Raw genomic sequence first — 115,343 nt, 5'->3', positions numbered from 1 at the left:
CTCACGGGACCGTTTCAACGCACTCCATGGGGGGATGGGGGCACTCTTCGCGCCCTGGGGCACGGGGCACCCGCGGGTAAGACCCCGGGCCGACGGCGTACGTTCCATCGGCCCGGGATCGGGGCGGGCGGCGACCGGATTCGGCGGCCACCGCGGCACCCCGAAGCCGGCCGCGGCGACGGTCAGTGGCTCGCGGTCCTCAGCGTGGCGAAGACGATCACGTTGTCGCGATAGCCGTCGCCGGTACGGGGTCCGCCGCACGTGATGAGCCGCAGCTCGGGCCGGCCGACGTCGCCGTAGACCGCCTTCGTCGGAAAGTCGGTCTTGGCGACGGTCCGGACGGAGGTGACGGTGAACTCGGCCGATCTGCCGTTCTCCAGGCGCACCGTGACCCCGTCGCCCCGGCGCAGCCGGTCGAGGTGGCGGAAGACGCCGTCCCCGTAGGTGCCGACCGTGACATGGCCGAGGATCACCGACGGGCCCGTCTGGCCCGGCGTCGGGGAGTTCTGGTACCAGCCCGCCTGGTCGTGCGCGGTGATCGGGGGCACCTGCACGCTGCCGTCCTGTGCCAGCCCGAGTCGCATGACCGGGGTGTCGACGCCGATCTCGGGGATCCGCAGCCGCGCCGGGACCGAACGGCCCAGCGGGTGCGCCGCGTTCACCGGGTCCGTGGAGGACCGGGCGGTCGCGTGCGCGCCGCTGGGGCGGCTGGCAGACGCCCCGTCGCCGCCGTGGCCGGCGCAGCTCACGAGCAGCGAGGCCAGCGCCACGGTGACGAACGCGCGCCTGGAGAGGCGAGTCATGCCCCGGTCGCCCGTCGGCGGCGCACGAGGAAGACCGCCGCGCCGCCCACCGCGAGGGCGCCGGCGGCACTGCCGCCGATCAGCGTGCCGTCCGAGCCGGAGCCGTTGGAGCCGGTGGTCACGCCGGTGTTGGGAGCGCCGCTCGGTACGACGCCGACCTGGCCGCGTCCCTCGCTCGGCGTGGCGGTCGGCACGGGAGTGGCCGCCCGGCTCGGCTGCCGGGTGGGGACCGCGCTCGGCTCCGCGCTGGCCGACACGCTTGGCCGGGGCGACGGTGCGGAGGTGGCGGAGGGGCGGGGGGTCGGGGACGCGCTCGCCCCGTGGGCGAACGCGGGTCCCGTGCTCGCCAGCACGGCGACGCACGCGGCTGCCGTGGCGCTGAGGACTGTTCGGCGCATGAACGCTCTCTTTCGTCGGCCGACCCGGCGAGCGGCCGGGTCGGCTGAGGGATGGATCGAGCGGAGAGACGAGACAGGATCAGCGCAGGTTGTAAAGGATCGGCAAAGTCGCGGGGGGGCGGGCCGTGGTGCGCGGTCGGTTCCCGGTCAGGCGCACCCCGGGTGGAGTCGGCCTCCCCAAGGCAGTGGCATGTCAGGCGCGGCGACCCGCTCGGCCCCAGGGTCGGAGGGGTGCGCGCGGTGGCCGGCCCGATCTGCTCGACGCCCTGGCGCCGGGCGCGGCTTCACCGCCTTGCTCAGCGCGATGGCGGTGGGGCGGGACGGCCGGCTGCACGCGCCGGTGGCCCATGTCCATGCCGTGGACGGTGGCGCGGGGCAGGGCGCCGGCCTGGCCTCTTCGCCGATCAGCTCCCGCAGCGCGACGTAGTGCCACTGTCTGGCGGCGGGCCGCTGCGGATGCCCGTGCTCCTCGACCGCTTCCGGCGCGGTCTTCCAGGCCGGGCGGTCGTCGAGGGCGCCAGGTCGGCCTGGAGGCTCACCACGGGACGGTCTCGCCTTGACGATCCAGGAACTGCAGGCCGGGCGCGCCGACCCGCGCTTCGAGGACGTCGACGACGGCCGGGATGCTCTCCTGCGGGCTCAGGGGGGCGTCGGGGCCGCCGAGTCGGGTGCGGTTGTGGCCAGGGTCGATGAGCAGCTTGGTGCGGAGAGCATCCGTGACTACCCGCACAGCTTCGTGAACTTCCTCGCCGCCGACCCTGCAGGCAGGGTGCTGCTCGCGCTCATCGGCGAGTCGCAGCACGATCCCGGCACGGCCGAACGCTTCCACGAGCGCTATCCCGGCCCGCGCCGGGACCAGGAACGCGACTTGCCCGAGCGCTCCATCAGCGCCGGCGAGGTATCACCCGCCCTCGGTCCCGACGCCACGGTGGACGCCCTTGTCGGCCCGAGCGTCTATCGCGCCCTGACATGGTCGCCCATCCCCTGCGATCTGGTGGACACCCTCGTCAGGGACCTGCTGCGGCGCAGGTCTCTCAGCTGCTTGCCGCCGCAGGGCCGGCCGGGCCCGCGCGCTCAGTCCTGCAGACCGGGGGCCGTCGCTGTGCCCGTGCGATGAGCAGGGCGACGTCGTCGTGGCCGCCTGGGTGCCGGAGTTGTTGCAGCAGCCTGTCGCAGGTGTCTTCCGTCGAGTGCTCCAGCCGTGCCAGTAGACGCACGAGGTCGTCCAGGCGTTCGTCGATGGGGTCGCTGCGGGTTTCGACCAATCCGTCGGTGTAGAGGACCAGTTGGTCGCCGGGTCCCATGTCGAGCGTGGTGGTCTCGAAGAGTACGCCACCGACGCCGAGCGGGGCGCCGGTGGGCAGATCGAGAAGTTCCGGAGATCTGCCGGGCCGGGTCAGGACCGGGGGCAGGTGACCGGCGGAGGCCACCTGCAGGCGGGCGTGGTGGGGGTCGTACACCGCGTACACGCAGGTGGCGATGTACGGGTCCAGGCCGAGGATGATCTCGTCGAGGTGCGTGAGGATGCGGGCGGGGTCGAGGTCGAGGCCGGCGAGGGTCGAGGTGGCGGTGCGCAGCCGGCCCATCGTGGTGGCGGCCTCGACGCCACTGCCCATGACGTCGCCGACCGTGAGGGCGGTGCGGTCGTGCCCGAGTGGGATGACGTCGTACCAGTCGCCGCCGACCTCGCTGAACGCTTGGGCCGGCAGATAGCGGGCGGCGACCTCCAGGCCAGGGTGCCGGGGCGAGAGCTGCGGCAGCAGGCTGCGCTGGAGGGTTTCGGCAGCGCTGCGGATGTGATGGTGAAGGACGGCGTTGTCGATGCTCAGCGCCGCGGTGGAGGCGAGTTCGCAGGCGAGGGCGACGTCGTCCTCGTCAAAGGGCAGGGGGTTGCGGGCGCGGGCCAGGCCCATGACGCCGATGACCTTTCCCCGGGCGATGAGGGGGATCGTCAGGTCGGTGTGCACACCTGCCTCAGCCAACAGCCGGGCCGCCTCGGAGTCGGCGGCGATCCGACCGTGGTCGCCGCTGTTCACGTGGCTGATCAGGTGGGGCTGGCGGGTCCGGACGACATGGGCCGCCGGGTGGTCGGCGTGGTACGTGGCGAGCCGGCCGGGCGGCACGATCGCCCGGGCAGCGTCGGTGGGGTACGCGGTCTTCACGGCCAGGGCACGGAACAGGGCCGGACCCTCGTCCAGATCGGTGCGGCCCGTCTGCAGGATCGAGTCCAGGAGGTCCACAGCGACCATGTCGGCCATGGCGGGCACGACGACGTCGGCCAGTTCCTGCGCGGTCCGCTCCACCTCCAGAGTCGTGCCGATATGGGCCGAGCCGTTGGCTACCAGGCGCAGCCGCTGCTGGGCCCGGTCGGCTCTTCTGGCTGCCTCGTACCGGTCGGTGACGTCCACCACCACGTTGGCGATGCCCAGCACGCTGCCGTGCTGGTCCTCCAGCCGGTACAACGACACCGCCCACGCATGATCGCTCTCCTGGTCGGCGGCCGTACGGCCCACCACCTGCTCGTCCACCACGGGGATTCCCGACGCCAGCACCTGCCGCATCTGTGCCTCCACGGCCTGGAAGGACGAACCGGGCAGGATCTCGGTGAAGCCGCGTCCGACGTGGTCGGCCTCAGGGAAGCCGTGCATCGCTGCCAGAGCCGGGTTGACCGCCAGGTACCGCAGGTCGGAGTCCAGGATCGCCAGCCCGATCGGGGCCTGGGTGACCAGCCGGGTGGACAGGGCCACGCTGCGCTCCACCTGCCGCAACGTGGACCGGTCGGTCGCCAGCCCCAGAGCGTAATGATCGCCGGCGTTGTCCGTCAGCCGCATGTTGCGGAACTCGACCATCCGGGTACTGCCGTCCTTGTGCCGCACGGGGAAGGCGCCGGCCCAGCCCCGGCCGGTCTCCATCACCTGGGCGAACAGCATGATCGCCGCATCCTGGTGTTCCGGGTGCAGGAGGAGCGGGGCCGCGTATTGCCCGAGCGCCTCGGTGCCGGTGTAGCCGAAGAGGTGCTCGGCCTGCGGGCTCCACATGTCGATCCGGCCGTCGGCCTCCAGGAGCACCGCGGCGACGCCCAGCAGATCCATCAAGCCGCTCGGGCCCGAGGCGGCGTCCTCCGGATGGCCCGGGCGGTCTGGACGCTGTTCCGCTGAAGTCATCGCACTGCCTCCTTTCAGCTGCTGATCTCACCGGCGGGCCGGCTTGGCCGCGACCCTCGGGCGGAGCGGCCTTCCTGCAGGTCAGCGACCCTGTTCAAGATGAGGCACGGAAGCCGGGAGAGCCAGTGGGACGCACCGCCGGCCTCACCGTCCGAGGCTTCGTCCGGGCATGTCGGTGACCGGTACGACCTCGCTCCCGCTCCGGCCGTCACTCCACTCCTACCCCTCCTCACACAGACGGCTCGCGACGGACGCCGACGACCTCCGACCAGCGCGGAGCGACGCCTGCCCCGGAAACCGGAGCGGCGGGGTCACGCCGGTGTTCGGCACACGGTCGTCGGCGGGCCCGGCCGGCTGGTTCAGCACGAAGGAGACGAGAGCCGGCCAGGTCAGGTCCTGTCCTCCGGCACGGGGGGACGGCACGAAGGTGCTGGTGTTCCGGTCGATGCGCAGCGGATGGCCGAGGGGTGGCGCGGCACGGTGGGGGCAGTCGAGGCATGCGCAGACACGGCAGCCCATGCCGAGGGGGTGGCGACGGAGGCGTTGGTGAGGTCGCGGCCGTCGGAGTGGACGCGTCGGGGGGGGCGTCGCGGATCTCGCAGCCGAGGCCGACGGCGGAGGTCTTCCGGGTTCGCCCCAACCGCCGTGGTGCCGTGTGACGGCTCGCTCGGTCCACAACCAGCGCCGGCCGTCGGGTATTTCGGCGCCCTGCGCGGGCCGGCCGGGTGGACGTGTTGCACCCCGAAGGGTGGTCAGGTCCTCATCGCGCCAGGTTGCCACGCAGATTCCGGTGAATCCGCTCGCGCCGGCGGGCGGTGAGGCGGTGGGCCCGCAGGACGGTCAGCCGGGTGAGGGGAAGCGCGGTCATCCACGCGCTGGCGGCTTCCCGGTCGGGCTGACGGCCGGCAGGGGAAGCGGCCCGGGAGCAGGGGCCCGGGGCGGCGAGAAGGTCGTGCGCGAGGCCGGTGGTTCAGAGCGGTCACGCAGACGTATTTACGGACAAAACGTCGGTAAGTGTCTTCTCGTTTGAAGACCCACGCGTTAACGTCCCGCCCTCTTCGCAGAAAGGGACACCGTATGCGTTCCCTGACACGTGCCATCAGCGCGCGCTGTCACCCCACTCCCCCAGGCCGCCGCGCACGCCACGACGACCGTCCTCGAACGGCCGGAGCGCCTCACGCCCGTCAATCAGCGTGTTCTCGCTGTCCCAGGCACCCTCAACGCCCGCGACGTCGGCGGCTACAGCACCTACGACGGCAAGAGCACCCGTTGGAGAGTGCTGTACCGGTCGGAGACCTTGTCCGCTCTCCCGCCGGACGGTGTCACCGCGCTCGGTAATCTGGGGCTCAGCAAGGTCATCGACCTGCGCACCGCCACAGAAATCCAGTACGACGGCGCCGATCGTCTCCCCACCGGGGTCGCCGGGGATCCGCATGCCGTGGACGACACCGGTCTGTACTTCTTCATGCGTCAGGTCATCGGCTCCAAGGACCCCTCCCACCAGCAAGCTCAGCTGGGTGACGGCAAGGCTGAGGAGCGCATGCGGGGCCTGTACCAGGGCTTCGTCACCAGACCACCGCCGAGAGTGACTACCTGCTCTCCAACGACCTGCGGGCCGCGTCGGACAAGGCGCTGCGCGATCAGCTGAGGGCGGCCGGCTACATGCAGGAACCCGGTCTCCTCATCCCCCTCCAGGAGGTTCGCAGCGACTACCTCGACGCGTTCCGGGACCAGGCCGTGCACGACTACGGCAGCTTCGGCGGCTTTCTCACCAGTGGCCTGGGCCTCGACGCGGACACACTCCTGCGGCTGCGCGCCCGTCTCGTCAGGTGATCGACGCTCTTGGGGCCGTGGGCAATGCCCAGTCGCGATGCCCGCCTGACGTTCTGGTGGCGAGCAGGTGGCATTCAGCTGGAGTACACGCCGTTTCAAGATCGTATCGCCAGAGTTCCGCCTCGTGCCTACTTCACACTCGCGTGCCGGCGTCGCCTCTGTGTGCGCCGCGGCTTTGACGCTTTCAGGACTGCTCGTGACAGGGTTGGCTGCCGCTCAGCCCGCGGCTGCCGCGGACCCGGCCGGCTACCAGAACGTTCGGATCAACGAGGTCACCTCGTCGAACAGCGACACGGTGGAGCTGTACAACACCGGCTCGACCCCGGTGAGCATCAGTGGCTGGAAGATGTCCGACGACAGCTTCTCGCCGCAGGCGTTCGGTCCGTCCTCCAGCACCATCCCGGCAGGCGGTTTCGTCACCTTCGACTCGCCCAAGGGGCTCGGTGATTCGGACAAGCTGGTGGTCTACACGGCCGACGGCACAGTGGTCGACCGCGTGGAGTGGGCAGGCAACGGGGCGAAGCCGGCGATGGCGCGTTGCGGCGGCGACGGCACCGGGGGGTGGGTGACCACGACCACGGCGTCCACGTTCGGCGCCTCGAACGCCTCGGGCTGCCCGTCGTCGACACCGGCGGCGAGCCGGGTGCGGATCAACGAGGTCACCTCGGACGGCGCGGACACCGTGGAGCTGTACAACGGCGGAACGAGCGCGGTCAGCATCGGGTCGTGGAAGTACGTCGACAATGACACCGCCCACTCCCCGGTCTCGATCTCGTCCTCCTCGCCGAGCGCGACCAGCATCCCCGCGGGAGGCTACGTCACGTTCAACTCCACCCTCGGTCTGGGCGACAACGACTCGGTCTTCCTCCTCGACAGCAACGGCAACACCGTGGACTCGGTGACCTGGGCCGCCGCCGGCGCCAAGCCGTCGGTGCAGCGCTGCGCCGACGGCACCGGCTGGTTCCAGACCTCCACGACCGCGACGCTCGGCAGTGCGAACTCCTGCTCGGGCAGCGGCGGTGGCGGTGGCACCGGCGGTGGCGGCGGTCAGCTGCGGGGGGGGCGGCGGCTCGCTCACCAGCGGCTGCACCCCCGAGGCGCCTTCCGGTACGGGTTCCACCCCGGCGGGCACCCTGGCGTGGCCGGGCGGGCTGGACGTCACGATCGCCGACAACGTCTGTGCCTTCACCACGTCCACCGGCCCTGAAGGCCGGGACCTGAGCGGCCTGGCGTTCGACCCGGCGAACCCGTCCGTGCTGTGGGCCGCCAAGAACAAGAACTGGCTGTACAAGCTGGTCAAGAGCAACGGCAAGTGGATCCCGGACGCCTCATGGAGCGCGACCGGCAAGCAGATCCGGTTCGCCGGCGGCACAGGCCAGCCGGACTCCGAGGGTTTGACCGTCGGCGCCAACGGCCACGTCTACGTGACCTCCGAGCGTGACAACGCCGACAACACGGTCCCCAAGGACACGATCATGGAGTTCGACCCGGGCGCGACCGGCTCAACACTGACGCCGATCCACCAGTGGGACATGACCTCGCAGTTCCCGCAGCTCAACACCGGCAGCAAGGACGACGCCAACCTCGGCTTCGAGGGCGTCGGCTACGTACCGGACAGCTGGCTGACCGCGAACGGCTGGGTCGACCCTCTCACCGGCGCTGCCTACAACCCCGCGAACTACCCGCTGCACGGGTCGGGCCTGTTCTTCGCCGGCCTGGAGTGGGACGGCACGCTGCATGTCTACGGCCTGAACTCCGACGGTACCTTCACCACGTTCGGCACGATCGCGACCGGCAAGGTCTCCGTGATGGATGTGACGTTCGACGCCGGAACCCAGCGCATCGTCGCGACCTGCGACAACACCTGCGGCGAGACGCACACCTTCATGAAGGTCAACGCCGGCGGCGCGATCGTTCCGGACGTGACCTACACGAACCCGGCCGTCATGCCGACGGACAACCTGGAGGGCTTCGCGATCGCGCCGGCGTCGACCTGCGTCAACGGCTCCCGCGAGGCGGTCTGGAGCGACGACGGCATCTACGGCTTCGGTTCCGGAAGCTCTTCCTACGGTCACGCCCTCTACAGCGGTACCTTCCCCTGCTGAGCCTGCCGACCAGGGGAGACAGCTCATGCACGGGACCGCCTCCAAGGTGAGGCGCCCAAGCAGTGCGCAGCGAAGAAGCTCCTGGCGGACGGGGTGACGACCAAGATCACCTGCGGCCTGCCATGAGCACAGTACGGCCGTACGCCGGCCGGGTTCCTGCTGGTGCTGGCGGAGGCTGCCGGACGACGGGCCGGGCCGGACACCGGATGCCCGGCCCGAGCGTCGAGTCGCTGAAGGATCCCGGCGGGCACGCCCTGCACCTGGCCTGGGCTCGCGACACCCGCGACCGGCTCGCCCCGGCCCGGGTCCGGCTCCCTCTGCTGTCCGCGCTGGTGCCTGTCCCGGCCGCATCGTGCCGGACTTCCTCACACCGGTCCCGGAGCGGTCCGAGCCGGCCCCGTAGGTAGCGGAGCGTACGAGGCACCGGCACGCGGTCCGGCCCGGCTCGCGGACGGGATGAGGGCCCATCGGGACACAGCGCTGGCGCCGCACCGGCCACGGATGGTGCGTCACCTGGCCGGAGATCCTGCGCCGCGCCCGGCTGATCGCCCGCGGCCGCACCGAAGCCCTGTTCGCCGATCTGCGTCCGGCGGTCGGCTGGGACGACGGCGTACTGCGGGTCGCCCATCCCGGACACGACGCCAGCCGAGCCCTCGACCGCGGGCAGGGACTGGTCCTGGCCCCCTCTGTCTTGGTGTGGCCCGGAGTCTTCTCCCAGAGCACCCCACCCGGTCAGCCCGGTCTGGTCTATCCGGCGGGGGGCATCGGAGCCCTGTGGGAGCGCGGCGGCACCCCGGTGCCCGAGGCGGTGGCGGGCGTCCTGGGACGCTCCCGAGCCATGCTGCTGACCGAGCTGGCCACCCCGGCCTCCACCACGGAGATCGCCGCGCGCACGGGCATGCCGATACCGACCGTCTCCCACAAGCTCACCGCGTTGCGCGCGGCCGGCCTGCCCGTCTCGCACCGTACCGGTCGCAGGGTCGGCAGCCCGGCGCCCGCTGAGCGCGGACACGACGCGGGACACCCGCGCCGCCGTACCAGAGCCCGCAGCAGCTCCTCGAAGCAGTCCAGAGGGCCCGTGGCCGGCGCGCCCACGCCCACCAGCGGCAGGAAACACATAGATCATCCACGGTGGATTCCGGCCACATCCGCGCGATGAAGGGCTGGTCGGCCACCGGGCCGTCCCCTGCGGACCGGGGCAGGGCCGGCAGCAGGCGGCACCTGATCGTCGAGGCGCACGGCCTGGCACGGCCTGGGGCTGCCATAGCCCCGCTCACTCCTCTTGAACCTCCTCCTGCCCGGGCGCGTCGCCGATGGCAACGCGCAGGTCATGCATGCCCTGCATGATGTCGATGAGGGCTTCCTCCGCCCCGCCCAGGGCCCGCCGGGTGCCCTCCACATCACCTCGGTCGGCGTGCAGCTGGGCGCTGAGGGTGTACAGGGCCGTCATCGCCGCGGCGAAGGACGCCTCCCGTCCCGGGGGCGGTTCTTCCTCATCGGATTCCGAGACCTGCATGGCGGTGCGCTGCAGTCTGTTCGTCAGGACGTTGACCGCAAGGCCGGGGTCAGGACCCAGCTGGTCCGCCCAGCCGAGGAGCGTGGTGAGGACGTCCTCGATCTCCCCTTCGTCGGTCAGGCGGGTGGCGGCGGTGATCTCCAACTCCGCCTTGGCCAGAAGATGGCCCAGCAGGCGCAGACGATCCTCTTCCGGTGGTCCCGGTGGCTGCACCTGCGGCTCAGCCACCGGTTCAACCCCTAGAGCCACCAATGCCGCATGGATCTGTTCCGCACTCGCCGGATGTTCGCTTTTGATAGTCACGCCCTCAGCTTCGCTCCACGAAGGCGTCATGGCCCGCCCACACTCCGAGCCGAGACACACCGTGTCACCAGCAAGGGGGCCTCGACGACAACCCCGACTGTGTCCCCGGCGGCGTGCACTCGGGGGCCAGGTACGAGGGAACGCAGAAGCCTCGTCACCGTCGCTGTGCCGACAGCGCCCCACCGGACGCCGCCCCCGGCCGCTCCCACCACCTGCACGTCCCCGTCCGCATCGGCGAGCGCCCTGGTGGCCGGCACAGACGCCAGTCCGACCGCCACCGCCCGTGCGTTGCCCCGCCGACCATCGCGTCCCGTACGACCAGCACTCCCTACACCCTGCGGAGTAGTCGCGATCGCTCCCCCCGCAGGATGACCGCCGGTGTGCCATGGGCAATGCTGTGGGCTGTGAGAGCTGATCTTCACCGACCTGGAGCCGAACCCGGGGACGACGACGGAGATGAGGTCGCCCAACCGGCGCCCGCTCCCCCGTCGCTCCCTGCCGAGCACGCGTACCGGCCGCGCCGCTCCCGGCTGCGACGGTGGCTGCGGCGCGCCGCGCTGGGCTGTGCGGTCGTACTACTGGTCGTCACGGCGGCCTCGTTCGTCTACAACGGCGTCACGGCCGGGCGTGCCGCGCCGCCACGGGGGCTCAGGTACGTGCAGGCCGCCGACATCCGCACGCGGTACCAGACCTGGGGCACGGCGGGCCCACCGGTCGTCCTGGTGCACGGTGCCTTCGAATCCGTGGACACCTGGTCGCGCCTTGCCCCGCTGCTCGCCCAGCACCACCGGGTGTACGCGCTCGACCTGACGGGCGACGGATACAGCGAGCGCCACGGCCCGTACACCGTCGACCATTTCACCAGGCAGCTCCTGGGCTTCCTGGACGCCATGCACCTCGGCGGTCGGGGCGAGCGCCCGCTGCTGGTGGGACACTCCAGCGGAGCCGCCGTGGTCACCGAGGCCGCATTGCGGGCTCCTGACCGGCTGGGGGGTGTGATGCTCCTCGACGGCGACGCCCTCGACACCGGTGCCGGGCCGCCGCCGGCCTTCAGGTACGTCCTGATCGACCCGTACCGCACCAGCCTGCTCCGGCTCGGGCTCGGCATCGACGCCGTGATCCGCAGCGTGTACGACGCACAGTGCGGGCCTGCCTGTCCGCACCTGGACGCCGCCGGCCTGGATCAGTGGCGGCGCCCACTGCGGGTGCCGGGCGCGGAGGACGCGCTCTGGAGCATGCTGGCCGCCGGGGTGCCAGGTCTGCCCGCCGACCAGGTGGCGCGGCTCGCCGGGGTACGCCTGCCCAAGTCGGTGGTGTTCGGGGCCGAGGACGACGTGTTCAGCCGGCGGACTCCGCAGGAAACCGCCCGGCGCATCGGCGCACCACCCGCGACGCTCATCCCGGGCGCCCGGCACCTGACGATGATCTCCAGCCCCGAGGCGGTCGCGACGGCCGTGGACAGACTCACGACGGCATCGATCGCGGCATCGCGGTGACTCCAGCCGGACGCCCCTGTGGGAGCTCCGGACCGGGCATCCGCCAGAAGCCGGAACAAACCCCTGGACCAGCTCGGCTGACGGTGAGCGAGCTGATGACCAATGCCCGCACGTACACCTGTTTTCGAGGCGGGTGGCTCAGCCTGTCGACCGAGGCAGGACGGGCGGCACACACGACCTGATCACCGACGCCACCGGTCTCCCGCCTGCCGCCCTCTACGGTCGGCCGGGTGCCCGCCGCGTTGCGCCTTCCGGGGCGCGGGTCGGTCACTCGCTCTCGCCGTAGCTCATGAACCAGTGGGTGTCGAAATAGCGGGCCAGCGAGAACCGGTGGTCCTGGTCGACGAGGATGCGGCAGACGAACTCTGCGGCCTGACAGTCGAAGGGAACGTCCTCGCCGTCGAAGGACCGGACCACGACCGGCCAGCGGTCGGCGTCGTCGCCCTCGGCCCTCCAGCAGTACAGGTCCTCGTGCTCCGTGCCCGCCCAGATGAGCAGCCCGTCCTCCCTGAGATCCGTCCACGGCTCCTGGATCAGGTCCAGGTCTCCATCGAAAGCGCCCTCGCCGAACGTCTCGACCATGCGCTTGTAGTCGTTCGGCAGCGCGGTGCCCAGACGCGACTCCACCTCCGCCCAGTTCACGTCCGGCCGCTGGGCGGGCTGCGTCCAGGCGGTGATCCGTATGAGGCGCTCCATCCAGTCGACGTCCTCGTCCTCGTCCGGAGCAACCGCCAAAGGTTCTGGCACCTGCCTGCGAGCGACCACCAGGACCGGCCGCTCGACCCCTTCGGCGTCTCGCGCCGTGCCCGTGCCGACCCACTGGTCCGCGTCCGCCCATGCCCGCATCTTCACAGCCCGGTCCGCGAAGGGGACGAGGAGAGCCGCGCCCCTGGACTCGTCGACCGTCGGATCGGTGAAGCCGTCCAGGACGAGGGTGCGCGGGACGCCGTACCTGCTGGCGAGCAGGTCGGTCAGGTTCTGCGGGTCCAAGTCGCCGGGCAGGTATGTATGGCCGTCCGCCGGGCCGAGTTGAGCCAGCAGGTCGTTGACGGTCGCTTGCGTGAGCTCCATGACGGACAGTGAAGCGCACACCACTGACAACGGATGTGTTCCCGTGGACGGGTGACGGCCGCTCGGGAGTCAAGTCCGGTTCGTCTTGCACCAGGTCGGCGATCCACTCCCCGCAGTGGACCAGGACGGCGTCCGCGAGAGCGGCATACGGGTGAAGGCGCAATGCGGAGGGGTCAGTTCTGGTTCACCGGCCACACCGCCGCCGGGTCGCAGTGGGCCGGGCACGCCAGCAGGTAGACCTCGTTGCCAAGGAACAGCCAGTACGTGTCGGCGCTGATGCAGTAGGGCTGCTCCGGCTGGCCGGGGTGGACGGAGAAACGCATGCCCTCCGGCACCTGGCAGAGGTACACCAGGTCGGCGCCGCACGCGCACCTGTAGCTCTCGGGGTCCTGTGCCCAGGACGGCGTACCGCCCACCTTGAAGGTCTGGGATCCGAACCCTTGCGAGTCGGGGGTGTCCGTGAAGGGGCGTAGCGTCAACGGCAGGGCGCGGAGAGACGGTTCGGGCTGCGTCGCCGGCAGCGCCGCGTGGCGCTGGAGCAGCACACGCCAGAACGGGCGCGGGTACGGCGGCTGCGGAGCGTCCCAGTACCGGGGTACGAGCCGGCCGTTCACCAACTCGGCCTCGGATGCGTCGTTGTGCGCACGGCAATGGAAGACCAGAAGGTGGTCTCCACCGAAAACCTCCACGTCCTGGGGTATGTCGAGCTGGAAGAACAGAGCCAACCGCTCGCCGCAGAAACACTCGGGCCATTCCTGGGCGTCGTCGAGGAAGGGCCAGCCGCCCACTGAGTTCCGCGCCGGCCGGTCCAGCGGGTCGGACCCGACGTCCACCGCGTGGGCGGGCAGCACCGCACGCACCTTCGTCACATCACGTTCGACCACCCGCTCACTCTAGCTGCGGCGTTAGGGCTCGGACCGCCAGCTCGTCTGGAGGCGCGCGGCGGCTCCTGGTGCTTCGCGCAGAGGCACCTCGTCTGGAGCGGCTTCGATCGCCGCGTGCCGGCTCCTGATGCGGGCCGCCGGGAATGCCCTGGTTCGGCAGGCGAGTTGGGTGCCGCCGCTCGACTTCGGTTAGTCTTCGGCGCTCAGCACAGAGCACCACCATGTTTGAGGGGGAACTCCTTGACCACCCTGCCGCCGCTCGGCGCGCCCCAGCCGGACCGCCGCAAAGTCATCCGCAACAGGATCATCCTCGGACTGTTCATCGCGGCCGTCGCCGCGTCCATCGCGGTCAACGGTTTCAGCAGCGGCTCGGATGACGCCGACAGCGTGCAGGCAGGTGACTGCTTCGAGAACACCGGCACCGAGAAGGACCCCCACATCAAGAAGCACGACTGCGGTGACGCCCACGCCGACTACAAAGTGCTGAAGCGGTTCAAGGACGCCGTCACCGACATGTCCTGCTGGGACGTGAAGGGAGCCACGGGCTCCCTGACCCAGGTCGGCTCGACGAGTTACGTCGTGTGCTTCAAGAAGAACACGCACTGAGCGGAGCAGTGCCGCGCGCCTTGGGCATGCGCAGGTCCGTCCGGCAGTGACGGTTCTTGATCGTTGCGGTACGACGTCGTCATGCTGTACGCGCATGAGTTCCAGGGCTGGACGCTGAAGCGGGTCAAGCTGCTGATCGGGCGGACGTTCCGCGTCGGCTGCACCATCCAGGGCGAGTGGAAGCTGCTGCGCCGGCACGGACGCGATCGAGGGGTGGAAGGCCGAGGTGTGGCCGCAGGTAAAAGGCACCGACCGCGATGGCGACATCCGCCATCAGCTCCTGACCGGCCTCGACTGTCCGGCAGGGCGTTTGGTCGTCCGCCGCCGCATCGGTGATCACGTCGCCCATCTCGACGAACTGACCATGAAGCTCCTGAGCGACTGGCTTCGCGCACGGGCTGAGCGCTGGCCCCGCAGACCAATTCGCACCTGATCGTCACGCAGGTCACCGCGGTCGCCCCCAACGGCCCTCCGGCTGCTCGATGAGGCACACGAAACTGCCGACCCCGTGCGCCTGATGCGCGTCTTCCGGATCTCCGACACGACCGCACTGAAGTACGTCAGAGCAGCCCACCCCCACCGATTCGGGCCAGAGCCCACCCAAGCCTGATCGGCAGTCCCGGACCCGGGGTACAGCACTGGCGACCACGGGTAATTGGTAGTCGCTTATTCCTCAACGAGTGAGGGTCTGGGGTCACTGTGTGGCCGCCGGGGTAGGGAGGCGCCGGCTCTTCCGGATTCTCTGTAGTGAGGCGAGCGGTCAGGCCACTGGCCGGATCCGGTCACTGGTTGACTGGCGTCAGTGCGGCCTGGAGGCGGTCCCGGACTGCGGTCTGGGCGGCGATGCGTTCGTTGAGGACTGCCAGTCGCTCCACTGCGACCTGGATGCCCTTGTCAGACGGTGGCGCCGTGGTCATGTCTCCGTCCAGACACGGTAGGAAGACCTGCACGTCGTCCAGGGTCAGCCCGGCGGCCAAGAGGTAGCGGATGTTGTGGACCCGCACCACCGCCCGCTCGTCATAGAGGCGGTAACCATTGAGGGCACGCTCCGAGGAGATCAACCCCGCCTGCTCGTAATGCCGCAGCGCACGGGCGGTCGCCCCAGTCGCCTTGGCCAGCTCACCGATCTGCACCCGCTCCCCCCTCTGGGGTGCAATTCCTATCACGCCACGACCGCCCCGCCGTCGACCGGGAGTACGACCCCGGTGACAAACGACGCGGCCGGTGCGGCAAGCCGGGTAATCGCCCAGGCCACCTCCTCCGGTTGGCCGATCCGGCCCAACGGGGTGTGTGCCAGCTGCCACTCCCGGACTGCGGCCATTCGTTCAGGCGTCAGCCCCTGGTGCTCGCCGATGGGGGTGTCGATCGCGCCTGGCGCGACCGCCGCCACTCGGATCCCGCGAGGTGCCAGCTCGACCGCCCAACTGCGGGTCAGCGTCTCCAGCGCGGTCTTGGTCGCCGCGTAGACAGAGCTGCCCGGCCAGGCCCGCTGCCCGACCGATGTACTCACGTTGATGATCACTCCGCCGGATGCCTCCAGGGACAGCAGCGCGGCCTGGGCCAGCAGGATAGGTGCGATCAGGTTGGTGGCGATCTGCGGAGCGATCATCTCCGGCGTGAGCGCGCCGAGGGCACCGCTGTGCACGATGCCGGCATTGTTGACCAGCACGTCCAACCGGCCGTGCATCTCCAACGCGGTCTGGACGATCAGCTCGGGGCCACCGGCGGCGGTGATGTCGACCGCCAGCGGGGTGATTCGGTCGTGCCCGGCGGCGGTCTCGTTGAGTGGTTCGGCCCGTCGGCCGACGGCGAGGACGTGGGCGCCCTCGGCGGCGAAAGCGCGGGCTGTGGCCCGGCCGATCCCGGTGCCGGCCCCGGTGACGGCGACGATCCTGCTGATCTGGGGTGCGGTGCTGCTGTCCATGCCGGTCATCGTTCAACCTTGCCGCCAGCGGTAAGGTCAAGCGGCGCCTGGTGGGCTTGTGATCAGCGGGTGTGGTCACCGGGGGCATTGTGACGCCAGGTTCCTCCGGCCTCTTCGGCGAGACGGGTGGTGTGGTCGTCGTTGTGGCCGAGCATTCGGGCGATCACCGGAGCTGGGGCCTGGAGGACGAGTTGGCGGATCGCCGCTGTGCGTCCTGGCCGGGTCGGGGAGCCCAGTTGGCGGAGGCGAGGTGCCATGGCTTCCGGGGTCATGGGTTGTCCGGCCCGGCGGCCGGGGAAGAGCCATCGGGCATTGGGGTTGGTCGCGGTCTTGGTGTTGGGTCGCTGCCCCAGGTAGTTGAGCAGCATTCCGTCGAACAGGGCGGGAACGGGCGACGGTGGGTCGCCGAGCCGCACGAGGACATTGCCGTCCCCGTGCTGGACGTCGTCGCTGCTGAGCCTGGTGATCCGGGTAAGCGGCTGAGCTTAGAGGTGGACAAGGACGGCGGCCACTCGGTCCTGGAGGGGGATGTCGTCGCGGTTCGCGAGCTGTCGCAGTAGCGCGAGCCGTTGGCGCTGGGTGGCCGGCGCGGGATTCGCCGTCGAGCGGTGCGGGATGGTGACCATCGGCACGTGCTTGGACTGCATGGCCCAGCGGAGGAAGGAGTGGGTGAGGCGCCGGGCGGTGTTGCCGCCTGCGTACCAGGTGTCGCCATCGTCCTGGGTGCAGTCGGCCAGGGCGCGTCCGCGCTGGGCGAGGTGGTCGAGGAAGTTGATTGCCAGGTAGAGCTTGTTGCGGGCCTGCTGGGTCTGGCTGTTGGTGAGCGGTCACGGCCGGCCAGGGTGCGGAGACGGCGTTGGATGTGCCGGGTGGTGAAGAGATCCAAGAGCTTGCAGCATGCTTACCTGGGTCATGCCCCCAGGCCCTCCGTCACGGGCAGGCACTCGGCGAGCAGGTCGACGACGTCGCGCCAGGCTCGCTGCGCGTGCTGTGGGTGGTAGCCGACGCCGGGGCGCACGGTGTGGTCGACCGGCGGGTGGTGGAAGGCGTGCAAGGCGCCGCCGTAGACCGTGAGGCGCCAGTCGACGCCCGCGGCCTGCATCTCGGCTGTGAATGCGTCCCGTTGCGCGGGCGGCATGATCGGGTCTTCCGACCCGACCCCGGCCCACACCGGGCAGCGAATGCGCGCCGCCTCGCCCGGTCGGCCCGTGGTCAGTGCGTTGACTGTCCCGATCGCGCGCAGGCTGACGCCAGCACGCCCGAGTTCCAGCCCGATGGCGCCCCCGGTGCCGTAACCGACGGCGGCGATCCGGTCGGGGTCGGTCCGCGGTTCGGTGCGCAACACGTCGAGCGCCGCATGGCCGATGCCCCGCATCCGGTCGGGATCAGCGAGCAGTGGCATGCAACGGGCAAGCATCTCCTCCGGGTCACCCAAATAGCGCCCGCCGTGAAGGTCGAAGGCCAGCGCTACGTATCCCAGCTCGGCGAGGGCATCGGCCCGGCGGCGCTCGACGTCGCTGAGCCCCGTGCCCTCTGGTCCGAGCAGCACCGCGGGACGGCGGTCGACACCGGCCGGGAGCGCGAGGTGCCCGATCATCGTCAAACCGTCGGCCGGGTACTCGACCGTACGCGTCGTAATCGTCGTCATGAGACTGGACTGTAGTGATCGTCGAGCCCGGCCCGGCCGCTGTTCTGCCGCTGGCAGAACAGCGCGCGTGTCCCTCTGAAATGCGGGGGCCGAGCCATCAGGGCTTCAAGATCATCCAGGGTCTGTCCCAAAAGTGGATCTTGCTTGTGGTGATCATGTGCTGTGGTGCGTGGAGATCTGACGGATGCGCAGTGGTCACGGCTGGAGCCGCTGCTGCCGCGCGGGAAAAAGCCGGGGCGGCCGCCGATGTGGACCGGGCGGCAGCTGATCGACGGCATTCGGTGGCGTGCCCGCGCCGGAACGCCCTGGCGGGACGTGCCCGAGCGATACGGTCCGTGGGATCGGGTCTACGACCTGTTCCGGCGGTGGCAGCGCAACGGGACATGGAAGTGGATCCTGGAACAGCTCCAGACCGAGACCGGCGCGAGGGACCTGATCATCTGGGATGTCAGCGTGGACTCCACCGTCTACCGTGCCCATCGGCACGCCGCGGGCGCCCGCGCGGTTCCGCGGCGGGCTGACCACGAAGATTCACCTCGCTGCGGCCATCAACGAGTGGCTGTGACCAGCACGTTCACAACAGAACCTAGCCTCTCTTCTCCTCTAGCCCTCGAGTGGTCGGCCGCTCGCGTCCCCAGGCGGCCAGCGGCTGGAGTGCGACGTTGAGGCGCACCCCGTCCGCGGTCAGTGAGTACTCGACGCGGGGCGGCACCTCGTCGTAGGAGACGCGGTGCACGACGCCGTCCGCTTCCAGCTCACGTAGGTGAGAGGCCAGCACCTTCTCGGTGATCCCGGGAAGCAGTCGACGCAGCTCGCCGAAGCGACGGTAGGGGTGCTCGTGGAGCGCCCAGAGGATCAGCACCTTCCACTTGCCGCCGATCACCTCCATCGCGGCATCGATCCCGCAGACGTGTCCGTCTGGTGCGCCCGGCCGGTTCAGCGTCGTCATGCCCCCCACCCTTCTGACGTGCTCGCTCACCCCGGGGTAACCACCCACAACCAAGTGCGTACTTGATCACCTCCGGCCCTGCGACCAGCCTAATCGGCATGACACGCAACACTGTTGAGAAAACTCCCGTCACGCTGCTGGGCCTCGGCGCGATGGGCACCGCGCTGGCCCGCACCTGGCTTGCCGCCGGCCACCCACTCACCGTCTGGAACCGCACCCCAGCCCGCGCCGCGGCACTCGCCGCCGAGGGTGCACGGGTCGCGGACAACGTCGCTGAGGCGGTCGCAGCGAACACCCTGATCGTCGTTTGTCTCTTGGACGACACCTCGGTCGACGAGGTGCTGGTCGACACCGACCTGGCCGACAAGGACGTGGTCAACCTGACCACCAGCACCCCTGCCCAGGCCCGCGCCCGCGCCGAGTGGGCCCGCGAACGCGGCGCCCGCTACCTGGACGGCGGAATCATGGCTGTTCCTCCGATGATCGGCGTCCCCGAAGCCGGCGGCTACGTCTTCTACAGCGGCTCGCGGGAGCTGTTCGAGCGACACCAGGAGACCCTGGTCGTCCCAGTCGGCACCACCTACGTCGGCGAGGACGCGGGCTTCGCGGCCCTGCACGACGTGGCCCTGCTCAGCGCCATGTACGGGATGTTCGCCGGGGCCGCGCACGCCTTCGCCCTGATCCGCAAGGAGGACATCGACCCAGCAGCGCTCGCCCCGCTGCTGGCCGACTGGCTCGTCGCGATGGCCCCGGCAGTTCACCAGACCGCCGACCATCTGCGGAGCGGCGACTACACCAAGGGCGTCGTCTCCAACCTCGCCATGCAGGTAGCCGGCACACCGACCTTCCTGAGAACCGCCGAGGAGCAGGGTGTCAGCCCGCAACTGCTCAGCCCCTACTTCGAGCTGCTGCGCCGCCGCCTGGCCGAAGGCAGCGGCGAGGAGGATCTGACGGGTGTGATCGACCTGCTGGTGTACTGACCGGCCACTTGCTGTCACAGAAGCGACCGTGCTGGTCACAGTCCTCAACGAGACGCTGTTGACCAGCACTTTCACAACACGCCCTAGTCGCCCCCTTGGCGCGTACCTCGGTCACGCCCCAACCCGTCGGCTACTCCGCCAGCGGGCGCCACGTCCCCCTCCGGTTCCCCGCGATCCACCCCGAGAATCCGCGAACCCATCGGCTTGGCGGTGGGAAGAGGTCTTCCGGGCCCGGCACGCCATCTGGCACGAGATCGCCAACTGGATCAAGGCGGCCGCACTGATCGCCGGGGTCAGCCTCATCGTCATGATGATGGACACCGCCGGTGACATCGCCGGCGCCACCCTCAAGGGCCTGTCCGCCGTCTCGGCCTCCAACGCCGGTGACGGCAGCGGACTGTGGGGCACGGTCGACCACCCCATCCGGGTGTTCCTCGCCGGCCAGGCCGCCCACCTTGCCGTCGCCCCCGCCGCCCTGTACGCGTTTGGCAGCCAGCCGGACTGCTCGGAGTCATCGGCGGTTTCCTCGGCAGCGCCGGCGCCCGCAACGCCTGGATGCTGTTCGGCATCGGCAGCCTCGCCATGGTCTGGTCCGCCTCCCCGGCCGGAGGCCGCGCTGCCGCCACCGGGTTGGCCGCCCTCATGTGGGCGCCGGCCAGCATCTTCGACCTTCGCGGCCTGACCCTGCGGCCCATCGTTCACAACCACCCGCCGCGGTTCCAGTCCCAGTTCAACCCCGCCCGCCACCTCCACGCCACCCCCTCCCCCACCCCGTCGAGTGACCACTTTGGCGACGAAGCCGACACATCCACCCGCTCAAGCGCTGACCTTCAGCCGCTCCGCCCGTTCCAGCACCGCCCGCCTGATGGCGCGCCCGACCGGGGCGCATAACCGGACCCGAACGGAACCCCATGAAGCTGCAGCAGAGCGAGGTCTGGGTCGGCGCCTACCACGGACTCCACGACGGCCGCCCCGTCAAGGTCACCGCCACCCGTGAGGACTCCCTTCCCTAGCCCTATGCCTGGACGTGCACCTGCGGCGCCGCGCGCAGGTGCACCACGGTGCACTGTGACCGCAGCGCTCTGCGGCACGCGTACTCCACGTGCCTGGACCAGCTGCGGCAGTGCCACAAGGCTGTTCCGCACCCGCAGCATTCGCTGAGACCTGACGCCCTGCCTGGCCCTCGCCCCCCGCCCTGCGGGTCCGGCGAGGACCTGACAGATCGCCTGGCTGCACGCGCACCACCCACTGCGCCCCGCCGACACCAGCACGACGTCAGCGGGGCGTAGCGCTGTCCATCGACGGCTGGAGGAACTGCTCGTGCTCATTCCCCGCCCGCGCCACCGCAAGAAGCGCCGCCGCGAGATCACCCGAGTGCCGCGCAGTCGCGGCCGCCGGGTGGCTGCTGCGAAACCCTGACTTGGTTGGCCTGGACGGCGAAGAGGGCGTGGAGGAGTGAGCCGGGCCGGACGACCCGGCTCGTCGGCCGTTCCCCGGAGGACTGACGAATCACGTGAGCCCAGAGCTGCTGGGCAGTACCAATGCCGAGTCCGTGTGGAGGGTGATGCGCACCGGTGTGAAGGTGGTGGCGTCTACCGGCGACTCACCGGTGCCGGGATTGCGGGCGTAGCGTGGGTGAGCGCCTCCGCTGATCTGCCAGCGAATGCGATGGCCGACGGGGAAGCGGTGGGCGGTGGAGCTCATCGGCACGGTGACCTGCGAGGGCGCCTGTCCGGCCGTCCGGAGTCGGCTGAACCCGTCACAGATGTTGACGGAGCGGCCTTGTGGGTCCACGTCGCACAGGCGGGTGAAGACATCGGCGTGTCCGGTGTCCGTGGAGATGCTCAGCCGTGCGGAGACCGGTCCCAGGATGTCCATGGGCTCGGTCAGTGGTGGGCCGGTGAAAGTCAGGACGTCGTCTCGTGCCTCCAGGGTGGCGTTGTTCCGGGGACCGGCGGTGCGGGAGAGCAGTGGGCCGCCGAGGGAGGGGGTGGGATCGGCCGGGTCGTAGCGGAACGCCGTCACGGGTGCGGAGTCTGCGGGGGCCTGCTGGGTGAGATGTCCGCCAGGGACGGGGTACCACGAGGTGGCAGCTGCGGCTGGCGGCCAGTCCTCGAGGTCCCGCCAGGCGTTTTCGCCGCCGATGTGCACACGCACCGCGGTGGGACGCAGGCCGGAGGGATCGGCGTCCAGGTGGGCGCGCAGCCACGCGAGGCTCTCGGCGAATACCTCGGGCCATCCTTGCTGCAGGGCGGAAGTATGGGTCCAGGGACCGACGAGCAGGGCGGTCTCACATCCGGCCTGGCGCAGCCGGTCGTACTGCTCGAAGCTCTGGTCGACCAGTGCGTCGTGCCATCCGGTGATCAGAGCCGTGGGCACGCGGAGCCGCTCCGCCGACTCCGCCAACGATGCGCCGTGCCAGTAGGCGTCCTTGGCATCCGGGTGTGCCATCACGTCGTCCAGCCAAGGCAGTTCGCTGCCGAAGGCTGACACGTACGCCCCACGCAGGGGCTGGGCGGTGGTGACGTCGCGCAGGCGGCGCTGCAGGCGCAGCGTCGCTTTGAGGAACGGTGCCATGCCCTGGTGCTGGTAGTTCATGCCCACGCCCACGGCGAGGGCGTTCTCCAGGCGAAGCGCACCGTCTGCGTGGAACAGGGCGTAGGGATCGTGCAGCCCTACTTGCACCACCATTGCCTTCAGTTCTGGCGGCGGGTCCAAAGCGAGGGCCCATTGCACGTAGCCCAGGTAACTGGGGCCGACGGTCCCCAGTGTTCCGTTGAACCAGGGTTGCTCGCGCAGCCAGGACACCGTGGCCTGGCCGTCGGCGGCCTCGTTGCGCCACAGATCGAACATGCCGCCCGAACCTCCGGTGCCGCGGCAGCTCTGCAGGATCACGTGGAAGCCCTGTTCGGCGAAGAGCAGGCCGTACTGGGGCGACCACGGCAGGCCTCGGCCATAGGGCGAGCGGACCAGGAGGGTGGGAAAGTCGCCCTGGGCGCGCGGGAAGTAGTGGTCAGTGATCAACGGGCTGCCGTCGGCGGCCGGCACCAACAGTCCCGGCTCCCATCCGGCCTCGTGCCGTTTCGCCGGCAGACCTCGCCAGGTCGCCCTCATCATGCGGGAGGACAGCGGCGGTTTTCCGGCGGGTGGCACCCAGGCGGGTCTGGCTACGGCGTCGGGCGTGCGTGATGGCATCGTTCCCCTCCTCTATTCTCGTACGACGTACGAGAATAGAGGATGCTTGGATGACCTTGGCAAGAGCCGCCTCAACAACCAGGGGAAGGAGTGCGAGGCCGTGTCCAGTGACGGAAAGTCCGGTGCCGGGAGCGTCGATCCCGAACAGCTCTGGCTGCGTCCCGCCGAGCCCCGCAGGGGCCGCAGACCCTCCTTCAGCCGGGAGACGATCACCGCGGCAGCCGTCGCTCTGGCGGACGCGGAAGGACTCGACGCGGTCACCATGCGGCGGGTGGCCGCCGAGGTGGGAGCGGGCGTCATGTCGCTCTACAGCTACGCCCCTGACAAGGAGACGCTGCTGGAACTGATGGTCGACCACGTCAGCGGCGAACTCACCGCCACGGACCCACCCAGCGGCGACTGGCGTGCCGATCTGAAGACCGTGGCCCGGCTGCAGCGCGCCCACATGCTGCGCCACCCTTGGCTGCCCGTCGCCTTGTCTACCCGTCGCATTCCGGGCCCCAACACGCTGGCCTTCCTGGAACACGTGCTCGCCGTCCTGCGGCCCACCGGGCTGGACGGTGCGGCGAAGCTAGAGGTCTTCGCCCAGATCACCGCATTCGTGGCCGGACACGTCGCCCATGAGATCGCGCAGGCCGCAGCTTCACGATCACCGGACCGGGCCGCAGCCGAGGGCCGCTACCTCGCCGCTGTCGCCGCCGACGGCTGCCACCCGGAACTCGCCGAAGCCCTTTCGGCCCCCGGCCGTCCCCTCACTCCCGACGCCACCTTCACCCGGTTCCTCAACCGTCTGATCGATGGCCTCGATACTGACTGATGCCACGCAGCTGTGCCTGCCGTCCCAGGACACCGGCTTCGACGGCGAGGGCGACGATCGTCAGGGCGCCGTTGGAGCGTTCGGGTGTGCCGCGCAGGATGCGGTCCATCGCGGCACGGATGCGGTCGGGCTTGCGACGGGGCTCATGGGGTCGGCTCCTGGGAGTGGACGCGATCGTTGTTGTGGCGGTCTGCCGGACCACGTAGATGGTCGGCAAATCGGGTGAACCGGTCGGCGAGCGGTGCGGGCATGGCCTCCGAGGCGGCCTGCTTCTCCAACGTCTGTACGTGCTGCGCGAGTTCGTCGGCGTGGCGGTCGGTGCGTGCGATGTTCGCGCACGACGGCCGGCAGCGGTCGAGGCTCGGGGCGCCGGCGACATCGAAAGTCGGTACCTGCACGACCGCTTCGGCCCGGAGATCCTTCCGCTGTGGCCCATTGGAGAACGTTCTCGTCTGCCAGTCCGGCTCCACTGTCTCCCCCCAGCTCAGGAGTGCCGGGCTCCCGCGGAGGCGCAAGCCGGGCCGTAGGTCTGCGGCACCCGACATCGATGCCCAGGGGCGGACCGCCCCGGGTTCACTCACCGGCTTCGAAGACGAGCGAGAAGGCGATGAAGCCGAGATCGATTCGGTTCGGGAACCGGCTCCAGCTCGACGGCGGCGGGAACTACCGGCGCCGGGCTGATGGTCTGCTCCGGCACCGTCCTCGAAACCCCCTGCTCCTGCGCGCCGCTTCCTGCGTTCTCCTCATTCACGCGCTGGTCACGGAGCGTTTCAAGGAGACGGACGATCTCGTCAGCGCTCAGTCCTTCGACGCCCAGGACTTCACCGTCTTGACCGAAGGTGACCTTCTTGCCGTTGTTGCGCTCAAAGAACGTCTTGAGAACAGCCGCAACCCCACCAATGCCCCCAGCAGCCCCAAGGATCGTGACCGTCGCCCCGATGAGGGTCGAGTAGTCGGCGCCAGGCGCGGCGTAGAGGAAGCGGTCGACACTTGCTTGCAAGCCTTCTTGGCTGGCATGGCTCGCTAGTTGGCCCGCCAGCTCACCATGTCCATTCCGGAAGGCAACTTCGGCGACCATGACACGCTCGCCGTTTCCGGTCGGCGGCCGCCAGTCCCTGAACTCTCCGTCCGGATGCCTCCACACGAACTTGATGTCGACGTGCAACGGCATCCTGGCCCCAGCGCTCACTTTTCCCCCTTGCCCCGGCTCTGCTTGCCCGCGTCGTACGGCATGTTCCCCGCCACATGCAGATTCCGCAGCCAAACTCGTCAGCTCCTGTCGCTGGTTGGCGCAGTGGCACGATGGTCAGCACATCCCCGCTTCTCTGCGCCAGCCCGCGCTGCTGGTCTCCGCCTCCTGATCACTGTCCTGTGAGCCGACGGTCCCCAGAGCGAGCGGACCACCGGAGTGAGTGCAGTCAACGGACCCCGCCTGGACCGGGGCCTGCCTCGCTCGGCATCGCCCAGCTCGCCCTCCAGCAAGTTCAGGACGCCCTGAACGCCGACGACGTCGACGCCCCGAGCTCGCCGCGATCCTGCACACGGTCAAGACGCTCACATGGCTGCTGCTCAACCACACCAGCGCCGGCGTCTCCACCTTCTACTTCCGCCCGCGCACACTGGCGGTCACCACCATCACCTCCACCTTCCGCAACCTCCGGCCGTTCACCGATGGGCTCCACGGCCGCGGCCGGACCTGCTTCGGCGAGGTCTCCCTGGCCGACCTCGATGATTGCGCCGCGCACGTCAAAGCAACCGAGACCAGCCACGCCCAGCGCAAAGACCGGCTCTCGATCGTGAACCGGGTGTGGTCCTACCGGGACCTGCTGCCCGAGGCCGACCGGCTGCCGCAAACACCGCCCTGGCGCGGCGAGCGCATCCAGGACATCCTCCAGCAGCGGCGCGCCATCCGCGAAGAGAACCGGACACCCCGCATCCATCCCGAGACGATGTCGGCGCTGCTGGTCCGGGCCCTGCGGTTCATCGAGACCTTCGCCGAGGACATCACCGCCGCCTTCGACGAATACCTCGTGCTCAGCGAGCGCAGCGGCCGCAGCCGCATGGGCCGGGCCATTCCCCCACCGCGGCGCCCGGAGGGCGCGCTGACCGACGAGCTGCGCGTCCTGCTGAGCGACTACCGCGAGCAGGGTCGTCCGCTTCCCGGCCTCCGGGACAACGACGGCACGCTCCGGGTCAGCCTCTCGCATCTGGGCGAGGTGCTCGACACGGCCCGCGGCGCGCTGAACGCCCCCAGCAACCGCACCGTCTTCGCCGAGATGGCACTGCCCGTCATCGACGGCGCGCCGCTGGACGCGCCGGTCACCGGGCGGCTGGACGGCCGGCCCTGGCACGCCGGGGCCATCGACTACACCGAGGCCGGTTTCCTGGCCCGGCACCTGAGCACGGCCTGCTTCACCGTGATCAGCTACCTGTCGGGATGCGGGCAGGGGAAGTCCTCAGTCTGGAACGCGGCTGCGTCGGACGAGACCACGCCCACGGCCTGGTCCTCCTGCGCGGCAGGCACTGGAAAGGTGTCCGCGACGATGCCGACGACAAGATGCCCGAGGGCGAGATCCGGGCCGATCCGTGGGTCGTCACCGAGGTCGTCGCCACCGCCGTCGCCGTCTATGCCCAGGTCATCCACGAACTCCGCACCGAGCTGAACCGGCGCACCGACAACAGCACCCAGCGCAGCCCCTCCGGAGTCTCCCTGCCAGCATCCCCTGATGCGCGAGGCGGTCGCGGCATGCCTAGGACGTCAAAGGGACTGGTGACCGGTGACGTCCCCGCCAGGGTTGTCGGCGAGTACGACGGACGGTGATCCGCCGAGCAACCGCGCGGTCCGGCCAGGGACTGAGAGTCCGGTGTTTATACCTTGCTCGCGACCACCATGTAGTTCTCGGCCTCAAGATCGAACGTGCTCAGTTCCGTTTGGAGTCCGACCCGGTGCAGCTCGACTTCGAGTTCCTCGTACCGGTAGGGCCAGCAGGACAGCAGTTCCGAGCGGACAAGAACCAAGCCGGTCGCATCAACTTGCGCGATCGCGATTTCGATGTGGTGCTCCTCCTCCCAATGCGGCGCAATCTCCCAGCGGTAGACCACGACGGCATCGCGACCGTGCCGGCGGACGAGTCGGTCACTGATCTCCAGCCGGGAACCTCTGGCCCTCACGAGTTCCCAAGTGCGGGATGTGAGTACCAAGCGCCCGCCGGGGCGCAGAAGCCGTGACATCGACTCCAGAGCAGCACCCCTGCCTGTCGCGCCCACGGCATGGTGAAGCGAGTTGCCAACGCAGAACACCATGTCGAACGTGTTGTCCTGGAAATGGTCGGGCAACTCGTCCCAGTTCGCCCGTACGGCCCGGACGGATGCCCCGAACTCCTCAGACAACTCTCCGGTCCGACGAACCATCGCCTCGCTGGCGTCAGTTGCGACAACCTGCATGCCACGACCGGCGAGGCCAACCGCCAACTGTCCGGTTCCGCACGAACAGTCGAGGACGTGAGCGTTCGACGGCAGGAGATTGAGGACGTCGTCGAACGACGCAGCGAACTCGGCTGGAGGCAACTTTGCATCCGAGATGAGCCATTCGTACACCTCGGCAAGCACGTCATAGCCTGTCACAACCACTACCTCCGTCACGCGGCAGACTCACCGTAGGACGTCAGTCCATCAGCGGAGCAAGCCGGGCACCAATGGTTTTCGCAAGGATGCTCTGACGGTGTTTGCAGAGGTGAAGGGACGGAGCCGTGAGCGAGCAGGCTGGGCGGTGGCTCTTCCTCACCAACCACGCCCGCGTACTGGTCGCCATGGCACGCGACCCTGCCACCCGGCTCCGCGACATCGCCGCGGTCTGCCGCATCACCGAACGCACGGCGCTGAGCACCGTCACCGACCTCGAACAGGCCGGCTACGGCAGACGCGCCCGTCCGGGAACTGATGGAAGTATTCACCTCACACGAGAGCCCGCACTGACCGACAGCCCTGCTCCCCCTCGGAGCCAGGGCCTAGTGCTGCCCCTGCGTGTTGATCAGCCGCTTGAACCGCGGCTACGCGGTCCGCTGGAGCAGCAACAGCTCGCAATGGGCGAGAGAACAGGAGGCCGGCACCGGGCTGTTGACCGGACTACCGGAGGACACGCCGGGAGGAAGCGCATCCCTCGCCTGGCCAAGTCGGCAGACCTTGCGCATCCGAACGACGAAGGAGCGCAACGGAGTTGGAGGAGCGATCCCGTAATGTCCGGACCATCCAGCCACCGCGGTGGGACGGGTGGCCGCGGACGAAGGTGTCGTGCTCTGGCTGGTCTTCGATGAGGAGGGGAGAGTCGTGCAGCCGGTCCGCAGATTCTTGATCGACTTCATCGCCCGGGATAACCGGACCGGCGGCGTTCGCAGCTACGCCTATGACCTGCTGCGCTGGTGGCGGTGGTTGCAGGTCGTCGATGTCCGGTGGAACCACGCGACCTCAGCGGAAGTCAGGGACTTCGTGCTGTGGCTGGGGGCCACGGTCGCGATCACGAAGAAGACGTATCCGGACGACCGCTACACCCAACACGGCGGGGCAGCTCCCTCAACCTGCCGCTCATGCCGCACCAGTCTCTGCCGCGGCCCCCGAGACGGACGGCTGGTGCGTACCGGCCATTGGCCGCACTGCCACACCGAGCTCGACCCGCCGGGCCAGGCCGGAAAAGCGCACTGCTGCTGGCAGGCGTGCACGGTCCCTTGCGCACAGCGCTCATTCCGGCCAGTCGTGAGCGGACGTGTCGTGGGGCCGGAGGCCGTTCGCCTGGCTCCACGGACGCTCGCGGAAGGCGGCCACGTGATCCTCGACGACCGCCCCCATGCGGGGTTGCGGCCGCACGATCGGGCGCCTCCTGCGGCCACAGCGAGAGGGCGCCTTCCGCCGGGGCTGATCCCGGCTCCTGGCGCCCTCTTCGTAGGGCAAGGACAGCAGCGTGATGTCGTTGTGGAGCACTTGACCGGCTGCCAGTCGCTTCCGGCTACCCGATGGTGGTCCTCGGGCTCTGGACGTCACCGTAGTAGTGGCCTTGGTACCAGACCCCCGTGGAGATCACGTACGTGCCGGCTGGCGCGGTCCAGTCCGACCATGACGGACCGTACGGGGGGTCCTCACCCGCCCACACCCATCCGCCCAGCTCGGAGGAGGAGGTGCAGCCGAAGTCGTGGGCCCAAGGGCCGGAGATGTTGTTCACGTTGAGTGCATGCGCGCAGTACGTCAGTCCGCCGCCGGTGGCTTGTTGGAAGGGGATCTTGGCTTCGATCGTGCGGCCGTCTGACAGGACGTTGTAGCAGGAGTCGAGGTCGACCAGGTCGTAGCGGCCGACCACGGACACGTATCGCCCGGGGTGGTTCGGGTCCCCGGAGCGGCACGCATACGCACCGGCGGCATGGGCGCTGCCTGCACCGGTGGTCAGCCCGCTGACAGCGATGAGCCCGGTGACGACGGCCTTGGCGAGGCCTCCGCTCCAGTCTGGCATGTTCCCCCCTGAGGTCGGCCCCGGAGCCATGGTCCTGGCAACCGGAAGCTGTGCGGCGCCGTCCCGCTGACGGGCGCTCGCGATGTGTGTGAAGCTACCGGTGCGGATCCTGCGTCCGTCCTAGATCCGTCCTTCCGCCAGGTCAGCGCGCGGCGGTAAGGCCGACCCCTCACAGGGGCATCAACCCGGGCACTGCCCATCTGGAGAACCCCGGCGTGCGAGACCCTGCCCGACACCGCGGCGGAGGCCCTCGCCCTGGCAGCTGCCCACAGGCGCCTCGGTGGTCCGGAAAAGCGCGAGCGGACTCACAGAGCCAATGCCAACCCCTCGCACGCCGCAACGACGCTCTGACCAGCAACACCGAAGCCTGGCAGTCAGAACTCGACCGCATCGACCGACGCCTGGCCGCGCGGCCGCCGCTGCCGCCCCTCATGCGGCACCGCCTCGCGTCACGACGGGCCGAGATCACCGCGTTCCTCAGTCTCAGCACCAGCAGGAGACCGCATGACCCGCCGCGTTGACGCACCCCATGAACCCCGGGTCCTGGCAGCACTGGACGAACTCCGCCAGCGAGCGGGTGACAACGGCACTCAGCCGAGCGTCCTGGCCCTGGCCGGCAAGTCCGGCATGAGCAACACCGGCTTCCGCCGCCACTTCCCCGGCATCGCGCAGGAGATCGCTGCCCTCCGATCAGCACCGCCGACGCTCGAAGGGTCCGGATGCTGCGCACCCCGGTTGTTCTGGACGACGGCCGTTCCGTCGCCGTTGCCGCCTCGGTCGGTGCCGTAACACCGGCCGCGGTCGGCTCCCGCGACCTGAGCCTGTTGCAGGCGGCCGCCGACGCCACGCTGTACGACGGCAAGCACTCCGGGTAGGCCCACCTCGCCACTGCCGCGCACGTCACAGACCCGTCCCTCAACGGCCGCCGGGCCCGGCGGTGTGGGGGCGCGCGGCATGAGGCGTGTCTGATCTGGTAGCACACCACCCGCCGATCCGACGATAGGCAAGCCGTACCGGGAGCGTGCGGGCGTCGCCGACCGGATCGGCCTGCGCATCACCCCTGCTCTGGAGACGCTGCGTGCGCTCGACGCGGAGCCGGTCATCGACATCGCGTTCATCGACGCCGACAAGGAGAGCCGCCCGGCGCACTACGAGGAGATCGTGGCCGGTTGCGACCCGGCGGGCCGGTGGGTCTGGACAACGTCCTCCTCGGCGGCCGTGTGCTGGACCCCGCCTACCAGGAGGAGCGTCACTCGGTGATGCGGCACCTGAACGACCTGATCACGGCCGACGAGCGGGTGGACTCGGTGATGCTGCCGGTGCGTGACGGAGTGACCGTCGCCCGGCGCCGCTGAGGCGCTGCGACCGGGTGCCGTCGGTCCCGGTGGTTCCTGGGCCGGCCCGCCTGGGCCGGTACGTGGCCCACGACAGTCGCTCCGAGCAGTTGAGGGGGCCTGAGTACGCGTACTCAGGCCCCAGCGATCACCAGCCCTCTACTCTTCGGCTGATCGAGAATCCACGGAGCAAGAGCCAAGGCGATCAAGGACCAAGGCGGGGGAAGACACATGACATACCGGCGCGCGGTGATACCGGCACTGGTGGGGGGCGTGCTGATCACGCTGTTGCTGTGGTGGGCGGGAGCGAGCACACACGCACTCCAACTGCGCGGCACCCCCAGCGTGTTCGACGTTCAGTCCGTCAGCGAACTGCGACGATGGCTCACACCCTGGTCGTACGATCCCCCGACCGCGCTGCTCTCCGACGGGCCGGCGAACGCGGGCACGGGTGAGCAGACGGCCCTGACCGCGGGCACGCCGTACGCGCATCTGCACCACACCGCCATGCAGATCAGATTCGTGGCGCTCTTCGTCTTCTTCCTGGCCGGCGCTCTGCTCCTCATCCGCAGGATTCCGCCACGACAGGGCCGCACCCCCGCCACGGTGCTCGCGCTGTGGGCCTGGGGCCCGGTCGCCGCCACACTGGCCGTGACCCTCTCCGCGCCGTGGCTGATCGCATCCCGGGAGCGCGGCAGCTACCGGATCCTGCCGCAGCTGGCCGGCGTGATCGCCTCGAGCGGGCCCCTCGTGGTGTTCGTGTCGCTTGCGACCGCTCTGCCCACCGTGCTGGTGGCACACCTGACCGCCAAGGGTGCGCAGCCACTGCCCCGGCACAGTGTCCCGCCGCGCGCCGCCCGCCTGGCCGCGAGCGCCGGGACCGCCGTGGTCGCGGTGTCACTGGTGGTCCTCTCCTACACACCGGTGGCGGCCCGGATCCAGACCTCGTTCAGCGGCACAGGACTGCTGTCCGAACCGGGCGACCTGCTACGCCAGTGGCTGCTGCTCGGCGGCTGGTCGGGGCCGGCGGGCACACCAGTGGGCCACTGGCTGCTGTACCGGACCGCCGACGTCGTCACGCTGGCGGTCGTGTGGTGGGCACTGCGGCTGCTGCCCGGTCTGCTCACCCGCGCCACGGTCCCGGCCATGGCGGCAGGCGCGGTCTGCGCCACCGTACTGGGGCTCCTGGCCGGCCAAGCACTGCACATGGCGATCGACGACACCGCCACCGTATGGGGCCCCGTGTACCTGTTCTCGTCACTCGGCAACGGCGTTCCGGCCGCCCTCACCTTCGGTACCGCGGCCGGGATCGCGGCCCTTGCCACACTGCGGCCGGCCCGAGCCCGCCTCCGCACCGGAAACTGACCAGCACGGCTTCAGCCCACCGGCGCGTGCTCGGGTGAGGACGACGGCGCACCGGCCCACCGGTGCAGGGCCGCTTCGAGGCCGGTGACGGCGGCGATGCCGGTGGTGTCGGCGGCCCAGGCGACCACCCCGTCCGGGCGCACCAACACCCCGGTCGGTGTCGCCTGTTCATCGGTCACCCCGCTCACCCGCCCGCCCCAGGCCGTGGCGAGGCGGGCGAACGCGCCGTCCGGAGTGCGGTCGAGCAGCAGGAACCCGCCGCCGTGACCGTGGTCGACCAGACGGGAGCCGTCGCCCAGCCACAGGTCGGGGACGTACCGCCCGACCAGCGGATGGTCGCCGGGCAGGTCGACGCGCTGTGTCACACCGGAGATCTGCTTGACCGCGTAGGTCGTGCCCGCCCGAGTGCTCAGCAGATCGGCGAAGACGTCCCGCAGCGCGGCCGACTTGGCGTCCCCGCGCAGCACGGCGATCTGGGCCCGCGTCCAGTCCAGCACCCAGGCACCGAGCGGCCGGCGCTCGGCGTCGTAGGTGTCGAGCAGCTCTTCCGGTGCCCACCCGGCGAGCACGGCAGCGAGCTTCCAGCCGAGGTTCATCGCGTCGCCGACCCCGAGATTGAGCCCCTGACCGCCGAACGGCGAGTGCACGTGCGCGGCGTCGCCGGCCAGAAACACCCGGCCCGACCGGTAGGTCGCGGCCTGGCGGGCGTTGTCGCTCCAGCGGGTCGCGGCGCCGCGCAGCGCGGTGAGCGTGACGTCGGTGCCCGAGACCCGCAGCAGACTGCTCTGCAACTCGTCGAGGGTCACCGGCGCCGTGCGGTCGGCGGGGCCGCCGCCGAACTCCACGGTGACCACCCGCCCGGGCTGCGGACCGTAGCGGTACGCCCCTCGGGACGACCACGCCCATCCGTTCGTGAGTTTCTCCGGGTCGGCGATGCCGGCGACCGCCAGGTATCCGGTGAGTTCGGGGTCGGTGCCGGGGAAGTCGATGCCCGCGAGGCGGCGGACGGTGCTGCGCCCGCCGTCGCAGCCGACCAGCCACTCGGTGCGCAGCGTGCCGGCGGTGGTGCCGACGAGCACGCCGTCGCCGGTGTCTTCGAGGGCGGTGACCTCCACGCCGCGACGCACCGGTACGCCGAGTCGCGCCACATGGCCGGCCAGCAGTTCCTCCAGCTCACGCTGCGGCACCATCCTCGCTCCGGCGACCGAGGCGTGCGCGGCGAGGTCGGCATCGGACCAGTCAACGAGGTCGGCGTCGAGGACGATTCCCGCGAAGTGCCCGGTGAACCGCGGCTCGGACGCTTGCCGCCCGTCACCGGCCTGTTGGTCGTCGGCCCCGCGGGCGAAGGACCCCACCCGCTCGAGGATCTGTCGCTGCACCTTTTCGGCGGCGGGCAGCAGACCGCGGCGGTCCAGTGCCTCGGCCGTCGGCACGTTGATCGACCCCGCCTTCATCGCCGCACTCGGCTCGGCCAGTCGCTCGAGCACCTGCACGGTCGCCCCGGAGAGCGCCAGCTCCGCGGCGAGCACGAGGCCTACGGGCCCGGCTCCGACCACGGTCACGTCCACATCCTGGTTCGCATTCAGCTTCACGAGCAGTGTTCTATGTACGAACAGTGTTCGTGTCAAGTTATAGTGGTCGGGTGAACCCGAGAGAGCGACGCGCGGCCCGTCACATGCCGCCGACCCCCGAGGCCGAAGCCGCCCCCAGGCCGCGGCGCCGCAAGGCCCCGATCACCGTGGACCAGGTCGTCGACACCGCGTTGGCCGTCATCGCCACGGAGGGCTACGAGGCTCTGACCATGCGCCGGCTGGCCGGCGTGCTCGACACCGGACCCGCCTCGCTGTACGCCCACGTGGTCAACAAGGCCGACCTCGACGAGCTGCTCATCGGGCGGCTGTGCGCCGAGCTCGTACTGCCCGCGCCCGACCCCGCTTCATGGCGGGAGCAGATCCGCGGCGTGTGCACCCAGATACGTGACCAGTACCTGAAGTACCCGGGAATCTCCCGTGCCGCGCTCGCCATGGCCCCCACCGACGTCGAGACCCTGCGCGTCAGCGAGGGGATGCTGGCGATCCTGCTCGCCGGCGGTGTCACCCCGCAGGCCGCCGCCTGGGCCGTCGACGCCCTCCTGCTGTATGTGGCCGCCTACTGCCTCGAGGTATCGATCGTGCGCCAGCGATCGGCACATGACGACGCTGCCTGGGTCCTGGACCGCGACGAGCTGCGGCGCCGGTTCACCGCCCTGCCGGCCGGCACCTTCCCCCACACCACTCGCTACGCGGCCGAGCTCACCGCAGGCGAGGGCCACGACCGGTTCGACTTCACGCTCGCCCTGATGATCGACGGCCTCGCCCACCGCTAGGGCCTGGGCGGCGGGCCATGCCGGCTCCCGAACGGCGTCGCGTCGGCCCCGCGACTCCGGCATGATCCGGCGGACAGGCCTCGCCCGCCGTCGGCCGGCCTCGTGCACCGCGGCACCGTTGCGGTCAGGGGTGGGCGCCACTCGGCCCTCGCCGCCTCCGCAGCCATTGGCGCGGTCGGTGCCGAGCCGCTGCTGCTCCGACCCGCACGGTCTCTTCGGACGGGGCGGCGCGCCCGGCGGGCACCACGGACGGAGTCATCTCGTGGCACGGGATGTGCGGAGCGTCCGGGCCATCCCGTGTTCTTCGGGGAGGTGCCGCAGGACTGGGTCAGGCCGTACGACTCCGGCATCACCGCACCCTCGTGGACCGCCGTCCGGCCGTGGGCCATCCGATCCGGGACCCGGCCGGTGTGTCGCGGCGGCGCTCGGACGATGCCACGGTATTCCCAGGGGTCTCTGGTAAGCCGGACGGAGAAGGCGGTGGCGGAGATGGAACTCCCGCTGGTCGTGGGTGTCGACGGATCGGAGTCCAGTCTGCTGGCCGTCGACTGGGCGGTGGACGAGGCGGCACGGCACGGGCTGCCGCTGCGTCTGATCCACGCCTCGCTGTGGGAGCGCTACGAGGACACGCAACCGTCGTTCGGCACCGACCGCCCTGCCGAGACGGTCATGGCGCAGCACATCATCGCGTGCAGCGTGGAGCGTGCCCAGCTGCGCAACCCCGAGGTGAAGGTGTCGGGCGAGGTACTGCCCGATGATGCCGCGTCCGCGTTGCTGCAGGCAGGGCCGGAGGCGTTCGCCCTGATCACGGGCTCCCGTGGGCGGGGCGAGGTCGCGGGGCTGCTGCTGGGGTCGGTCAGCCTCGCGGTGGCGGCTCGCGCCGTCTGCCCGGTCATCGTGGTCCGTGGCGCGGTCCCGAACCGTCAGGGAGCCTTCGGCCGGGTCGTGGTGGGGACGGGAGACTCGAACGGCGGCGCGGGCGCCGTACGGTTCGCCGTCGGCGAGGCGGAGGTGCGGGGCAGCGCCCTGACGGCCGTACGGGCCTGGCGGAACCCGGCCCCGCAGACCGTGGACCACATGCCCGTCGCTGACGACGACGCCCGCCGGTGCGAGGAACGGGCCTCGGCCGGCCTCGACGACTCCCTGCGTGAGGCCACACGGGAACACCCGGCCGTCGACATCCGTCGCCGGCCGGTCGAAGGTCCCGCCCACCGGATCCTCCTGAAGGCATCGGCCGAGGCCGATCTGATCGTCGTCGGCGCCCTGCGCCGGCACGGACATGCCGGTCTGCAGCTCGGCAGGATCGCCCACGCCCTGCTGCACCGGTCGGACTGCCCGGTCGCCGTCGTCCCCGAGCCGGTCTGAGGCACCGCAGCCCGCTTCTGTAGGTCAGGGTGGGTCGGGCTCGGTCAGGGCGTCCGTTTGACCGGGAGTTCCAGGCGGAGTGTGTAGCCGCCGTCGGCGGTGGGGCCGGAGGTGACGACGCCGCCGAGGAGGGCGGCCCGCTGCCGCAGGGCGACCAGGCCGTAGTGCGCGCTGGGCAGGGGCAGCGCGGGCCGGGTCGGAGCGGTGTTGCTGACCGTGACGCGGACGGTGTCACCCGCGTAGCAGGCGCGCACGTCGGCCGTGGCCCCTGGTGCGTGTTTGCGTACGTTGGTCAGCGCTTCCTGGATGGTGCGGTAGACGGCGCGCTGGAGGGTCGGCGGAAGGTCGCCGGGCAGGTCCGTGGTCAGGTCGGCGTCGATGCCGCTGGTGTCGATCAGTCGCCGCAGGTCGGTCAGGGAGGGCTGGGGGGTGAGTTCCGTGGGGCGGTCGTGCGAGCCGCGCAGCACGTTGACCATGTGCCGGAGTTCGTTGAGTGTCTGCACGCTCAGCCGGCGAATGGTGGCCGCGGCCTGTCTGACCTCGGCGTCCTGGGTGGCGACCTGCAGGGCTCCGACCCGCACGGCGATAAGGCTCACCTGGTGGGAGACCACGTCGTGCATCTCGCGGGCCAGCTGTGCGCGTTCCTCGGCGAGGACGGCCTGCGCGCTCAGCTGCCGTTCGTGGTCGCGTGCCTGCGAGATCTCGGTGAGTCGCAGCGACAGGTCACGGCGGGCCTGGACGAGCTGGCCGAGGAAGACCGGAGCCGCGGCCGTCGCCGCGGTGTAGCCCAGAGTGATCAGGGCCGACGGATTCCACAGATCGAGGTGCGGTGACGGTGTCCACCGGGTCATGTCGCAGAGGGTGTACGCCATGGCACACACCGCCAGGAGCACCCGGCGCCGGGTGACCGTGGCCAGCGTGTACAGCGCCGCCAGGGAGGCGAAGATCGCATCGGAGAGCAGGACGGAGGGGAGGGTGAGCAGGAAGATGAGCGGCGGAAGGCGCCGGCGCAGCAGGAGCAGGCAGGCGGCGGCCAGGGCGACCGCCAAGCGCAGCGGCTCGTCCAGGGTGACGTGCACGAAGACGTCGAGGAGTGCCGCGCCGATGAGGACGGCGTCGCGCAAAACGGTGGCTGCCAGGGAGCGGGACTTCATCCCGGCTCCAGGCTTCGGGGCGGTCTGAGGAGGCCGGCGCGTTCGGCGACCAGCGCCGCCTGGACGCGGCTCGAGACCTCGAGCTTGGTGAGAATGGCGCTCACGTGGTCCTTGACCGTGCCGGTGCTCAGGTGCATCCGGGTGGCGATGTCCGCGTTGGACAGTCCCTCGGCGATCAGGACGAGCACGGCGCGTTCACGTTCGGTCAGCCGGTCCAGGCTGCGGGTGGCGGTCCCCTGGCCGCCCGCCTCCAGGAATCCGTCCACGACGGCCCGCGTGACCCTGGACGACAGCACGGCGCCACCGTCGGCCAGGGCGCGCACGAGGAACGGCAGCTCCTCCGGGTCGGTGTCCTTGAGCAGGAATCCCGCCGCTCCGCAGCGCAGGGCGGTGGCCACGTAGTCGTCCATGTCGAACGTCGTGAGCATGGCCACCACGGGGGGCTGCTGCAGCCGGCGCAGATCGGCGAGGACGGAGAGTCCGTCCACGTCCGGCATGCGGATGTCCAGCAGTACGACGTCCGGGTGGGTCTCCTGCGCCGTGCGGACCGCCTCGGCGCCGGGAACCGCCGCCACGACCTCGATGTCGTCCGCGGCGTCCAGGATGCATTTGAAGCCCGTACGAATGAGTGCCTCGTCGTCGACCACCAGTACCCGGACCACGTGTGCTCCCATCGGCCTTCCGATCACTGTCCGTCGTACCACGCCGACAGGCGCCCCGCTTCCGCTGGCACACGGACACTCCAGGTGGCGGGTCGGCACCAGCCGGTCGGCGGGGACGTTCCCGACTCCTGCCGGATGGCCACGGCGGGGCTGTTCGGCCGAACCTGGGAGGCATGGCGCCCGACGCCTACCGTCCATGGCCTGCGACGTCGATCAGGTGGGCAGGGCAACCGCCCACCGCCGCCGGAAGACCACCACCGGCGGGAGGACGTCCCTGCCGGCCGGCGGTCCGGAAAGGAGCGCAGCAGCATGACGATCCGCCTGACACTTCTGTGTGCGCACCCCGCGGACACCTCCGCGCACGCCGTCTTCGGTCACGCCCCCGGCAGCGGGTACGACCCCCCTACGGCGGGCGCCGCCCTGGCAGCGCTGCGTCCCCACTCCTGGGCCATGTGCTCGCCTGCGGCCGGCTCCGCGCAGACCGCCGCGGCCCTCGGACTGACGCCCACCGCGGAGCCCGCGCTGCGCGACATCGACTACGGCGCATGGCGCGGCCGCGCGGTGGCCGACGTCGTCGCCGCCGACCCGCACGGATACACCGCCTGGCTCACCGACCCGGATGCCTCGCCCCACGGTGGCGAGACCGTACGCCGGCTCTGTCACCGGACGGCGAACTGGCTCGACAGCGTGTCCGCCGAGACGGGCAGCGGCCTGGTCATCGCCGAACCAGCCGTGATCCGGGCGTTGCTCGTGCACGCCCTGTCCGCGCCGGCCCGGGCATTCTGGAGACTCCAGGTGTCGCCTCCGTACACCGTCTGCCTCACCTGGCACGCCGACGGCTGGAGCGTGCAGCCGGCCTACGCCTCCCCCGCGCACGGTGTGGTGCGGCGTCCGCCTCTCCCCCGAGGCCCGCTCCCCGAGCACCGGCGACCGGTCGGTCATCGCGGGACGTACGTCTGCAGCGACAAGGCCGCGTCGTTCCAGGGCGGTGGCTCTCGCAGGAAGGGCACCGCGGCCTGAACTCGTTCACCGCCTCGCCGCGTGCCAGGTACCAGCGCGTAGGTCCCGCGCGCTTGGGTTGCCCGAACAGCCTTCCGCCTCGCCGCAGACACCCCAGGCGTACCCGTTGATCGGTCCCAGTCAGCGTGTACCGCGTTCGCCCGTGAGGGTCCTCGTCCCCGGGGTCACACGTGGGCCCCGGTGGTGTTCGAGGCTTCGGGCGATCCGCTGTTCGAGACGGGCCCGGCAGTCCGGCCACTCCGCTGCGGTGATCGAGAAGATCGCCGAGTCACGGAGCCGGCCGTCCTCGCCCGGTACCCAGGACCGGGACCAGTTCCGCAGTACTCCCTCGAACCGGGCGCCCACCCGTTCGATCGCGGCACGCGAGCGGCTGTTGCGCGCGTCGGTCTTCAGGTCGAGGCGTGCCACCTTCCAGTGCTCGAAAGCGTGTCGGAACAACAGGTACTTCGCCTCGGTGTTCACCCCGGAGCCCTGGGCCGACGCCGCGAGCCAGGTGAACCCGACCTCGACCGCGCACAGGGCGTCCCCTTCCGGCCACAACCGCGGATCCCAGTAGGCCGTGGCGCCGACCGCTCGACCTGACGCCCGGTCGATCTGCGCGTACGGAGCCAGTTTCCCGGCGGCGGCACGCGCGAGCTGGGCGTCGATGTACCCGGGGATCCCGGCCGCCGTGGGCACCCACGTGAACCGGTACGAGCTGCGGTCCTCCTCCGCCGCCACCGCCAGGTCCGCCGCGTGGCGGTGGTCCAGGGGCTCGAGGCGCACGAATGTGCCGTCCAGAACCGGTCCCTCCAACGTGAAACCCATCAGCAACCCCCGGTGTTCGCACGGCCGTTCGCACATGGACCGTAGATCCAGGCCCGTCGGCAGCGTTCCAGAGGCATCGCGCCGTGTCGCGCGATTTTCCGAGCCAGGTGAACCGCTCGGAGCCTGACGGCAGCTCACTTTCCCCACATCACGCGCCCTTTACCCACGTGAACACACTGCCCATCCCCTGCCCCTCGCCTGCCGCCGACGCACAGGACGACCGCTGGTGCATGGCGGTACGACTGCTGGGCCGGGTGGAAAAACACCCGGACGGCACGCTTCAGCGGCGGCACGGGCCGCCGCCCCCGACGACGGGCGAGCGGTGGCCGCAAGCATCACCGGGGCCGGCCGGCGGCGCTACGCCGAGGCGGCACCGACCTACCGCGCCGCGCTCGGCGCCGCACTCACCCACCTCTACCTCGCCGCCTGGGTCCTGTCCGGACAGTCGGTGGCCACCGGCGACCGCGTCGAAGGGACACCGCCGTGACCACCGCCGCCGAGCACTACGAACGTCTGCTCGCGGAGCACTACACCTGGATGATGGGCGGTGACCTGGAGGCGGCGGCCTCGGACAGGCCGCGGTGCTGCGGGAGGTGGGCCTGACGGCCGAGGCCGGCGAGGACGGCGGGGGCATCGCGGTCGACCTCGGCTGCGGCCCGGCCCGCAGACGCTGGCGCCGGCCCGCCTCGGCCCCGTCCCGGTGATCGCCGTGGACACCAGTGCCCGACTGCTCGACGAGTTCGCCGCGTACGCCGCCGGCGCGGGCCTGGCCGGAGCGATCCGGCCGGTGCACGACGACATCCGCCGGGCGCTCCCCCACGTGGTGGAGGCCGCTACGGCCTCCGTGGTCGTGTGCATGGGCGACACCCTCCCCCACCTCCCCTCCCCAGCGAACGTCCCCCGGCTCCTGCACCACGTCACCACCGCCCTCCGCCACGCTCGTCCCCGGCGCCACCCTCGTCGTCATCGACGACGCCGCCCATCCGCCGAACCTCGAACAGCCGCAGCGATTCAACGCCGTGCTGCTGGATTTCCTGCGCTCGCACCGGTCTTCGCCGGAGTGTCCCGGGACGACCCGGAGTAGCTGCCGCGCGCCGTCCTCGCCGCTGCTTCGCGGGGTCGGCAGGGCTGTTCCAGCGACCGGACAATGGCCGGAGACGATCTACATGAGCGGCGGCGACGCTGCGTAGCGTGGCCTGGCACGGGAACGGCTCAACGGGGTGAAGCGGTGGCGGGACGTCGTGAGGTGCCGGTGGATCCCGGGGCGGGCCCGGTGCAGCGGTTCGCGTTCGAGTTACGCAAACTGCGCGCAGAGGCGGGCGGGATCACCTACCGCGTGCTCGCGCAGCGGGCCGGGTACGCGGTCACGACGCTGTCCCAGGCAGCGGCCGGTGAGCAACTGCCCACCCTGCCCGTGGCGTTGGCGTACGTGCGGGCCTGCGGAGGCGATCCCGTGGAGTGGGAGGCCCGGTGGAAGCACGCCGTGGAAGAGGTCGCCGCTTCGGGTCCGGAGGAAGACGGAGAGCGTACGGAGCCTCCGTACAAGGGACTGGCACGGTTCGAGGCCGGCGACGGCGGTCTGTTCTTCGGCCGCGAACGACTCACCACCGATCTGCTGGAACTGCTGCGCCGACGGCGGTTCGCGGCCGTGTTCGGACCGTCCGGAAGCGGCAAGTCCTCCCTCCTTCGCGCCGGTCTCATCCCCAGGCTCCAGCACACCCAGGACCCAGCTCTGCGCCCGGCCGCGATCCGCATACTCGCTCCCGGCGACCGCCCGGCCCACAGCCACGCCCGCCTCTTCGAGCCCGGCGGCACCAACCCCGGCACCGGCACGGCCGAGGCGGACACGCTCATCGTGGTCGACCAGTTCGAGGAGGTCTTCACCCTCTGCCAGGATCCCGCGGAGCGTGCCCGTTTCATCGACCAGCTGCTGGCCGCCCGTCGGCCCGAGAGCCGGTTACGGGTCCTCATCGCCGTGCGCGCCGACTTCTACGGCCACTGCGCCGAACACCGCGATCTCACCGACGCCCTGCGCGACGCCCACCTGCTGGCCGGGCCCATGAGCCCGGCGGAGTTGCGGGAGGTCATCGTCAGACCGGCTGCCGCGGCCGGGCTGACCGTGGAACGGGCCCTGACCTCCCGGCTGGTCCAGGAGGTCGCCGACGCCCCGGGCGGTCTACCGCTGTTGTCGCACGTGCTGCTGGAGACCTGGCGCCGCCGCCGCGGCAAGACACTCACCATGGCCGGCTACGAGGCCGCTGGCGGCCTCGCCGGTGCCATCGCCAGGACCGCCGAGGATGTGTACGGCCACTTCGACCAGGACCAGGCCGGCGCGGCACGGCGCGTACTGCTGCGCCTGGTGACGCCCGGCGAGGGCACCCCCGACACCCGCAGACCCGCCGAACGCGGAGAACTGCAGGACATTGGCGGACCCGAGACCGCTCAGGTCCTGGAGGCCCTCACCCGGGCGCGACTGCTCACCCAGGACGACGACACCGTGGACCTGGCTCACGAGGCCCTGCTGACCGCCTGGCCACGGCTGCGCGGCTGGATCGAAGCCGACCGCGAACGCCTGCGCGCACACCGGAGGCTGACCGAGGCCGCCCGGGCCTGGGAGGAACTCGGGCGCGATCCGGGTGCTCTGTACCGCGGCAGCCGCCTGACCACCGCACAGGAACACTTCGGCGAAGAACACCGCCCGGACCTGACTGTCCTGGAGCACACCTTCCTTGCCACCAGCCTGCAGGCGCGCGAGCGGGAGGAACACGCCGCCAGCCGCACCACCCGGCGCCTGCGCGCCCTCACCGCGTCCCTGTCCGTCCTGCTGGTCCTGGCAGCCGTCGCGGTGCTGGTCGCATGGCAGCAGAGCCGTGTCAGTGACCAGCACAGGCACGACGCGGATGCCGCACGGCAGGTGGCCCTCTCGCGTCAACTGGCCGCACAGTCCGCCGGTCTCATCGGCACGGACTCCGACCTCGCTTCCCTGCTGGCCATCCGCGCCTACCGAACCAGCCCCACGCCTCAAGCCGTCGAAAGCCTCTACGCCGCCGCCGCCATACCTCTGCGGTACAGGATCCCGGGCCGGCACGGGGCTGTGACATCGGCGGCTTTCAGCCCGGACGGGCGCACCCTGGCCACCAGTGTCGAGGGCCGCGACGGCGCGGTGCGGCTGTGGGACGCCAGGACCGGACGTCTTGAAAGGAGTCTGACCGGACACCCCGCATGGGTGTGGTCCATGGCGTTCAGCCCGGACGGACGGACCCTCGCCACCGCCGCACTCGACCACGGGGTGCAACTGTGGAGTCCGGCCACCGGCCGCCTCCGCACCGGCCTGCCCGGCCCCACCGATGCGTTTTCGCTGGCTTTCAGCCCTGACGGCCGTACCCTTGCCACCGCTGGTGAAGGCCGTGCGGTGGAGCTGTGGGACACGGCGTCCGCTCGCCTGAGAAGGAGCCTCGGCGCACGGACCCGCGGCATGATGGCCGTGGCGTTCAGTCCCGACGGCCGCACGCTCGCCGCCGGCGGCAAAGGACACGCGTTGACACTGTGGGATCCGGTGACGGGGCGGCTCCGGAAAAGCCTGCCCGCACAGCCCTCCGACGTGTTCTCCGTAACGTTCAGCCCCGACGGGCACACCCTCGCCACCACCGGGTACGACAACACGGTGCGGCTGTGGAACACGGCCGTCGGCCGCCTCCGCGCAAGCCTGCCCGAACCCACCGATGGCCCGGCACGACTGGCCTTCAGCCCCGACGGGCGCACCTTGGCCGTCACCGGAGCCGACGACACGGTACGGCTGTGGGACACGGCCACCAGCACCACCCTGGTGACGCTCACCGGCCACACGGACACCGTGCTCGCAGTGGCGTTCAGCCCGGACGGCCACACCCTCGCCACCGGCGGCCGCGACCAGAGCGTGCGCCTGTGGGACACGGCGGCTGGCCCCAGCCGTGCCGTCCTCTCCGGGCCACGGAGACAAGTGGTCTCGGTGGCGTTCAGCCCGGACGGGCACACCCTCGCCACCGCAGGCGCCGGCCATGGGGTGGACCTGTGGAACACGGACGACAGACGCCTTCGCAGAACACTGTCCAGCGGCCTGGGAGACGTGTCGTCGGTGGCGTTCACTCCCGACGGACGCACCCTCGCCACCCTCGGTCGCGACCGTGGAGTACGGCTGTGGAACACAGCCACCGGACGCCTGCGCGGCGGCCTTTCCGGCGACACGGGCGATGTGTTCCGGATGGCGTTCAGTCCGGACGGCCGTACGCTCGCCACCCGTGGCGTGGAGCAGGGGGTGGAGCTGTGGGACGCCGGCACGGGCCGCCTGCGCCAGACGCTCCCCGAATTCGTGGACGGCACGGGCTCGTTGGCGTTCGGTCCGGACGGCCGGACCCTTGCCACGGGCGGTGCCGACGGTCTGGTGCGACTGTGGGACACGGCTACCGGCCGCCTGCTGACACAGCTGCCCGGCCACTCCGACAGCGTCGAGTCGTTGGCGTTCAGTCCCGACGGGCGCACCCTCGCCACCGCCGGCAGCGACGGCACCGTACGGCTGTGGGACACGAAGACCAGGCGCATGCGCACGACCCTGCCCGGACGCGCCGCCCCCGCGTTCGCGATCGTGTTCAACCCTGACGGCCGGACCCTGGCCACGCCCGGCAGCGCCGCCAGTTCCGTACGGCTGTGGGACACCGCCACCGGAAACCCGCTCGCCACCCTCACCGGGCACACCGACGCCGTGTCGTCGGTGGCGTTCAGCCCCGACGGACACACCCTCGCCACCGCCGCCGGCGACCGGACCGTACGACTGTGGAACATCGCCCTGCCCACCCCCGCCACAGCCATCAGCAGGCTCTGCCGAGCCCTCCACCGCGACCTCACCGCGCAGGAACGCTCGACGTATCTGCCGGACCAGCCCTCACACACCGCCTGCTCGGGGTGAGACCGGAACCCGGCGGGTGAGCGGCCATTGTTCGGCAGCCGGGAGCGCGCTGCCGAACAATGCACCGATCCGCTGGGATCAGTCATGCGAGCCCCGAGGGGACACGTCCGGCGATGGACGACGGACGCCTGCGGGGCCCGATGGAGGGACAGTTGTGGTCGCGATCGATGACCCGCCGGTCCGCTCCAGTCGTTTCCGCTCTCGTCGAGCAGACACTGAAGGGAACCTCACATGCTGAACTCCAGCCGACGGGCGTCCGTGCGGCGCCTTCTCGTGGCCGCCGGGGCACTCGCCGCCGTAGCGCTGTCCACGGCGCCGTCGAACGCCGCGCAGCCCGCGTTGCGGTCCGCGCCGGCCGACTGCCCCAAGTACTACTTCTGCGGCTACAAGAAGGCCAACTTCCAGGAGCTCGGATTCAAGTACAAGGACTGCAAGAGGCACCTGATCCCCGACGGCATGGGCACGGGCGGCTCCTGGTACAACAACCAGAGCCGCTACACCGTGACGGACATGCTCGACAAGCGACAGAACTGGATCTTCACCACCGACGGGCCCCGTCCTCGGACCCCCACGGAAGCTGGAAGCCGGTCTGGTACGTCCAGAACATCTGCTGAACCCGCGGAACCCGTCGAAATCCGCCTGAGGCGGGTTCCTTCCCACAAGCTGCTCCTGCGCGGGGGGCAGGAGCAGCCCACCCCTGCCGGAACTGGTGCCGCGCACTGCCCGGCAGCCCTTGTCCACCACCGCTGACCGGCGGCAAACCGGTGTCCTACTTGCCGATGCGGATCTTCTCGCTGTCGAGCAGAGCGGTATGCGTCGCCGACACCAGCATGAGCAGGACGAGCAGGAGACCGGTCCAGTTCTTCGGGTCGTTGCCGGACACAGCAGTGGAGAACACGAAGATGGCGACTTCGGCAATCACGTACGTCAAGGCGAGCCAGGGCTTGACGACGCCTTTCACGGCGGCCACGACGAAGGGTACGGCGGCGAGCAGGGTCATGCTGACCACGGGCACGAGGGTCCAGATCACGCGGGCGGCGGTCGAGCCGAACATGCGCGGCCGTGTCGGGGTGATCGGTGTGTTGAAGTAAGGGTTCGGACTGTAGGCCATAACTGCCCCCTCAAGTGCCTGGCATCGAAGAGCCGTTGTGGAGATCTCGAGTGCCCCCTCGGGAGCCGGGCTACCTCCCCGCCTTCGGTGAATCAGCGGCAGGCGGGCGGGGTGCGCCGGGAGCAGCGGCGAGAGCTGAGGGTGAGCAGGTCGTCGTGCAGTCCTCGGCTTGACGAGCTGACGCCGTTCGAAGGTCGCAGCACTAGGTGATGTTCACCTTGAAGCTGGAGACGCTGCCGTCTGCAGCTGTCAGGGTGACCGGCCCGAAGGTGATGATCACGGTGGAGCGGGCTCCTGGGCCCTTGTAATAGCCGGTTGCCCCTGTGACCCGGACGGCCAAGGCCACAAGCGTCGAAGCTGCCTGCTCATCGGCGCTGATCTCTGCCTGGGCCAGAGCGGGATGCCCGTTGGTCTCTGCCCAGTCCCGGAACCTGCGGGCGTCGCGGCTCATGTCGGGGAGGATGCTCTTGTTGGCCCACGCCCACAGCCAGGAACGCGAGCCGGGGCTGAAGCTGCCGAGGATCTGGGCAGGTGCCGTCGCCGTCTTGTCGGGGAAGGTCCAGGTGATGATGCCGGTCGTCTGGTCCAGATCCCAGCGGTCTGCCGAACCCAGCCCCCAGGACTTGTGCGCACGGGCCAGCTGCTCGATCATGTCTTCGCCCTGCAGCAGAAGTACGCTCAGGTCGGCTCGTTCCTCGGCCTGGCCGGCCCTCTCCGTCTCGTCGGCCCGCTTGGATATTCCCATGTCACCGAGTGTGCCAGAGACCACCGACGAGTCGACGATGCGCCTGCACCGTGGCCGACGCGGCGGCCGGCGAGCGCGAGCTCGCCGAACGCTCGCCGATGCCGTCCCTCACGGGCGGGGACGTCCTCCACCCGGGCGGCCGGGTCCGGCCTGCCGCAGTGATCACGGCTGTCGGACAGGCTGAGGCCGCCCGGTCCAGCCGTGCAGCCAGACCCGCAGTGGCCCGACCGGCTCGAAGCCGTGGCGGGCGGCGGCCGCCAGCTCATCGCCGTGCTCGTATCCGACCACCGGCAGCGTGGGGAAAAGCGCGTGCACCGCAGCCAGTACGACCGGCCAGGCCGCATCAGGTCCGCCGTCCCGTGCGAAGACGTTGGAGATTCCGACCACTTGGTCGCTGCGGCTCGCCACAGCTCCGGCGGTCACCCGGCCGTCGACGGACCGTCCGGCGAGCACGAACGTGGCCGGGTCGTCGAGCAGTCCGGGCCGGAAGAGGTCCGCGTCGCCGTTCCCGTCGTCCCAGGCCAGCGCCCAGGCGCGCAGCGCCTCTGGGTGGTCCACGACGTCCCAGGCGAGGTCCGACGCGATGGCGGGCGCACTCGCCGGCCGGTGGATCCACTGTGCTTCGAACAGGACGTGGAAGCCTGCCTCGGTCAGGTCGAGGTCGGCGAAGCTGTCCTTGACGGAGGCGCCGGGGGCGGTGGTGTCGATCCGGGCCGCGAGGGCGTTCGGGTCGGCGTCCGGTACGAGGGTCACCGCGTCGGGGTAGTAGAGCGGAGTGCGGGTCGGGGCGGCCCAAGCCTGCGGCCCGAACTCGCTCGTCAAGCCGTGCGCCCGGCCCATGACGGCGCACCACTCGGCGTTGTTGCGGGCGGCGGCCCGGACCATGACCTGCTTCGACGTCGTCACGAATGTGGATCATGCCCTTTCCGGACCCGACGGTCGAACGCTTTTCCGTTGCTTGTGGGAGGGCCCCTCGGCCCCGTGGTGCGGACGGCCGACGGGCGGCCCGGATGGCGAGGAGAACCCGAGAGCCGGGCGGGCCCAGCGCCCCAGCGAGCTGTTCCAGCGACAGCGCGCGGCAAGATCAGCTCCCTCAACACCCGGGTGAGTCCTCAATCCGGTGGTGCGAAATGGCGTTTTATGGCCTGCACCAGGGGTCGGTACGGTCCGGTTCATGGAATGGATTTTTCAGACGGCCGAAGAACTCGTGGCTGCTTTGCGTGCCGGTGCGGTGACCTCGGCGGAACTGACCGATGAGGCGATCACCCGAATCGAGCGGCACGACAAGGCCGTCAACTCGATCTGTGTGCCGGACTTCGACCGCGCACGGGCCGCGGCGCGCGATGCCGACCAGGCGCGCGCCCGCGGTGAGGACCGGCCGCTGCTGGGCGTTCCGGTGACGGTCAAGGAGTCCTACAACATCGCCGGGCTGCCCACGACCTGGGGCATGCCGCCGCACCGCGACTACGTACCGGCCGAGGACGCGGTGCAGGTGTCGCGGCTCAAGGCCGCGGGCGCGGTGGTGCTGGGCAAGACCAATGTGCCGTTGGGGCTGCAGGATGTGCAGAGTTTCAACGACATCTACGGCACCACCAACAACCCGTGGGATCACGGTCGCACGCCGGGCGGTTCCTCCGGCGGATCAGCGGCGGCCCTGGCGTCCGGTTTCGGCGCGCTGTCCATCGGCTCCGACATCGGGGGGTCGTTGCGCACCCCCGCTCATTTCTGCGGTGTCTACGCACACAAGCCGACACTCGGGCTGGTGGCGGCCCGCGGTATGGTCCCGCCGCCCGCGCCGGCGCTGCCGGCCGATCTTGACCTCGCCGTCGTCGGTCCGATGGCGCGCACGGCCCGCGACCTCGCGCTCCTGCTCGACGTGATGGCCGGACCGGACCCGCTGACGCTCGGCGTCGCGTACGACCTGACGCTGCCGCCCCCGCGCCACGAGCGGCTGTGCGACTTCCGGGTCCTGGTCCTCGACGAGCATCCGCTCATTCCGACCGGGTCCGCTGTGCGGGAGGGCGTGAACCGGGTGGCCGACGCGCTCGTCGAGGGTGGCGCCCGCGTCGAACGGCACAGTCCGCTGCTGCCCGACCTGACCGAAGCCGCGGTGCTCTACACGCAGTTGCTGTTCTCGAACTCCGCGGCGCGTATTCCCGTCGAAGCGCTCGAGCAGTTGCGGACCCTGGCCGCCGGCCTGAGGCCGGACGACCGGAGTCTCGATGCGGCGCGGCTGCGCGGCATGGTGTTCAGCCACCTCGACTGGATCGAGGCGAACGGCCGTCGGGAGCTCCACCGCCACGGCTGGCGGCAGCTCTTCGCCGAGTTCGACGCCGTGGTGTGTCCCGTCACGCCCACGCCGGCGTTCCCGCACGACCACAACCCCGATCTGAGGCAACGCCGGATCGACATCGACGGCGTCGAGTACCCCTACCTCGACCAGCTCGTCTGGGCCGGTGTGGCCACCATGCCCGGCCTGCCCGCCACCGCCGTACCAGCGGGCCGGTCCCCCGAGGGTCTGCCGGTGGGAGTGCAGCTCATCGGCCCGACGTTCGAGGACCGCACCCCGCTGCGGCTGGCCGAACTGCTCGAGCAGAAGATCGGCGGCTTCCAGATCCCGCAGTAGGGCGCCCGCTCATCGGGGGATCCTGCCGGGAGCGAGGGTGAGGAACGAGCAGCACCCGCCCTCGCTCCCGGCCGGGTCGCGCACCTGAGCGGTCACGCCCGGACGGTCTTCCCACTTCAGCCTCGGCGTCGGCCGGTACCACCGGGCCGCGCCGGTCAGCCACGAGGCGAACAGCGCGTCCCGGCATGCCCGTTCGGCTTCACCCAGGGCAGAACGCCGTTCCCTTCCCCCGGCGTGGCGGATCCCTAGGCTGAGGGGGTGACCACTCATGCGCCGAACGAAGCCCACGTCGTCCCCCTGCGCCCGCAGACCTCGTCTCCCGGATCCGGGGGGACCACCCGCACCCCGCGACGACCGGCGGGAGCCCCACAGACACCCGCGCCGAGGGAACCCCTGTTGCGCGACCTCGTCGGCGATGTGCTGCGGCGCGAACGGCTCGCCCAGGAGCGCACGCTGAAGGACGTCGCGGAGGCGGCCCGGATCTCGATGCCGTACCTCTCGGAGCTGGAGCGCGGACGCAAGGAGGCCTCCTCCGAAGTGCTCGCGGCCGCCGCCCAGGCCCTCGGGCTCGGCCTCGCCGACCTGCTCTCGCTCGCCCAGGACGAGCTGGGCCGGTACGCACGGAGCCGGGTGGGCCGGGGCCGCACGGCGCCCACGGCGCAGTACCAGGGCCTCTGCCTCGCCGCCTGACCGAGCCGACGGCCGGTACGACGGCGCCCATCACCGCCGTACCGGCCGGCTCGCCGGGCCTCGGCCACGGCCGCGCGGGGTCAGACGAACGCGAGCCGTCGGCTCAGCACCTCGTCGGCGAGCCCATAGGCGACAGCCTCCTCGGCGCTGAGCACCTTGTCCCGGTCCATGTCCGCGCGCAGCGTCGCGACGTCGTGATGCGTGTGCCGGGACAGGACCTCCTCCACCTGCGAACGGATGCGGACCATCTCCTTCGCCGCGAGGCTGAGGTCGGAGACCGTCCCCTGCCGGCCGCCGCTGGCCGGCTGGCCGAGCAGCACGCGCGCGTGCTGGAGGACGAACCGTCGCCCTGGGTCGCCGCCGGCCAGCAGCACCGCCGCCGTCGACGCCGCCTGACCGACGCAGAACGTGGAGATCGGCGCCTGCACGAACGTCATCGTGTCGTAGATCGCCATCAGTGAAGTGAACGATCCACCGGGCGAGTTGAGATAGATCGAGATCTCGTGCTCCGGGTTCGCCGACTCCAGATGGAGGAGTTGCGCGATGACCACATTGGCGACCCCGTCGTCGATCTCGGTGCCGAGGAAGATGATCCGTTCGTTCAGCAGCCGGCTGAAGACGTCGTAGGACCGCTCACCCTGCGCGGTCCGCTCGATGACGTAAGGAACCGTGTACGAGCCCATGTCACAACCCCATCCGTCGGCGCGACGCGGCCGGGCGGACGTCGGCGAGCGACTCCACCACCCGGTCCACGATCCCGTACTCCCTGGCCTGCTCGGCCGTGAACCAGCGGTCCCGGTCGCCGTCGCGCGCGATCGTCTCCTCGCTCTGCCCGGTGTGCTCGGCGGTGATCCGTTCGATGGCCTTCTTGGTGAACTCGAGGTTCTCCGCCTGGATCTCGATGTCCGCGGTGGTGCCACCGATGCCCGCCGAGGGCTGGTGCATCATGATCCGCGCGTTCGGCAGCGCCAGACGCTTGCCGGACGCCCCCACCGTGAGCAGGAACTGGCCCATGCTGGCGGCGAACCCCATCGCCAGCGTCGAGACGTCGTTCGGGATGAGCCGCATGGTGTCGTAGATGGCGAGACCCGCGGTGACCGATCCGCCGGGGCTGTTGATGTACAGGCTGATGTCGGTGCGCGGGTCCTCCGCCGACAGCAGCAGGAGTTGCGCGCACACCCGGTTGGCCGACACGTCGTCGACCTGTGTGCCGAGGAGGACGATCCGCTGGGCGAGCAGTTGGGCCGCGAGATGGTCGTCGAAGCGGCTGGGCGGTGTGTCGCCCTCCTCCGCGCGGGGCGGGGGCGTGGTGAGTGGAGTCATCTGGTCTCCTTGTCGAGGCAGGGATGCCGTCGACTCCACTCTTGACCTCGGGGGATCCCCGGATGCGGTTTCTCTGCCCGCCGCAGATTCGCCACGGGCAGAGAGGTCGGCTCGCCCCTTCTCGTGCGGCTGCCGGAGAACGCCCGTACCGGTCCGCGGAATCCACTCGCTCCCACCCAGCGGCGGACGCCCGGGCCGCTCTGGAGGCTGTGGCGGCCGGCGCGGTCGTCGCATCACGGACCGCGAGCTCGTCGTACCTCGTGGCGACCGGTGCGCTGTGTCACCACGGGCCGGCCGGGGGGCGGGGTCCTCCCCGGTTGAAGTCGTCGTCCGGCTGACTGACAGTGGAAGGCATGAGCCGTCACCGGCGCCCGCGCAGGAGGGCCCCGTGGATCGCGGCCGGTGCTGCCGTGCTCGTCCTCGGCGGCCTCGGCGTCTGGCTGGCGGTGCCGGACGGCGGCACACCCCGACCGCACCCGTCGGCCTCGGGGAACCTGACCCTGCCCACGCCGAAACCGCCACCGTCCCGGACCCCCGCGCCAAAGACGTCCGGCACCTCACGCTCGACACAGCCGGGCACGCCCCCTCCCAGCCCGACACCGACACCGACGGCGACGAAGCGGAACCCGACGGAACCGACCAGCCGGCCGTCCCACCGCCTGACGACGACTGCGCCGCCCTCCGCACCCCCGCCGACCGCCCGGACGTCGCAGGCGCCATCGCGACCCGCCCGGTCCACCTCGCTCCCGCCCCTGGTACGGCCCACACGGACCGCGACGTCACCGGCGCCGACGCCGTCGAGGCCGTCGGTCTCCCCGTCCTCCCCCACTCCCGTGCCCACGGCCGGCGGTACCGGCGCGGCGACCACCACCTGGTACACCTCGCCCGCCGCGGTCGCCGCCGCTCGGCGCATGGCCGCCAAAGGAGCGGTCGGTGACGCCGCCTGCTCGTTGGCCGCCGTGGGCCGGCCCGACCCGGGCCTCGTCCCGCAGGGCATCCGTGTCGGCATCGGGAACTACGGCAGCTACTGGTGTCTGATCTGGTAGCACACCACCCGCCGATCCGACGTGCCTCAGATAAGGGCCGGCTGCGGTTCGGGTTGGTGGGCAGGTGCGGCGTCCGATTCCCACAGTCTGGTGGTCCGTACGAATCCGTAGACCACCGAGGTCATCGCCAGGAGGAGAAGTGGTCCGCATATCCAGGCGTGTTCGGCCATCTTCACCGGGAGATAGCGATAGGACACCAAGAGCACCGCGAAAACCGTTGCCCCGTAAGCGACCAGCAGGACTCCTGACCGGTCCCAGCCGCGGTCCAGCGAGCGCAGCGCTGCCTCGATCGTGAAAGCGAAAACACCGCCGGCGATGAGATCCACGCCGTAGTGGTAGCCGAATCCCAGCGTTGCGCCGAGCGTGGCCATCAGCCAGAACGTACCCGCGGCACGCAGAACTCGTGGGCCCTTGCGCGTGTGAATGAAGATCGCGGTGGCCCATGCCGTGTGCAGACTGGGCATGCAGTTGCGGGGGGTTATCTCGTCGAACGGCACCGGGTGCGGGGTGTGGAGCGGCGGGGGCGTGTGGGGCCACAGGTTGGCCAGCGCCCAGTGCCCGCCGCCGGTGCCGAAGGCGCCGCTACCGTAGGCGAAGACCGGTCCGACCACCGGGAAGACCATGTAGACGGCCGGCCCGATGAGGCCGATGACAAGAAACGTGCGCACCAGGTGGTGGGTCGGGAAGCGGCGCTCGACCGCCACGTTGCGCAGTTGGTACAGCGCGACGACGACCGCGGCTACCGGGAGCTGAACGTAGACGTAGTCGAGAAGATGGGTGCCGATCGGGCCGGTGGCCGCGACGAACCGGCCTACCAGCCACGATGGGTTTCCCAGCGCGTGATCGGCCGTTGCCGCGTACTGGTCGAGCACCGTCGGGCGGGTCTTGGAGGTGATGAGCAGCCAGGCGTCGCCCGTCTTGCGGCCGGTCACCAGCAGCAGGCCCAGCCCGACGCCCTTCAGCAGCAGGAGACGTTCGGCGCCCCTGCGGCGTGTGACAGCGATCACCGCGCAGGCCAGAATCACCCACAACGCGCCGTTGCCGAAGGGGTGGCCGTCGGTCGCCTTGACATCGGCCGCCCACCGGACGAGCCAGAAGATTACGTCGATGCCGATCGCGGCAGCAGCCGCGATGAATCGTTGCCGCCAGGTGAGCACCACCATCGTCAACGCCATACCGGCGTACAACAGCGGCCCCGATTTGGGGGCGAACACCACCTCTCGCGCCTGGTTGGTGAGCGGCCCCGGCAGACCGTAGCCACGCGCGGCGATCTCGAGCGCGATGAGGAAGCCGAGGGCCGCCACACCCGCCGTGGCCCACAGCATCGCCCGTGGCCGGGGCCACCCGGTGAGCCTGATTCTGTTGTTTTTTCGCGAGAACATGCGCGACGCTCTAGATATCAATTTTTCAGCCGATTTGTCAGATTTCAGGGCGACCATTCATAAGTTCGATCATGCTAGCGGAACGGGGCGAACGGGTTCCGGGGTTCCCGACGCCGGCCGGAGAGAGAGAGAGGGGGGTTTGATGGTGCGGCAGGCCCGTCGGGGGCGCGACCACCGATCGCCTGACGCGCGTTCGCTCCGCGGTCGGTGACGAGCTCGTTTCTCGGGCACCGTTCGTTCATGATAACTTCACAGAAACTCGAAGCTTCCCCGACGTAAAACAAGGCTTCCATAGGAGATATCGGAACACTCCATGGGTTGGGGTGGCCCGGTACTTGGGAGCGCATAGTCATGCCCGGCGCCAGCGTTTCGGTGATCATCGCCGCTTACAACGCGATGCCCTATCTGACGCGTTGCATCACTTCGGTCGCCGAGCAGAGCATCGGTCGTGACCGGCTCGAGGTCATCGTCGTCGACGACGGTTCGACGGACGGCACCGCCGCCGAGCTGGACCGGCTGCAGGGCGTCCACCCAGGACTGCTGCGCGTCCTGCACCAGGAGAACTCCGGTGGCCCCTCCGGGCCGCGCAACGCCGGGCTCGACCACGCCACGGGGACGTTCGTGTTCTTCCTGGACGCCGACGACCACCTCGGTCCCGAGGCGCTGGAGCGCATGGTGCGGATGGCCGAGGAGAACGGCACCGACGTCGTGCTCGGCAAGATGGTCGGCGTCGGCGGACGCGGCGCGCCCACGTCGATGTTCCAGCGCAACCAGCCGCGCACCGACGTCTTCTCCTCCCGTGTGTACTGGACGCTCAACCCGATGAAGCTGTTCCGCCGGGAACTGCTCGTGCGGCACGGGCTGCGGTTCCCGACCGACCTGGCCATCGGCGAGGACCAGTTGTTCGTCGGCGCGGCCTATTTGCATGCCTCGGGCATCTCCGTGGTCGCCGACTACGACTGCCTGTACTGGGTGCTGCGTGAGGACGAGGGCAACATCACCCGTCGGCTGAAGGGCTCCGAACGCCGGCTGCGGTTCCTGCCGCGCGTGGTCGATCTGATCCTGGCCAACGTGCCGCCCGGGCCCGGCCGCGACCACCTGGCGCACCGGCACCTGACCGTCGAGGTCCAGCAGATGCTCGCCGACCAGCTCGTCTTCGAGGCCCGCGAGACCCAGGAGAAGATGCTGGACCAACTGGCCGAGACCATCGAGCCGTTGTGGCACGAAGGGATGAACGAGCGGCTCTCGGCCATGGCCCGGCTGCGGCTGCACCTCGTACGCCACCGCATGCTCGACGAACTGCTGGAACTCCTCGACTTCGAGAAGCAGCTCGCGCGGTCGAAGGTGGCCACCCCCGTCCTCGTCGACGGCGGCCGAGCCCTCGCCCGCTACCCGTTCCTGCGGGACCCGGAGCGCGCCGTCCCCGATCTCTGTTACGACGTCACGGCCCAACTCGGCGTCCGCCACCACGTCACCCGCGCCGAACTGCGCGGCACCACCCTGCACCTGGCCGGCCACGGTTACCTCCACCGTGTGGAGACCCAGGACGTCACCACGGAGCTGGTCCTGCGTGAGCGTGACGGCGGCGTCGAGTACCGCCTGCCGGTCACTCACACGGGCACACCGGGACTCGGGGCGGACCAGGACCAGGGCCGCTACACCTACGACCGCGCCGGATTCGAGGCCACCGTCGACATCACCTCCGCAGCCGGCGGCGAACCGCTCGCCGACGGGCTGTGGGACATCTCCCTCGCGGTCGGTGCGCAGGGCCTGTCGAAGGAAGTCAGGATCGGCAGCAAGCGGGCCGCCGAGGTCCCCTCCGCTGCCAGCACGCGCGTGGTCGCGACGGGCCAGGGCCTGCGCGCCGTCACCCTCTACACGACCAGACCGCACGGCAACTTCACCCTCGACCTCGGCGAGAGAAAACACAAGGTGCGGTCCTTGCTGCACCTCGACGACATCCACTGGGCCGTGGACGCACCCACCCGGCTGCAGTTCAGCGGACGATGCGCACTGGCCGAGTACCCGGCCGACGCCCTGGTCCTGGCACTGGGCAACCACGACGGTGACACCGCGGAATTCCCCGCCCACCAGATCACCGGCACCGGAGACTTCCGCGTCACCGTGCCGGTCGACGCCCTTTCCGCGGGAACCTGGACGGGCGAGCTGCGGCTCGGCACGTGGGCCGTCCCGCTGCCCGCGCTCCCCGCGGACCTGACCCCCGCCAAATGGCGGCGCCGAGCACTGCCCTGGTACGCCCGCCGCGCCCCCGGATCCACCCACCGCTTCGCACTGCAGGTCGCAAAGACCGACCTCGTCAAGGCGCTCGTCCAGCGCATCAAGTAGACGGGCTCGCGCCCGGGTGCACCGCGGCCACACGAGTGACAAACTGAAACTCAGCGAACGCACGGACGCACCCGGACCGAGCATGGGCGGCGGTGACACGCTGTGAGTGGGACCGAAGGACGGGCCGGTGGAGCGCGCGGAGAACTGGCCGGGCAGACGGTCGTGGTGGTGGGGGGCAGCGCGGGAATCGGTCTGGAGACCGCACGGCAGGTGCGGGCCGCAGGGGGTGAGCTGGTGCTCGCGGCGCGGAACCCCGAACGGTTGGAGCGGGCGGCGGACGAGCTGAACCCGCTGAGCACGGCCACGTTCGACGCCCAGGACACCCACCGTCTGGAGCGCTTCCTCCGGGAGCTCCCCGGGCAGATCGACCATGTGATGGTCACGGCGGGGAGTCCGTCGTACACGCCCCTCGCCGAGATCGACCTGTCCGAGGCCGCGCAGGACTTCGGTGGGCGTGTCGCGATGGTGCTCGCGGTGGCGCGGGCCGGCCGGGAGAAGGTCAGGGCCGGGGGAACGCTGCTGTTCATCGGCGGCACCGGGGGCAGGCGGCCCGCCGTCGGGATGGCCGTGACGGGTGCCCTCACCGCCGCGTTGCCGGCGCTGACCGCCAGCCTGGCGCTGGAGATCGCCCCGGTCCGGGTCAACCTCATCGCGGCAGGGTTTGTGGACACACCTCTGTCGGCTTCCCTTCTCGGTGACCAACTCGAGGCGCGCCGCGAGCAGTTGAGGAAGTCGCTGCCCATCGGCCGGGTGGTCGGTCCGGGGGACGTCGCCGCCCTCGCGCTGCACATCATGGCCAACGGCGCTCTCACCGGCGCCACCTACGACATCGACGGCGGCCAACAGCTCGTCCCGGTCTGATCACCCGCCGACGGATGGGAAACACACCGGTAGGGTGGCCTGTTGTGGATACGGGGGCAGGACACGACATGGTGGCCGTTCCGCCGGGACGGGTGACGCTGGCGGACCGGCGGACGCAGAGCAGTTGGCCGGTCGAGGTCGCGCCATTTGGGATGTCGGCATGTCCTGTCACTCAGTCGTGGTACGCACAGGTCACCGGTCGGCGGCCGAGCAGCACCCGGGGCGACCGGCTGCCCGTGGAGGGCGTTTCGTGGTGGGACGCGGTCCAGTTCTGCAACGCGCTCTCACGGCGCGAGGGGCTGACACCTGCGTACCTTCTCCGCGCTGACGCCGAGACAGCCGAATGGAACACGTCCGCAGACGGGTACCGGCTGCCGACCGAGGCCGAATGGGAGCACGCCTGCCGTGCCGGTACCACCGGCCCGCGGTACGGCCGGCTCGACGAGGTCGCCTGGTACCAGGGCAACTCGGAGGGGCGGACCCACCCTGTCGGCGGCAAGCAGCCCAACGCGTGGGGCCTGTACGACATGCTCGGCAATGTGTGGGACTGGTGCTGGGACGTCTACGACGCCGAGGTGTACGGCACCTACCGGGTGCTGCGTGGCGGTGGATGGGCCGACGAGCACTGGAGTTGCCGGGCTTCGGTGCGGCGGCGCAGCCATCCGACCTTCCGGATCGACGACGTGGGATTCCGCGTCGCGCGCTCCACACCGCGGTGACAGCGCTTTCACAGACGGTGACCGACAGGCCACGGCCATGCGGCTGGTGTGGGGGTCGGAGCTCCGGGGGTACTCGGCTCCAGCAGCAGACCGACACAACGGAGGCACACGGATGAGCACAGTCAAGGAAACGGTGGAAGTCGACGTGCCGGTCCACACCGCCTACAACCAGTGGACGCAGTTCGAGAGGTTCCCGGACTTCATGGAAGGCGTGGAGGAGGTCAGGCAACTGGACGATCGCCACAACCACTGGACCACCAAGATCGGTGGAGTCCGGCGCGAGTTCGACACCGAGATCGTCGATCAGCTTCCCGACGAACGCATCACCTGGCGCACCACCACCGGCGACACGACCCAGAAGGGCACGGTCCGCTTCCAGCGCGTGGACGACATGCACACCAGGGTGGAACTCGTCATGGATGTCGAACCCAGCGGCGCCGCGGAGAAGGTCGCGGACCTGGTCGGGACGCTCGACCGGCGCGTCAAGGGCGACATGAAGCGCTTCAAGCAGTACATCGAACAGCGCGGAGAAGAGTCCGGAGGGTGGCGCGGCCGCATCAGGCCCGGCGGCTAGCGGGCAGGCGGGTCATCTCACGCGCGAGAGCGGCTGACTTCCGGTCAAACGCTGGCCGACGCGCCGAGATGGTCTTCCCCTCGCCGGTCACGTCAGGTGATGCTCTGCTTACCGGGGGAGATCAGTAGCCGCCAACCCACGGAGGAAGAGACGATGCCTCTCGGAACAATCGCCGTGTACAACAGGGCGGACGGCCTGGGCATCATCACCGATGAGGACGGCGAGAAGCGCCCGTTCTCCGGCATGGAGACGCAGACCACCCGCGAGGGTCAGCGAGTGGTCTTCGATGTGGTCGGGCACAAGGCCACAAACGTGATCGCCGTCCGGTGACCGACCCGCTCACCTGCGCCCCGCCCCGGCAATCGGGAGCGGGGCGCGCTGCTGTTCCCACGCCTCCTCGCATCCGGCTTCCCTGCTCCTTGCGGGAATGTGCGGAGGCTCGTGAGGTGGCGACGAGCAAGGCGTACACCTCGGGCAGTTCGGCGTCCCCCCTGACGGCACCGGCGCGTTGGGCACGCTGGAGCAGGGCGCCCACGGCGCGCTGCGGCCGTCCGCCGCCCGAGTGCGCGGACAACTCGACGCACTTGTCACAGCCGTGCACGACACAGACCGGCCAACCCGGACAACTGGGCATGACCATCCCATGCATTGATATGTCATATGATCACTGGGTGCGCCTCGGGGTGTGCCCGAGGCGTGGGAAGCCTCGACGGCGGGCTCCTCCAAGCTGCCCTCCCCCGCGGTGTCACACCGACCGAACCACCACGGGGAGCAATGAAGCACCGCCTCATTCTCAGACTGGCCGCCCTGACCACGGCGCTCACGGTCCTCCTGACCGCCGGAGCGACCACCGCCTCGGCGGCGACCGCGGCAATCACGGCAGCCGCGAAGAAACCGAAGACCACCTGCGACAACACGCCGTTGGACAAACGGCTGACCTGCCTCGCGGAACTCGGCCGCGTCTCCATCTACGGAATCCCGGTACTGCTCATCGTGGCCCACGGCACGCACGCCGCCGTGGACGAGCACCGGGACGACGCGTTCTTGCAGGCGGACGTCGAAAAGCACGTCAACCAGTACGTGAACCTCCTGGAGGCCAAGGCGCTCCTCCTGCAGAGCGACAAGCTGTCACCTGAGGCCAAGGCCAAGATCAAGAACCTGGAGGATCAGGCCGAGAAGAAGCTGCGCGAGATCAGCCTGGACCTCGGTCACGGCATCGAGACGGCGGTCGCTCTCGGCCGCGCGGTCTATTACGGCACTCTGGCAGTCAACGCCATCGCGGACTTCATCACGGATCCGGAACTGAAGAAATCCCTTGACGACATCAACAAGGGTTTCGACCGGATGAACCGCGGCCTCAACACGATGAACTCCGGGGCGGCGGAGGTCAACAAGGCCCTGCAGGAGATGAACAAGGGCATCGACAAGGCCAATGCCGGCATGAAGAAGGCGAACGAGGGAATCGCCGAGGCGAACCGGGGAATGACGGAGCTCAACAAGGCGGTTCCGCAGATCGCGGAGGCCGCCCAGAAGCTCCGCGAGCTTCCCGCGCTCGGCAAGTTCGACTTCTCCAAGGCCCTGAAGGACTTCGGCAAGGGCGGCTCTCCGCTCGACGACCCGGCCTCGCAGGCCGTCACCTCCGCGCTGCTGGACCTGTTGCCGGGCATCGGTGACGGCAAGGGCATCGTCGAGGCGATCACCGGTAAGGGCACCGTCACCGGCGAGAAGCTGGGCGTGACCGACCGCCTGCTCGGCTCGGTGATCCTGCTGCGCTGGATGAAGGCGGGCAAGGGAATCATCAAGGCCGAGGAACTCACCAAGGCCATGAAGGCCGAGAAGGCCACCGGTAAGATCGACGGCTGGCTCTCACGCAAGGCCTACGACAAGGTTCCGCCGTCGCTGAAGGAATTCGAGACGGTCAACAACAAGGGCATCGGCTACCGCTGGAACGACGGAAAGGGCAACGGCGTCCGCATCGACCAGGGCGACAAGAACAACTCGCAGGTCTACCAGCAGGTCGACCACGTCGTCATCAACTCGGGCGGCAAGGTCATCGGCCGCGACGGAAAGCCGATCAGCGGCTCCATCAAGCAGAATGCGCGGGCCGCCCACATTCCTCTGGACGAATGGCTGAAGTGGAAGGCATGGAACAAGCCGTGACCGCACGACGTGACATCACGCTTCCCGAGATGCGCTCCGAGATCCTCGAATCCGTACGCGCCCTCGCGGACCCGGAGTACCAGCGGCGCGTGTGGATCGAGCGCCAGTACCCGTCGCCGGACTACTACGACGACCTGACCCTCACCGTCAACATCCTCTACGACGACACCACCGTCCTCGCCGACCCACAGGCCGCGCTCGGCCGGACCCTGTCCAGCCAGGCGGAAGTGGAGGTCATGAGCAGCCTGGCGGACGTGCTGACCCGCGCACTGGACGAGGTGGGCCGCGACCAGCCGGACGAGCGGTTTGTGGCCTCCGCCGCCTGGCCGTCCGTCGTCGAGGCCGCATCGGCCGCCTTGGAGGTGCTGATGGCCGGCGACCAGCCACCGCCCTCACCGGCCGGACGATGATGAGCCGGCCGGTCCCGACGTCCGGGGAGACGTGCTGCGCGGTCCGGGCACCGGCGGCGTGCTGCTGGGCCCGGCAGGCCGGTTCAGGTCAGCATCTCCAGCAGTAGCGCAGCCACGACCGTGAGCACCGCGACCGGCAGTATGACCACGCGCAGCCGGACCAGCCGGCCGGTGAGGTCGTGGCCCGCACCGGCCGACGCGTACCGCTGGTCGCCGTACCCGAACAGGGCCCGGCACCAGCGGCAGTCCCCTCCCCTGTCGTCCGGACTGGAGGCATCGCCCGGCCGAGCGAAGACCACACTGTCTCCGTTCTCCATCGCAGCGCTCATGCCGGATCAACGACGCACCCCGGCGCCGGGCCACCGTCAGGAGTCGGCTCGTGATCCCTCCGCCGCAGGATCGTGACCCGGACAGGGAGATGAGTCGGCCGCGGGAGGGACAGCACGTACGCGGTGTGTCACAGCTTGGCGCCGAAGTCCTGCGTCCACCAGGGGCCGCCCGTGCCCTTGTGCACGCCCACGCCGATGTCCTTGAAGGAGCAGTTGAGGATGTTCGCCCGGTGGCCCGGGCTGTTCATCCACGACTGCATGACCGATGCGGCGGTCTGCTGGCCCTGAGCGATGTTCTCGCCGTATGTGGACCACCGGTAGCCGGCGGCGGTGATGCGCTGGCCGGGGTCGGCACCGTCCGGGTTGGTGTGGTCGAAGAAGTGGCGGGCGGCCATGTCGTCGGAGTGTCCCTGGGCGGCCTTTTGCAGTTGCGGATCCTCGGCGAGCGGACTGCACCCTGCCTTCGCCCGCTCTTTGTTCACCAGAGCAACCACCTGATCGACCGTGCCGGCCGGCGCCGCGGAACCCTGCGGTGTGTTCGCTGGGACCGGAGCCGGACGCACGGACTGCCGGGGAGTGGGCCTGGGTTTCCTGGCGGGGCTCGGTGTCCTGGCGGGACGCGGCTTCTTCGTCTCCGCCGCGGACGGCGAGGGAGAGGGCGACGGTGACGCCGTTCCGGGGCCGGGCGTGGAGAGGTCCAGGGCGGGGGCGGCTGCCCTTCGTTCGGCGTCCCCCCGGTCGGCGCCGGTGCCGGAGTCCGTACCGAAGTACCACAGGCCCCCTCCGGCGACGCAGGCCGCGATGACCGCGCCGCCGACGGCGCGGCGCCGGATGCGCCGGCGCCGGCGGGACCGGCTGCGCGCGCCCGCGGCCCTGCCCGGTGCACCGCGTCGTCCGGTGTCCGGAAGCGATCCGGTGCCACCAGCGGCGGCATCCAGCGGTCCGGCAGAACCGGTCGGTACGAGCCTGCCCGCGGCGGAGAACACTCTGGCCGACAGCGCGGACGACACCGCGACCAGCGCCAGACCGGCCAGCAGGCCCTCCGCCGGCATCAGTCCGCTCCACAGTCCGCTGCAGCGGGTGCAGGCGCGCGCGTGCCGGGCTATTCGCTTGCGCCACAGAGCCGAGGGTCTGCCGTCCCAGGAGGCCAGCACGACACGCAGTTCCTCGCACAGCGGCCGTGCGTCGAGTGCGCGTACCACCACCCGGGCCGCCTCGAGTTGCGCCTTCATCCGCTGTACCCGGACCGCTGTGTGCTGCGGCGACAGGTCGAGAGCCGCGGCGACCTCGGCCCGGGTGAGCTCGCCGGCGCACTCCAGCCACCACAGTGACAGCAGGCCCCGGTCGTCCGGCTCCAGCCAGCGCGTCGCCTGCGCGGTCTCCTGGCGCTGTCCGGTGAGCTGCATCTGGACCACGGTCAGGTCGACGAAGTCGGCACCGGGATCGGCCAGGTCCTCGGCCTCCTCCACGGCGCCGGGGGCGGAGCGCCGATTCTCCCAGTGCACCCTGACCTGGTTCATCGCGATGGCCACCAGCCAGGACCGGAAGCGCTCGGGACTACGCAGCCCGCCCAGCCCGTCCAGGGCGCGCAGCATGGTCTCCTGCACCACGTCGTCGACATCCACGGAACCGTTCAGAGCCCGGCCCACGATGTTGTAGACCAGCGGGAGGTACGCGTTGACCAGAGCGTCCTGAGCCCGCGTGTCGCCCTCTCGGGCGGCCGTGACCAGTACCGCCGTCTCCGCCGCGTCCTGCGTGCTCATCAATGTCTTCCCATCTTCGATGCCGAACGATTGTGTCCGATACCTGGGAGACCGCTTGACGCGCCTCGGATAACAGTTCTTCGGAAGTGAGTTCTGGTCGGTCGACCTTCGTCGATCAGTCGTATCCGGCGCCGTGCCCGTGATCGGGGAGTTTGCGCTCGTCAGCGGTGTCTCGATGGTGCACTGTGGAAGACGTGGATGTCCGCCGGGCCGGTGCCGGTGTGCGACAGCCGTGGCAGTCGAGCCAGGCGCTGTTGGTGATCCCCATCGTGCTCATCCTCGTCATCACTGCGGCGGACCAGCTGGTCCCGGCCGACGTCCATCTCGGTCCGCTGCTGGTCATCGCCCCGGCGATCACCGTCTCGTTCGCCGGCCCCTGGCTGACCGGACTGATCGGGTTCCTGAGCGTGGGGGCGCAGGCGTACATCGGCTGGCACTTCGGCGTGCTGTTCTCGCGCAACGTACTGGTGCAGATCCTCGCCCTGGCCGTTCTCTCGGCCCTGACCGTGTTCTACTGCGTGATGCGCGAGCGTCGCACGCGCCAGCTGGCGCAGGTGCGCATGGTCGCCGAGGCCGCGCAGCACGTTCTGCTGTGGCCGCTTCCGGAGCAGATCGGTTCGATGAGGATCGCCTGTCTGTACCTGGCCGCCGAGGCTGAGGCGCAGATCGGCGGTGACCTGTACGCCGCGACGCCCACCGACAGCGGCGTACGCGTCATGATCGGCGACGTGCGCGGAAAGGGCCTGTCCGCCATCGGTGAGGCAGCGCTCCTCATCGGAGCCTTCCGCGAAGCCGCCCATCACCACACCTCCCTGCCCGCGCTGGCCACCGCTCTGGAGCGCAGTGTGGCCCGCAACCTGCCCGAGCTCGAACCCGACGAGGAACTCGGTGAGCGGTTCGCCACCGTGATGCTGGTCGAGATCCCTGACGAGGGTCCTGTCATCCGCATACTCAGCTGCGGCCATCCCCCGCCCCTTCTGCTCAGTCCCGGCAGCGCTCTCGCCGTACCGGTGCATCCGGCCCCTCCGCTCGGGATCCACGGGGCGGTGCCCGGGGACTACACCGTCGATGTGTTCTCCTTCGAACCCGGTGACACCCTGCTGCTCTACACGGACGGCGTCATCGAGGCCCGGGATGCCGGCGGCGTCTTCTACCCGCTCACGGCGCGGGCCGGCCAGTGGGCCGGGGCCAGCCCGGAGAAGCTGGTGCACCACATCCGCCGCGATCTGCTCGACCATGCCGGGGGACGCCTCGACGACGACGCCGCGCTCATCGCGCTGTCCCGCACGCCCAGCCCGCACCGGACCCATCGCCATGGGCCGGGCCTCCATGTCGGCGGCTTCGGTCATGGCGCCAGATCGGTCCCCGGCTGAGCAGCGAGCCCATATGTGCAGGAGGGAACGCGATGCGAGAGGCGTACCACGAGGAACTGGCCGCGCTCAGTGACGGGCTGGTGGAGATGGCCCGGCTGGCGGGGTCGGCGATCGGCCGTGCCACCGCCGCGCTGCTCGACGCCGATCTGCAGCTTGCCGAGGGTGTCATCGAGACCGACGTGAGGGTCGACGACCTGCAGAGGGATCTGGAGGACCGGGCGATCGCCCTGCTGGCCCGGCAGCAGCCCGTCGCCACGGACCTGCGCACGGTGGTCACCTCGTTGCGGATGAGCGCGGATCTGGAGCGGTCCGGGGACCTGGCCCGGCATGTGGCGCAGCTGGCCAGGCTGCGGTACCCGCGGCCCGCCGTACCGGACGACCTGCACCGGACGATTCTGGAAATGGGCCAGCTCGCGCAGCGCCTGATGGCGCAGGCCGCCGAAGTTCTCCTCACCAGGGACGTCGATGCGGCGCTGCAGCTGGAGCAGGACGACGACCGCATGGACGAGCTGCACCGTATGATCTTCCGGCACCTGATGGACGACCGGTGGCAGCACGGGGTGGAGACCGCCGTCGACGTCACGCTGGTGGGCCGCTATTACGAACGCTTCGCCGACCACGCCGTCTCGGTCGCCCGGCGCATGGTGTTCCTGGTCACCGGCGAACGCGCGGACGAGTACGCCACCGACCCGTACCGCGCTCCCTAGTCGGGCCGTCCCAGGGACGAGCCGGGCGCCCTCCGCGGGGTCGATGTCCCCCTGCCGGGCCCGCCTCCGGCGTGCGGTGGGCGGCGGCCGGGCGGACAATGGCTGACGGCGGGGTGCCGCTTCCTGCCCACCGCAGGTGCGCATCCTGCCGGTTCTCATCACCGGCGCGTACGGATCCGCGTCTCACGCCCCCCGCAGCCCGCCCGGACGTCGCGCTCGCCTCCGTCCGCGCGTGACGCGCGTGAGCAGGGGTGTTCGACCATGGGCGGTATCAACGGACCAGCTCTGGAAAGTCTGCGCAGGGCACTGCGTGCCCCCGTCCTCGCTCCGGGAGATCCCGGCTACGACCGGGCCCGCGGCATCTACAACGCCATGATCGACCGGCGTCCGGCGGCGATCGCCGGGTGCGTCGACGTGGCGGACGTACGGACCGTGCTCTCCTTCGCCCGGGACACCGGGGTGGACCTGGCGGTACGGGGAGGCGGCCACAGTGGTCCGGGGCTCTGCCTGGTCGACGACGCCCTGACGCTCGACCTGTCGCCGATGCGCTGGGTGCACGTCGACCCGGCGACCGGGACCGCACGGGTGGGCGGCGGAAGTCAGCTGGGCGACCTCGACCACGCGGCGCACACCTTCGGTCTCGCCACGCCGGCCGGGATCGTGTCGACCACCGGCGTAGGCGGTCTCACCCTCGGCGGCGGACACGGGCACCTGACCCGCAGATACGGCCTGACCATCGACAACCTGCTGGCAGCCGACGTCGTGCTCGCCGACGGCACGTTCGTCACCGCGTCGGAGAACGACCACCCCGACCTGTTCTGGGCCCTGCGGGGCGGCGGCGGCAACTTCGGTGTGGTCACCTCCTTCACCTTCCGGATGCACCCCGTGGACGTCGTGGGCGTCGCGCTGACCCTCTGGCCCGTGGACCGTACCCGCGAAGTACTCCGGTGGTACCGGGAGTTCCTGCCCGCCGCGCCCGAGGACCTCAGCGGCTTCTTCGCCCTGCTGACCGTTCCGCCCGGGCCGCCCTTCCCCGAGCCGGTCCACGGGCGGAAGGTGTGCGGCGTGGTGTGGTGCTACACCGGGGACCTGGAAGGGGACCGCCTGGAGAAGGTGCTCTCCGTGGTGGACGCGCCGGGGCCGCCCGCCTTCCACTTCACCACCCCCATGCCCTACCCCGCCCTGCAGAGCATGTTCGACGAGCTGCTCCCGACGGGGCTGCAGTGGTACTGGCGCGGCGACTTCTTCGACGCCATCTCCGACGACGCCGTCGCGGTCCATGAGAAGTACGGCCAGAACCTCCCCACCGCCCTGTCCACGATGCACCTGTACCCGGTCGACGGAGCCACCCGGCGTACCGACGCCGACGACACCGCGTGGGCCTACCGGCACGCCGTGTGGTCGGGTGTCGTCGCCGGCATCGACCCCGAACCGGCCAACGCCGGGCTGGTCCGCCAGTGGTGCGTCGACTACTGGACCGACCTGCACCCGCATTCCATGGGCGGCGCCTACATCAACTTCCTGGGTGAGCAGGAGAGCACCGATCGCGTCCACGGCACGTACCGCGGCCACTACGACCGACTTGCCGCGATCAAGCACACCTACGACCCCGGCAACTTCTTCCGCGCCAACCAGAACATCCCGCCCGCCACAGCGTGAGCAGGGCGGTGGCGAGCGGCCGAAAGCCGACGGCGCGTGGCTGACACCGTCGGCGACGGTGCGTCAGCATGAGCTGCATGTCCGAGAAGCTGAGCACCCCGCGCCGGATCGCCGACGAGCACGTCGCGCAGGTCGCCGCCCTCGACCCGATGATCGCGACTCGACTCGGCCTGCATCCCGAGGACGACCGGCAGCCGGATCTGTCTCCGCAGGGCTTCGAGGCGCTCGCCGAGCTGGCCCGGCGGACGCTGTCCACGCTCGACGCCACCGAGCGGAACGCCGAGAAGCACGGCGTGGTGTTCGAGGACGCCGAGCGGAACTGCGCCCGGCTGATGCGGGAGCGGCTGACCACGGAACTCGCCCTGCACGAGGCGGGTGACCACTTCCGTGAGCTGCGCAACGTCAACTCGCCGCTGCACAAGGTGCGCAGCATCTTCACCCTCATGCCCACCGACACCGACGAGCACTGGGCGGCGGTCGCCGGGCGGCTGCGGAACCTGCCCGGCGCGCTGGACGGCTACCGGGCGACCCTGACCGAAGGCATCGCCCGCGGGCTGCTGTGCGCGCCCCGCCAGGCCCGGGCCGTCGCCGGGCAGCTCGATGCCTGGACCGGCCGGGACGCCGGTGGCGCGAGCTGGTTCGCCACGTTCGTGGCCGGTGGCCCGGATCGGCTCAGGACCGAACTGGACGCCGCCGCCGAGCGGGCGACGACCGCGGTGGACGGCTTCCGCGACTGGCTGCGCGACACCTACCTGCCCGCCGCCGACGGCACCCCGGACGCCGTCGGCCGCGAGCGCTACCTGCGCTCGGCCCGCTGGGCCAACGGCGCCGGTGTGGATCCGGCCGAGGCGTACGCCTGGGGCTGGGAGGAGTTCCACCGGGCGGTCGCGGAGATGCGGGCCGAGGCGGCCCGGATCCTTCCGGGTGCGGGAGTCCGGGAGACCATGGACCACCTGAACCGGCAGGGGCATGCCGTCGTGGGCGAGGACAACATCCGCGCCTGGCTCCAGGAGATCATGGACGAGGCGATCGACGCCCTCGACGGCACCCACTTCGACATCTCAGGCCCGCTGCGCCGGGTCGAGACGAGGATCGCGCCTCCGGGCAGTTCCGGCGCCCCCTACTACACCGGTCCCAGCCTTGACTTCAGTCGCCCCGGCCGCGCCTACCTGCCCACCTTGGGCCAACAGACCTTTCCCACGTGGGAGATCGTCAGCACCTGGTACCACGAGGGCGTCCCCGGGCACCACTTGCAGACGGCCTGGTGGACCGCGGCCGCGGACCGCCTCAGCCCCTACCAGATCACCCTGGGCGCGGTCAGTGCCAACAAGGAAGGCTGGGCCCTGTACGCCGAGCGGCTGATGGACGAACTGGGCTTCTTCGCCGACCCCGCCCGGCGCCTCGGCTATCTCGACAAGCAGATGCTCCGTATCATCCGCGTGATCATCGACATCGGCATGCACCTGGAACTGGTCATCCCCGACGACTCCGGCTTCCATCCCGGCGAACGCTGGACCCCGGGCCTCGCCACCGCGTTCATGGCCGCCCACCACGGCAGCGACACCGCCCGCCGGGCCAGCGAGATCGACCGATACCTCGGCTGGCCCGGCCAGGCCATCGGCTACAAGCTGGGCGAGCGCGCCTGGCTGCAGGGCCGGGAGGCCGCGCGCCGCCGCCTCGGCACCGGTTTCGACCTGCGGACCTGGCACATGAACGCGCTCACCCAGGGCTCACTCGGCCTCGCCGACCTGGCCGACGGCCTCGCGCTGCTGTAGCGGCCTCTCCCGGAGGCTGCCGAGCGCCGCAGGCCCGTGCCGTCGGCGGGGTGCCGGTCGCCGCGTGCGCCGGGCACGTCACCCGTTCGGCCGGCTGGAGTAGGATCATGCGGTCGACCTCGACGGAGCCTCCATGCCCGACACCGCCCCGCTGCGGCACGCCTTCGCCCGCGCCCAGGACGGCACCGCACTGGCCTACCAGCAGCAGGGCCACGGGCCGCCGCTGGTACTCCTCGCCGGACAGGCCAACAACCACCACTGGTGGGACGCCGTCCGCACGGACTTCCATGCCACGCACAGCACGATCACCCTGGACTACCGGGGCACCGGAGCCAGCGACAAGCCCCACGGCGACTACTCCACCCGGCAGTTCTCGGACGACGTGATCGCCGTTCTCGACGAGCTGGGCCTGGAACGGGCCGACGTCTACGGCACGTCCATGGGCGGCCGGGTCGCGCAATGGGTGGCCGCCGGCCATCCGCACCGGGTGCGGCGGCTCGTCCTCGGCTGCACCTCCCCCGGCGGGACGCACGCCGTCGAACGGGACGCCTCGGTGCGGCGGGCGCTGGCCCAGCCGGATCCGGACGCCGTACGCCAGGCCCTGCTCGACCTGATGTACTCCCCCGCCTGGCGCGCCGGCCACCCCGGCCCCTACACCACCCTCGGCGACGCCGGCATGCCCCCGCACGCCCGACGCGGCCACCTGCTGGCCAGCGACCAGCACGACGCATGGGACGCGTTGCCCGCCGTCACGGCCCCCACGCTGGTCCTCCACGGCGACCACGACCGCCTCGCCCCGGTGGACAACCTCCGCCTGCTCGCCGCCCGCATCCCCGACGCGCGCACACATGTCTTCGCGGGGGCACGCCACGCCTACTTCGAGGAGTTCCGTACGGCGGCGAGCGCGATCGTCACGGCATTCCTCGAGGGCCGGGTACCACCCGAGGCGCCCGAGGTGTAGGCGCTGCCGGCCCCGGCGGCCTCCGCCGGACACGCCCGGCGACGCGTACATCGGGACGAGTCGGGACATGATGGACGTACTGACGCATTCCCCGAAAGGGTGAGGAGGAGTACGGCATGGCCGGGTCGGGCTCTGGCGGTACCCAGGATGCCGCGGGCGGCAAGGCGCGGTTCGACGACATCTACGACCGGCCGGATCCCCGCGCCTACTTCAGGCGGCTGGCGCCGCTGGAGTACGAGATCCCCCATCACGCCCAGCCGGTCTTCCGGCAGGTCGCTGCCGAGCGGGCCGCGTACGACGACGGCCGGTCCTCCAGGCCCGCGGTCCTGGACGTGTGCTGTTCGTACGGGATCAACGCCGCGCTGCTCAACCACGACGTGACGCTCGCGGACATGTATGAGCGGTACACCTCACCCGCCTGCCAGGCGATGTCGACGGCGGAACTGGAAGCGCGGGACAAGGAGTTCTACGCCGAACGGCGCCGGCCCGACGCCGTTCCCGCCTTCGGGCTGGACGTCGCGGCACCCGCCGTGCGCTACGCGCTCGAGGTGGGGCTCCTGGACGCCGCGTTCAGCGACGACCTCGAACACGGTGCACCGAGCCCTCGGCTCACCCGCGCGCTCGCCGAGGTCGGCCTGATCACGCTGACCGGCGGCGGCAGCTACATCACCGCCCGAACGTTCACGGCCCTGCTGGACGCCGCCCGCAGACCGGTGTGGGTCAGCGCATTCGTGCTGCGGACGGTGTCGTACCGCCCGGTGATCCGGACCTTGGCCGCACACGGTCTCAGCACCACCGCCGACGGGAGCCGCACCTATCCGCAGCGCCGCTTCACCGACGAGCGGGAACGGCGGTACGCGATCGAGGCGGTACGGGCGCTGGGCGGCGACCCCGCGGGCCGCGAGGAGGACGGTCGTTTCCACAGCCAGTACTACGAGTCCCGGCCCGGCTGACGATCCGAGGACGCCCCCGGCGTCGAGCCGGCGCGCCGGTCACGGCGGCTGTGGCCCGGTGACCTCGACGCGGGCCGGACGCAGCAGCTGGTCACCCAGCCGGTAGCCGGACCGCAGGATCTGCGTGCAGATCAGCTGGTCGGCGGCCGGGAGGACGTGGTGGGCCATGGCCTCGTGCACCGTGGGGTCGAAGGGTTCACCCTCCCGGCCGAACGCTTCGAGCCCCAGAGATCCCAGTTGGTTCCGGAGGGTGTCGGTGATGTCCTGCAGGCCCCGGGTCATGGGTTCGTGGGCACAGGTGCGGTCGACGGCGTCCAGGGCGGGCAGGAGGGCGCGCACGACGTTCGCCACGGCGATCTCGCGCATGGCCATGCGGTCCCGGCGTACGCGCTTGCGGTAGTTGTCGTACTCGGCCTTCACCCGCTGCAGGTCGTCCGTGCGCTCCTGAAGAAGACGCTGCAGCCGGGTGGGGTCCATGTCCTGCAGCCGGCCCTCCTCCATCGTCAGCCCGCCTTCCCCTGCTCGTCGTCGACGATCTCGGCGTCCACCACCTCGTCGGCCTCGTCGCCCGATCCGGATCCGGCCGCGCCGCCTCCCGTGGGGGTGCCGCTGTCCGCCCGCGACTGCTCGTACAGCGCCGTGCCGATCTTCTGGGCCGCCTGTGCCGCACGGTCCATGGCCTGGCGGACCGCCGCGGTGTCGTCGCCCTTGAGCTGTTCCTTCAGGTCGGCCAGGGCCGCCTCGGTCTCGTTCCTCGCGTCGGCCGGGACCCTGTCGGGGTTGTCGCTGATGAGCTTCTCCGTCGAGTAGACCAGTTGCTCGGCCTGGTTCCGGGTCTCCGCGGCCTCCCGGCGCCTGCGGTCGTCCTCGGCGTGCTGCTCGGCCTCGCGGACCATCCGGTCGATGTCGTCCCTCGGAAGCGCGGAACCGCCGGTGACGGTCATCTTCTGCTCCTTGCCGGTGCCCAGGTCCTTCGCCGAGACATGCATGATGCCGTTGGCGTCGATGTCGAAGGAGACCTCGATCTGCGGCACACCGCGCGGCGCCGGCGGCAGCCCCGCGAGCTCGAACATGCCGAGCTTCTTGTTGTACGCCGCGATCTCGCGCTCGCCCTGGTAGACCTGGATCTGCACGGACGGCTGGTTGTCCTCGGCCGTCGTGAAGATCTCGGAGCGCTTGGTCGGGATCGTGGTGTTGCGCTCGATCAGCTTGGTCATGATGCCGCCCTTGGTCTCGATACCGAGGGACAGCGGGGTGACGTCGAGCAGCAGGACGTCCTTGACCTCGCCCTTGAGGACACCGGCCTGGAGCGAGGCGCCCACAGCGACGACCTCGTCCGGGTTCACGCCCTTGTGCGGGTCCTTGCCGGTGAGCTCCCTGACCAGGTCGGTGACCGCCGGCATCCGGGTCGAACCGCCCACCAGGATCACGTGGTCGATGTCGGACAGCTTGATCCCGGCGTCCTTGACCGCCTGGTGGAACGGCCCCTTGCACCGCTCCAGCAGGTCGGCGGTCAGCTGCTGGAACTGGGCTCGCGTGAGCTTGTCGTCCAGGTGCAACGGGCCTTCCGCGGAGGCGGTGATGTAGGGAAGGTTGATGGTGGTCTCGCTGGACGCCGACAGCTCGATCTTCGCCTTTTCCGCCGCCTCGCGCAGCCGCTGCACGGCCATCTTGTCCTTGGACAGGTCGACGCCGTGGTGGTTCTTGAACTGTGTGACCAGGTGGTCGACGATCCGCTGGTCCCAGTCGTCGCCGCCGAGGTGTGTGTCGCCGTTGGTGGCCTTCACCTCGATGACGCCCTCCCCCATCTCGAGGAGGGACACGTCGAAGGTGCCGCCGCCCAGGTCGAAGACGAGTACGGTCTGATCGTTCTCCTTGTCCAGACCGTAGGCCAGGGCTGCGGCCGTCGGCTCGTTGATGATCCGGAGGACGTTCAGTCCCGCGATCTCACCGGCCTCCTTCGTGGCCTGCCGCTGCGTGTCGTCGAAGTACGCCGGTACGGTGATGACGGCGTCGGTGACGTCCTCGCCCAGGTACGCCTCCGCGTCCCGCTTCAGTTTCTGCAGCACGCGCGCGGAGATCTCCTGGGCGGTGTACCGCCTGCCGTCGATCTCGCCGTGCTCCGGGAACCGCCACGCGTGGTCGTCCATGTGCCGCTTGACCGAGCGCGCGGTGCGTTCCACGTTCGTGACAGCCTGCCGCTTGGCGACCTCCCCGACGAGCACCTCGCCGTTCTTGGCGAAGGCGACGACCGACGGGGTGGTCCGTGTTCCCTCGGTGTTGGTGATGACCGTGGGCTCGCCGCCCTCGAGGACCGAGACCACCGAGTTCGTCGTACCGAGGTCGATACCGACTGGACGCGCCATCTGGGCTCTCCCTCCTCGTCTCTCCCCTCCCCTGTGAGCTGCGGTTTCTGACTTGCTCACCTCTATCGATGAGTAAAACTTGAGCGGCCCCGTGTCAAGTCTGAGCGGGATCCCACGTCACCTTCGGCGAAGCAGCTCTCAGCGGACCGTCACATCGAAGACCGGTGAGGCGGTGGTGCCGCTGACGGTGCGCAGGTCGTTCCGGCCCTTCAGGCCGAGCTTGACGCCCAGCGAGTAGGTGCCGTTGCGCGCGACGGGCGCGGACGCGGGCAGGCCGACCCACGTGCCGTGCTGCTTCTGCTGCAGGGTGACCTTGCTGCCGGCCTTGAGGCCGGTCGTCCTGCCCGTGACCCGGAACAGCTGCCAGGCGCGGACGGAGGACACCGACGGTGTGGCGGTGATGCCGGCCTTGGGGGCCGGGGCCTTGGGCGCAACGGCGACGGGAGACGCGGTGTGCGTGGCCGGCGTGGCAGGGGTGGCCGCCATGGCGGTGCCTGCGAGGGCGAGGGAGGCCGCACCGAGGGCACCGACGACAACTGCGCGCAGGGAACGCCGCTTCGAGGTCATCACAGATATATCCCTTTCCATGACTGGAGGAGCTTTTCGCGCCAAAGACGCACTACATGCCGATTGGCGTGGTCACTAGAACTGACGTCACTGCGGATGCAGGGGTTCACCGACGTTGTGTCGCTGTCTTGTAACAGCCACCCTGACCGCCACCGGGAGCTCCGCCGGGCCCTGGCAGGCAGGTCGACTGTCGGTGCCCGGTCCCATACTGACGCCCATGCGGATATCGGAGAACGCGCTCAAGAGCGCATGGCACCAGCTGGCCGCAGGTTCCGACCTGCTCGACGACGCGATGCTCCCGCCCATGGGCACCTCGCCCGAACAGTACCCCCGGCGTGCAGGCGATCACGGTGCCCTCTTCCTCGTCCTGGACGACGACGGCACCGTGCGCGGCTTCCACGGTCCCTACAAGGCGTCCTTCGCCACCCGGGACCTCGACCAGGTGCTGTACTTCGCGGCGGAGGACACGGTCCACCGACTCGCCGAACACATCGTGGCTCACTCTCCGGGCCAGGGCCCGGTCGCCAAACTCGTCACCGGTCAGGCCGAGATGATGGACCGGATCGATCCCGTATGGGGAAGCAGATTCCGCGGCGGCGGCGTGGACGGTGCGCAGGCGGCGCAGCCCTGCGGGCGGGACCCGCTGGAGCGCCTCGCCTGGATCGCCGGCTCTTGGCGCGACCAGGACCCGTACACCAACCTCGCCTTCTTCCGCGGCGAGGGCGTCAGCGCCGAGGAGATCGCCCTGCTCCACGGAGCCGATCCCCGGCAGACGGCGGCCGGGACACGCCTGTCGGAGCTGCGCGCCATGGACGGCACCGGCCTCGCGTCCTGGGACCTCGCCTGGCAGACCTGCTGCTTCGGACGGGCAGGCGAGTGGGTGTTCCTGATGTACCACGAGACACCCCCCGGCGCCCGGGCCGACAGCGCGGCACTCTCCCGGCTCGGGGTCACGGAGACCGTGGAGCTGAGCGCCTGCTCCGCGAAGGCCATCTACACCTTCAGCTACCTGCGCGACGGCCGCCGCATCGACGACGGGGGTGTGGTGGAACTGATCTGGTACGACCGCGGCCGCGCCCCCTACGTCCGGGGCGGCCAACTCGACTTCCTCAACCGGGCCCTACGCCGCGCCGAACTGGACCACCCGGACGTGACCGAGGAGTTCGAGCTCTACTTCCACGCGCTGGAGACCTCCCTCGGCCTCGAACTCCCCCAGCGGGCCATCCAGGAGGGGACGGTCCGGGCCGCCCGCTGGGCGCGCAGCGGCGCTTGACACGCCCTCTCGCCGAACCGGCGCCTGTGGCCGACGCCGCCCCCTCCGCTCCTCGCTGTGCGTACGGCGACCGGGGCGCGGTTTCCAGGACGTCGGCCACCACGCAGCCGATGTTGGCCGGGCCGTCTGAGCCATGGGCGAGGGCGACGAGTTCCCGCACCGTCTGCTCCGGCTCGGTGCGTCCGTCGGCTCCGTGGCCGAGCGCCCGTATCAGCAGCGATCGGTGGGGGTGCGAGCCGGCCTGCTCGGCCTGTTCGACGACGGCCGTGCTCGCGGGCGCTCCGCCATGGAAGGGTCCTTCCGGAACCGGTGGCCGATGAGGAAGGCGGCCGGGTGCCGGCGTGCGGCGGTCTCCGTCTCGGCCTGCGCCCGGTACGCGCGGATCTCCTGGGCCGCCGGGCCGGGTTGCAGCGCGCAGACGTGCTGGATCCGGGCCAGGGGCATTCCCGGGCGCCGTAGCCAGGCGACCCTCGTGCCTGGCCGAGTTGTTCCGGTGCGTAGAGGCGGTATCCGGTCACCGGGTCGACCCGAGCGGGCGTGAGAAGGCCGAGGTCGTCGTAGCGACGCAGCGCCTTCGGCGACAGCCGGGACGCTTTCGCGAACGCCCCGATGGTCAGCAACTCCATGCTCGCTCCTCCTCGTGCCGGGCACGACGCCCCAGGTCACCGATGCTGTGGCCGGCCCCAAGGCGAAGGTCAACCGAGGGCCCGGCCGTGCCGAGCCCGGGCCGGGCGAACCGTGTTCCGAAAAGCAACCCCCGTCGGGGGAGGCCCCCGGACTTCGGGCCGCTGCCCGAACGGGCAGGGGAAGCGCTTGTGCGTGACCGAAGTCATGACTGGCCGCGCCCGGTTCCTTTCTTTAACCGTCCAGTAATTCAAGGGACCGCAAAAGGACGCCCCGCCGGACCATCCTGAGCGTAGGGAGGAGGCGTGAGAGGAGGGCGGTTGACAACGTTGGCCTGGACAGATAGCGTTCTTTTCTGCTATGAGCGTCTATTCTTGATTTGCACTCGACCAGCAAAGCCGCGGACTGTCGAAACAAAGTCGGCCATAAATTGACCGAAAACATTCGGCGCATGGTTTTCGGACCACCCGCCGGCGTCCGCGGTGCGCGACGCAACGGGGGATCACAGGATGCGACACCTCTTACGAGGTGCAGGCAGTGGCGCCGCCAGCCCTTCTGCGGGTTGCGTTCGGCCGGGAATCGTGACCGGTCGGTTACCTCGTTCTACTTTCTGTCAGGAGCCGTTCGCCGGGGTTCGGGGAATGTTCCGGCGCGCCGCCTTTGCGACAGGGTCGCCACCCTCACAAAATCTCTTTCGCACCGTCGCTCATCGCCGCCTCGTCACACGGGGAAACGAGGCGTGACCTCACTCGCGGAAAAAGAATCAAGGGGGAACCCACCATGCAGCTTTTCGGCCGTTCGAGAGAACTTCAGGTCCTGCGTGAGACGTTCACCGACAGCGCGCGGGGACACGGCCGGCTCGTGATCATCACGGGCGGCCCCGGATCCGGCAAGACCCAGCTGGTCCATGAATTCCTCGCCACGCTGAACAGCACCGATGCCCGCATACTGACCGGTACGACCTGCTCGACCGAACGACATCGGCCGATGAGCCTCGTGGGGCAGTTACTGCACAACGCCGAGGCGGAGTGCGCGGTGTCGCGCCACGCCGCCGCCGTGGACGAGACGGACGAGCGCCTCCTGCGCCTCGCCCGTGACGGGCGTCCCCTCGTCATCGCGGTGGACGACGCCCACGCCATGGACCGCGCCTCCTTGCACACGATCGTCCGGCTGCTGCGCCGAAGCCGCTCCCGGCCGGTGCTCGTCGTGTGCGCGACATCAGGGCACTTCGGCGAGACGCGCTCGCCCGCGCACACGGAGCTGCTGCGCCAGCCGCACCGCCGGGTACGCCTGGCCCCGCTGTCGGAGACGAGCGTCGGCCAGCTGCTCGCCGCCCAGGCCGGACGGACCGTGCCGGGCAACGTCAGCGGCGCCTACCACCGGGCCACCGCCGGCAGCCCCCTGCTGTTGCATGCCCTGCTGGACGACAGCACGCGCTTCGGCCCCGAGATCGGCAGGCCCGTCGCCGGCGCCGCCTACCGCCAGGCGGTGCTGTCCCTGCTGCACCGCGGCCAGGCGGGCCACATCCCGGTGGCCCGGGCACTGGCCGCGCTCGGCACCCTGGCGGGAACCGTCCCGGTCGGAGAGCTGACCGGCACCACACCGGCGGGCACCCAGGAGGCCGTCGACGCCCTCAACTCCTCGGGGCTGCTGGAGGGGTACGCCTTCCGGCACCCGACCGCGGCCGCGGCGGTCCTGGAGGACATGGACGCCGCCGCACGCACCGAGCTGCACGGGCGGACGGCGCAGATGCTGTATCGTTCCGGCGCACCCGCCGTGGAGGTGGCGCGTCACCTCCACACCGCGAACCTCGTCCCGGAGGGCTGGGGCGCGGGCATCCTGCGTGCCGCCGCGGAACAGGCGCTGGCGGCGGACGATGTGGAGCGCTGCACCGACTACCTCGGCCTGGTGCTGCGCGACTGCACCGACGACCGCGAACGCCACGCCCTGTCGGTGGCTCTCGCGCGTGCCGAGTGGCGCACCAACCCGGCAGCCGCCGGCCCTCACCTGGAACCCCTGCGCGAGGCCGCGCTCAACGGCGACCTGAGCATGCGCGACACCGCCACCGTCCTGCGCTACATGCTGTGGCGGGGCGACACCGAACTGGCCGCCCAGGCCGTTGCCAGCCTCGTCCACGCGCAGTCGCCCGCCGACGCCCAGATCGTCGCCGAGGTGGAATTCGTACGCCAGTGGTTCTACGGCGTGGCCCTCCCCGGCAGGGGCGCGCCGGTGGCCGGCCTCGACCCGCGCCGCCCCGTGCGTGCCGACACCGGCGGACTGGGCGCCCGGGTGGCGGCGCTCATCGGCGGCGAGGCCACCGACGAGTCGGCGGCGGCCGTCGCCCAGGCGCTCCAGGGGCACCAACTGGACCACCTGAACCTGGAGTTGGTCGCGATGTCGCTCCTCGCGATCGCGCACGCGGACCGGCCCGCGCTCGCCGCCGAGGCCTGCGAGGCACTGCTGGAGTGCGCCGTGGAACGCCGGGCGACGACCTGGCAGGCCGTACTCGGCAGCATCCGGGCCGAGATCGCCCTGCTCCAGGGAGACGTGACCACCGCCTCGCACGGCGCGCTCGCCGCGCTCGGCATCCTGCGCGCCCCGAGCTGGGGGGTGCTCATCGGCCTGCCGCTGGCGACGGCGATCACCGCGCACACCGCCAGGGGGTCCTACGCCGAGGCCGAGGAACTGCTCGGTCACGACGTCCCCGAGCCGATGTTCCGCACCGTGTTCGGCATCCAGTACCTGCGGGCCCGCGGTCACCACTATCTGGCCACCGACCGGCCCTTCGCGGCGCTCAACGACTTCGAGACCTGCGGACGGCTGCTGCGGGAAGGCAACCCCAGTCTGCAGAAGGGCATCCCCTGGCGGTCCGACCTGGCCCTGGCCAACCTGCGGATCGGCAAGGCCCGTACGGCCCGGGAGTGGGCCGAGGAGCAGCTGCGGCTGCCCGGGGGCCACAGTTCCCGGGCCCGGGCCATGGCGCTGCGCCTGCTCGCCGCGACCTGCAAGCCGCACCGCCGGGCCTCCCTGCTGCACGAGTCCATCGACCTGCTCAAGGCCTGCGGTGACCGGTACGCGCTGGCCCAGGCGTACGCCGATCTGTCCGCGGCGCACTATGAGCTGGGCGAGTACGCCCGGGCCAGGCTGGTGGCGCGGCAGGCGGCAGGGGAGGCCGAGGCCTGCCAGATCGAGTCGCCGGTCGACGCCCACCTGCTGGAGGATCCGGTACGGCCGGAGAGCTCCGAGTCCGACGCCGGCCCCGCCATCCTGAGCGACGCGGAGTGCCGGGTCGCCGGGCTGGCCGCGCTCGGGTACACCAACCGGGAGATCAGCGCCCGCCTCCACGTCACCATCAGCACGGTGGAGCAGCACCTCACCCGGGTCTACCGCAAGCTGAACGTGGCCAGCCGTTCGGAGCTGCCGTCGAAGATGCTGGAGCACCGCATCCCGAAGCTGTCGGACCGCTGGGCAAGTACGCATTCGTCCACGGGCTGAGAGCGCTCCCTGTCTTCGTGCCCGTTCTGAGAGCGCTCCATCCGCTCGTCCGTGAAGCGGGGCGCGGCCCCACCGGTGAGACCATCCGGTGGGGCCGCGCCCTGTCGTCCGCCTGCGCACGACTCAGCCGATGCTGCCGAGCTCGTCGTCCAGAATGCTGAACAGCTCGTCCGCCGTGGCGCTCTCCAGGCCCGTGGCGCCGCTGTGCCCGCTGCCGTTCTCCCGCGCCTGCCCGGTCCCGTCCCATCGTGCGCTGAGGGCACGCAGCCGGGCGGCCACCCGGGCCCGCTGCTCCTCGTCGTACGCGGAGGAGTCCAGCGCGGCCCCCAAGGTCGCCTCCAGACGGACCACTTCGGCCTCGATGTCGACGACGCCGTCGGATGCCGCCAGGCCCAGTTCCTCGAAGAGGTACCGGGCGAGGGCGTCGGAGGTCGGGTGGTCGAAGGTGAGCGTGGTGGACAGCCGCAGGCCGGTGTCGGCGCTGAGCCGGTTGCGCAGCTCCAGGGCGGCCAGCGAGTCCACGCCCAGCTCGCCCAGGGGGCGCTCGGGGTCGACGGCGCCGGACGAGCCGTGCCCGAGGACGTCGGCGACGTGTCCGCACACCGTCTCCACCAGCGCCTTGCGGGCATCGGCGGCCCCGAGCCGGGCCAGCCGCTGCGCCAGCGACTCGGCGGACGCCGGGGCCACGGCGGCCGCGTGTGCGGTGCGGCGCACGGCCGCCGGGGCAAGTGCCCGTACGAGGGCCGGGGCGTCCTCGGTGACCTGGACGCGCACCGGCAGCAGCAGCGCCCGGTCGGCGGCGCGGGCGTCGTCGTCCGCGGTCAGCGCCCGGTCGAACAGCGCCAGCGCCCGGTCGGCGGGCAGCGGAAGGATGCCGTCGCGGGCCAGCCGGCGCAGCTCGGTCTCGCCGAGCCCCGCCGCCATGCCCTCCCCCGTGTCCCACAGGCCCCAGCCCAGCGAGAGGGCCGGGAGTCCCTCGGCGCGGCGCCGCCCGGCCAGGGCGTCCAGGAAGGCGTTCGCTGCGGCGTAGTTGGCCTGCCCCGCCGCGCCCAGGGTGCCGGCGGCGGAGGAGAACAGCACGAACGCGGCCGGGCCGAGGTCGCGGGTCAGCTCGTGCAGGTGCCAGGCGGCATCGGTCTTGGGCCGCATGACCGCCTCCAGCCTCTCGGGGGTGAGGTCGCAGAGCAGCCCGTCGTCCAGGACGCCCGCGGCGTGCACCACGGCGGTCAGCGGGTGCTCGGCCGGAACGGACCGCACCAGTGCGGCGAGCGCCGCCCGGTCGGTGACGTCGCAGGCCGCGACGGTCACCGTCGCGCCCAGGGCGGCCAGGTCGTCCAGGGCGCCGGGTTCGCGCAGGCGCCCGTCGCGGCCGGCCAGCAGCAGATGGCGTACGCCGTGCCGGGTGACCAGGTGCCGGGCCAGCAGCCGGCCGAGGCTGCCGGTGCCGCCGGTGACGAGGACGGTGCCGTCCGGGTCCAGGGCCGGGGCCCCGCCCTGCCCGGCGTCGGCGGTCCTGGCCAGTTCCGGCACGTACACCGTGCCCGCCCGCAGGGCGAGTTCGGGCGCACCGGTGGCGACGGCGGCCGGCAGCGCGGCGGCCGAGGCGGGGTCGTCGTCGGTGTCGACGAGCACGAGCCGGCCGGGATGCTCGACGGCGGCCGCCCGCACCATGCCCCAGATCACGGCCTGCGCCGGGTCGGGCGCGGTACCGGCGTGGACGGCGACGGCGGACCGGGTCAGGACGACCAGCGGCTCGGCGTCCGGCTCCGGGGTGCCGGTGAGGTGCTGTTGCAGCGCGGTCAGGGCCCGTACGGCGGTCCGGCGGGCCGTTGTCGGCAGGTCGGCGCCAGGGTCGTCGTCCGCGGTGAGGGCGAGGGTGTCGGGCGCGGGCATGGAGCCGTCCGCGGTGACCGGCAGCGCGGTCCACCGCACCCGGAACAGGTCGCCGGGTGCGGGTGTGGCCGCGGTCAGCTGCTCGGCGGTCACCTGGCGGATGCGCAGCGACGTCACCTGGGCCACGGGCGTCCCCGTACCGTCGTACAGGCGCAGGGTCATGTGGTCGGTGCCGTGCGGGGTGAGGCGCAGCCGCACCGCCGTGGCGCCGGTCGCGTACAGCGTGACGCCCTCCCAGGAGAAGGGCAGGGTCATGACGGCCGGGTCCTGGCCGTCGAGCAGGTCGATGGCGTGCAGCGTGGAGTCGAGCAGTGCCGGGTGCAGTCCGAAGCCGTCGGCCGCGTCGGCGTCGGGCAGGGCGAGTTCGGCCCATACCTCCTCGCCGAGCCGCCATGCCCCGCGCAGGCAGCGGAACGAGGGGCCGTAGTGGTAGCCCTGTTCGGCCAGGTGGTCGTAGGTGCCGGTGACGTCCACGGGTACGGCTCCCGCCGGCGGCCACTCGGCCACGGCGGCCGGTTCGGGTGTGGTGTGCGGGGCGAGGACACCGGTGGCATGCCGGGTCCACTCGCCGTCCGCGCCCTCCGGGCGGGCGTGCACCGTCAGCCGGCGGCGCCCGTCGGCGTCGGGGGCCGTGGTGACCACCTGGAGGTGGACGGCGCCGTGCCCGGGCAGGACCAGGGGCCGTTCCAGGGTGAGTTCCTCCACCTGCGGGCAGTGGGTGCGGTCGCCGGCCCGGACGGCCAGTTCGACGAAGGCGCTGCCGGGGACGAGGACGACGTCCGCGACCGCGTGGTCGGCGAGCCAGGGGTGGGTGGCCAGGGACAGCCGGCCGGTCAGGGCCACCCGGTCGTCGTCGGCCAGCTCCAGGGCGGCGCCGAGCATCGGGTGCCCGGCCGGCGCCTGGCCCAGCCCGCCCGCGTCGGTGGCGGCTCCGGGCGCGTCGTCCAGCCACAGCCGCCGGCGCTGGAAGGCGTAGGTCGGCAGGTCGGTGCGGCGGGCGCCGGTGCCGGCGAACACCCGCTGCCAGTCGATGGCGAGACCGCGCACATGGATGGTACCGAGCAGGCTCGCGAAGGCCCGCTCCTCGTCGCGGTCACGGCGCAGGGCCGGGACGAACGCCGACTGCTCCGCATCGGCGACGGCGTGCGTACCCATGGCCGACAGGACGGCGTCGGGGCCGAGTTCGAGGAAGGAGCGCACTCCGTCCGCCTCCAGTGTGCGGACCCCGTCGCCGACGCGAACCGCCTCACGGACGTGCCGGACCCAGTACTCGGGTGCGCACAGCTCGTCCTCGGTGGCGCGCGTTCCGGTCACGTTGGAGACGACGGGGATCGCGGGCGGCGCGTAGCGCAGCTCTCGGGCGGTCTTCTCGAACTCCGCCAGCATCGGGTCCATCAGCGGGGAGTGGAAGGCGTGGCTGACCCGCAGCCGCTTGGTGCGGCGGCCGCCGAGGGCCTCGGCGACGGCGTCCACGGCGGCCTCGGTACCGGAGACGACGACGGCGCGCGGGCCGTTGACGGCCGCGACGGACACCTCGGGACCGAGGTGGGGCAGCACCTCGTCCTCGGCGGCGTCGACGGCGAGCATCGCGCCCCCGGCGGGCAGCGCCTGCATCAGCCGGCCCCGCGCGGCGACGAGCCGGGCGGCGTCCGCCAGGTCCCACACGCCGGCGACGTGCGCGGCGGTCAGTTCACCGATGGAGTGGCCGGCCAGCCAGTCCGGGCGGACGCCGTAGGCCTGAAGGAGCCGGTACAGGGCGGTCTCCACGGCGAACAGGGCGCACTGTGTGTAGAGGGTCTGGTCGAGCAGGCCGGCCTCCTCGGTGCCGGGTTCGGCCCACATCACGTCCCGCAGCGGGCGGTCGAGGTGGGCGTCGAGTGCCCGGCAGACCTCGTCCAGGGGCTGCCGGAAGGCGGGGTGGGCGGCGTACAGACCGCGGCCCATGCCCGTGCGCTGGGCGCCCTGGCCGGTGAAGAGGAAGGCGGCCTTGCCTCCGGCGGGCCGGCCACGCACCACCGTGTCGGTGGCGGCGGAGTCGGCCAACGCGGCGAGTCCTGCGAGGAGTTCGGCTCGGTCGCGGGCGACGACCGCTGCCCGGTGGGTGAGGGCGGCGCGGCCCGTGGCCAGGGAGTGGGCGAGGTCGGGCAGGGGCCGGTCGGCGACCGCGCGCAGGCGTGCGGCCTGGGCGGCCAGCGCCTCGGGGGAGGCTCCGGAGATCACGAGCGGCACGAGCGGAGCCGACGCCGGTTCCGTGTCGGGCGCGGGCTGTTCGGCGGGGGCCTCTTCGAGGATCGTGTGTACGTTGGTGCCGCTGATGCCGAAGGAGGACACACCGGCCCGACGTGGGCGGTCCGTCGCCGGCCAGGCCCGTTCCTCGGTCAGCAGACGCACGTTGCCGGTGTCCCAGTCGACCTTCGTGGACGGCGTGTCCACGTGGAGCGTCTTCGGCAGGACGCCGTGGCGCATCGCCATCACCATCTTGATGACCCCCGCCACACCGGCCGCGGCCTGCGTGTGCCCGATGTTCGACTTCACCGACCCCAGCCACAACGGCTCACCGGAAGACCGGTCCTGCCCGTACGTGGCCAGCAACGCCTGCGCCTCGATCGGGTCACCCAGCGTCGTACCCGTCCCGTGCGCCTCCACCACATCCACATCCGCGGCCGACACACGCGCCGCCGCCAGCGCCTGCCGGATCACCCGCTGCTGCGACGGACCGTTCGGCGCCGTCAGACCGTTCGACGCACCATCCTGATTGACCGCCGAACCACGGACCACCGCCAGCACGGGATGCCCGTTGCGCCGCGCGTCGCTCAACCGCTCCAGCACGAGCAGCCCGGCACCCTCGGACAGCGCCGTGCCGTCCGCGGCGTCGGCGAAGGACTTGGCGTGGCCGTCGGCGGCGAGGTTGCGCTGCCTGCTGAAGTCCACGAACGTGTCGACGGTCGACATCACGGAGACACCGCCGGCCAGCGCCAGCGTGCACTCCCCCTGCCGGAGCGCCTGCGCGGCCAGGTGCAGCGCCACCAGGGACGACGAGCACGCCGTGTCGACGGTGAGCGTGGGGCCCTCCAGACCGAGGGCGTAGGCGACCCGGCCGGAGGCCACACTGCCGAGGCTGCCGTTGCCGAGGTGGTCGCGCACGGACTCGGGGACGTGGTGCAGCCGGCTGCCGTAGTCGTGGTACATGACGCCGGCGAAGACGCCGGTGCGGCTGCCGCGCACGGAGTGCGGGTCGATGCCGGCCCGCTCCAGCGCCTCCCAGGAGGTCTCCAGCAGCAGCCGCTGCTGCGGGTCCATGGCCAGCGCCTCGCGCGGACCGATGCCGAAGAAGTCGGGGTCGAAGTCGGCGGCGTCGTACAGGAATCCGCCCGACCGGGTGGAGGAGTGGCCGGCCTTGCCCGGTTCGGGGTCGTACAGCCCGTCCAGGTCCCAGCCGCGGTCGGTGGGGAAGGCGCCGATGCCGTCGCCGCCGTCGGCCAGCAGCCGCCACAGCTCCTCGGGGGTGCTGACGCCGCCGGGGTAGCGGCAGGCCATGGCGACGATGGCGACGGGCTCGTCCACGCCCTGTACGGCGGCTTCGGGGGTGGCCTCGGCCTGCGCGCCGAAGAGTTCGGTCCGCAGGTGTCCCACGAGCGCGTCCGCGTCGGGGTAGTCGAAAACGAGGGTGGCCGGCAGGCGCAGGCCGACCGCGTTGCCGAGGCGGTTGCGCAGTTCCACCGCGGTCAGCGAGTCGAAGCCCACCTCGCGGAACGAGCGGCGTGGATCGAGCGTCATGTCGCTGCCGTGTCCGAGTACGGCGGCGACATGGGTGCGGACCAGTTCCATGAGGGCCGCGTCGCGTTCGGCGGGGCCGAGGGCGGCCAGCCGGTCGGCGGGCGACGCGGAGCCCGGGCGGGAGGCAGCGGTGCGGCGGGTGCGCTCGGGTACCAGACCGCGCAGCACCGGCGGGATGTCGGTGGCGCGGCGCAGGACGGTCAGGTCCAGGCCGACCGGGAGCAGCAACGGCTCGTCGGCGGCCAGGGCGGCATCGAGCAGGCGCAGGCCGTGCTCGGTGGGCAGGGGGCGGACGCCGGCGCGTGCCATGCGTGCCACGTCGGCGTCGGTCAAGTGGGCGGTCAGTCCGGTCCGCTGCTCCCAGAAGCCCCAGGCCAGCGAGTGCGCGGGCAGGCCGTGGTGCCTGCGGTGGGCGGCCAGGGCGTCGAGGAAGGCGTTGGCGGCGGCGTAGCCGGACTGTCCGGCGCCGTCGACGGTGCCGGCGGCGGAGGAGAACAGGACGAACGCGGCGAGGCCGAGGTCCCGCGTCAGCTCGTGCAGGTGCCAGGCGGCGTCCGCCTTGGGGCGCAGTACGGCGTCCAGGCGGTCCGGCGTCTGGTCGGTGACCAGTCCGTCGTCCAGGACTCCGGCGAGGTGGACCACCGCGGTGAGCGGGCGGTCGGCCGGCACCTCGGCGAGGAGCCGGGCCAGTTGTTCGCGGTCGGCGGCGTCACAGCGGGCGACGACGATCTCGGCATCCAGGCCGGCGAAGTCGTCGGCGGCGGTGCCGCTGCGCCCGGCCAGCACCAGGCGGCGCACTCCGTGCTCGGCGACCAGGTGCCGGGCGACGAGGGCCCCGAGCACGCCGGTGCCGCCGGTGATGAGCACGGTGCCGTCCGGGTCGAGTGACGGCGGCCGGCCGTCCGGCGTGACGCGGGCGAGCCGGGGCACGCTGACCGCCCCGTCGCGCAGCACCAGTTGGCTCTCACCGCTCGCCGCGGCGGCGGCCACCGCGGCAGGAACGTCGCCGCCGTCGCAGTCCACGAGCACGAACCGTCCGGGGTGCTCGCCCTGCGCGGCCCGGACGAGGCCCCACACGGCGGCGGCCGCCAGGTCGGTGACGTCCTCCTCCCCCGCCGCCACGGCGCCCCGGGTGAGCACCAACAGCCGTGCGGGCGCGGTGCGTTCGTCGGCCAGCCAGTCCTGCACGGAGGCCAGAACCCGCGCGGCCGCCCGGCGGGCACCTGCGACCGGGTCGTCCTCGCCGACCTGCAGCACCGCCCACGGCGGAACGGTGTCCAGCCCGGCCAGACCTCGTTCGTCCAGGACGGCGTACTCGGGTGCGGGCGTCTCGGGCACGGGCAGGGCCGGCCAGTGCAGGCGGTACAGGTCGTCGAGGGGCGCGGTCGGCGTGAGGGCGGCCGGGTCGACGGGCCGGGAGACCAGGCCCTCTGCCTCGGCGACGGGGGCACCCGTGGGGTCGGCCAGTTGGAGGACGAGCGGTTCCGTGCCGTGCAGCCTGACCCGCAGCGCGGTGGCACCGGCGGCGTACAGCGACACCCCGGTCCAGGCGAAGGGCAGCCGTGTGGTGTCCTGGCCGTCGGTGCCGAGGCCGTCGGCGTGCAGGGCGGCGTCGAACAGGGCCGGGTGGAGGGCGAAACCCTCGGGCTCGACGGGCAGTTCGACCTCGGCGAAGGTCTCGTCGCCGCGCCGCCAGACCGCGCGCAGGCCCTGGAAGGCGGGCCCGTACTCGTAGCCGAGGGCAGCAAGGTGGCCGTAGGCGTCCTCGACGGGTACCGGCTCCGCGCCCTGGGGCGGCCAGGCCGTCAGGTCGAAGCCGGGCACGGCGGTCTGCGGGGCGAGCAGGCCGGTGGCGTGCGGCGTCCAGGCGGTGTCCTCGGCGTGCTCGGGGCGGGAGTGGACCGTCAGAGCGCGGTGTCCGGTGTCGTCGGCGGCGGCCACGTGCACCTGGAGCTGGACCGCGCCACGGTCGGGCAGCACCAGGGGTGCCTGGAGGGTGAGTTCGGCGAGGTGGCCGCAGCCCAGGTCGTGTCCGGCGCCGAGCGCCAGCTCGACCAGGGCGGTGCCGGGCAGCAGGGTGGTGCCGGAGACGGCGTGGTCGGCCAGCCAGGGTGCGGTGGCGGTGGAAAGGCGGCCGGTGAACAGGGTGCCGCCCTCGGCGACCGGGACGGCGGCGCCCAGCAGCGGGTGGCCGGTGGGCCGGAGTCCGGCGGCGGTGACGTCGCCGGCGGTTGCGGACCGGCCCAGCCAGTACCGCTCGCGCTGGAAGGCGTAGGTGGGCAGGTCGGCGGGGCGTACCGGCATGCCGCTGAACACGGCCGGCCAGTCGACCGGGACGCCCGCGACGAAGGCCTCGCCGAGGGCGGCCAGGACCCGTTCGGGGCCGCCGTCGTCGCGGCGCAGCGAGCCGAGGCCGGTGACGGGGGTGCCGGCGGCGTCGGCGGTCTCCTCGATGCTGTGCAGCAGCACGGGGTGCGGGCTGCACTCGACGAACACGCCGTACCCGGCGTCGAGCAGGGTGCGGGTGGTCGGCTCGAACAGCACGCTCTGCCGGAGGTTGGTGTACCAGTAGCCGGCGTCCAGGCCGGTGGTGTCGGTACGGGCGCCGGTGACGGTGGAGTAGAACGGCACGTCGGCGGGCCGGGCCTGGATGCCCGCCAGGTCGGCGAGCAGCCGTTCCCGGATGGACTCGACGTGGGCGCTGTGCGAGGCGTAGTCCACCGGGAGCCGCTTGGCACGGTCGCCGCCGCTCACGATGGTCTCGCGCAGTTCGTCGAGGGCGTCGGCGTCGCCGGACAGCACCACGGAGGCGGTGCCGTTGACGGCGGCCACCGCGACACGGCCGTCGAAGCGGGCGACGAGGTCGCGCACCCGGGCCTCGGGCAGGGCCACCGACATCATGCCGCCGCGCCCGGAGAGTTCCCGGGCGATGGCCTGGCTGCGCAGGGCCACGACGCGGGCGCCGTCGGCCAGGGAGAGCGCGCCGGCCACGCAGGCGGCGGCGATCTCGCCCTGGGAGTGGCCGATGACGGCGGCGGGCCGGATCCCGTGCGCGCGCCACACCTCGGCGAGCGACACCATGATCGCCCACAGCGCGGGCTGTACGACGTCCACCCGCTCCAGCGGCCGGCGCGCCCGGACGGTGTCGAGGAGGTCCCAGTCGGTGACGGGCGCGAGCGCGGCGGCGCAGTCGGCCATCGTGGCGGCGAACACCGGTGAGGAGTCGAGCAGGTCGGCGGCCATGCCGGTCCACTGGGAGCCCTGGCCGGGGAAGACGAAGGCGATGCGGGACTCCCCGGCCGGCCTGCCGCGCACCACGTTCGGTGCGGTGCCGCCGTCGGCGAGGGCGGTCAGCCCCGTGGTGAGCGCGGACAGGTCGGCGCCGGTGACGACGGCCCGCGCGTCCAGTGCGGCGCGCCCGGTGGCGAGGGTGTGGGCGACGTCGGGCAGGGGGTCGGTGCCGGCGGTGAGGTGGCCGAGGAGGAGGCGGGCCTGGGCGGCGAGGCCCTGTTCGTCCTTGCCGGACAGCACCAGCGGGAGCGGTCCGGTCCAGGCGGGTTCCTCGGTGCGCGGCTCGGGGGCGGGGGCGGCCTCGACGATGACGTGGGCGTTGGTGCCGCTGATCCCGAAGGACGACACGGCGGCGCGGCGGGGCTCGCCGTCCCGCACGGGCCAGTCGCGGGCCTGCCTGAGCAGTTCGACGGCGCCGGCCTCCCAGTCGACCTGGGAGGTGGGGTGTTCGGCGTGCAGCGTCCTGGGCAGCCGGCCGTGCCGCATCGCCATCACCATCTTGATGACCCCCGCGACACCGGCGGCGGCCTGCGTGTGCCCGATGTTCGACTTCACCGAGCCCAGCCACAGCGGCTCACCGGCGGGCCGGTCCTGCCCGTAGGTGGCCAGCAGCGCCTGCGCCTCGATCGGGTCGCCCAGCGGGGTGCCGGTGCCGTGGGCCTCGACGGCGTGCACCTGGTGGGGTTCCAGGTGGGCGTTGGCGAGGGCCGCGCGGATGACGCGCTGCTGGGAGGGGCCGTTGGGGGCGGTCAGGCCATTGGAGGCGCCGTCCTGGTTGACGGCGGTGCCGCGCACCACGGCCAGCACGCGGTGGCCGTTGCGGCGGGCGTCGCTGAGCCGTTCCAGCAGGAGCAGTCCCACGCCCTCGCCCCAGCCGGTGCCGTCGGCGCCCTCGGCGAAGGACTTGCAGCGGCCGTCCAGCGCGAGGCCGCGCTGGCGGGAGAAGTCGACGAAGGTGTCGGGGGTGGACATCACCGTCACACCGCCGGCGAGAGCGAGGCTGCACTCCCCCGTGCGCAGTGCCTGCACCGCGAGGTGGAGGGCGACGAGCGAGGAGGAGCACGCGGTGTCGACGGTGACGGCGGGCCCTTCCAGGCCGAGGATGTAGGAGACGCGTCCGGAGGCGACGCTGCCCAGGTTGCCGTTGCCGAGGTAGCCCTCCACGCCCTCGGGCACCTCGGTGAGCCAGCTGCCGTAGTCGTGGTACATGACGCCCGCGTAGATGCCGGTGCGGCTGCCACGCAGGCTGTGCGGGTCGATGCCGGCGCGTTCGAGTGCCTCCCAGGCGGTCTCCAGCAGCAGCCGCTGCTGCGGGTCCATGGCGAGGGCCTCGCGCGGGCTGATGCCGAAGAAACCGGGGTCGAACTGCGGGGCGTCGTAGAGGAACCCGCCCTCGCGCACATGGGTCTTTCCGGGGGTGTCGGGGTCGGGGTCGTAGATGCCCTCGACGTCCCAGCCGCGGTCGGAGGGGAAGTCGCCCACGGCGTCCGTGCCGGTGTCGACCAGCCGCCACAGCTGCTCGGGGGTGCTGACGCCGCCGGGGTAGCGGCAGCTCATCGCGACGATCGCGACGGGCTCCTGCGCCGCCTCGGCGATCCGTTCGTTCTGCCCGCGCAGCCGCTCGTTCTCGAGCAATGACTCGCGCAGCGCCTCGACGATCTGCTCGACGGATGTGTCCACGGTCGGTGTCGCTCCCTGCTGGCTCGGCGGCGCTGGTGACGCGGTGGAGGGTGCGCCGGAACGGGTGGCCCGGTGCCGGACGCGGCGCGTCGTCCGGCACCGGGGTGAGGTCACTGGGGACTGCTGCGGTCGAGGGCGGCGCGCACCAGGTCGGCCACGCCCATGGACTTGATGTCCAGGACCCGGTCGGCGGCGGGCGCCGCGGCGGGCTCGGACAGCTTCAGCAGGCCGTCGAGCAGGCCGGCTTCCCGGATGCGGGCGACGGGGATGCGGGAGATCAGGGCGTGCACCTCGTCGTCGCCGGGCGGGGCGGCAGCGGGCGCCGGTTCCCCGGTGTCCGGCAGGAGCCGTTCGAGGAGGTGGCCGGCGAGCGCCACCGGGGTGGCGTAGTCGAAGATCAGCGTGGACGGCAGCCGCAGTCCGCTGACGGCGTTCAGCCGGTTGCGCAGTTCGACGGCGGCCAGTGAGTCGAAGCCCAGCTCGGTGAAGGCGCGGCGCGGTTCGACGGCGGCCGGGCCGGCGTGCCCGAGGACGGCGGCGACCTCGGTGCGGACCGCTTCCAGCACGGTGTGCTCGTGGTCGGCGGCGGGGAGTTCGGGCAGCCGCTCGCCTAGGGTGCGGGTCCGCTCGCCCTGGTCCGCGCGGGCGAAGACGCCGGCCAGGGTGCGCAGCACGGCCGGGATCTCCTCGCCGCGGCGGCGCAGCGCCGCGGTGTCCAGGCGTACGGGCACCAGGGCGGGGCTGCCGGAGGCGACGGCGGTGTCGAACAGCTCCAGCCCCTCTTGCGGGTCGAGCGCGCCGATGCCGGAGCGTTCGATGCGCTGTGCCTCGGCCGCGTCGAGTCCGGCTCCCATGCCGGTGCCGGACCACAGGCCCCAGGCGAGGGAGGTGGCGGGCAGCCCGAGGGCGGCGCGGTGGGCGGCGAGCGCGTCGAGGAAGACGTTGGCGGCGGCGTAGTTGCCCTGGCCCGAGGCGTCGATGGTGCCGGCGGCCGAGGAGAACAGCACGAAGTGCGACAGCTCCCGGTCCAGGGTCAGTTCGTGCAGGTGCCAGGCGGCGTCCGCCTTGGGCCGCAGCACGGTGTCCAGACGCGCGGGGGTGAGCGAGGTGACCAGGCCGTCGTCGAGGACACCTGCGGTGTGGACGACGCTGTCCACGGGGTGTGCCGCGAGCAGCGCGGCGAGCGCGGCGCGGTCGGAGACGTCGCAGCCGACGATCTCGGCCTTGGCGCCCAACGATTCCAGTTCGGCGGCGAGTTGAGTGGCTCCCGGCGCGTCGGGTCCCCGCCGCCCGGCCAGCACCAGGCGGGTGACGCCGTGCCGTTCGGCGAGGTGGCGGGCGACCAGGGCACCGAGCCCGCCGGTGCCGCCGGTGACGAGGACGGTGCCCCAGGGGCGGTCGGGCTGCGGTGTGTCCTCGGCGCGCACGAGGCGGGGGGCGTGCGCCCGGCCGTCCCGCCACCGTGCCTCCGGCTCCCCGGAGTCGAGGAGGGCGGCGAGCGCGGCGCGGTCCGGCACGGGGCCGTCGGGCCCGGTTCGTGCGACGAGGAGGAACCGGCCGGGGTCCTCGGCCTGCGCGGCTCGTACCAGACCGTGCACCGCGGCGTCGGCGAGGCCGCCCCCGGTGAGGACGACGAGCACCGATCCGGCGTAGCGGTCGTCGGCCGTCCAGGCCTGGAGGGTCTCCAGGGTGCGGGCCAGGGCGGCCCGTACGGCGCCGGGCAGCTGCTCGCCGCCGTCATCAGGGCCGGTGACCGGCAGGATTACCACGTCGGGCACGGTGGTGCCGAGCGCTTCCAGGCCCGCGTGCACGGGGGCGCCGAGGCCGAGGTCGTGGTCGCCGAGGACCGCCCAGGTACGGCGGTCGGGGCGGCCGGCGGCCTGGGGCAGCGCCGCGTCGGTGACGGTGTACAGGTGGCGCTGCCGCTGCGGGGCGAGCCGTTCCGCGGTGACGGGGCGGGTGACGTACGACGCGACGGTGGCAAGGGGCCGGCCCTCGGTGTCCGTCAGCTCGATGCGGGTGCCGTCGCTGCCGGGGGTCACGCGGACGCGGGCGGTGAGGGCGGCCTGGGCGTGCAGGGTGACTCCGGACCAGGCGAAGGGCAGGGCGATGCCGTCGGACGGCTCGTCAGGGTCGCCGTCGTGCAGGGAGGTGACGTGCAGCGCTGCGTCCAGCAGCGCCGGGTGCAGGGCGTGCCGGGTCGCGTCCTGCTGTGCCGCGGCGGGCAGTTCGAGTTCGGCGAGCAGGGTGTCGCCGTACCGCCAGGCGGCCCGTACGCCGCGGAAGACCGGGCCGTAGTCGTAGCCCTCGGCGTGCAGACGCGGGTAGAGGCCGCTGACGTCGAGCGGGGTGGCACCGGGCGGGGGCCAGGTGCCGGTCACGGGTGCGGGTGCGGGTGCGGGGCCGGTGAGGGTGCCGGTGGCGTGCCGGGTCCAGCCCGCGTCCTCGGGGGCGTTCTCGGCACGGGAGTGGATCTCGATGGTGCCGTCGGAGCCGGCGGCGACCTGGAGGCGTACGGGGGTGTCCGCGGCGAGCACCAGCGGGGCCTGCAGGGTCAGTTCCTCGAGGACGGGGCGGCCGGTGAGGCGTCCGGCGTGCAGGGCGAGGTCGACCAGCGCGGCGCCGGGCACCAGGACCGTGCCCAGTACGGCGTGCTCGGCGAGGACCGGGTGGGTGGCCGTGGAGATCCGGCCGGTGAGCAGGAGCCCTGCCTCACCGGGCAGGTCCAGGCGGGCGCTGACCAGCGGGTGGTCGACGGCGGCGAGGCCGTGCCCGGCGGCGTCACCGGCGGTGAGGGCGGGCGTGGGCAGCCAGTACCGGCGGTGCTCGAAGGCGTAGGTGGGCAGCTCGACGCGGCGCCCCGCGTACGTTCCGTACAGCACCGCCCAGTCGACGTCCGAGCCCCGTGTGTGTACGGCGGCGAGGGCGGCGAGCAGGCCGGGCAGCTCGGCGGTGTCCTTGCGGGCGGTGGGGACGAAGGCGGTGTCCTCGGCGTCCGGCAGGCAGTCTGGGCCCATCGCCGTGAGGACGGGTGCGGCGCCGAGTTCGAGGAAGGTGTCGGCGCCCTTCGCGGCCAGCGTGCTGACGGCGTCGGCGAAGCGCACGGTCTCCCGCACGTGCCGTACCCAGTAGTCGGCGGAGCCGAGTTCGGCGGCCGTGGCCGGGGCCCCGGTGAGGGTGGAGACGATCGGCACGGCCGGTTCCGCCGCCTGGATGCCCCGCATGACCTCCCGGAACTCGTCCAGCACGGGTTCCATCCGGGGCGAGTGGAAGGCGTGCGAGACGCGCAGCCTGCGGGTGGTCGTGAAGTGCGCGGCGACCTCGGTGACGGCGTCCTCGTCGCCGGAGACGACCACGGCGCGGGGGCCGTTGACGGCGGCGATCGCGCACCGCCCGTCCAGCAGCGGTGTCACCTCCTCCTCCGACGCCTGTACGGCGACCATCGCGCCGCCCTCGGGCAGCGCCTGCATGAGCCGGCCCCGTGCGGCGACCGCGGTGACGGCGTCCTGCAGCGACCACACGCCCGCGACGTGCGCGGCGGCGAACTCGCCGACGGAGTGCCCGGCCAGCCAGTCGGGGCGCAGCCCGAAGGACTCCAGGAGCCGGTAGAGGGCGACCTGCGTGGTGAACAGCGCGGCCTGGGTGTAGGCGGTCTGTTCCAGGGCGTCGGCGTCGTCGCCGAAGACGACCTCGGCCAGTGGCCGTTCGAGGTGCTTGTCGAAGAGGGCCGCGGCCCGGTCGAAGTGCTCGGCGTAGACGGGGAAGGCGTCGTACCAGTCGCGGCCCATGCCGGGGCGCTGGGCGCCCTGACCGGAGAACAGGTGGGCCAGGGTGCCGTCGGTGGTGGAGCCGGTGACGAGGAGTCCTGCTGCGTCGGTGCCGTGCGCCAGGGCGTCCAGCGCGGCGGCGGCCTGGTCCTCGCCGGTCGCGAGGAGCACGGCCCGGTGGGGGTGGGTGCCGCGGGTGGTGGCCAGGGCCAGGCCGAGGTCGGCGGGGGCGGTACCGGTCAGGTTCAGCAGGCGCCGGGCCTGGCCGCGCAGGGCCTCGGGCGAGCGGGCGGAGACCGGGAGGGCGAGCACCGGCGGGACGCCGGCGGGGTCCGCCCCCGGGGGCTCGGGCTCGGTGAACTCCTCGAGGATCACATGGGCGTTGGTGCCGCTGATCCCGAACGAGGACACACCGGCGCGGCGCGGCCGGTCCGGCGCGGGCCACGGGCGCTGCTCGGTGAGCAGTTCCACCGCACCGGCGCTCCAGTCGACCTGGTGGGACGGCGAGTCGACGTGCAGCGTCGGCGGCAGCACGCCGTGTCGCATCGCCATCACCATCTTGATGACACCGGCGACACCGGCGGCGGCCTGGGTGTGCCCCATGTTGGACTTGACGGAGCCCAGCCACAGCGGCTCGCCGGCAGGCCGGTCCTGGCCGTAGGTGGCGAGCAGCGCCTGGGCCTCGATCGGGTCGCCCAGTGTCGTGCCGGTGCCGTGGGCCTCGACGGCGTCGACGTCGGCGGGGGTGAGCCCGGCGGCGCCCAGCGCGGCGCGGATGACGCGCTGCTGGGAGGGGCCGTTGGGGGCGGTCAGACCGTTGGAGGCGCCGTCGGAGTTCACGGCGGAGCCGCGGACCAGCGCGAGTACGCGGTGGCCGTTGCGGCGCGCGTCGGAGAGGCGCTCGACGACGAGCATGCCGGCGCCCTCGCCCCAGCCGGTGCCGTCCGCCGCGGCGGCGAAGGACTTGCAGCGGCCGTCGGCGGCCAGCCCGCGCTGCCGGGCGAAGTCGACGAAGGTGTCCGGTGTCGACATCACGGTGACGCCGCCGACCAGGGCGAGGTCGCACTCACCCTGCCGCAGCGCCTGGGCCGCCAGGTGCAGGGTGACGAGCGAGGAGGAGCAGGCGGTGTCGACGGTGACGGCCGGGCCCTCGAGACCGAGGGCGTAGGCGACCCGGCCGGAGACGACGCTGCCGAGGCTGCCGTTGCCGAGATAGGCGGCGAGGTCCTCGGGCACTTCGGCCAGCCAGGTGCCGTAGTCGTGGTACATGACCCCGGCGTACACGCCGGTGCGGGAGCCCCGCAGGCGGTGCGGGTCGATGGCGGAGCGTTCCAGTGCCTCCCAGGACACCTCCAGCAGGAGCCGCTGCTGCGGGTCCATGGCGGTGGCCTCGCGGGGGCTGATGCCGAAGAAGCCGGCGTCGAACTCGGCCGCGTCGTACAGGAAGGCGCCCTCGCGGGTGTAGGTGCGGCCGGGGGTGCCCGGCTCCGGGTCGTACAGCGCCTCGGTGTCCCAGCCACGGTCTTGCGGGAAGCCGCCGACCGCGTCGACGCCGTCGGCGACGAGCCGCCACAGGTCCTCCGGGGACCGGACCCCGCCGGGGTAGCGGCAGCTCATGCCGACGATGGCGATCGGGTCGTCGTCGGCCGTGGTGCGGGTGGCGAGGGCGGTGGTCTGCCGTTCGCCGGTGCCGAAGAGCGTGTCGCGGATGTGCTCGGCGAGTGCGCGGGAGGTGGGGTGGTCGAAGACGAGGGTGGCGGGCAGCCGCAGCCCGGTGGCGGTGTTCAGCCGGTTGCGCAGCTCCACGGCGGCCAGCGAGTCGAAGCCGAGGTCGGTGAAGGCCCGGGCGGGGTCGATGGCGGCCGGACCGTCGTGCCGCAGCACGGCCGCCACCTCGGTGCGGACCAGGTCGAGCAGGGCGCGGTCGCGGTCGGCGGCGGGCAGCGCGGCGAGTTGTCCCTCCGTGGCCGCGGCGGGGGCGGTGGTGTGGGCCGTGGCCCGGGGGGTGACCGGGCGGACGAGGGCGGTCAGCAGCGGCGGTATGCCGTCGGCGCGGCGGCGTACGGCGGCGGCGTCGATCTCGACGGGCACGAGGTGGGGCGCGCGGGAGCGGACGGCGGCGTCGAACAGTTCCAGGGAACGGGTCGCGGACAGGCCGGGGATGCCGTAGCCCGCGATGCGCTGCCGGGCCGTGTCGTCCAGGGCGGCGCCCATGCCGGTGTCGGTGGCCCACAGGCCCCAGGCGAGGGAGGTGGCCGGCAGGCCGAGGGCGGCGCGGTGTTCGGCGAGGGCGTCGAGGTAGGCGTTGGCGGCGGCGTAGTTGCCCTGTCCGGGGCCGTCCAGGATGGCGGCGAGGGAGGAGAACAGCACGAAGTGGGCGAGGTCGCGGCCCTGGGTCAGCTCGTGCAGGTGCCAGGCGCCCAGCGCCTTGGCGTGGAAGGCCTCGTCCACCATCGCGTCGGTGAGGCTGTCCACGACGCCGTCGCGGACGGTGCCGGCCGCGTGGACGACGGAGTCGACGGGGTTTTCGTCCAGCAGGCGGCGCAGTGCCTCGCGGTCGCCGACGTCGCAGGCGGCCACGGTCACCTCGGCGCCGAGCGCGGTGAGCTCGGCGTGCAGTTCGGGTGCCGTACCGCGGCGGCCGGCGAGCACCAGGCGGCGCACGCCGTGGGTGCGGACCAGGTGCCGGGCGAGCAGCGCGCCGAGGCCGCCGGTGCCACCGGTGACGAGGACGGTGCCCCAGTCGGTGGCGGGTTCGTCACCGGAGGGGTGCGCGATCAGCCGTGGCACGCTGAACCGTCCGTCGAGGAGGGAGAGTTCGGGTTCGCCGGTGGCGAGGATCGTGCGCAGGTCGGCCTCGGAGGGCAGCGCCTCGTGCTCGACGAGGACGTACCGGCCGGGGTTCTCGGCCTGGGCGGAGCGGACCAGGCCACGCACGGCCGCGTGGGCGGGGCCGGCGGGCGGGGTGACGACGACCAGCCGGGTGCCGGCGAGGCGCTCCTCCGCCTGCCAGCCGCGCAGCAGCCGCAGGACGTGGCGGACGTGGGCGCGCGCCGCGGCGGCGCCGGCCTCGGCGGGGCCGGGCACGCGGTGCACGACGGCGTCCGGGGCCGGGCCGTCGAGCAGGGCGGCGACGTCGGCGGGGTCCTCGAGGACGGCGGTGCGCAGGGGCGCGGTGGTCGCCGGCCGGGGGTACGGCGACCAGTGCACGGCGTACAGGACGTCACTGGCCGGTACGGGACGGGAGGTCAGGGACCCGATGTCGGCGACCGGGGCGCCGGTGGGATCGGCGAGGTGCAGGGCGATGGTGTCACCGCCGCTGCGGGTGATCTTCACACGGAGGGCCGCCGCGCCGGTGGCATGCAGGGTGACCCCGGTCCAGGCGAACGGCACCAGCACTTCGGGGCGCGGTGGGGCGTCGAGGTCGGCGGCGTGCAGGGCCGCGTCGAGGAGCGCCGGGTGCAGGCCGAACTCGCCGGCTTCGGCGGCGGTTTCCGCGGGCAGGGCGACCTCGGCGTAGACGTCGTCACCGTGCCGCCAGGCGGCGCGCAGCCCCCGGAACGCGGGCCCGTACCCGTAGCCCTGGTCGGCGAGGCCGGCGTAGACGCTCGTGGTGTCGAGCGGCTCGGCGTCCCGCGGCGGCCACACGGTCAGGTCGGCGGCGGCGGCCGGGGTGGCGGCCGCGAGGACGCCTGCGGCGTGCTGGGTCCAGGGGGTCGTCTCGTCGGCGCGGGTGTGGACCGTGACGGAGCGGCGTCCGGAGTCGTCGGGCTCGCCGACGGCGACCTGGACGGCGACGTCCTCGTCGGCGCGCAGCACGAGCGGGGTGCCGAGGGTCAGCTCCTCCAGGGCGTGCGCGCCGACGTGGTCGCCTGCGCGCAGGGCGAGTTCGACGAAGGCGGTGCCGGGCAACAGCACCTGCCCGGCGATGACGTGGTCGGCGAGCCAGGGCTGGGTCCGGGTGGACAGCCGCCCGGTGAGTACGACGCCCTCGGCGCCGACGGCGACCACGGCCGCCAGCAGCGGGTGGCCCGCGGGGAGTTGTCCGAGGTCCGTGGCGTCGGTGGCGGTGCTCTGCTCCAGCCAGAAGCGGCGCCGCTGGAAGGGGTAGTGGGGCAGGTCGATGCGGCGGCCGCGCAGCCCGGCGAAGTGCCGCTGCCAGTCGACGGGGACGCCCCGGGCGTGGGCCGCAGCGAGGGCTGCGACGGCCTCCCGTGCCTCGGGCCGCCCGCGCCGCAGCACCGGCAGGAAGGTGGTGCCCGACACGTCGGTGCAGTCCGGGCCCATGGCGGACAGCACCGCGTCGGGGCCGATCTCCAGGAACGTCCGTACCCCGGCGTCGGCGAGCGCGCCCACGGCGTCGTGGAAGCGGACCCTGGCACGGACGTGCTCCACCCAGTACTCGGGATCGCACAGCTCGGAGGTGACGGGGCCGCCGGTGACGGTCGAGACCACCGGAAGCCTCGGCTCGGCGTAGTCCAGGACGTGCGCGACGCGGCGGAACTCGGCCAGCATCGGTTCCATCAGGGGCGAGTGGAAGGCGTGGCTGACCCGCAGGCGCTTGGTGTCGTGGCCGCGCGCGGCGAGTTCGGCGGCGATGCGCTCCACGTCGGCGGCGTCACCGGAGACCACGACGGCGGCGGGTCCGTTCACCGCGGCGATGCCGGTGCGCGCGGTGAGCAGCGGCGCCACCTCCTCCTCGGCGGCGCGTACGGCGACCATGGCGCCGCCCTCGGGGAGTTGCTGCATGAGCCGGCCGCGGGCGGCGACCAGGATCGTCGCGTCCTGGAGGGTGAGCACACCGGCCACGTGCGCGGCGGCGATCTCGCCGACCGAGTGCCCGGCGAGCTGGTCGGGGGTGAGACCCCAGCTCTCCAGGAGTCGGTACAGGGCGACCTCCACGGCGAACAGGGCGGGCTGCGCGTACTCGGTACGGTGCAGCAGGTCGGCCTCGGGGGTGCCGGGCCCGGCGAACAGGACGTCCTTCAGCGGGCGGGCGAGCTGGAGGTCGAAGTGGGCGCAGGTGTCCTCCAGGGAGTCGGCGAACGCCGGGTGGGCGGCGGCGAGTTCGCGGCCCATGCCGATGCGCTGGCTGCCCTGCCCGGTGAACAGGAAGCCGAGGTCGCCGTCGGCGCGCGGGGTGAGCGGGGTTGCGCCGGATGCCAACTCGCCCAGTGCGGCGCGCAGTTCGTCCCGGTCGGCGGCGAGGAGGACGGCCCGGTCGTGCAGGGCGGCCCGGCTGGTGGCCAGCGAGTGGGCGAGGTCGAGCAGGTCGGCCTCGTCGGCCAGGGGCAGCAGGTCGGCGGCGCGGGCCCGCAGGGCGGCTTCGCCGCGGGCGGACAGGGCGAAGGGCAGCGGCGTCCCGGCGGGCAGCGCGGGCCGGTCCTCGGCGGTGGCGGGCTCCGACTCGGCCTGCGGCCGCGGCGGACCGCCGGCCTGGCGGGCCCCCGGCCGCTCGGCGGTTCCGTCGCCGCGGGACTCCCCCCGGGCCCGATCGCCGGCGCCGCGGAGTTCTTCCCGGTCCGCACCGCCGGCGCAGCTCGGCTCCGGCCCCTGCGCACCCGGTGTCGGCTGTTCCAGGATGACGTGCGCGTTGGTCCCGCTGACTCCGAACGACGACACGCCCGCCCGTCGGACCCGGCCGGTCTCGGGCCAGGGGCGCTGCTCGGTGACGAGTTCCACGGCTCCGGCGGACCAGTTGACGGCCGGGGTGGGCGCGTCGACGTGGAGGGTCGCCGGTATCTGCCCGTGCCGCATGGCGAGGATCGTCTTGATCACGCCGGCGACGCCTGCGGCGGCCTGGGTGTGGCCGAGGTTGGACTTGACGGAGCCGAGCAGCAGCGGGGCGTCGGCGGGCCGCCCCTGGCCGTAGGTGGCGAGGAGAGCGGTGGCCTCGATGGGGTCGCCGAGGCGGGTGCCGGTGCCGTGCGCCTCGACCACGTCGACGTCGGCGGCGGTGAGGCCGGCGTCGGCCAGCGCGCGGCGGATCAGCCGCTGCTGGGAGGTACCGCTGGGCGCGGTCAGGCCGTTGGAGGCGCCGTCCTGGTTGACGGCGGAGCCGCGGACGACGGCGAGCACACGGTGACCGTTGCGGCGGGCGTCACTCAGCCGCTCCAGGACCAGCACACCGACGCCCTCGGCGAATCCGGTGCCGTCCGCCGTGGCGGCGAAGGCCTTGCAGCGGCCGTCGGGCGCGAGGCCCCGCTGCCGGCTGAAGGCGGTGAACACGCCGGGTCCGCCCATCACGGCCACGCCGCCCGCGAGCGCGAGCGAGGACTCGCCCTGCCGCAGCGAGCGGCACGCGAGGTGGAGGGCGACCAGGGAGCCGGAGCAGGCGGTGTCGACGGTGACCGCCGGTCCCTCGGCGCCCAGCACATAGGCGACGCGGCCGGAGATGACGCTGGAGGCGTTCCCGGCGAGCAGGTAGGCGTCGAGGCCGTCGGGGGCGTCGTGCAGGCGCGGCCCGTACTCCTGCACCTCGGCGCCGAAGAACATGCCGGCCGGGGTGCCGCGCAGCGACGTGGGGTCGATGCCGGCGTCCTCCAGGGCCTGCCAGCTCGTCTCCAGGGTCAGCCGCTGCTGCGGGTCCATGCCGAGGGCTTCGCGGGGGCTGATGCCGAAGAACTCGGCGTCGAACTCGGTGGCCGTGCCGATGAATCCGCCGCTGCGGACGTAGGCGCTGCCGGGTACGTCGGGGTCCTCGTCGAAGAGGGCGTCCAGGTCCCAGCCGCGGTCCTGCGGGAAGCCGGACAGCACCTCGCCGCCCTCGGTCAGCAGCCGCCACAGGCCGGCGGGCGAGGAGATGCCGCCGGGGAAGCGGCAGCCGATGCCGACGATCGCGACCGGTTCGTCGGTGGCGCCGTCACCGGGCGGCTCCGGGTGGTCGTCCGCCCGGCCGTGGACCTCGGCGAGCAGCCGGGCGGCCAGGTCGTGGACGGTCGGGCAGTCGTAGGCGAGCCCCACCGGCAGTTCCAGACCGGTTCGCTCGGTCAGCCGCCGGTGCAGGTCGACCGCGGCGAGCGAGTCGAGTCCCTGCGCGGCGAAGGGAGCGTCCGGGTCGAGCCCGTCCAGTGTGCCCGGCCGGGCCGCTTCGATCGCCTCGGTCACGGCCGTGCGCACCAGTTCGGTCACCAGTCTGCGGTGCTGGGACGGTACGGCCGTGGCGAGCCGTCGCCCCAGAGCTGAGTCGGATCCGGGCCCGTTCATCCACGCATCTCCACTTTCGGCCGACACCGGTTTTCCTCACCTTTTTCCACACGCTAGTGACGGCCTTCGAAAGGCCACACCCTTAAGCACCCCTAGGGGCGGGCACGTTCGAGGGACGCTCTGTCCTCGGGGCCGTGCCGGTCGAAGGAACGGCGCACATAGGACAGGGAATCGAGCAGGTCCGCGGAGGTGATGGCCTGTGCGGGGCGTACGTCGGCGATGCCGTTCAGTGGCATCTTTCCGATGTCGGCCCAGCACAGCCGGCCGTCCGCGGCGATATAACTCCGGCTGAGTCCGGCGTTGTCCGGATGCAGACAGTAGGGAATGTCCAGAAGGCCCCTGGCGAACGCCGCGAGCAGCGCCGCGCCGAGGTCGTCGTCCAGCTCCAGCACCGTGTTCACCAGGGCCAAGGCCTCGGCGTATGTCTGGGTGCCGGTGCCGTCCAGCGGGGCGCGCGCCGTCCGCGCGGCGACCTTCGCCGCGTGTTCGAGGGCGGCGACGTTCTCGGCGACCGACGGAATGCGGCGGGATTCCGCGACGGTTTTCACGATGAGCCGTTCGGAACCGCTGGCGACGGCGAGTTCGGCCGCTTTCCCGAGCAGCCGGTAGGCGCCCTGCTCGGTTTCCGGATACAGCCCCATGTAGGCGTAGACGACGACGTGCCATTCGGTGTCCGGAAGGAGCCGCGCGCACAGGCTGCGCAATGCGGCCACCGCTTCGGCGTCCTGGCGCGGCTCGGTCTGCTGGGCGTAACTCACCGAAATGCTGCGGATACCGTGCCGTCGGAAGAACAGTGCTTCCAGGACGCTGACGGCGACGAGCAGCCCGGGCGGGCAGAGCTGGCCGAGGACACAGCCGCCGAAGGTCTCCAGGTGCGGTTCGGCGCCCGACGCGCGCAGGCCGGCGAGCAGTTGGCAGGCGGCCGCCCAGTGGGCGACGGACTCGCGCAGCGGGACGCGGCCGTAGGGCAGGCAGTAGGAGACGGGGCCGCCTTCGGAGGCGTCCAGCCCGACGGCCGTCAGCGCCCGGAAGATGTGCTGCGGGGCGGCCGAGCCGTGCCGGACCTGGACCGGGAAGCGGGGGCCGTGGATGCCGTCGAGCACCTGCCGGGTGGTGGTCGTCCCGTGGCTGACGATCGGGTAGCCGTTGAGGGCGACGCCCTCCAGGACGGCCAGTTCGGCCGATTCCAGGTCGCCGACCCGGGTGTAGCTGTCCAGGGTGATCGTGCCGACGGTGGTCGCCCTGGCGTTCCGGGTGGCGAGCAGCCCGGCCCGCATCCGCTCCGGGCTGCTCATCCCCATCCGGGGCTGGACCACCAGGTGGCCGGCGTCATGAGCCCGGCGCACGAACGCGCCGAACCCGACGCCGGTCACACCAGGGCCCGCTGCGGCAGCGCGTCGAGCATCCGCACGAAGGCGGTGACGCCCTCGGCGCTGTCGTCGAACACCGCGTCGTAGCCGGCCGCGCGCAGCGCGGCCACCTCGTCGCTTCCGCAGGGTCCGGCGATGCCCAGCTTGCCGCCGATCACGGCGGGCACGTCCGCGAGTTCCGGGTGCTCGCGCAGCCGGGTGACGGTGCGCATGCCGTCGTGGTAGCCGTGGCCGTTGACGCTGCTGACCACGATGAGGGCCGGGCGGTGGGCCAGGGCCTCGGCGATGAGCAGGTCCTCGGGGACGCAGGGGCCGAGGTTGACCACGCGGCGGCCGTGTTCTTCGAGGAGGAGCTGGAGGTAGACGAGGTTCCAGGTGTGGGAGTCGGAGATGCCACCGGCCACGAGCACGGGCCGGCCGCCGGGGGTGGGGGCCGTCGGGGAGGGGCTCATCACAGGGCCTGTCCGTGGGTGAGGGGTTCGAATGTGCGGGTGTGCTGGATGCGGGAGACGGAGACCAGGTCGTCACCGCGGACGACGATCTCGGCCGGGGCGGGCCTGCCGAGGAACATCAGCAGGCTCGCCGTGGGGCCGTAGGCGCCGGCGTTGGGCACGGTGAGCAGGTCACCCGGGGCCGGCTCGGGCAGCGGGACGTTGCGGCCGAGCAGGTCGCCGGGTGTGCACAGGGGTCCGGCGAGGTTCGCGGGGGTGCCGTCCACGCCGACGGACTCGTGCGGCTCGACGGACACGGGCAGGATGCGGCCGAGGCCGGACATGCCGCCGAAGGTGTTGATCCCGGCGTCGAGGACGACGTAGCGCTGCCCGCGGCTGTCCTTGACGTTGACGACGGAGGTGAGCAGGGTGCCGCTGTCGGCGACCAGGTAGCGGCCCGACTCGCAGGCGATCCGCGGGGCGCCTGCACGCCAGCCGGGGAAGTGCTCGTCCAGCGCCTCGGCCAGGGCGTCGCGCAGCTCGCCGTAGACCGGCCGTTCACCCTGCACCGCGTACGGGGCGGCGAACCCGCCGCCGATGTCGAGAAGGCGGAACGTGACGCCGAGGGTGTCCTGGAGGGCGGCGGCGGTGGCGACGGTGTGCCGGAACTCGGCGATGAGGCTCGCCTCGTCCTTGGCGTTGCTCAGCGGGAAGAAGTGCAGCCCGGCGATGCTGGTGCCGGGTACCTCGCGCAGTTCGGCGGCGAGGGCGGGCAGCGTCTCGGTGTCGAAGCCGAACTGCGAGGGCACGCCGGTCATGCGGATGCTCGTGGCCGCCGCGCCGGTGGCGTTGTTGACCCGGATCAGGCAGTCGGCGGTGAGGCCCAGCCTGAGCGCGGTCTCGCCGACGCGGCGCAGGTCGCCGGGCGACTCGGTGGAGAACAGCCGGACGCCGCGGGTCAGTGCCTCGGTGAGTTCCTCGGTGGTCTTGCCGGGCCCGGTGTAGAGGATCCGGTCGCCGTCGAAGCCTGCCTGCAGGGCGGCGTCCAGTTCGCCGACGGAGCTGATCTCGGCGCGGCAGCCGCGCACCGAGCCGGAGCGCAGCTCGCGCAGCAGCTCGGGGTGCGGGTTGGCCTTGGCGGCGTAGAACACCTCGACCTCGTCGGGCAGCGCGGCGAACAGGTCGTCGCGGGCCGCAGCCACCCGGTGAAGGTCGTAGACGTAGGAGGGGGTGCCGAAGCGCTCGGCCAGCTCGGTGGGGCCGGTCACGGGGTGGTTCCTTCCAGGAGGCGGGCGAGCTGCTTGCGGTCGTGCTTGCCGTGCGGGGTCAGCGGCAGCTCGTCGACGACGCGGCTCACACCCGGTACCTTGGCGGGCTCCAGCCGCAGCGACAGCTCCTTCAGCAGCGCGTGCGGGTCGATGTCGCCCTCGGCGAACACCGCGAGGTCACGGCCGTCGGCGGGCGGCAGGACGGCGGCGGCACGGACGCCGGGGACGTCGGTGGCGGCGCTCTCGATCTCCGTGGTGCTCATGCGCACGCCCTTGTGCTTGAACATGTCGTCGCGGCGGCCCTCGTAGTAGAGGAAGCCGTCCTCGTCGACGTGCCCGAAGTCGCCGGTGTGCAGCCTGAGTCCGCCGTCGGGGGCGGGGCGGAAGGCGCGGGCGGTCTGTTCCGGTGCACGCCAGTAGCCGGGCATGACGTGCGGTCCCTCGACGACGATCTCGCCGGTCTGCCAGGGCGGCAGGGCGCTGCCCTCGTCGTCCACGACGAAGGCGCGGGTGCCGGGCAGCGGGCGGCCGACCGAGTCGGGCTTGGCGTCCTGGTGGGCGGGCGGCAGGACGGAGACGCGCTTGCACTCGGTCTGCCCGAACTGGATGATCACCTCTGCGCCGGGGAACGCCGTGCGCAGTCCGTCGGCGGTGGTCTTCGCCAGCGCGGCACCGGTGTTGGTGAACATGCGCACCCGGGACTCCCGGCTCGGTTCCCGCTCGGCGAGGGCGACGATCATGGTGGCCAGGGACGGCACGATCGGGACGACGGTGGCGCCGGTCTCCCGGATGCGGCGCAGCAGCACCAGGTCGGACTCGCCGTCGGCGAGCACGAGTTCGCTGCGGCCGGCGGCGGTGAGCAGCACCTTGTACAGGCCGTAGTCCCAGGAGATCGGGAAACGGCAGAAGACCACGTCGTCGGGGCGGTAGCCGAGTTCCAGGTTGATGGCCTCGGTGGCGAAGACCATCCGGCCGTGCGGGCAGATCACCGCCTTCGGGGCGGCGGTCGAGCCGGAGGTGTAGACGAGGACGGCGATGTCCTCGGGACCGGCTTCGGACCCGCCGGAGCGGGCCTCCAGCTCGCGCAGGGCGGTGATCTGCGGCCAGACCTCGTCCATCCCGAGGACGGGCACGCCGTCGCAGAGCGCGGTGATCCGCCCCACGGCGGTGTCGGTGACGAGGACCAGCGAGGGCTCGGCGTTCTCGATGACCGACCGCAGGTGGTAGTCCTTCATGCCGGTGTTGACGGGGACGAGGACGGCGCCGCGACGCGCGGTGCCGTACATGAGCGCGACCAGTTCACGGGTGCTGGGCAGCTGGACGAGCACCCGGTCGCCGTGGCCGATACCGCGCTGTTCCAGCCAGGCGTCGACGGCGTGGCTGTGGGCGGCCAGTTCCCGGTAGGTCCAGCGGCCCGCGCGATCGGCGACCGCCGGGGAGTCGGGGCGCTCGGCGGTGGCCTCGTCGAGCAGGTCGTGCACCCGGGCGTCGGTGCGCGCGCCGCGCACCGGGGTCCCGGTACGGTCCTGCGCTGTCGGTTGACCGTTCACTGCGACTCCTGCCGCCTTTCGTGTGTGCGTCCCGTCCCGGCCGACTGCCACATGGCCGTGGCCCGGGAGGTGAGCTTCCTGCGGTCGGTCTTGCGGTTGGAGTTCAGGGGGAGCGCGTCCAGGTGGTGGTAGGCGCGCGGGACGACCGGGGCCGGCAGCAGCTCGCGCAGGTGCCGGGCGAGGTGCGCGGGCGGCACCGGGTCGCCGGTGTGGAAGACGGCCAGCTCCACCGTGCCGTCCACGGGCACCGCCACGGTCACGGCGTCCTCGACGCCCGGGCAGGTGCGCGCGGCGGCGTCCACCTCGGCCAGTTCCATCCGCACGCCGTGCACCTGGACCTGCGCGTCCTGGCGGCCCAGGTACAGCCAGCCGCCGTCGCCGGCGCGCCGGACGCGGTCGCCGGTGCGGTAGAAGCGGTGGCCGTCGTGCTCCAGAAACCGTCCGGTGTCGTCGGCCGGGTCCAGGTAGCCGGGGGTGGACTGCGGCCCGGCGATGCACAGTTCGCCCTCGTCACCGGCGGTGGGCGCGCCCTCGGTGTCCAGGAGCAGGGTCCGGTGGCCCGGGTGCACGGCGCCGATGGGCACCATGTCGTTCAGGTACCGTCCCGGCGTCCAGCGGTGCGCGGTGACGGTGATCGTGAGTTCCGTGGGGCCGTACAGGTTCTCCAGCGCCGCGCCCGGCGCGGCGGCGGCCCAGTCCTCGGCGTCCCTGCAGCTGAGCGCCTCCCCCGCGAAGAAGCTCCACCGCAGCGACGGCAGCACGCCGGGAGCGAGCCCACCGGTGCGGCGCACCAGGGTGATCGCGCTGGGCGTGGAGAACCACACGGTCATGCGCTGCTCGGCCATGAACTCCGGCAGGTGTGCGTACGCCTGCGCCGGGACCGGTACGACGGCGGCGCCGGCGCCCCAGGCGCAGAACAGGTCGAACATCGCGCAGTCGAAGTTGAGGTCGAAGGTCTGCGAGAAGACGTCGTGCGGACCGAAGTCGTAGCGCTGGTCGAGCAGGTCGAAGTAGTGCGCGGTGTTGGCGTGGGTGACCGGCACGCCCTTGGGCCGGCCGGTGGAACCTGAGGTGAACAGCACGTAGGCGATGTCGGAGGGCCGGGCCGGCATGGGGGCCTTCAGGGCGCTGTCCGCGTCGACGGCGAGCGCGGGCATCGGCTGCCCGCCGGGCGCGAACAGCGTCGGCAGCGTGACACCTTCCGCGTCCAGCGCGGTCAGGGCGGGCAGGGTGTCGTCGTCGGCGAGCAGCGCGCCGACGCCGGCGGCCTCGATCATCTGCCGGGTGCGCGCGGCGGGGAAGGCCGGCTGCAGCGGTACGACGGTGACACCGCTGTACAGCCCGGCCAGCAGGGCGGTGTACGCCGTGGGCCCCTTGCCGGCCAGCACGCCCACGGCGGGTGGCTGGTCGGGGAGCTGGGCCAGCAGGGAGCCGGCCAGGGCCAGGGCACGTTCGTGCAGTTCGCGGTAGGTGAGGTCGACGCCGCCGGCGCGCAGCGCGGGCCGGTCCGGGGCGAGGGCCAGGCCGCGCAGGAACCGGCCCGACAGGGTGCCGTCCATGCTGGGGTCCACGATGGCCGCCCCGTCAGCTCGCGGCGCTGGGCAGCATGCCCCGCACGGTGTCCCACAGCACGCCGGCGGTGCGGAAGGTGTCCATGGTGAGCGCGCTGTCGCGGAAGCGGAGCTGGTAGGCGTCCTCCAGCGTGCCGAGGAGCTGGACGGTACCGAGCGAGTCCAGGCCGAGGTCCTTCAGGTCGGTGTCCGCTGTCAGCTCCTCGTGCGGCGGCAGGAACGGCAGGAAGGGGCGGAGTATCTGTTCGAACTGGTCGTCCCACATGGGGGCCTCCAACGAGTCGGGCGGGTCAGGCGGCGCGCGAGTGACGCCGGGGGGTCATCGCCAGCCGCGGCTGCGCGGCGACGACGTCGAAGTGGCGGGTCGTACAGGGGACCCGGCCGAAGAGGCTGTCCGGTCCGGCCACGCACAGGCGGCGGGCGCCTGTGTCCTTGAGCGCGGTGGTGACGCTCGGCCAGTGCATGGGGTGGTCGAAGCCGTCGAGCAGCATGGTGCGCAGTTCCTCGCCGGTGTGCAGCAGCCGGCCGTCCTGGTCGGCGACGACGGGCAGCCGGGGGTCGGCGAAGGTGTAGCGGGACACCACCTCACGTGCGGCCTTGTCGCGCAGCGAGCGGAACGCGGAGGCGTGCATGGGGGGTCGCATGGTGTACAGCGGCAGGCTGCCGATGCCGCGCAGTCGCTCCTGCATCCATTCCACGCGGTGTTCGGACAGGGAGACCATGTAGAAGCCGTCGTCGATGTGGCAGGAGATCTCGTGCCACTCCCCCGCCTCGTCCAGCTCGGCGAGGATCGCGTCGAGGCCGTCGCGCGGGGCGCGGACGAAGGACAGGGTGACGATGTCCCGGTGCTCCTCGGCGAAGTACTCCTCCAGGCAGCGGGCGATCTCGGCGGTGAGGCGGACCGCGTCGGCCGGCTCCAGGGCGCCGGTGTAGGCGATGGCCGCCTTCTCACCGAAGCTGGGCCCGGCCACGACGTCGGGTTCCACGCCCAGGTGGTCCCGGGCCCAGTGGGCGCAGGCCAGGCAGTTGACGAAGAACGCCACCTGCGCGGCCTCCGAGTAGTCGCCCGGGGAGGTCCGGAAGGCGTCCACGAGCGAGTAGCCGAGCGCCTCGTCGGCGACGGCGACCAGATCGCGGGCGTAGGGGCTCGCCACCATGAACCTGCCGACCTCGGCGAACGGGACGGGGCCCATGCCGGGGAAGACGAGCGCGGTGTCGTGTGCCATGGCGGGATCCCCGCCCCCTTTCACAGGCTCTTGAGACAGGTCACAGGCTCTTGAGGAAGTCGGTCATCACCTCGCGGAACCGCTCCGGTTCCTCCAGGTGCGGAAGGTGGCTCGACTCCTCGAAGATCTCCCAGCGCGCCCCGGGGATGCCGTCCTGGTACGGCTGGACGACGGCCGGGGTGGCCTCGTCGTGGCGGCCGCTGATCAGCAGGGTGGGGGCGCTGATCCGGTGCAGGTCGTCGATGATCGACCAGTCCTTGAGGGAACCGATGACGTGGAACTCGTTGGGGCCGTTCATCGCGTAGTAGACGGTCGGATCGTTGTAGATCTCCATGAAGGACGACAGGAAGTCGCGGGGCCAGGGCGTCAGGCGGCACACGTGACGGTCGTAGAAGACCCGCATCGCCGCCAGGTAGTCCGGGCTGTCGTAGGTGCCGGCCGTCTCGTGCCGCACCAGCGTCTCCTGTACGTCCGGCGGCAGTTCGGCGCGCAGGCGTGCCATCTCCTGCAGCCAGACCGGGTAGGAGGCCGGGGCGTTGGCGATGACCAGCCCGCGCAGACCGGGCGGGCCGGTCATGGCGTGCCGGGCGCACAGGGGGCCGCCCCAGGACTGCCCGAACAGGACGTAGTCGTCGGCGATCCCCAACTGTCCGAGGAGGTTGTCCAGTTCGTCGAGGAACAGCTCGACCGTCCAGAACCCGGGGTCTTTCTCGGGCAGATGGGTCGAGCCGCCGTTGCCGAGCTGGTCGTAGTGGACGACCGGCCAGCCGTCCGCCGCGAGCCGGGCCAGCGGCAGCAGGTAGTCGTGGGTGCTGCCGGGGCCGCCGTGCACGGCGACGACCGCGGGCCGTCCCTCGCCGAGTTCCCCGGTCACCCGGTACCAGGTCCGGTACTCCCCGAAGGGGACGGTGCCCTTCGCGCTGGGATCCGGAGACACGCTGATCACCTCTGCTCGGCTGCGGGATGCGGCGACGGCCGGGGTGAGGTCGCCGGCCGGGACCGGGAGGGCCGGGGCGGTGGGCGGGCGGTGCGTCCGCCGTGGTCCGTCCGTGCCTCTGCCGTGGTCCGCAGCCGACGCTAACGGCCCCGGTGCCGCCACCGGACCCCTAACCGCCCCTAGTGGTGTTCGGGGGGCCGAACAGGAAACCCGGCACAACGCCCCGTGCCGGGGGTACTTGGGAGCGGGCCCGGTGCGGCGAGTGGGGGCAGGGGGCACCTCCCACGCCCTTGAGGCAGTGGGGGCGCGTGCACGGCGTCACGGGGCCGGGGGCATTTCGCGGCCGAAGGCTCGGGGAGGGAAGGTGACGACCGGCCCTAGGGGCGCCTAGGGGTTGGGGCCCGCGGTCGTGGCTGCCTAGCGTGCGTGGCACGGCCGACCGCGCCGCACCGGCGCCGGGCCCGGACCCCGCTCCGACACCGGCGCATCCGTTCCCTCCCGTGCGAAGAGGACATGATGACTGCACCTGCCGAACCGGCCGACGAGGCCGCGCTGCCGGAGTTTCCGATGCGGCGGGCCTGTCCCTTCAGTCCGCCGGCTCCCTACGCCGGGCTGCGCGAGAGCGAGCCGGTCTCCCGGGCGCGGCTGAAGGTCGACGGCAAGCGGACCTGGCTGGTCACCCGCCACGACCTGTACAAGAAGCTGCTGGGTGACGCGCGGGTCAGCGCGAACCTGAAGCTGCCCGGGTATCCCCTGCAGGTTCCGGTGCCGCAGGAGACGCTCCAGTCGGTGCCGCTGACCTTCCTGTCCATGGACCCGCCGGACCACACGGTCCAACGCCGCATGCTGGCGCCCGAGTTCAGCGTCCGGCGGATGCGCGAGCTGCGCGGCCGGGTGCAGCAGATCGTGGACCAGCAGATCGACCAGATGCTGGCCAAGGGCGCGAACGGCGCCCCGGTCGACCTGGTCACCGCCCTCGCGCTGCCGGTGCCGTCCCTCGTCATCTGCGAACTGCTCGGCGTCCCCTACGAGGACCACGGCCGGTTCGAGGAGTGGGCGTGGGCCATCATGAACCACGACATCAGCGACGAGGACCGGGGCCGCGCGCACTACGAGCTGGACCAGTACGTGGACGGGCTGGTCACCGCCAAGGAGAGCGACCCGGGCGACGACATGATCAGCCGGCTGGTCGAGTTCAACCGGCAGGCACCCGCCGTGGAGCACTCCGACATCGTCAGCATGTCCAAGCTGATGCTGGTCACGGGGCACGAGACCACCGCCAACATGATCGCGCTGGGCGTGCTGGCCCTGCTGGAGCACCCCGACCAGCTCGCCGCCCTGCGCGAGGAGCCGGAGCTGATGCCGAAGGCGGTGGAGGAGCTGTTGCGCTTCTTCTCCATCTCCGACGCGGGCACCGCGCGGGTCGCCCTGGAGGACATCGAGCTGGGCGGCGTGACCATCCGCGCCGGCGAGGGCATCCTGCCGCTGAACAACGCGGCCAACCACGACGAGCGGGTCTTCCCCGATCCCGACCGCCTCGATGTGCGCCGCGAGGCCCGCAGCCACCTGGCGTTCGGCTACGGCGTCCACCAGTGCATCGGCCAGAACCTGGCGCGGATGGAGCTGGACGTCGTCTACACGACGCTGTTCCGGCGCATCCCGACGCTGCGTGTGGCCACCCCGGTGGAGGAGCTGCGGTTCAAGGACGACGCCATCGTCTACGGGCTGTACGAGCTGCCCGTCACCTGGTGACACAGCCCCCTGTGCGCCCCCTTCCGTCACCGACCCCGTCCGAAAGGCAGCCATGACCCAGTCCGCCGACGCCGCACCCGGGACGGGGGCGCCGCTTCCGCAGTTCCCGATGCGGCGCACCTGTCCGTTCAGCGAACCGCGCGAGTACGCCGGGATGCGCAGCGACCAGCCCGTCTCGCGCGCCGCGCTCAAGGTGAACGGCAAGCCGACCTGGCTGGTCACCCGGCACGAGCACGTCCGGCAGGTACTGGGCGACGACCGGGTCAGTTCCAACCTGAAACTGCCGGGCTATCCGCACCAGTTCCACATTCCCGAGGAGATGCTGGCGCAGGTCCGGCTGATGCTGCTGAACCTGGACCCGCCGGAGCACACCGCGCAACGCCGCATGCTCATACCCGAGTTCACCGCGCGGCGGGTCAGGGAGATGCGTCCGCGCATCCAGGAGATCGTCGACGAGCGCATCGACGCGATGCTGGCGGCCGGCGGCCCGGTGGACCTGGTCACCGCCCTCGCGCTGCCGGTGCCCTCGCTCGTGATCTGCGAGCTGCTCGGCGTGCCGTACGAGGACCACGCCCGGTTCGAGGAGTGGTCGGCGGCCCTGATGAACCACGACCTGAGCCCGGCGGAGTACGGCGCCGCGGTGCAGGCCCTGGACACGTACCTGGACAAGCTCGTCACCCTCAGGGAGAAAGAGCCGGGCGACGACCTCATCAGCCGCTTCCTGGAGAAGAACCGCACCGAGCAGGTCGCCGACCACGTCGACGTCGTGACGATGGCCCGTCTGATGCTGGTCGGCGGCCACGAGACGACGGCCAACATGATCGCCCTGGGTGTGCTGGCCCTCCTCCGGCACCCCGAGCAGATGGCGGAGTTGCAGGCGGACCCGGGTCTCCTCCCCAACGCCATCGAGGAGTTGCTCCGGGTCTTCTCCATCTCCGACTCCGGCACGGCGCGTGTCGCGCTGGAGGACATCGAGGTCGGTGACGTCACCATCCGCGCCGGCGAGGGCATCCTCGCCCTGAACAACGCGGCCGACCACGACGAGTCCGTCTTCCCGGACCCCGGCACCCTCGACATCCACCGCAAGGAGGCCCGCAGCCACCTCGCCTTCGGCTACGGCGTCCACCAGTGCATCGGCGCCAACCTGGCCCGGGTGGAGCTGGAGGCCGTCTACGGCACGCTGCTGCGCCGCGTCCCGGGCCTGCGGCTGGCAGTCGAACCGGACGCACTGCGCTTCAAGGACGACGCCATGGTCTACGGCGTCTACGAACTCCCCGTCACCTGGTGACGGCCGATCCGATCGGAGTCCGTTTCATGCGTGTCACCATCGAACGCGACCGGTGCGTGGGCTCGGGCCAGTGCGCGCTGCTCAGTCCGCAGGTGTTCGACCAGGACGACGACGGCCTCGTGGTCGTCCTCCGCGACGAGCCGGCCGAGAACCTCAGGTCGGGGGTCGCGCAGGCGGCCGACCTGTGCCCGTCACGCTCCATCCGTGTCCACGGCTGACGGCCGGTACCGGAGCGGCTTCGAGCTGCCCGCCGGAGCCGCGAGCGCGTCCTCACGGTGCGGCTGGAAGGCCGAGGCGGCGGCGCAGGGCGGCCGCTTCGGCGTTCCGGCCGAGGTGGTCGAGCAGGGCGACGGTCAGGTTCGCCACCCCCAGACCCGTTCACGTCCGAGGAGCGCACGGGCGAGGTCGGGTGAGGGTCCTGCGCAGGAGGGCGACGGTCTCCTGGGTGGTGTGCGGCGCGGGCTCCCGTTGACCCGCGCCGTAGAGACAGACGGCCAGGTCGACTCTCGTTCGTCATCCGGCACGCGGTGAGACCGTGGACACCTGCCGCGCGGTGCGTGGCAGGTTCTGCGGCGGTCGACCGGTCAGCTGCCGGCGGCCGGCGGGGCGGGACGTGGGCCCGCGAGGGACTGGGCCGCGTCGAGGAAGCGAGGCAGCCAGTCCTCGTAGCTCACGCCGGTCAGGAACCGCAGGGCGTCCTGCGCGTCCTTGCCGACCGGCGTGTGCAACGGGGTGTCCGGGTCGTCCGCGGCCGCCAGGATCGCCTCGGCCGCCTCGGCGCAGTCGGCGGCGCCGTCCGCCACCCCCGCGAGGAACCCGGTCAGCCAGGCGTGGTCGGCGGCGTACGGATCTGTCCCGGACTGCGGACCGGTGGGGGCTGCCGCGGGCTTGCGCCGGATGCCGGAGGCGAAACTCCCCGGTTCGAGGCACACCACCCGGATGCCATGGGGCCGCACCTCCGCGTACAGGGCCTCGCTGAGCGCGCCCAGGGCCGCCTTGCTCGCCGCGTAGAAACCACCGTGCGGCACGGCGAACGTACGGCCCGCGAGGGAGGAGACGTTGACGATGACGCCGCTGCCGCGGGCGCGCATCCCGGGCAGGACGGCGCGGGCCATGTACAGCGGGCCCCAGAAGTTGGTCTCCATGAGGGTGCGCGCCTGGTCGAGCGGCATGGTCTCGGCGGGGCCGGTGTGGTCGATGCCGGCGTTGTTGACCAGGACGTCGATCGGTCCGTGCCGCTCCCGCACCGCGGTGACGGCGGCGGTGACGGAGGCGTCGTCGGTGACATCCAGGTGGGGGACGTCGAGGGTGAGGTCCTCGGCGCGGGCGCGGCGCAGCAGTTCCTCCGCCCTGGCGGGGTGTCGTACGCAGGCGTGCACCCGGTCGCCCCTGCGCGCGAACGCCAGTGCGGTCTCCAGGCCGATACCGCTGCTGCAACCGGTGATGACGACCGACGTCATGACAGCACCGCCTGCTTCGCCAGGAGGTCGAGGATCTCCTTCTGGTGGGACGTCAGGTAGAAGTGGCCGCCCTTGAACACGTGGAACTCGAACGACGCGTCCGTGTGGCGCGACCAGGCCCGCGCCTCGTCCACGGTGACCTTCGGGTCGTCGTCGCCGACCAGGGAGACGACGGGGCACCGCAGATTCGGGCCGGGTTCGTAGACGTACGTCTCGGCAGCCTGGTAGTCGGCGCGGATCGCGGGCAGGGCCATGCGGATCAGTTCGACGTCGTCGAGGATCGTCGAGTCCGTTCCGCTCAACTGCCGCATCTCCTCGATGAGTCCGTCGTCGTCACGCAGGTGGACGGACTCGTCGCGCGGGCAGGACGGGGCCCGGCGGGCGGAGGCGACCAGCGCGTGCGGGACGACGCCGTGATCCCGTTCCAGCCGGCGGGCGACCTCGAAGCCGAGGGTCGCGCCCATGCTGTGGCCGAAGAACAGCAGCGGGCGGTCCGTCCACGGCAGCAGGACGGAGGTGACCTGGTCGGCCAGTTCCCGGATGCTCGCGGCGCACGGCTCGCCGCGCCGGTCCTGGCGCCCCGGGTACTGCACGGCGAGCACGTCCACCCCGGCCGGCATGCTTGCGGACACCGGGTGGTAGAAGGTCGCCGAGCCGCCCGCGTGGGGCAGGCACACCAGCCTGACCGCAGCGTCCGGACGGGGGTGGTAGCGGCGTATCCAGAGGCTGTCCTGCTCGGCGAGCGCGGTCATGGGGCGGGCGTTCCTTCCAGGTGGTGGCGCGGGGCGCGTGCCCCAGCAGTCTCCTGCGCGCGGGGCGGAGCCGGACACCCCTACCCGCCCCAACGGCGCCGCGGCGCTCAGGCGTTGAGGTAGGCGAGCACCGCGAGCACGCGGCGGTTGCTGTCGCTGGAGGGGGGCAGCACCAGCTTGGTGAAGATGTTGGAGATGTGCTTGGCGGCCGCGCCCTCGGTGATGGTGAGCCGCTGGGCGATCGCCGTGTTCGAGCAGCCCTCGGCCATCAGCTCCAGCACCTCGCGCTCGCGCCCGGTGAGCGCGGCCAGCGGCTCGTCCCGTGCGTGACTGGTCATCAACTGGGCGACGACGGCGGGGTCCATGGCCGTTCCCCCGGCCGCGACCCGGCGTACGGCGTCGATGAACTGCTCGTCGTCCAGCACGCTGTCCTTGAGCAGGTAGCCGATGCCGCCGGTGCCGTCGGCCAGCAGTTCACGGGCGTACATCTGCTCGACGTGCTGGGAGAGGACGAGGATCGGCAGGCCGGGCTGCTCACGGCGGGCGCGCAGGGCGGCCTGCAGGCCCTCGGTGGTGAAGGTGGGCGGCAGCCGTACGTCGACGACGGCCACGTCCGGCCGGTGCGTGCTGATCGCGGTGGCGAGGTCCGTGCCGTTGTCGACGGCGGCGACGACCTCGAAGTCGTACGCCTCCAGGAGTTGGATGATCCCCTGCCTCAGGAGGAAGAGGTCTTCGGCGAGGACAACGCGCACGGTAGCTCCATCTTCATCACGGTCGGGCCGCCCGGGGGACTGTCGATCCCCAGGACCCCGTCAAAGGATGCCAGGCGCCGTCGGATGCCCTCCAGACCACTCCCGGCCGACGCGTTCGCGCCGCCGTGGCCGTCGTCGGTGACGCGAACGTGCAGGGTGCCGTCCTCGCACCAGCCGATGACCTCCGCGCGCCGGGCGTCGGCGTGTTTGAGGACGTTGGTGAGCAGCTCCGACACCGCGAAGTAGACGGCGGACTCGACCGGGTCGGGCAGTCGGCCGGGCAGGTCCACGACCACGGTGACGTCGAGCGGGCTGGCCAGGCCCAGGGCGCGCAGGGCGTCGGGCAGGCCCCGCTCCGCGAGGACCGGCGGGTGGATGCCGCGCACCAGGTCGCGCAGTTCGCCGAGGGCCTGCACGGAGGAGCTGCGGGCCTGCCGCAGCAGTTGGCGCGCCTTCTCCGGGTCCTGGCTCAACGTGCGGTCCACGGCGCCGAGTTGCAGGCCGAGGCTGACGAGCCGGGCCTGTGCGCCGTCGTGCAGGTCACGCTCGATGCGGCGCAGTTCGGCGGCCTGGATGTCGAGGGCGCCGGAGCGGGTCTCCGACAGGTGCTGCACCCGGGAGGCCAGTTGGGACTGCCGGGTCGGACCGAGCAGGAAGCGGACGAAGTAGGCGTGGCCCCTGAGCACCGGCGGGCCGAGGAACACCCAGCCGGTGAGCACCACGAGCGCCAGCAGTCCCGCGGCCGCGGCGGCCGGCCAGCTGCCGACGGTGACGAAGGCATACCAGCGGCCCTGTCCCCCGTCCGCGACGGGCTGCCACAGCCCGCAGGCCAGGAACAGCCCCTCGCCCGCGTAGTAGAGCAGGGCGGCCGGTACGAACCCGATCAGGCCGACGGCGCAGTTGAGCAGCAGCCACAGCAGGTCCCGCCAGGTCGCGGGGTCCGTGAGGATCCACTTGCAGCGGCGCATCCAGCCGACGATGTCCTTCTCGATCTCCTCCGGCTCGGGCCGGTAGGGCCGCTCCACCGGGACGCCGGAGTGCGCGGCCGCACGCCGGTTGAGGTCGCACAGCCAGCGGACCGCCCGGGTGCAGTAGGGCAGCGCGAGAAAGCCGATGCCGATCACGGAGATGACGACGAAGTAGGCGGTGGTGACGAAGAGGACGACGGACAGCAGGGCTCCGGCGGCGACGGCCACGCCGACCAGCGTGTCCAGCGTGGGGGGGGGGGGGGGGGGGGGGGGGGGGGGGGGGGGAGGCGTTCCGTTCTCCCTTTTCTCCCCCCTTTTCTCCGTAAGGGGGGGGGCGACCCCCCACCAGGGGGAGAGCGGGAA

General features: G+C 71.7%; 90 protein-coding genes and 5 pseudogenes (1 of these 95 cut by a window edge). 44 read left to right on the top strand and 51 right to left on the bottom strand.

The window, feature by feature from the left end; translation table 11 throughout:
• The 3 genes from ACZ7HQ_RS27810 to ACZ7HQ_RS27800 all read right to left on the bottom strand — a co-directional run.
• A protein-coding gene (locus ACZ7HQ_RS27810) for an RNA polymerase sigma factor (RefSeq protein WP_470995256.1) crosses the window boundary here: on the bottom strand, window positions 1-18 show its 5' portion. The gene continues 474 nt to the left of window position 1, outside the view; the window shows 18 of its 492 coding nt (coding positions 1-18); the start codon lies at window positions 16-18; its stop codon lies off the left edge, out of view.
• 164 nt (window positions 19-182) lie between these two features.
• Window positions 183-803 carry a class F sortase gene (locus ACZ7HQ_RS27805; RefSeq protein WP_470995253.1) on the bottom strand — a complete coding sequence of 207 codons (621 nt, stop codon included), beginning with the start codon at window positions 801-803 and terminating at the stop codon, window positions 183-185.
• The gene (locus ACZ7HQ_RS27800) at window positions 800-1,201 is read right to left on the bottom strand and encodes a sortase-dependent protein (protein WP_470995250.1); all 402 of its coding nucleotides are present in this window, start codon (window positions 1,199-1,201) and stop codon (window positions 800-802) included. Before ACZ7HQ_RS27800 ends, ACZ7HQ_RS27805 begins: the two co-directional genes overlap by 4 nt.
• Window positions 1,202-1,757: 556 nt before the next feature.
• On the opposite strand from ACZ7HQ_RS27800, the gene ACZ7HQ_RS27795 reads away from it, so the two are divergent.
• Window positions 1,758-2,318, top strand: coding sequence for a TetR-like C-terminal domain-containing protein (locus tag ACZ7HQ_RS27795; RefSeq protein ID WP_470995247.1), 561 nt, complete (start codon window positions 1,758-1,760; stop codon window positions 2,316-2,318).
• On the opposite strand, the gene ACZ7HQ_RS27790 is transcribed toward ACZ7HQ_RS27795, so the two are convergent.
• Both ACZ7HQ_RS27790 and ACZ7HQ_RS27785 read right to left on the bottom strand, forming a co-directional pair.
• Entirely contained in the window at window positions 2,236-4,365 is a 2,130-nt protein-coding gene (locus tag ACZ7HQ_RS27790) for a SpoIIE family protein phosphatase (protein WP_470995244.1), read from the bottom strand. The genes ACZ7HQ_RS27795 and ACZ7HQ_RS27790 overlap by 83 nt on opposite strands.
• A 219-nt stretch (window positions 4,366-4,584) precedes the next feature.
• On the bottom strand, window positions 4,585-5,145 hold the full coding sequence (locus tag ACZ7HQ_RS27785) for a short-chain fatty acyl-CoA regulator family protein (RefSeq protein ID WP_470995241.1): 561 nt from the start codon (window positions 5,143-5,145) through the stop codon (window positions 4,585-4,587).
• 313 nt (window positions 5,146-5,458) lie between these two features.
• On the opposite strand from ACZ7HQ_RS27785, the pseudogene ACZ7HQ_RS27780 reads away from it, so the two are divergent.
• From ACZ7HQ_RS27780 to ACZ7HQ_RS27770, 3 genes and pseudogenes are all read left to right on the top strand, one after another.
• Window positions 5,459-6,198: pseudogene (locus ACZ7HQ_RS27780) on the top strand (tyrosine-protein phosphatase).
• Between the two features lie 196 nt (window positions 6,199-6,394).
• The gene (locus ACZ7HQ_RS27775; RefSeq protein WP_470995238.1) at window positions 6,395-7,405 is read left to right on the top strand and encodes a lamin tail domain-containing protein; all 1,011 of its coding nucleotides are present in this window, start codon (window positions 6,395-6,397) and stop codon (window positions 7,403-7,405) included.
• 1,592 nt (window positions 7,406-8,997) lie between these two features.
• Complete coding sequence (locus ACZ7HQ_RS27770) at window positions 8,998-9,462, top strand: ArsR/SmtB family transcription factor (protein ID WP_470995235.1); 465 nt, start codon at window positions 8,998-9,000, stop codon at window positions 9,460-9,462.
• Between the two features lie 114 nt (window positions 9,463-9,576).
• Here the strand turns inward: ACZ7HQ_RS27770 and ACZ7HQ_RS27765 are convergent, their stop codons facing one another.
• Window positions 9,577-10,122, bottom strand: a complete 546-nt coding sequence (locus ACZ7HQ_RS27765) for a hypothetical protein (protein ID WP_470995233.1) — start codon at window positions 10,120-10,122, stop codon at window positions 9,577-9,579.
• Between the two features lie 404 nt (window positions 10,123-10,526).
• Between ACZ7HQ_RS27765 and ACZ7HQ_RS27760 the strand changes: the two genes are divergently transcribed.
• Window positions 10,527-11,618: an alpha/beta fold hydrolase gene (locus tag ACZ7HQ_RS27760; RefSeq protein WP_470995231.1), complete on the top strand. Its 1,092-nt coding sequence runs from the start codon at window positions 10,527-10,529 to the stop codon at window positions 11,616-11,618.
• Between the two features lie 267 nt (window positions 11,619-11,885).
• On the opposite strand, the gene ACZ7HQ_RS27755 is transcribed toward ACZ7HQ_RS27760, so the two are convergent.
• Together ACZ7HQ_RS27755 and ACZ7HQ_RS27750 are read right to left on the bottom strand one after the other, a co-directional pair.
• On the bottom strand, window positions 11,886-12,689 hold the full coding sequence (locus tag ACZ7HQ_RS27755) for an SMI1/KNR4 family protein (protein ID WP_470995229.1): 804 nt from the start codon (window positions 12,687-12,689) through the stop codon (window positions 11,886-11,888).
• A gap of 173 nt (window positions 12,690-12,862) precedes the next feature.
• Window positions 12,863-13,573, bottom strand: a complete 711-nt coding sequence (locus ACZ7HQ_RS27750; protein ID WP_470995226.1) for a hypothetical protein — start codon at window positions 13,571-13,573, stop codon at window positions 12,863-12,865.
• A gap of 240 nt (window positions 13,574-13,813) precedes the next feature.
• Here ACZ7HQ_RS27750 and ACZ7HQ_RS27745 point away from each other — a divergent pair, with 240 nt between their 5' ends.
• Both ACZ7HQ_RS27745 and ACZ7HQ_RS27740 read left to right on the top strand, forming a co-directional pair.
• Window positions 13,814-14,179 carry an LppU/SCO3897 family protein gene (locus ACZ7HQ_RS27745; protein WP_470995223.1) on the top strand — a complete coding sequence of 122 codons (366 nt, stop codon included), beginning with the start codon at window positions 13,814-13,816 and terminating at the stop codon, window positions 14,177-14,179.
• 96 nt (window positions 14,180-14,275) lie between these two features.
• Window positions 14,276-14,435 (top strand): annotated as a pseudogene (locus tag ACZ7HQ_RS27740) (winged helix-turn-helix domain-containing protein); the annotation flags it as partial.
• Between the two features lie 526 nt (window positions 14,436-14,961).
• On the opposite strand, the gene ACZ7HQ_RS27735 reads toward ACZ7HQ_RS27740, so the two are convergent.
• The 5 genes from ACZ7HQ_RS27735 to ACZ7HQ_RS27715 form a co-directional block, all read right to left on the bottom strand.
• Entirely contained in the window at window positions 14,962-15,312 is a 351-nt protein-coding gene (locus ACZ7HQ_RS27735; RefSeq protein ID WP_470995220.1) for a MerR family transcriptional regulator, read from the bottom strand.
• A 29-nt stretch (window positions 15,313-15,341) separates the two neighbouring features.
• The gene (locus ACZ7HQ_RS27730; RefSeq protein WP_470995217.1) at window positions 15,342-16,112 is read right to left on the bottom strand and encodes an SDR family NAD(P)-dependent oxidoreductase; all 771 of its coding nucleotides are present in this window, start codon (window positions 16,110-16,112) and stop codon (window positions 15,342-15,344) included.
• Between the two features lie 53 nt (window positions 16,113-16,165).
• Entirely contained in the window at window positions 16,166-16,519 is a 354-nt protein-coding gene (locus ACZ7HQ_RS27725) for a hypothetical protein (RefSeq protein WP_470995214.1), read from the bottom strand.
• Window positions 16,520-16,588: 69 nt separating this feature from the next.
• Complete coding sequence (locus tag ACZ7HQ_RS27720) at window positions 16,589-16,750, bottom strand: hypothetical protein (protein ID WP_470995211.1); 162 nt, start codon at window positions 16,748-16,750, stop codon at window positions 16,589-16,591.
• Between the two features lie 263 nt (window positions 16,751-17,013).
• Window positions 17,014-17,751, bottom strand: coding sequence for a dienelactone hydrolase family protein (locus ACZ7HQ_RS27715; protein ID WP_470995208.1), 738 nt, complete (start codon window positions 17,749-17,751; stop codon window positions 17,014-17,016).
• A gap of 162 nt (window positions 17,752-17,913) precedes the next feature.
• Between ACZ7HQ_RS27715 and ACZ7HQ_RS27710 the strand changes: the two genes are divergently transcribed.
• Window positions 17,914-18,417 (top strand): IS5 family transposase, encoded by a 504-nt coding sequence (locus tag ACZ7HQ_RS27710; protein WP_470995207.1) that lies wholly within the window; start codon window positions 17,914-17,916, stop codon window positions 18,415-18,417.
• On the opposite strand, the gene ACZ7HQ_RS27705 is transcribed toward ACZ7HQ_RS27710, so the two are convergent.
• Window positions 18,338-18,700, bottom strand: coding sequence for a winged helix-turn-helix transcriptional regulator (locus tag ACZ7HQ_RS27705; RefSeq protein WP_470995205.1), 363 nt, complete (start codon window positions 18,698-18,700; stop codon window positions 18,338-18,340). The two genes, ACZ7HQ_RS27710 and ACZ7HQ_RS27705, sit on opposite strands and share 80 nt — an antisense overlap.
• 98 nt (window positions 18,701-18,798) lie before the next feature.
• On the opposite strand from ACZ7HQ_RS27705, the gene ACZ7HQ_RS27700 reads away from it, so the two are divergent.
• Window positions 18,799-19,680 carry an NAD(P)-dependent oxidoreductase gene (locus ACZ7HQ_RS27700; RefSeq protein ID WP_470995202.1) on the top strand — a complete coding sequence of 294 codons (882 nt, stop codon included), beginning with the start codon at window positions 18,799-18,801 and terminating at the stop codon, window positions 19,678-19,680.
• A 1,509-nt stretch (window positions 19,681-21,189) separates the two neighbouring features.
• Here ACZ7HQ_RS27700 and ACZ7HQ_RS27695 read toward each other — a convergent pair.
• Window positions 21,190-22,875 carry a CocE/NonD family hydrolase gene (locus tag ACZ7HQ_RS27695; protein ID WP_470995200.1) on the bottom strand — a complete coding sequence of 562 codons (1,686 nt, stop codon included), beginning with the start codon at window positions 22,873-22,875 and terminating at the stop codon, window positions 21,190-21,192.
• A gap of 100 nt (window positions 22,876-22,975) precedes the next feature.
• Here ACZ7HQ_RS27695 and ACZ7HQ_RS27690 point away from each other — a divergent pair, with 100 nt between their 5' ends.
• Complete coding sequence (locus tag ACZ7HQ_RS27690) at window positions 22,976-23,692, top strand: TetR/AcrR family transcriptional regulator C-terminal domain-containing protein (protein ID WP_470995198.1); 717 nt, start codon at window positions 22,976-22,978, stop codon at window positions 23,690-23,692.
• A gap of 143 nt (window positions 23,693-23,835) precedes the next feature.
• Here the strand turns inward: ACZ7HQ_RS27690 and ACZ7HQ_RS27685 are convergent, their stop codons facing one another.
• Together ACZ7HQ_RS27685 and ACZ7HQ_RS27680 are read right to left on the bottom strand one after the other, a co-directional pair.
• Entirely contained in the window at window positions 23,836-24,162 is a 327-nt protein-coding gene (locus ACZ7HQ_RS27685; protein WP_470995196.1) for a hypothetical protein, read from the bottom strand.
• 107 nt (window positions 24,163-24,269) lie between these two features.
• Window positions 24,270-24,857, bottom strand: a complete 588-nt coding sequence (locus ACZ7HQ_RS27680; protein ID WP_470995194.1) for a hypothetical protein — start codon at window positions 24,855-24,857, stop codon at window positions 24,270-24,272.
• 247 nt (window positions 24,858-25,104) lie between these two features.
• Here ACZ7HQ_RS27680 and ACZ7HQ_RS27675 point away from each other — a divergent pair, with 247 nt between their 5' ends.
• On the top strand, window positions 25,105-26,355 hold the full coding sequence (locus ACZ7HQ_RS27675) for a hypothetical protein (protein ID WP_470995192.1): 1,251 nt from the start codon (window positions 25,105-25,107) through the stop codon (window positions 26,353-26,355).
• Between the two features lie 205 nt (window positions 26,356-26,560).
• Here ACZ7HQ_RS27675 and ACZ7HQ_RS27670 read toward each other — a convergent pair whose 3' ends face one another.
• Together ACZ7HQ_RS27670 and ACZ7HQ_RS27665 are read right to left on the bottom strand one after the other, a co-directional pair.
• Window positions 26,561-27,316, bottom strand: a complete 756-nt coding sequence (locus ACZ7HQ_RS27670; RefSeq protein WP_470995337.1) for a class I SAM-dependent methyltransferase — start codon at window positions 27,314-27,316, stop codon at window positions 26,561-26,563.
• A gap of 1,375 nt (window positions 27,317-28,691) precedes the next feature.
• Window positions 28,692-29,189 (bottom strand): hypothetical protein, encoded by a 498-nt coding sequence (locus ACZ7HQ_RS27665; protein WP_470995189.1) that lies wholly within the window; start codon window positions 29,187-29,189, stop codon window positions 28,692-28,694.
• A gap of 719 nt (window positions 29,190-29,908) precedes the next feature.
• On the opposite strand from ACZ7HQ_RS27665, the gene ACZ7HQ_RS27660 reads away from it, so the two are divergent.
• The 4 genes and pseudogenes from ACZ7HQ_RS27660 to ACZ7HQ_RS27645 all read left to right on the top strand — a co-directional run bounded on the left by ACZ7HQ_RS27660 (window position 29,909) and on the right by ACZ7HQ_RS27645 (window position 31,888).
• Entirely contained in the window at window positions 29,909-30,064 is a 156-nt protein-coding gene (locus tag ACZ7HQ_RS27660) for a hypothetical protein (RefSeq protein WP_470995186.1), read from the top strand.
• A gap of 124 nt (window positions 30,065-30,188) precedes the next feature.
• Window positions 30,189-30,293 (top strand): annotated as a pseudogene (locus ACZ7HQ_RS27655) (O-methyltransferase); the annotation flags it as partial.
• A gap of 65 nt (window positions 30,294-30,358) precedes the next feature.
• Window positions 30,359-30,544 carry an O-methyltransferase gene (locus ACZ7HQ_RS27650; RefSeq protein ID WP_470995184.1) on the top strand — a complete coding sequence of 62 codons (186 nt, stop codon included), beginning with the start codon at window positions 30,359-30,361 and terminating at the stop codon, window positions 30,542-30,544.
• Window positions 30,545-30,754: 210 nt separating this feature from the next.
• Window positions 30,755-31,888, top strand: a complete 1,134-nt coding sequence (locus ACZ7HQ_RS27645; protein ID WP_470995181.1) for a hypothetical protein — start codon at window positions 30,755-30,757, stop codon at window positions 31,886-31,888.
• Between the two features lie 11 nt (window positions 31,889-31,899).
• On the opposite strand, the gene ACZ7HQ_RS27640 is transcribed toward ACZ7HQ_RS27645, so the two are convergent.
• A complete protein-coding gene (locus tag ACZ7HQ_RS27640) occupies window positions 31,900-33,456 on the bottom strand; it encodes an FAD-dependent monooxygenase (RefSeq protein WP_470995334.1) in 1,557 nt (518 codons plus the stop codon).
• Window positions 33,457-33,530: 74 nt separating this feature from the next.
• Between ACZ7HQ_RS27640 and ACZ7HQ_RS27635 the strand changes: the two genes are divergently transcribed.
• Together ACZ7HQ_RS27635 and ACZ7HQ_RS27630 are read left to right on the top strand one after the other, a co-directional pair.
• Window positions 33,531-34,253, top strand: coding sequence for a TetR/AcrR family transcriptional regulator (locus tag ACZ7HQ_RS27635; RefSeq protein WP_470995178.1), 723 nt, complete (start codon window positions 33,531-33,533; stop codon window positions 34,251-34,253).
• Window positions 34,254-34,742: 489 nt separating this feature from the next.
• A complete protein-coding gene (locus ACZ7HQ_RS27630) occupies window positions 34,743-35,618 on the top strand; it encodes a universal stress protein (RefSeq protein ID WP_470995331.1) in 876 nt (291 codons plus the stop codon).
• Window positions 35,619-35,662: 44 nt separating this feature from the next.
• Here ACZ7HQ_RS27630 and ACZ7HQ_RS27625 read toward each other — a convergent pair whose 3' ends face one another.
• Both ACZ7HQ_RS27625 and ACZ7HQ_RS27620 read right to left on the bottom strand, forming a co-directional pair.
• Complete coding sequence (locus ACZ7HQ_RS27625) at window positions 35,663-36,772, bottom strand: sensor histidine kinase (RefSeq protein ID WP_470995175.1); 1,110 nt, start codon at window positions 36,770-36,772, stop codon at window positions 35,663-35,665.
• Window positions 36,769-37,434 carry a response regulator gene (locus ACZ7HQ_RS27620; RefSeq protein WP_470995328.1) on the bottom strand — a complete coding sequence of 222 codons (666 nt, stop codon included), beginning with the start codon at window positions 37,432-37,434 and terminating at the stop codon, window positions 36,769-36,771. Before ACZ7HQ_RS27620 ends, ACZ7HQ_RS27625 begins: the two co-directional genes overlap by 4 nt.
• A 309-nt stretch (window positions 37,435-37,743) precedes the next feature.
• Between ACZ7HQ_RS27620 and ACZ7HQ_RS27615 the strand changes: the two genes are divergently transcribed.
• Window positions 37,744-38,454, top strand: a complete 711-nt coding sequence (locus ACZ7HQ_RS27615; RefSeq protein WP_470995172.1) for a histidine phosphatase family protein — start codon at window positions 37,744-37,746, stop codon at window positions 38,452-38,454.
• A 120-nt stretch (window positions 38,455-38,574) separates the two neighbouring features.
• On the opposite strand, the gene ACZ7HQ_RS27610 is transcribed toward ACZ7HQ_RS27615, so the two are convergent.
• Window positions 38,575-39,261 (bottom strand): GNAT family N-acetyltransferase, encoded by a 687-nt coding sequence (locus ACZ7HQ_RS27610; protein WP_470995169.1) that lies wholly within the window; start codon window positions 39,259-39,261, stop codon window positions 38,575-38,577.
• Between the two features lie 322 nt (window positions 39,262-39,583).
• Between ACZ7HQ_RS27610 and ACZ7HQ_RS27605 the strand changes: the two genes are divergently transcribed.
• The 5 genes from ACZ7HQ_RS27605 (at window position 39,584) to ACZ7HQ_RS27585 (ending at window position 44,953) form a co-directional block, all read left to right on the top strand.
• Window positions 39,584-39,748 (top strand): hypothetical protein, encoded by a 165-nt coding sequence (locus tag ACZ7HQ_RS27605; RefSeq protein ID WP_470995166.1) that lies wholly within the window; start codon window positions 39,584-39,586, stop codon window positions 39,746-39,748.
• A gap of 94 nt (window positions 39,749-39,842) precedes the next feature.
• Entirely contained in the window at window positions 39,843-39,965 is a 123-nt protein-coding gene (locus tag ACZ7HQ_RS27600; RefSeq protein ID WP_470995164.1) for a hypothetical protein, read from the top strand.
• A 5-nt stretch (window positions 39,966-39,970) separates the two neighbouring features.
• A complete protein-coding gene (locus tag ACZ7HQ_RS27595) occupies window positions 39,971-40,345 on the top strand; it encodes a hypothetical protein (protein ID WP_470995162.1) in 375 nt (124 codons plus the stop codon).
• Between the two features lie 144 nt (window positions 40,346-40,489).
• Window positions 40,490-44,203: an nSTAND1 domain-containing NTPase gene (locus tag ACZ7HQ_RS27590; RefSeq protein ID WP_470995159.1), complete on the top strand. Its 3,714-nt coding sequence runs from the start codon at window positions 40,490-40,492 to the stop codon at window positions 44,201-44,203.
• A 231-nt stretch (window positions 44,204-44,434) separates the two neighbouring features.
• On the top strand, window positions 44,435-44,953 hold the full coding sequence (locus ACZ7HQ_RS27585; protein ID WP_470995156.1) for a hypothetical protein: 519 nt from the start codon (window positions 44,435-44,437) through the stop codon (window positions 44,951-44,953).
• 19 nt (window positions 44,954-44,972) lie between these two features.
• Here the strand turns inward: ACZ7HQ_RS27585 and ACZ7HQ_RS27580 are convergent, their stop codons facing one another.
• The 3 genes from ACZ7HQ_RS27580 to ACZ7HQ_RS27570 form a co-directional block, all read right to left on the bottom strand.
• A complete protein-coding gene (locus ACZ7HQ_RS27580) occupies window positions 44,973-45,314 on the bottom strand; it encodes a hypothetical protein (RefSeq protein WP_470995153.1) in 342 nt (113 codons plus the stop codon).
• A 202-nt stretch (window positions 45,315-45,516) separates the two neighbouring features.
• Window positions 45,517-46,059, bottom strand: coding sequence for a DUF6882 domain-containing protein (locus tag ACZ7HQ_RS27575; RefSeq protein WP_470995150.1), 543 nt, complete (start codon window positions 46,057-46,059; stop codon window positions 45,517-45,519).
• 162 nt (window positions 46,060-46,221) lie between these two features.
• The gene (locus ACZ7HQ_RS27570) at window positions 46,222-46,965 is read right to left on the bottom strand and encodes a hypothetical protein (protein ID WP_470995147.1); all 744 of its coding nucleotides are present in this window, start codon (window positions 46,963-46,965) and stop codon (window positions 46,222-46,224) included.
• A 268-nt stretch (window positions 46,966-47,233) separates the two neighbouring features.
• Between ACZ7HQ_RS27570 and ACZ7HQ_RS27565 the strand changes: the two genes are divergently transcribed.
• Complete coding sequence (locus tag ACZ7HQ_RS27565; protein ID WP_470995145.1) at window positions 47,234-48,685, top strand: amidase; 1,452 nt, start codon at window positions 47,234-47,236, stop codon at window positions 48,683-48,685.
• A 258-nt stretch (window positions 48,686-48,943) separates the two neighbouring features.
• Window positions 48,944-49,375 carry a helix-turn-helix domain-containing protein gene (locus ACZ7HQ_RS27560; RefSeq protein WP_470995142.1) on the top strand — a complete coding sequence of 144 codons (432 nt, stop codon included), beginning with the start codon at window positions 48,944-48,946 and terminating at the stop codon, window positions 49,373-49,375.
• An 80-nt stretch (window positions 49,376-49,455) separates the two neighbouring features.
• Here ACZ7HQ_RS27560 and ACZ7HQ_RS27555 read toward each other — a convergent pair whose 3' ends face one another.
• The 3 genes from ACZ7HQ_RS27555 to ACZ7HQ_RS27545 form a co-directional block, all read right to left on the bottom strand.
• On the bottom strand, window positions 49,456-50,058 hold the full coding sequence (locus ACZ7HQ_RS27555; protein WP_470995139.1) for a ClpP family protease: 603 nt from the start codon (window positions 50,056-50,058) through the stop codon (window positions 49,456-49,458).
• Between the two features lies 1 nt (window position 50,059).
• Complete coding sequence (locus ACZ7HQ_RS27550) at window positions 50,060-50,698, bottom strand: ATP-dependent Clp protease proteolytic subunit (protein ID WP_470995136.1); 639 nt, start codon at window positions 50,696-50,698, stop codon at window positions 50,060-50,062.
• Window positions 50,699-51,059: 361 nt separating this feature from the next.
• Window positions 51,060-51,611: a hypothetical protein gene (locus tag ACZ7HQ_RS27545; protein ID WP_470995133.1), complete on the bottom strand. Its 552-nt coding sequence runs from the start codon at window positions 51,609-51,611 to the stop codon at window positions 51,060-51,062.
• Between ACZ7HQ_RS27545 and ACZ7HQ_RS27540 the strand changes: the two genes are divergently transcribed.
• Window positions 51,610-51,744: a hypothetical protein gene (locus ACZ7HQ_RS27540; protein WP_470995131.1), complete on the top strand. Its 135-nt coding sequence runs from the start codon at window positions 51,610-51,612 to the stop codon at window positions 51,742-51,744. The genes ACZ7HQ_RS27545 and ACZ7HQ_RS27540 overlap by 2 nt on opposite strands.
• Window positions 51,745-51,770: 26 nt before the next feature.
• Here ACZ7HQ_RS27540 and ACZ7HQ_RS27535 read toward each other — a convergent pair whose 3' ends face one another.
• Entirely contained in the window at window positions 51,771-53,126 is a 1,356-nt protein-coding gene (locus ACZ7HQ_RS27535; RefSeq protein WP_470995325.1) for a phosphatase PAP2 family protein, read from the bottom strand.
• A 351-nt stretch (window positions 53,127-53,477) separates the two neighbouring features.
• Here ACZ7HQ_RS27535 and ACZ7HQ_RS27530 point away from each other — a divergent pair, with 351 nt between their 5' ends.
• From ACZ7HQ_RS27530 to ACZ7HQ_RS27510, 5 genes are all read left to right on the top strand, one after another.
• Window positions 53,478-55,472, top strand: coding sequence for a glycosyltransferase (locus tag ACZ7HQ_RS27530; RefSeq protein WP_470995129.1), 1,995 nt, complete (start codon window positions 53,478-53,480; stop codon window positions 55,470-55,472).
• A 102-nt stretch (window positions 55,473-55,574) separates the two neighbouring features.
• Window positions 55,575-56,333 carry an SDR family oxidoreductase gene (locus tag ACZ7HQ_RS27525; RefSeq protein WP_470995126.1) on the top strand — a complete coding sequence of 253 codons (759 nt, stop codon included), beginning with the start codon at window positions 55,575-55,577 and terminating at the stop codon, window positions 56,331-56,333.
• Window positions 56,334-56,401: 68 nt separating this feature from the next.
• On the top strand, window positions 56,402-57,052 hold the full coding sequence (locus ACZ7HQ_RS27520; RefSeq protein ID WP_470995124.1) for a formylglycine-generating enzyme family protein: 651 nt from the start codon (window positions 56,402-56,404) through the stop codon (window positions 57,050-57,052).
• A gap of 112 nt (window positions 57,053-57,164) precedes the next feature.
• On the top strand, window positions 57,165-57,626 hold the full coding sequence (locus ACZ7HQ_RS27515; protein ID WP_470995121.1) for an SRPBCC family protein: 462 nt from the start codon (window positions 57,165-57,167) through the stop codon (window positions 57,624-57,626).
• Window positions 57,627-57,779: 153 nt separating this feature from the next.
• The gene (locus ACZ7HQ_RS27510; RefSeq protein ID WP_470995118.1) at window positions 57,780-57,956 is read left to right on the top strand and encodes a cold-shock protein; all 177 of its coding nucleotides are present in this window, start codon (window positions 57,780-57,782) and stop codon (window positions 57,954-57,956) included.
• A gap of 136 nt (window positions 57,957-58,092) precedes the next feature.
• Here ACZ7HQ_RS27510 and ACZ7HQ_RS27505 read toward each other — a convergent pair.
• Window positions 58,093-58,260 (bottom strand): annotated as a pseudogene (locus ACZ7HQ_RS27505) (hypothetical protein); the annotation flags it as partial.
• Window positions 58,261-58,400: 140 nt separating this feature from the next.
• Here ACZ7HQ_RS27505 and ACZ7HQ_RS27500 point away from each other — a divergent pair.
• Both ACZ7HQ_RS27500 and ACZ7HQ_RS27495 read left to right on the top strand, forming a co-directional pair.
• A complete protein-coding gene (locus ACZ7HQ_RS27500; protein ID WP_470995115.1) occupies window positions 58,401-59,786 on the top strand; it encodes a pre-toxin TG domain-containing protein in 1,386 nt (461 codons plus the stop codon).
• Window positions 59,783-60,196, top strand: a complete 414-nt coding sequence (locus ACZ7HQ_RS27495; RefSeq protein ID WP_470995112.1) for an SCO4402 family protein — start codon at window positions 59,783-59,785, stop codon at window positions 60,194-60,196. Before ACZ7HQ_RS27500 ends, ACZ7HQ_RS27495 begins: the two co-directional genes overlap by 4 nt.
• A gap of 83 nt (window positions 60,197-60,279) precedes the next feature.
• Here ACZ7HQ_RS27495 and ACZ7HQ_RS27490 read toward each other — a convergent pair whose 3' ends face one another.
• On the bottom strand, window positions 60,280-60,513 hold the full coding sequence (locus tag ACZ7HQ_RS27490; RefSeq protein WP_470995109.1) for a hypothetical protein: 234 nt from the start codon (window positions 60,511-60,513) through the stop codon (window positions 60,280-60,282).
• A gap of 140 nt (window positions 60,514-60,653) precedes the next feature.
• A complete protein-coding gene (locus tag ACZ7HQ_RS27485; protein WP_470995106.1) occupies window positions 60,654-62,288 on the bottom strand; it encodes a sigma-70 family RNA polymerase sigma factor in 1,635 nt (544 codons plus the stop codon).
• Between the two features lie 194 nt (window positions 62,289-62,482).
• On the opposite strand from ACZ7HQ_RS27485, the gene ACZ7HQ_RS27480 reads away from it, so the two are divergent.
• The 6 genes from ACZ7HQ_RS27480 to ACZ7HQ_RS27455 all read left to right on the top strand — a co-directional run bounded on the left by ACZ7HQ_RS27480 (window position 62,483) and on the right by ACZ7HQ_RS27455 (window position 69,716).
• Complete coding sequence (locus ACZ7HQ_RS27480) at window positions 62,483-63,661, top strand: PP2C family protein-serine/threonine phosphatase (protein WP_470995103.1); 1,179 nt, start codon at window positions 62,483-62,485, stop codon at window positions 63,659-63,661.
• A 32-nt stretch (window positions 63,662-63,693) separates the two neighbouring features.
• Window positions 63,694-64,368: a phosphate signaling complex protein PhoU gene (gene phoU, locus ACZ7HQ_RS27475; RefSeq protein ID WP_470995100.1), complete on the top strand. Its 675-nt coding sequence runs from the start codon at window positions 63,694-63,696 to the stop codon at window positions 64,366-64,368.
• A gap of 261 nt (window positions 64,369-64,629) precedes the next feature.
• On the top strand, window positions 64,630-66,027 hold the full coding sequence (locus ACZ7HQ_RS27470; RefSeq protein WP_470995098.1) for an FAD-binding oxidoreductase: 1,398 nt from the start codon (window positions 64,630-64,632) through the stop codon (window positions 66,025-66,027).
• Window positions 66,028-66,104: 77 nt separating this feature from the next.
• The gene (locus tag ACZ7HQ_RS27465; RefSeq protein ID WP_470995095.1) at window positions 66,105-67,802 is read left to right on the top strand and encodes a DUF885 domain-containing protein; all 1,698 of its coding nucleotides are present in this window, start codon (window positions 66,105-66,107) and stop codon (window positions 67,800-67,802) included.
• Between the two features lie 133 nt (window positions 67,803-67,935).
• Window positions 67,936-68,763: an alpha/beta fold hydrolase gene (locus ACZ7HQ_RS27460; RefSeq protein ID WP_470995092.1), complete on the top strand. Its 828-nt coding sequence runs from the start codon at window positions 67,936-67,938 to the stop codon at window positions 68,761-68,763.
• A 116-nt stretch (window positions 68,764-68,879) separates the two neighbouring features.
• Entirely contained in the window at window positions 68,880-69,716 is an 837-nt protein-coding gene (locus tag ACZ7HQ_RS27455; protein ID WP_470995089.1) for a hypothetical protein, read from the top strand.
• Between the two features lie 39 nt (window positions 69,717-69,755).
• Here the strand turns inward: ACZ7HQ_RS27455 and grpE are convergent, their stop codons facing one another.
• From grpE to ACZ7HQ_RS27440, 3 genes are all read right to left on the bottom strand, one after another.
• The gene (grpE, locus tag ACZ7HQ_RS27450) at window positions 69,756-70,217 is read right to left on the bottom strand and encodes a nucleotide exchange factor GrpE (RefSeq protein ID WP_470995086.1); all 462 of its coding nucleotides are present in this window, start codon (window positions 70,215-70,217) and stop codon (window positions 69,756-69,758) included.
• Window positions 70,218-70,219: 2 nt separating this feature from the next.
• Window positions 70,220-72,082 carry a molecular chaperone DnaK gene (dnaK, locus tag ACZ7HQ_RS27445; protein WP_470995083.1) on the bottom strand — a complete coding sequence of 621 codons (1,863 nt, stop codon included), beginning with the start codon at window positions 72,080-72,082 and terminating at the stop codon, window positions 70,220-70,222.
• Between the two features lie 138 nt (window positions 72,083-72,220).
• Window positions 72,221-72,649 carry a hypothetical protein gene (locus ACZ7HQ_RS27440; RefSeq protein WP_470995080.1) on the bottom strand — a complete coding sequence of 143 codons (429 nt, stop codon included), beginning with the start codon at window positions 72,647-72,649 and terminating at the stop codon, window positions 72,221-72,223.
• 217 nt (window positions 72,650-72,866) lie between these two features.
• Between ACZ7HQ_RS27440 and ACZ7HQ_RS27435 the strand changes: the two genes are divergently transcribed.
• Window positions 72,867-73,922 (top strand): hypothetical protein, encoded by a 1,056-nt coding sequence (locus tag ACZ7HQ_RS27435; protein ID WP_470995077.1) that lies wholly within the window; start codon window positions 72,867-72,869, stop codon window positions 73,920-73,922.
• 285 nt (window positions 73,923-74,207) lie between these two features.
• On the opposite strand, the pseudogene ACZ7HQ_RS27430 reads toward ACZ7HQ_RS27435, so the two are convergent.
• Window positions 74,208-74,548 (bottom strand): annotated as a pseudogene (locus ACZ7HQ_RS27430) (MerR family transcriptional regulator); the annotation flags it as partial.
• A 778-nt stretch (window positions 74,549-75,326) separates the two neighbouring features.
• Here ACZ7HQ_RS27430 and ACZ7HQ_RS27425 point away from each other — a divergent pair.
• Complete coding sequence (locus tag ACZ7HQ_RS27425) at window positions 75,327-78,041, top strand: AAA family ATPase (RefSeq protein WP_470995074.1); 2,715 nt, start codon at window positions 75,327-75,329, stop codon at window positions 78,039-78,041.
• A 123-nt stretch (window positions 78,042-78,164) separates the two neighbouring features.
• Here ACZ7HQ_RS27425 and ACZ7HQ_RS27420 read toward each other — a convergent pair whose 3' ends face one another.
• From ACZ7HQ_RS27420 to ACZ7HQ_RS27375, 10 genes are all read right to left on the bottom strand, one after another.
• On the bottom strand, window positions 78,165-88,682 hold the full coding sequence (locus ACZ7HQ_RS27420) for an SDR family NAD(P)-dependent oxidoreductase (RefSeq protein WP_470995071.1): 10,518 nt from the start codon (window positions 88,680-88,682) through the stop codon (window positions 78,165-78,167).
• A gap of 110 nt (window positions 88,683-88,792) precedes the next feature.
• Window positions 88,793-99,655 (bottom strand): SDR family NAD(P)-dependent oxidoreductase, encoded by a 10,863-nt coding sequence (locus tag ACZ7HQ_RS27415; RefSeq protein ID WP_470995068.1) that lies wholly within the window; start codon window positions 99,653-99,655, stop codon window positions 88,793-88,795.
• Window positions 99,656-99,747: 92 nt separating this feature from the next.
• Window positions 99,748-101,028 carry a methylaspartate mutase gene (locus tag ACZ7HQ_RS27410; protein WP_470995065.1) on the bottom strand — a complete coding sequence of 427 codons (1,281 nt, stop codon included), beginning with the start codon at window positions 101,026-101,028 and terminating at the stop codon, window positions 99,748-99,750.
• Complete coding sequence (locus tag ACZ7HQ_RS27405; protein WP_470995062.1) at window positions 101,025-101,477, bottom strand: cobalamin B12-binding domain-containing protein; 453 nt, start codon at window positions 101,475-101,477, stop codon at window positions 101,025-101,027. Before ACZ7HQ_RS27405 ends, ACZ7HQ_RS27410 begins: the two co-directional genes overlap by 4 nt.
• Window positions 101,477-102,724, bottom strand: a complete 1,248-nt coding sequence (locus tag ACZ7HQ_RS27400; RefSeq protein WP_470995059.1) for a type III PLP-dependent enzyme domain-containing protein — start codon at window positions 102,722-102,724, stop codon at window positions 101,477-101,479. Before ACZ7HQ_RS27400 ends, ACZ7HQ_RS27405 begins: the two co-directional genes overlap by 1 nt.
• Window positions 102,721-104,274 (bottom strand): AMP-binding protein, encoded by a 1,554-nt coding sequence (locus tag ACZ7HQ_RS27395; protein ID WP_470995056.1) that lies wholly within the window; start codon window positions 104,272-104,274, stop codon window positions 102,721-102,723. The genes ACZ7HQ_RS27400 and ACZ7HQ_RS27395 overlap by 4 nt, the downstream gene beginning before the upstream one ends.
• Window positions 104,271-105,833 carry an amino acid adenylation domain-containing protein gene (locus tag ACZ7HQ_RS27390; RefSeq protein WP_470995053.1) on the bottom strand — a complete coding sequence of 521 codons (1,563 nt, stop codon included), beginning with the start codon at window positions 105,831-105,833 and terminating at the stop codon, window positions 104,271-104,273. Before ACZ7HQ_RS27390 ends, ACZ7HQ_RS27395 begins: the two co-directional genes overlap by 4 nt.
• A gap of 25 nt (window positions 105,834-105,858) precedes the next feature.
• Window positions 105,859-106,110 (bottom strand): phosphopantetheine-binding protein, encoded by a 252-nt coding sequence (locus ACZ7HQ_RS27385; protein ID WP_470995051.1) that lies wholly within the window; start codon window positions 106,108-106,110, stop codon window positions 105,859-105,861.
• A gap of 25 nt (window positions 106,111-106,135) precedes the next feature.
• Window positions 106,136-107,071 (bottom strand): ACP S-malonyltransferase, encoded by a 936-nt coding sequence (locus tag ACZ7HQ_RS27380; RefSeq protein ID WP_470995049.1) that lies wholly within the window; start codon window positions 107,069-107,071, stop codon window positions 106,136-106,138.
• A gap of 40 nt (window positions 107,072-107,111) precedes the next feature.
• Window positions 107,112-108,008 carry a proline iminopeptidase-family hydrolase gene (locus ACZ7HQ_RS27375; protein ID WP_470995046.1) on the bottom strand — a complete coding sequence of 299 codons (897 nt, stop codon included), beginning with the start codon at window positions 108,006-108,008 and terminating at the stop codon, window positions 107,112-107,114.
• Window positions 108,009-108,524: 516 nt separating this feature from the next.
• On the opposite strand from ACZ7HQ_RS27375, the gene ACZ7HQ_RS27370 reads away from it, so the two are divergent.
• The 3 genes from ACZ7HQ_RS27370 to ACZ7HQ_RS27360 are packed head-to-tail and all read left to right on the top strand — an operon-like array spanning window position 108,525 to window position 111,266.
• A complete protein-coding gene (locus tag ACZ7HQ_RS27370) occupies window positions 108,525-109,760 on the top strand; it encodes a cytochrome P450 (protein ID WP_470995322.1) in 1,236 nt (411 codons plus the stop codon).
• A gap of 52 nt (window positions 109,761-109,812) precedes the next feature.
• Window positions 109,813-111,048, top strand: coding sequence for a cytochrome P450 (locus ACZ7HQ_RS27365; RefSeq protein WP_470995043.1), 1,236 nt, complete (start codon window positions 109,813-109,815; stop codon window positions 111,046-111,048).
• 26 nt (window positions 111,049-111,074) lie between these two features.
• Window positions 111,075-111,266, top strand: a complete 192-nt coding sequence (locus tag ACZ7HQ_RS27360; RefSeq protein ID WP_470995040.1) for a ferredoxin — start codon at window positions 111,075-111,077, stop codon at window positions 111,264-111,266.
• A 366-nt stretch (window positions 111,267-111,632) separates the two neighbouring features.
• On the opposite strand, the gene ACZ7HQ_RS27355 is transcribed toward ACZ7HQ_RS27360, so the two are convergent.
• From ACZ7HQ_RS27355 to ACZ7HQ_RS27340, 4 genes are all read right to left on the bottom strand, one after another.
• Window positions 111,633-112,508 carry an SDR family oxidoreductase gene (locus ACZ7HQ_RS27355; protein WP_470995037.1) on the bottom strand — a complete coding sequence of 292 codons (876 nt, stop codon included), beginning with the start codon at window positions 112,506-112,508 and terminating at the stop codon, window positions 111,633-111,635.
• The gene (locus tag ACZ7HQ_RS27350; RefSeq protein WP_470995035.1) at window positions 112,505-113,260 is read right to left on the bottom strand and encodes a thioesterase II family protein; all 756 of its coding nucleotides are present in this window, start codon (window positions 113,258-113,260) and stop codon (window positions 112,505-112,507) included. Before ACZ7HQ_RS27350 ends, ACZ7HQ_RS27355 begins: the two co-directional genes overlap by 4 nt.
• A gap of 107 nt (window positions 113,261-113,367) precedes the next feature.
• Window positions 113,368-114,012, bottom strand: a complete 645-nt coding sequence (locus ACZ7HQ_RS27345) for a response regulator (RefSeq protein WP_470995032.1) — start codon at window positions 114,010-114,012, stop codon at window positions 113,368-113,370.
• Window positions 113,976-115,208 carry a sensor histidine kinase gene (locus ACZ7HQ_RS27340; protein ID WP_470995029.1) on the bottom strand — a complete coding sequence of 411 codons (1,233 nt, stop codon included), beginning with the start codon at window positions 115,206-115,208 and terminating at the stop codon, window positions 113,976-113,978. The genes ACZ7HQ_RS27345 and ACZ7HQ_RS27340 overlap by 37 nt, the downstream gene beginning before the upstream one ends.
• Window positions 115,209-115,343 lie beyond the last annotated feature (135 nt).

The organism is Streptomyces sp. NPDC037290, from assembly GCF_055603245.1.
Note: the sequence above shows the minus strand (reverse complement) of the source record. Positions and strands in the feature narration are given on the sequence as shown.

Coding starts and splice junctions, on each gene's coding strand:
- ACZ7HQ_RS27805 (WP_470995253.1), bottom strand. CDS start 803: ATGACTCGCCTCTCCAGGCGCGCGTTCGTCACCGTGGCGCTGGCCTCG.
- ACZ7HQ_RS27800 (WP_470995250.1), bottom strand. CDS start 1,201: ATGCGCCGAACAGTCCTCAGCGCCACGGCAGCCGCGTGCGTCGCCGTG.
- ACZ7HQ_RS27790 (WP_470995244.1), bottom strand. CDS start 4,365: ATGACTTCAGCGGAACAGCGTCCAGACCGCCCGGGCCATCCGGAGGAC.
- ACZ7HQ_RS27755 (WP_470995229.1), bottom strand. CDS start 12,689: ATGGAGCTCACGCAAGCGACCGTCAACGACCTGCTGGCTCAACTCGGC.
- ACZ7HQ_RS27730 (WP_470995217.1), bottom strand. CDS start 16,112: ATGACCGGCATGGACAGCAGCACCGCACCCCAGATCAGCAGGATCGTC.
- ACZ7HQ_RS27720 (WP_470995211.1), bottom strand. CDS start 16,750: ATGCAGTCCAAGCACGTGCCGATGGTCACCATCCCGCACCGCTCGACG.
- ACZ7HQ_RS27715 (WP_470995208.1), bottom strand. CDS start 17,751: ATGACGACGATTACGACGCGTACGGTCGAGTACCCGGCCGACGGTTTG.
- ACZ7HQ_RS27705 (WP_470995205.1), bottom strand. CDS start 18,700: ATGACGACGCTGAACCGGCCGGGCGCACCAGACGGACACGTCTGCGGG.
- ACZ7HQ_RS27700 (WP_470995202.1), top strand. CDS start 18,799: ATGACACGCAACACTGTTGAGAAAACTCCCGTCACGCTGCTGGGCCTC.
- ACZ7HQ_RS27695 (WP_470995200.1), bottom strand. CDS start 22,875: ATGCCATCACGCACGCCCGACGCCGTAGCCAGACCCGCCTGGGTGCCA.
- ACZ7HQ_RS27665 (WP_470995189.1), bottom strand. CDS start 29,189: ATGCCAGACTGGAGCGGAGGCCTCGCCAAGGCCGTCGTCACCGGGCTC.
- ACZ7HQ_RS27660 (WP_470995186.1), top strand. CDS start 29,909: ATGCTGCGCACCCCGGTTGTTCTGGACGACGGCCGTTCCGTCGCCGTT.
- ACZ7HQ_RS27645 (WP_470995181.1), top strand. CDS start 30,755: ATGACATACCGGCGCGCGGTGATACCGGCACTGGTGGGGGGCGTGCTG.
- ACZ7HQ_RS27630 (WP_470995331.1), top strand. CDS start 34,743: ATGGAACTCCCGCTGGTCGTGGGTGTCGACGGATCGGAGTCCAGTCTG.
- ACZ7HQ_RS27625 (WP_470995175.1), bottom strand. CDS start 36,772: ATGAAGTCCCGCTCCCTGGCAGCCACCGTTTTGCGCGACGCCGTCCTC.
- ACZ7HQ_RS27615 (WP_470995172.1), top strand. CDS start 37,744: ATGACGATCCGCCTGACACTTCTGTGTGCGCACCCCGCGGACACCTCC.
- ACZ7HQ_RS27610 (WP_470995169.1), bottom strand. CDS start 39,261: ATGGGTTTCACGTTGGAGGGACCGGTTCTGGACGGCACATTCGTGCGC.
- ACZ7HQ_RS27585 (WP_470995156.1), top strand. CDS start 44,435: ATGCTGAACTCCAGCCGACGGGCGTCCGTGCGGCGCCTTCTCGTGGCC.
- ACZ7HQ_RS27580 (WP_470995153.1), bottom strand. CDS start 45,314: ATGGCCTACAGTCCGAACCCTTACTTCAACACACCGATCACCCCGACA.
- ACZ7HQ_RS27575 (WP_470995150.1), bottom strand. CDS start 46,059: ATGGGAATATCCAAGCGGGCCGACGAGACGGAGAGGGCCGGCCAGGCC.
- ACZ7HQ_RS27565 (WP_470995145.1), top strand. CDS start 47,234: ATGGAATGGATTTTTCAGACGGCCGAAGAACTCGTGGCTGCTTTGCGT.
- ACZ7HQ_RS27555 (WP_470995139.1), bottom strand. CDS start 50,058: ATGGGCTCGTACACGGTTCCTTACGTCATCGAGCGGACCGCGCAGGGT.
- ACZ7HQ_RS27550 (WP_470995136.1), bottom strand. CDS start 50,698: ATGACTCCACTCACCACGCCCCCGCCCCGCGCGGAGGAGGGCGACACA.
- ACZ7HQ_RS27540 (WP_470995131.1), top strand. CDS start 51,610: ATGGCCGCCAAAGGAGCGGTCGGTGACGCCGCCTGCTCGTTGGCCGCC.
- ACZ7HQ_RS27545 (WP_470995133.1), bottom strand. CDS start 51,611: ATGCGCCGAGCGGCGGCGACCGCGGCGGGCGAGGTGTACCAGGTGGTG.
- ACZ7HQ_RS27535 (WP_470995325.1), bottom strand. CDS start 53,126: ATGTTCTCGCGAAAAAACAACAGAATCAGGCTCACCGGGTGGCCCCGG.
- ACZ7HQ_RS27530 (WP_470995129.1), top strand. CDS start 53,478: ATGCCCGGCGCCAGCGTTTCGGTGATCATCGCCGCTTACAACGCGATG.
- ACZ7HQ_RS27520 (WP_470995124.1), top strand. CDS start 56,402: ATGGTGGCCGTTCCGCCGGGACGGGTGACGCTGGCGGACCGGCGGACG.
- ACZ7HQ_RS27515 (WP_470995121.1), top strand. CDS start 57,165: ATGAGCACAGTCAAGGAAACGGTGGAAGTCGACGTGCCGGTCCACACC.
- ACZ7HQ_RS27510 (WP_470995118.1), top strand. CDS start 57,780: ATGCCTCTCGGAACAATCGCCGTGTACAACAGGGCGGACGGCCTGGGC.
- ACZ7HQ_RS27500 (WP_470995115.1), top strand. CDS start 58,401: ATGAAGCACCGCCTCATTCTCAGACTGGCCGCCCTGACCACGGCGCTC.
- ACZ7HQ_RS27490 (WP_470995109.1), bottom strand. CDS start 60,513: ATGGAGAACGGAGACAGTGTGGTCTTCGCTCGGCCGGGCGATGCCTCC.
- ACZ7HQ_RS27485 (WP_470995106.1), bottom strand. CDS start 62,288: ATGAGCACGCAGGACGCGGCGGAGACGGCGGTACTGGTCACGGCCGCC.
- phoU (WP_470995100.1), top strand. CDS start 63,694: ATGCGAGAGGCGTACCACGAGGAACTGGCCGCGCTCAGTGACGGGCTG.
- ACZ7HQ_RS27470 (WP_470995098.1), top strand. CDS start 64,630: ATGGGCGGTATCAACGGACCAGCTCTGGAAAGTCTGCGCAGGGCACTG.
- ACZ7HQ_RS27465 (WP_470995095.1), top strand. CDS start 66,105: ATGTCCGAGAAGCTGAGCACCCCGCGCCGGATCGCCGACGAGCACGTC.
- ACZ7HQ_RS27460 (WP_470995092.1), top strand. CDS start 67,936: ATGCCCGACACCGCCCCGCTGCGGCACGCCTTCGCCCGCGCCCAGGAC.
- ACZ7HQ_RS27455 (WP_470995089.1), top strand. CDS start 68,880: ATGGCCGGGTCGGGCTCTGGCGGTACCCAGGATGCCGCGGGCGGCAAG.
- grpE (WP_470995086.1), bottom strand. CDS start 70,217: ATGGAGGAGGGCCGGCTGCAGGACATGGACCCCACCCGGCTGCAGCGT.
- dnaK (WP_470995083.1), bottom strand. CDS start 72,082: ATGGCGCGTCCAGTCGGTATCGACCTCGGTACGACGAACTCGGTGGTC.
- ACZ7HQ_RS27440 (WP_470995080.1), bottom strand. CDS start 72,649: ATGACCTCGAAGCGGCGTTCCCTGCGCGCAGTTGTCGTCGGTGCCCTC.
- ACZ7HQ_RS27435 (WP_470995077.1), top strand. CDS start 72,867: ATGCGGATATCGGAGAACGCGCTCAAGAGCGCATGGCACCAGCTGGCC.
- ACZ7HQ_RS27425 (WP_470995074.1), top strand. CDS start 75,327: ATGCAGCTTTTCGGCCGTTCGAGAGAACTTCAGGTCCTGCGTGAGACG.
- ACZ7HQ_RS27415 (WP_470995068.1), bottom strand. CDS start 99,655: ATGAACGGGCCCGGATCCGACTCAGCTCTGGGGCGACGGCTCGCCACG.
- ACZ7HQ_RS27405 (WP_470995062.1), bottom strand. CDS start 101,477: ATGAGCCCCTCCCCGACGGCCCCCACCCCCGGCGGCCGGCCCGTGCTC.
- ACZ7HQ_RS27390 (WP_470995053.1), bottom strand. CDS start 105,833: ATGGACGGCACCCTGTCGGGCCGGTTCCTGCGCGGCCTGGCCCTCGCC.
- ACZ7HQ_RS27385 (WP_470995051.1), bottom strand. CDS start 106,110: ATGTGGGACGACCAGTTCGAACAGATACTCCGCCCCTTCCTGCCGTTC.
- ACZ7HQ_RS27380 (WP_470995049.1), bottom strand. CDS start 107,071: ATGGCACACGACACCGCGCTCGTCTTCCCCGGCATGGGCCCCGTCCCG.
- ACZ7HQ_RS27370 (WP_470995322.1), top strand. CDS start 108,525: ATGACTGCACCTGCCGAACCGGCCGACGAGGCCGCGCTGCCGGAGTTT.
- ACZ7HQ_RS27365 (WP_470995043.1), top strand. CDS start 109,813: ATGACCCAGTCCGCCGACGCCGCACCCGGGACGGGGGCGCCGCTTCCG.
- ACZ7HQ_RS27360 (WP_470995040.1), top strand. CDS start 111,075: ATGCGTGTCACCATCGAACGCGACCGGTGCGTGGGCTCGGGCCAGTGC.
- ACZ7HQ_RS27355 (WP_470995037.1), bottom strand. CDS start 112,508: ATGACGTCGGTCGTCATCACCGGTTGCAGCAGCGGTATCGGCCTGGAG.
- ACZ7HQ_RS27350 (WP_470995035.1), bottom strand. CDS start 113,260: ATGACCGCGCTCGCCGAGCAGGACAGCCTCTGGATACGCCGCTACCAC.